This window comes from Actinoplanes sp. NPDC048796, from assembly GCF_040650035.1.
Classification (GTDB): domain Bacteria; phylum Actinomycetota; class Actinomycetes; order Mycobacteriales; family Micromonosporaceae; genus Actinoplanes.
Genome location: NZ_JBEZGO010000003.1, coordinates 906,555 through 1,018,412 on the forward strand (window position 1 = coordinate 906,555; position 111,858 = coordinate 1,018,412).

The following is a 111,858-nucleotide window of genomic DNA, read 5'->3' on the forward strand; positions in this document are numbered from 1 at the left end:
GGCCCGAATCACGATCGACATGGTGGCCGAGCGACTCGGATGTTCCACGTCCAAAGTATCCCGAATCGAGACGGGCCATACGAGCGCCACGCCTGGCGATGTTTCGGCCATGTTGGACATTTATGGCGTAAGTGCCGCCGTGGCGCAAGAACTTGTCCAAATTGCCCGAGAAGCAAGGCAAAAGGGATGGTGGCATCCCTTTTCGACGGTTTTGAGCGGCGCCTATGTGGGACTCGAGGCGGCGACCAGGTGCATCCGGACGTACGAACAGCAGGTCATCCCTGGTCTTCTGCAGAGCGAAGAGTATGCAATTGCGATGATTCGGGCCGCCCGGTTGGGGGACAACGACCAGGAAATCGAGCAGCGAGTGCGCGTCCGGATGGAGCGGCAGTCGTTATTGATTCAGGACGATCCGATCGATCTTTGGGTGGTGCTCGATGAGGCGGTGGTGAGCCGGCCGGTCGGCGGCGACGCGGTCATGGTTGATCAATTGGCGAAATTGATCAACGCCGCACGGTTGCCGAACGTCACGTTGCAGATCTTGCCGTTCGCGGTCGGCGCGCATGCGAGCATGGACAGCACGTTCGCCATTCTCGAGTTCGAAGAGGAGGGGGACGCGGACGTGGTCTACATCGACAGCGCGACCGGCGGACTGTTTCTGGAGAAGGCCGAGGAGCTCGGTAAGTACATCTCCATCTTCGAGAGCATCCAGGCGACGGCCCTCCCCCCGGAGGAGTCCATCGAGATGATTGAAATGCTGGTAGAGGAGCCATTGTGGAAGTCGAATCGAAGGGTTTCCGGCTCGATCTGAGCCACGCACAGTGGTTCAAGAGCACGCGCAGCGGCCCCAACTCCGACAACTGCGTCGAGGTGGCGTTCGTCGATGAGGCCATCGCGGTGCGCGACTCCAAGAACCCGGACGGTCCGGCGCTGATCTTCACCGCCGCCGAGTGGGACGCGTTCGTCGGCGGTGCCAAGGACGGCGAGTTCGACCTCTGACCTCGCGGTCGGCGTCGCGACGCGGCCGGCCCTCCCGCCGAGCGGGAGAGCCGGCCGTAGTCATTTGCGCAGCCGCCTCGTTGAACCGCCAAAAGCTAGCGAGGCAGGGCAGACATATGACGATTGGTTCGGAAAACCTCAGCAGCGGTTCCTCCTCCACGGCGCAGGACCGGTTCAGTGGAGGAGTCAGCGCGTACCGCCAGAACCGGCGCGACGCACTCTCGGACAACAGCGACAGTTCGTCGGGGCTGCCCGTGCGATCGCCGGGCCGGTCGCACAGCATCGAGCCCACCAGCCCGCTCGACCGCGCGGCCAAGCTGCCGTCGCTCGACCTTCAAGGGCTGTCCGAGCCGGTCTTCCCGTCGAGTGGCTGGCCCGACTCCAGTTCCCAGTCGATGGCCGACCACCCGCTGCTCCGCGGCCTGCTGATGGAACTGCCGGCACGTGGCACGCTGCCGCCGTCGGACTGGCTGGACCGCTGGTTCGAGGCGGCGCGCTCCATCCTCGAACTGCTCTACGTGCAGGAAGCCAAGAAGAACTAGCGGATGCCGGCCGGAATCTTCGGCCGGCCGCGCCCCATCGGCGCGAGCACCAGCACGCTGAGCCGGCTGTGCCGCAGGGCCGCCCGGATCCCGATGGCCAGCACGGCCACACCCACCACGGTGATCGCGATGCCGGCCAGGTCGGCGCCGGGCACCTCCACCACCCGCGCCGCGATCGGCAGACCGAGCAATGTGGCCAGCGCGGTCACCTGCAACGGAACCAGCATCAACGGGTGCGCGGCGGCGGCACGCAGGCCGGGCGGAACCGGAGTCTGCGGGGCCGAGGCGAACGCGCCCGCGCCGCGACGTACCCGGCTCAACCTGTGCAGGCTCGCCGTGAGCACGATCAGAGCCGGCACGGCCGAGGCCAGCGCGGCGGCCGGAGCCGCCGAATCGCCCGGCAGAAGACCGGTCACCACCGGGACGGCGACGAACACCGAGGCGCCCGCCGCGACCAGCGCGGTGAGAGTGCCGGCGCGGCGGCGGAGCTCACGCGCCGAACGGGCGGCCGACAGCCTGTCGGCCAGCAGTCCGGCGGTGAGCCAGACGGCGACCAGGGCGCCGGCGAGGATGAGGTCCGCAACGGTGTTCACATCGACCAGCCTTCACCCGGCGCGCACGAAGCGAAACCGGGTTATCACCGGACCGACACCCGTAGGGGAGTGTTCTCCGACACGCGGGTAAACCCCGAGCGCCCACAGTGGAGCGGTTTGTCCTAGACCGCGAAGGAAGTGACCGGCTCGGTGGCCGGCGCGGGCGGCGTCGCCTTCCACAGTCCGCTGCGCTGAGCGGCCAGGCGGGCCAGGTAGGCCGGGTTGAGCAGGACGTACCGCTTCCACAGGCGCTTGGGCTCCAGGCCGAGACGCCAGAGCCACTCCAGGGCGTACTTCTGCATCCACGCGGGCGGGTTCTTCAGCAGGCCGGCGTGGTAGTCGAAGGCGGCACCCACGGCCAGAAGCGGCATGTCGAGAAGCGGGCGCATGGCGTACGTGAAGATCTCCTGCCGCGGGCAGCCCAGACCGACCAGAACGATCCGGGCGCCGGACGCCTTGATCCGCTCGGCGATCTCCTCGGCCTCACCGGGGTGGCTGGTCCGGAACTTCGAGGCCTCGACTCCGGCGATCTTCAGCGCGGGGAACATGCGCTCCAGGGCGGGCACCAGGCGGTCGAGGGTCGGCTGCGTCGAGCCGTACAGGTAGATCGGCAGGCCGTCGGCGGCGGCCCTCTCCACCACTTTCAGGGTGAGGGTGGGGCCGTAGACGCGGTCGGCCAGGTTGGCGTGGTGGAGAAGGTTGAGGGCCCAGCGGACGGGCTGGCCGTCGGGGGTCACCAGGTCGAAGGAGTTGAGGCGGGCGTTGTGGGCCTTGTCCTCCACGCCGGTCATGACGCCGTGTACGGCCAGGGCGGTCACGGCGTACGGGCGCCGGGCGTGGGCCGCCTCGATGATCTGCTGGGTGGCGGTGGCGTAGTCGGTGATGTCGACCATTACTCCCAGGACGCTGCGCTTGCCCGATCGGACGTCGGTCTGGTTGGCGGTCACAGCACGCTCCATGGGGTTTTGGCCACCTGTCGATTTTCGCCGCCGAGCATAGCGGGGGGTAGGGGAGTCACCTGGGCAGGCGAGCGCTTTGGTGGGGGCTGTTATTCCTGGGGCTCTGTCCCAGACCCCGGCCATCGCTGCTGGGACCCGGGGGGGCTGTCGTTCTGGTTGCGGTTGGAGGGTGGCTGGGGTTGGGTGGGTCCCGTTGCGACGGGACCCACCCAAACCCCTAAAAGAGACAAATCACTCAACTCCGCCGACGCGCCCGGCGCCCGCGACACGTCCACGAATCCAAATCGTGATCTCGCGCTCCGACGAAACTTCAGACTGAAGAAATCTCACCAAAGAAACTCACCCACGCGGGTACCCGCTGCGCCCACCGCAACCGACTCACGCACCGCGCCCACCGCACCGTGGGGGTCTGGGGGGTCGCCCCCCAGGCAGATATGACGAGGCGCCCCGGTCCGCGCTTCTCAGCGGACACAGGGGCGCCTGCGACTCGTGGGGATGGGGGGAGTTGAACCCCCACGTCCTTTCGGACACACGGACCTGAACCGTGCGCGTCTGCCATTCCGCCACATCCCCGTGGCTATAAAGCCTGCCCGAAGGCCTGCCTTTTTGTTACTAGCTGCGACAGACTACGCTGTCGCACGTCACCATGCGAGTTGATATCGCCTGTGACGCCGAGAAGACTAGCACGGCGTCTACGGGTGTCATACGAGGGTCAGAAGTGCCGGTCGTCCTTGAGCTAAAGATGCGCAAGCGGCGGCCGGATACCATCATGTCCTCGGAAGCCGAGGAGGAGCCGGTGAGCGTGCTGCAGCGCTTTGAGAAGCGATTGGAAGGCCTGGTCGAAGGGGCCTTCGCCAAGGTCTTCAAGGGTGTCGTGCACCCTGTGGAGATTCTGAATGCCATGCAGCGGGAGGCAGAGGCGCACAAGGCCATCTTGGCCGGTGGCCGCACGCTGGTGCCGAACCGCTACGTGATCGACCTCTCACCTTATGACCACAGCCGGCTGGCGCCCTATGCCGCCGCGCTGGCCCAGGAGCTGGCCCAGTCTCAGGCCGAGTTCATCGGTGAGCAGGCCTGGACGGTCTACGGCGACGTGATCGTCGAGATCGAGCGTGGGGACGGGCTCGACACGGGCATGTTCCGCGTGACGGCCGAGGTCTACACGGGTGGCGAGGTCGCCCCGGTGCAGCAGCCGGCCTACGACGCCGGGCCGCAGTACCCGCCGTACGACCAGGGTGGCTACCAGCAGCACGGTGGCGGCGGCATGCCGAACGGGCGCGGCAGCGTGGGCCTCATCTCGGGTGACGGGCGTACGTACCCGCTCCAGATGGGCTCGACCGTGATCGGCCGTGGCGACCAGGCGAACCTTCGCCTGCCCGACGTCGGCATCTCGCGGCGGCACGCGCGGCTCGACTACGACGGCAACCAGGTCGTGCTGACCGATCTCGGGTCGACGAACGGGACGATGGTCAACGGCCAGCGCGTCTCGGCCGTGGCCCTCAACCCGGGCGACATGATCCAGCTCGGGACGACCACGCTCACCTTCCGAGTGGACGGCTAGCGACCTTGCCCGAATTCGTCCTCACCGTCGCCCGGTTCGGCTTCCTCATCCTTCTGTGGATCTTCGTGTTCACGGTGGTGGGGGTGATCCGTAAGGATCTCTTCGCCGGGGCTCGGTCCAAGGGCATCGTCGCCAGCCCTCGGGGGGTGGGTGGCACGGTGCCCGCGGGTCCGCCGCCGGCGAAGGCCAAGCGCGGTAAGGCGGCACGGCAACTCGTGGTGACCGCCGGCCAGCTGGCCGGTACGCGAATCACGCTGAGTGAGGCTCCGATCACTATCGGTCGTGCTGAGGACTCCACCCTCATCATCACCGACGATTTCGCCTCCGCTCGGCACGCTCGGCTCGTGCCGCGGGACGGTCAGTGGTTCGTCGAGGATCTCGGCTCGACGAACGGCACGTACCTCGACCGCGGTAAGGTCTCCGGACCTACTCCCGTCCCCCTTGGCGTACCGATCCGTATCGGTCGCACTTCACTCGAGTTACGGCCATGACCCTGACCCTGCGCTACGCCGCTCAGAGCGACCGCGGTCTGATCCGAGACCTGAACCAGGACTCCGTCTACGCCGGGCCGCGGCTGCTTGCTGTCGCCGACGGGATGGGCGGCATGGCCGCCGGAGACGTCGCCTCCAATATCGTCATCGCCGCGATGGCTCCGCTCGACGAGGACGTCCCCGGTGACGCTCTGGTGGACGCGTTGCGCCACGCGGTCGGTCTCGCCAACCAGCATCTGCGTGACACCGTCGACGCCAACCCGCAGCTCGAGGGGATGGGCACCACGCTGACCGCGGTGCTCTTCTCGGGCAGCAAGTTCGGCATGGTGCACATCGGTGACAGCCGGGCCTACCTGCTGCGCAACGGTGAGTTCGCCCAGATCACCAAGGACGACACGTACGTGCAGATGCTCGTCGACGAGGGGCGCGTCAGCCCCGAGGAGGCGAGCAGCCACCCGCAGCGGTCGCTGCTGACCCGCGCCCTCGACGGCCGGGACATCGACCCGGAGTACTCGGTTCGCCAGGTGCTCAAGGGTGACCGCTACCTGATCTGCAGCGACGGTCTCTCCGGTGTCGTCAGCGCCGACACGATCGGCCAGACGATGCGGGAGATCGCCGACCCGCAGGCCTGCGTGGAACGGCTGGTGCAGCTCGCGCTGCGCGGCGGCGGTCCGGACAACATCACCGTGGTGATAGCGGACGCGACCGACGCCGACATCGTCGAGCAGGCGCCCATCGTCGGCGGCGCCGCCTCGATCGACCGGGGCAACAACACGGTCGCCGACACCTCCACCCCGGCCTCGCGGGCCGCCGCGCTGCAGGCTCCACGGCCGGCGCAGCCGCAGCCCGAGCCGCAGCAGCCGGAGGAGCCGGCGCCCAAGGGCCACCCGGTCCGCACCAGCCTGCTGGTGCTCGTGCTGCTCGGCGTGCTCGGCGGCGGTCTCTGGCTGGGCTATCGCTACACCCAGGACCAGTACTACGTCGGCGCGACCGACGCCGGTCAGATCGCGATATTCCGCGGCGTGCCGGGGCAGGTCGCCGGCCTCGACCTGTCGACGGTGAACGAGACCAGCCCGACCCGGCTCGACGACCTGACACTGGTCGCGCAGGACAGGGTGAAGCAGGGCATCCACGCCGAGGACCGGCCGGACGCCCAGCGGGTGCTGACCGAGCTCACCGTCGACCAGCCGTCCAACCCGAACCTGAAGCCGCTGTGCAGCACCGCGGCCGCCGCGGCCGCGGCTCCCACCACTCCGGCGCCCACGGCGCCGCCGGCGGGTGCCGCCACCACCGCACCCGCTCTCCCGCCGTCAGCTCAGGTCACCGAGTCAGCGCCCCCGGTCGTCGATCCGGTCGGGTGCCGGACCGTCAACTGAGCTCCGGCTCGACAACGTCTGGGGATACCTCTTGACCGCGCCCGCCGTACCGGCTCCCACGCCCAGCTCCACGGGTGAGATGTCGCGTATCCCGGGAATGAAGACCCAGCGCAACGCCGAGCTGGGTCTGCTCGCGTTCGCCATGGCGCTCGTCGCGGCGTACGGCGCCATCGTCGAGGCCAACCAGTTCGACAAGATCACCGCGACCTTCTGGGTGCCGGCGGCGCTGCTCAGCGTCCTCTTCCTGGGGCTGCACGTCGTGGTGCGCTACACCGCGCCGTACGCGGACCCGGTCCTGATTCCGGCCGTGGCCCTGGTCAACGGGCTCGGTGTGGGCTTCCTGCGCCGCCTCGACCTGGCCCGCTCGATCGCCAACAACGAGCCCGAGCCGGGCTTCTTCGCCGGCACGGGCGGGCGGCAGCTGGCCTGGACGCTGGCCGCGCTGATCCTGGCCGCGGTGCTGCTGCTCGTGGTGCGTGACCACAAGGTGGTCTCCCGGTACGCGTACACCCTGGGCCTGGTCGGCATCGTGCTCGTCATGATCCCGGCCGTGCTGCCGTCGAGCCTGTCCGAGATCAACGGCGCCAAGCTGTGGATCCGGGTCGGCTCGTTCTCGATCCAGCCCGGCGAGTTCGCCAAGCTGGCCCTGGTCTCGTTCTTCGCGTACTACCTGGTCCACAAGAGAGAAGTGCTCTCGCTGGCCAGCCGCCGGTTCCTCGGCATCGACTTCCCGCGCGGGCGCGACCTCGGACCGGTCGTCACGGTGTGGCTGCTCAGCCTCCTGGTGCTGGTCTTCGAAAAGGACCTGGGCACCGCGCTGCTCTACTTCGGCCTGTTCGTCGTGACGCTGTACGTGGCGACCGAACGGGCCAGTTGGCTGATCATCGGCCTGCTGCTGTTCTTCGGCGGCGTCTACCTGGCCTACCTGCTGGGCGCCTCGGTCGGCGGCCCGTTCGCGAACTTCTACGACCGCGCCGAGGTGTGGCTCGAGCCGTTCGCGACCGAGAACTACGACCGGGTCGGCGGCAGCTACCAGCTGGTGCAGGGCCTGCTCGCGCTCGGCACGGGCGGGCTGTTCGGGTCCGGTCCGGGCTCGGGGTCGCCGGGCTTCGTGCCCGAGGTGCGCACCGACTTCATCTTCGCCGGCATGGGTGAGGAGATCGGCCTGTTCGGTCTCTCCGCGCTGCTGGTGATCTACCTGCTGATCGTCGAGCGCGGCCTGCGGGCCGGCCTCGCGGTGCGCGACTCGTTCGGCAAGCTGGTCGCCGGCGGCCTCGCGTTCACCCTCGGTTTGCAGGTCTTCGTCATCCTTGGTGGCATCACCGGACTGATCCCGCTCACGGGCCAGACCACGCCGTTCCTCTCGGCGGGTGGCTCGTCACTGATGGCGAACTGGTTGTTGATCGCGATGCTCTTGAGAATCTCCAACGCGGCCCGAGGGCCCGCGGGGAGTGGTGGTGGCGGCGACCGCCCCGGCGGACCCAAGAAGGCTCCCACCCAGCTCCACGGCGCCATGACGGAGGTGATCAAGCCGTGAACGCACCCCTCCGGCGGGCCGGCGTGGTCATCCTCGTTCTGTTCGGCCTGCTCTTCGCCAACCTCAACTGGGTGCAGGCCTACAAGGCCGACACCTACCGCACGAACGAGTACAACCGCCGCGTCGTGGTGGCGCAGTACGAGCGCCCGCGCGGTGTGATCGAGGCGGGCGGCATCGGGCTGGCCACCAACAAGGTCACCGACGACACCCTGAAGTACCTGCGCGTGTACCCCAAGAAGGAGGTCTACGCGCCGGTGCTCGGCTACCGGCCGGTCGGCCTGGCCGCCACGGGCATCGAGAACAGCGAGAACGACTTCCTCTCGGGGGAGAGCGACAAGCTGTTCGCCGACCGGGTGAAGGACATGTTCACCGGCAACGACACCGGTGGCGGCAACGTCGTGCTGACGCTGAACCCGAGCGCGCAGGAGACGGCGTACAAGCAGCTGCTCAACAACGAGCGCGATGTGGAGAAGGGCGCGGCGGTCGCGATCGACCCGCGCTCCGGCGCCGTGCAGGCCATGGTCTCGATTCCCAGCTACGACCCGAACCCGCTGGTCAGCCACGACGAGAAGGCGGCCGCGGCGGCGTACAACAAGCTCAACAAAGCTGAGGACCAGCCGCTGCTGAACCGGGCCACGCAGGAGACGCTGCCGCCCGGCTCGACCTTCAAGGTGATCGTGTCGGCGGCCGCGTTGCAGAACGGCTACAACCAGCAGACCGAGATCCCGGCCGGCAGCGTTTACAAGGAGAGCGGTGCGGTCATCCGCAACGCCGAGGACGAGGTTTGCCCCGACGGCGAGGTCACCCTCAAGGAGGCGCTGACCGAGAGCTGCAACACCGGTTTCGCCAAGCTCGGCGTCAAGCTGGGCCGCGACAAGGTCCTCGAGACGGCGAAGGCGTTCGGCTTCGAGGACGACAGCCTCGAGGTCGGCAACCTCGAGGGCGACGGCCTGCCGGTCGCGGCCAGCGACACCGGCAAGATCGCCAACCCGGACGGCAGCGTCGACAAGGGCGCCCTGGCCCAGTCGTCGATCGGGCAGCGTGACGTGCGGATGACGCCGATGCAGGGCGCGCTCATGGCCGCCACCGTGGCCAACGGCGGCAAGCAGATGCGGCCGTACCTGGTGCAGCAGCTGCTCAGCCCGGACCGTCGCTCGATCTACAACGCCGAGCCGAAGACCCTGCGTACGCCGATCAACGAGTCCGTCGCCTCCGATCTCAAGGAGATGATGGTCAGCGTCGTCAAGAGCGGTACCGGCAAGAAGGCCAAGATCAGCGGCTTCGAGGTGGGCGGCAAGACCGGTACGGCGCAGAACGCCGAGGGCGCCGACCCGCACGGCTGGTTCATCGGATTCGCCTACAACGAGAAGGGCGAGGCGGTCTCCGCGGTCTGCGTCATGCTGGAGAACGTGCCCGGCGGCCATGCCAGCGCCGAGGCGGCCCGGATCGCCGGGCTCATCATGAAGGCCGCGGCCGGTCGGGGAGGGGACTGAGCATGATCAGCCCTGGGGTGACCCTCGGCGGGCGCTACCGTCTCGACGAGCGCATCGCCGGCGGTGGGATGGGCGACGTGTGGCGCGGCACCGACGAGGTGCTGGGCCGGACGGTCGCCGTCAAGATCCTGCTGCCCGCGCTGCTCGACGAGCCGGGCTTCGCCGAGCGGTTCCGGGGCGAGGCACGCACCATGGCCACGATCAATCACCCCGGGGTCGTCGACGTCTACGACTACGGCAGCGACCAGCAGCTCGCGTTCCTCGTGATGGAGTACGTCGAAGGCGACGCCCTCTCGCGGACGCTGAGCCGGGTCGGCCGGCTGACCCCGGCCCGCACGATGGCGCTGGTCGCCCAGGCCGCCGACGCGCTCCAGGCCGCGCACGCGAACGGCATCGTGCATCGCGACGTCAAACCGGGCAACCTGCTGGTCCGCCCGAACGGCACGCTCGTGCTCACCGACTTCGGCATCGCCCGGTCGGCCCTGGTCGGGCAGCTGACCGTCGCCGGCTCGGTGCTCGGCACCGCGTCGTACATCTCGCCCGAGCAGGCCTCCGGCGCCGTGGCCACGCCCGCCTCCGACGTGTACGCGCTCGGCGTGGTCGCCTACCAGTGCCTCTCCGGCCACCGGCCGTTCGACGGCGCCACGCCGCTCGAGATCGCGATGAAGCACGTCCGGGACAACCCGCGCCCGCTGCCCGGCGACATCCCGCCCGCGGTGCGCAGCATCGTCGACCGCGCCATGGCGAAAGACCCGGCCGCCCGCTGGCCGTCGGCGTCGGCCATGGCCGCCATCGCCCGCCAGGCCGCGGCGTCGCTGTCCTCCACCTCCCAGCAACCGGCGAGCGCGCCCCAGCCGATGCGCGCCGCCCCGCCGGTCAGCCCGGCCGGGATCCCCCGGCCGCCGTCCGGCCCGGCCATGCCCGGCTCGCCGGTCGTGGGCGGCGCCGCCCGCCCGCAATACCCGCCGGCGCAGCGACCCGTCTCCGGCGCCCGTGGCGCCGCTTCCGTACCATCCGGTCCGCCGGTTCAACCGCAGCCCTACCGTCAGCCGTATCAATCACAGCCGGCCCCGGCCGCCAAGCCGGAGAGCTCCGGCGGGCGGCAGGTGCTGATCGTGCTCGCCGTGGTTCTCGCGCTGCTGGTCCTGCTCTGCGCGGGGGTCATCTCCTTCCTTCTCAAGCAGGGCCAGGACAACGCGGCCGTATTCCACACGGGCGTCGATGGCGGGGCACCGCCGGCGGCGTCGTACCGTCTAATCACACAGACGGGCGCCAACCCCGGCTGGATCTCAGCGAACGAAGGACGACAGACGCTATGACGGCGCAGGCCCGCCTGCTCGGTGGCAGGTATCAGGTCGGCGAACTCTTGGGCTACGGCGGCATGGCCGAGGTGCACCGGGGGCGCGATCTCCGGCTCGGCCGCGACGTGGCCATCAAGATGCTGCGCACCGACCTGGCCCGCGACGCGACGTTCCAGGAGAGGTTCCGGCGGGAGGCCCAGAACTCCGCGGCCCTGAACCACCCGGCGATCGTGGCCGTCTACGACACCGGCGAGGAGATCTCCGCCACCGGTGAGAAACTGCCGTTCATCGTCATGGAGTTCGTCAACGGGCGGACCCTCAAGGAAGTCCTCGCCCAGGAGCAGCGCATCCCGGTGCGCCGCGCCCTCGAGATCATCGCCGACATCGACGCCGCCCTGGAGTTCAGCCACCGCCACGGGATCATCCACCGGGACATCAAGCCCGGCAACGTGATGATCACGCAGAACGGCCAGGTCAAGGTCATGGACTTCGGTATCGCCCGGGCCCTGGCCAGCGGCGCGACCACCATGACGCAGACCAGCGCGGTCATCGGCACGGCGCAGTACCTCTCGCCGGAGCAGGCCCGGGGCGAGGCCGTCGACGCCCGCTCCGATGTGTACGCGGCCGGCTGCGTGCTGTTCGAGCTGCTGGTGGGCCACCCGCCGTTCGTCGGCGACAGCCCGGTCAGCGTGGCGTACCAGCACGTGCGGGAAGACCCCAAGGCGCCCAGCGAGATCAACCACGAGGTTCCGCCGGACGTCGACGCGATCGTGCTCAAGGCCCTCGCCAAAAACCCGATCAACCGCTACCAGAGCGCCCAGGAGATGCGGGCCGACGCGCTGCGCGCCGTCTCCGGGCGCCCGGTGCTGGCCACCCCGGTGATGTCGCAGGCCGAGACCATGGCCCTGCAGCAGGGACCGCAGCCGCGGCAGTGGCAGCCGCAGGCGGCGACGACCATGCAGCGTCCGGTCGGCGGGCCGCCGGGACAGCCGGACCGCCGCTCGTCGTGGGTCTGGGCCTCGCTGGCCGCGCTCGGTGTGCTGGTCGTGATCGTGCTCGGTGTGGCCCTGGCCATGACCCGCGAAGACGACAAGCCGACCACCACGCCGACGGCCACCCAGTCGACGCCGGTGCTGGTCGCCGTGCCGAACCTCGACGGTCAGAGCAACGAGGACGCGATCGCGGCGCTGCAGAAAGCGGGCTTCAAGAACGTCTCCCCGGAGACGCCGCGCCAGGACACCGACTGCGACGGCACGGTCGAGAGCCAGAGCCCGAAGGCCGGCGAGCAGGTCACCCTCGACACGCCGATCACCTACCAGCTCTGCATCAAGCCGGACCCAGTCACCGTGCCGTCCAACCTGGTCGGCGGCACGAAGGACAACGCCAGCGCCCGACTGCGCGAGCTGGGCTTGAAGGCCAACTTTGAGACGGTCGACAGCATCCAGCCGACCGGCGTCGTGACCAAGGTCGAGAAGCAGGGCAAGAAGGTCGAGCCGGGCACCACCATCGACGTCTCCGTCTCGAACGGCCAGCTCGTCAAGATGCCCAAGGTGACCGACATCCAGCAGGCGGTGGCCGAGGGCATCCTCGACAACAACGGACCGTTCAACGTCAGCATCCAGACCGTGGACGACCCGAACGGCACGCCCGGCACGGTCGTCGACCAGAACCCGAAGGCCGGCGAGTCGGTGAAGAAGGGCGGCAAGGTGACCCTGACGGTCATCGCCGAGCAGAGCACGCCGCCCGACACGCCCGACCCGGGCCAGACCCCGACGCCGACGCCGACGCCCGGTGACGGCAACGGCGGCGGCACGGGCGGCGGCCTGATCAGCGAATCGCTGCTGGGCAACCGGCCGGAGTGACTTCTCGCTAAGCGGTGGCGAACGCCGCTCGGCGCCGGGACTCGACCTCGGCGGCGAGCGGCGGCGCCTTTTCCAGGGCCGACGGCAGGCCGCAGGAGGCCAGCCAGTTCGCCAGCATGGTGTGACCGCCCTCGGTCAGCACCGACTCCGGGTGGAACTGCACGCCCTCGATCGGCAGCTCGCGGTGACGCATCGCCATCACCACGCCCGACTCGGTGCGGCCGGTCACCTCGATCTCGCCCGGCAGCGTCTCGGGCAGCACGGCCAGCGAGTGGTAGCGGGTCGCGGTGAACGGCTCGGGCAGGCCGGCCAGCACGCCGTCACCGGTGTGGTGCACCAGCGAGGTCTTGCCGTGCAGCAGCTCCGGCGCGCGGGTGACGGTGGCGCCGAACGCGGCCCCGATCGCCTGATGGCCCAGGCACACACCGAACATCGGAAGCTTTCCCGCGTACGACGTGATGACGTCCATCATGATGCCGGCCCGCTCCGGGGAGCCCGGGCCCGGCGAGAGCAGGACACCGGCGGCCCCGAAGGTGCCGACGTCGTCGACGGAGATCTCGTCGTTGCGGCGCACCACGCACTCGGCGCCGAGCTGGCCCAGGTACTGCACCAGGTTGAAGACGAACGAGTCGTAGTTGTCGATGACCAGAATGCGCACGTCAATCACCCGGGAGGCCGCCGCCACCGGTGGTGGCGGATTCGGAAGGATGCGGAGCGTTCGACTCGGTGCTGTACGGGATCTCGTCCGGCCCGTGATCGGGACTGTCGGAGTCGACCGCGTTCGGGTCCGGGCCCTGCTGCTCGGTGCCCGTGCCGACCTGCACGTCGTCGAAGGGCAGCAGCGGGGTGGCCCAGGGGAACACCACGTACCAGAGCAGCGCGGTAGTGGCCGCGATCAGCCCGAGCGAGGTGGACAACTTGCCCCAGAAACCGAACGGAAGCTTGCGCCAGATCCACGCGTACATCGGCCTCAGACCCCTGTCTTGATCGGGGTCGGCATGCCGGCGTCGGGCAGCTTCTGGTCGCGCTTGGTCGTCGAGACGAGCTCGGCGTGGATGATCAAGCGCTGGTAGTTGTTGTACTTCGGGTTGCAGGTGGTCAGCGTGAGCAGCGCCTGCTTCGGCTTGGCTTTCGGCTTGCCCGGCACGGGGGCGACGACCTCGACGGCGGTCGGCTTCACGACCTCCTGCGAGTACACCCGGTAGACGTACCAGTTGGTGCGGGTCTCCACACCGATGACGTCGCCGTCCTTGAGCTCGTCGAGCCGCCAGAAGATCTTCTTGATCCGGTGACCGGCCACCGAGAAGTTGCCGATCTGGCCCGGATCGGCCGAGTCGGGGTAGTGACCGGGGGCGTAGCGGATGTCGGCCGGCGTGACGCCGTCGACGACGACCCACTTCTTGTCGAGCTTCGGGATGTAGAGCCGGCCGACCAGGTTGGCGCCGGGCGCGTCCGGGGCCTTGGCCGCGGGCGCGGAGGCGGCCGGCGCGACGGTCGGGTCGTTCCACGCCTGGTCGAGCTCGGTCGCGAGGGTGTCCTGCTCGGCCTGAACCTTGGCCGAGTTGCCGAACACCTCGTAGCCGGCGAACAACAGCACGATCAGCCCGAAGGTGATCATCAGCTCGCCCGAGATCCGGATCCCGCCCCGAACCCGCGAGGCGACGGTGGGCCGGGTGAGCTCGGAGTAGACGCTCTTGTAACCCTCACCGGTCTGCTCGGGTCGCAGCCGAACGACCTTTTCGCCCCGCTTGGGCTCCACCTCTTCGACAACCTCTCCGGTGGGCTTGGGGCCACCCGGCGACGGCGGGACGGCCGGAGCGGCACCGAGGGCCGCGTCGGGCTCGGCGTTCACCTTCGCGGCTTGCGCCGCCTTCCCCGGCACCGCGGAGAAGAGCGCGGTGGCTTCTCTCAGGGGCGGCTGTTGCGGCGCGCTTGGCGGTACGGCGGGGAGAAGGCTCGTAGGCGCGTCGGGCGCCCGGCCGATCCCTTCCGCGGGCCAGCTTGAGCCGTTCTGCCAGGTTTGGGCGGGTTGGTGGCTTTGATCGTTATGGGCGGCAGATGCGTAAGAGCTGCCGAGTTCGCTCCGCTCGGACGTGCCGAACGCCGCCGAAGTGGACGCCGGCGCGCCGAACCCGCCGGAGGTGGGCGCCGCCTTGGCGAACCCGCCGGAAGTGGGCGCCGGGCTGCCGAATGCGTCCGACGCGGGCGCTGAGATGCCCGACGTGGGTGGCGCCGGGGTGGCCGTGCCGAAGGCGCCCGACTGGGGCGCGGCGGTCCCGGACGCGCCTGATGTCGGCGCGGCGGTCCCGAAGGCGCCCGAGGTGGGCGGTGAGATGCCCGATGTGGGTGGCGCCGGGGTGGCCGTGCCGAAGGCGCCCGACTGGGGCGCGGCGGTGCCGAAGGCGCCTGATGTCGGCGCGGCGGTCCCGGACGCGGCTGACGTGGGCGTGGCGGGTCCTGAGGGGCCTGACGCGGGCGTTGCGGTTCCGAACGCGCCGGACGCGGGCGCAGAGGTACCTACCGCGCCGGAGGTGGGCGCCGGGGTGCCGAAGGAGGCTGAGGTTGGCTCCGGGGTGCCTAGCGGGGTCCGCGCGGGTGCGGCGATGCCGAACGAGCCGGACGAAGGCGTCGGGGTGCCCAACGGGGCCGACGTGGGCGTTGCGGTGCCGTATGCGCCGGACGTGGGGGTTGCGGTGCCGTATGCGCCGGACGTGGGGGTTGCGGTGCCCAGCGAGGTCGGTGCGGGTGTTGCGGCGCCGAAGGAGCCCGACGTGGGTGAGGGGGTGCCGAAGGAGGTCGGCGTTGGCGCGGGGGCGTGGCCGTTGAATGCCGGCTCGAAGGCGCCGCTCGGGGATGTGGGTGCCGTGGGGGCGTTCGAGCGAGGCTGGTGGTCGGGGGCGTCGTCGAAGAAGTCGAATTGCTGGGGCGACGGCGCGGCGTGCTCGATCGGGCGCTGCCGGGCGGCGTTTACGGCGGCGTTCAGCTCGTCGGGCGTGTTGCGGGCCGAGGCGATGCGCTGCTGGGCCGCCGCGTCGGGCCGCAGCACCGCGGTCTCCGTCGCGGCCACCGGCTGATCCGAACGCTCGGGGAACGCCGCGCCCGTCCGGCCGGTGCGCTCCGGGAAGGCGGCGGGCGCCTGGCCGGCTCGCTCGGGGAAGGCGGCGGGCGTCTGGGCGGCTCGCTCGGGGAAGGCGGCGGGCGTCTGGGCGGCTCGCTCTGGGGAGGCGGCGGGCGGTTGGTGGGCGAGGTCGGGGAAAGCGGGGGACGTCTGACCTGGACGGTCGGGGAAGGCGGCGGGTGTGCGCTCGGGGGCGGACGTCGCCTGCTGGTCCTGGGCTTGCGGGAAGGCTGTCGACCACCTCTCCTGGCGCTCCGCGCGGGGGGCTTCACGGCGCGGCGGGGGAGGTGTGGCCGGGAACGTCGACGGCGTGGAGCCGGTGTCCTGGCGGGTCGGGAAGGTAGCCGGAGAGAACGCGGGGTCCTGCTCCGGGAAGGAGGAGGCGTTCGGGCGGGTCGGGAACGCGGCTGGGGGCGGCGTGGGCTCGGCGAACGCCGACGACGCGGGCTCCGGGTGGGGCGGGAACGCCGGGGGGCTGGGCTCCGGTCGTACGGGGGAAGGCGGTTGCGGGTCTGTGGGTGCTGGGGGGCGGATCGGGGTGGGCTGGGAGCCGCTGAGACCGATCGGCGGGGCCAAGGGGCCGCCGGGTACCCCGTCGGGGGAAGCGTCGGTGATTCGGGGGATGTAAGCCGTCTGGGCGTCGCCGTCGGGGGCTCGGTGGCGGCCCGAGCCGGCGCTGCCGGTGGGACTGTCGGGAGCGGCCATCAGCCGGCAACCTGCGCGGATCGGAGGTCACTCGACCCGTCGTACGCCCGCACTGTCACGTTCCTCTCGACCCTTTCCGTGTAGCCGAGGCCGAAGTCGGCGACGGCATCCCGGAATTGCTGGACCCCTTCCGCGGACTCCAACGCGCGATGCATCGCTGTGGGTTCGCCGATCGCCGTGATCTTGAACGGTGGCGAGAAGACCTGGCCGTGAAGTAGCAGCGTGTTGCCGACACAGCGTACCGCGCTCGTCGAGATGACGCGGACATCCATGATCGACATTGCCTCGGCACCTCCGGCCCACAACGCGTTGACCACTGCTTGAACGTCACCCTGGTGGACAACGAGATCGTCGTTGTCGGGGGCGTTGGTGTCGGCGAACTCGTTGCTCCGGCGGGACGAGTCGTCGAGGGTGACGGTCATGCCGGGGCCCTCGAGCGCGGTGAAGCCGGCCGGTGATCGCAGCGCGTCGGCGTCCTTGCGGGCCTTGGCCACCTGGGGGTCGACCTCGGCCAGCTGGGCCGTGTCCTGGTCGACCGTGGCCCGGAGCCGGGCCGCCGTTTTCTCGCGCGCGTCGAGGCGTGCGCGCTTGTCGGCGATCAGCTGGGCCAGCTGGGGGCGCCGGTCGTCGCGCAGCGCCGTGCCGTCCGCCGTCCGGGCGGAAGTGGTGAAGAGCAGGCCCGCGGCCAGCGCGATGAGCGGGACCACGGCCGACCAGCCGCGGGTGCGCTGGCCGCGCCGGCGTGGCCGCAGACCCCCGAGCGCGCGGCGCAGCACGAGCCGCCACGAGGGCGCGCCAGTGGTGTATTCCACGTCTTCGGTCCTCCCGGAAAATCGCGCCGGACAATTTCCTCGCCTGGCGGGTGCCTCTCGGAGCGCAGCCTTGACTACGCTAGCTGTCGAACATTAATCGCCACGGGCAGCATTCGGGATCTCCGGAGCCGCTCAGCGGTGGGGTTGTTCACCACTTGTTGCCCTTCAGGAGATGCACCGTGCCGAAGTCTCAGGTTCGCAAGAAGAAGGTCTACACGCCGCCGACGGACATTCGTCCGGCGGCGACAGCGGCTTCCAAGAAGCCGAGCCCGATGTGGCTGCCGATCACCGCGGTGGCTCTCATCGTGATCGGTATTGCCTGGCTGGTCGTGTATTACCTGTCGTCGCAGCAGTACCCGGTCGAGGCCTGGCGGTACTGGAACCTCGCTGTGGGCTTCGGGTGCATGGTCGCCTCGCTGGGCATCCTGTCGCGCTGGCGATAGGCCGGTAAAGCCTGCTTAACGCGGGTATCGTCGATTTCATCCGATTCAAGCACCCCGGGCCGACGGCGCGGGGTGCTCTTTGCGCTACTTGACCCGGCGGCGTGCGGCCGTCTATTACTCGTGGGTAACATGAAGCGCGTCGGACTGCCGACCGAGGAGGCACAACCCAGATGGGCATAGCGCAGATCGTCGCCACCGTCCTGGCCGGCCTGGTCACGGTGGTGGCCGTCGTGCTGGCGGTGCGCGCCGTCCTGACGATCACCGCGGTGATCCGCCAGGGGCAGCCGGAGCCCGCGCGTTTCGCGGACAAGGGCACCCGGACCAAGACGATGCTGACCGAGACGCTCGGTCACACGCGGATGCTCAAGTGGTCGGCCATCGGTGCCGCGCACTGGCTCGTGATGGTCTCCTTCATGATCCTGTTCCTGCTGGTCGTGGAGGCGTACTTCGAGGTCGTCGACCCCAAGGGTGAGCTGCCGATCATCGGGCACTGGACGGTGTTCGGGTTCGTCACCGAGTGGATCGGGATCCTGGGCCTGCTCGGGATCGTGTACCTGATCTTCGTACGGCAGAAGAACATCCGGCAGAAGCGTTCGCGCTTCCTCGGCTCGACGATGTGGCAGGCGTACTTCGTCGAGGCCGTCATCCTCGGCGTGCTGGTCTGCGGGTTCCTGATCCGCGGGTTCAAGGTCGCCAACGACGTCTTCCCCTACCCGACCTGGGCCGCTCCGCTGTCGCACGCGATCGGCGCCGCGCTGCCGTCGTGGGGGGACGGCGCGACCTGGGTCGCGCTGGTCAAGCTGTTCATCTCGATGGGCTGGCTGATCACGATCGCGCTGAACCCGACCATGGGCGTGGCGTGGCACCGGTTCCTGGCGTTCTTCAACATCTTCTTCAAGCGCAGCCCGGAGAAGCCGGCCGGTTCCGGTCTGGGTGCGCTGAAGCCGATGATGAGCGGGGGCAAGCCGCTCGACTTCGAGGAGGCCGACCCGGAGAAGGACCAGTTCGGCGTGGCCCAGGTGGAGCAGTTCACCTGGAAGGGTCTGCTGGACTTCTCCACCTGCACGGAGTGCGGCCGGTGCCAGTCGCAGTGCCCGGCCTGGAACACGGCCAAGCCGCTCTCACCGAAGCTGCTGGTTCTCAGCCTGCGCGATCACGCGTACGCCAAAGCGCCCTATCTCCTCGCCGGAGGCGGCAAAGATCTGACCGGCGAGGAGAAGGCGACCGCGGCCCAGCTGGCGCACATGGACGTGCTGGCCCTGGCCGAGGCCGAGCGGCCGCTGATCGGCGGGGTGGACGAGAACGGCGTGATCGATCCGGACGTGCTGTGGTCGTGCACGACCTGCGGCGCGTGTGTCGAGCAGTGCCCGGTCGACATCGAGCACATCGACCACATCGTCGACATGCGCCGCTACCAGGTGCTGATCGAGTCGTCGTTCCCCAGCGAGGCCGGCGTCATGCTGCGCAACCTGGAGAACAAGGGCAACCCGTGGGGCGCCCCGCAGAACACCCGCGAGGACTGGACCAAGGGCCTGGACTTCGAGGTGCCGCGGGTCGGCGAGGTCGAGGACTTCGACTACCTGTTCTGGGTCGGCTGCGCCGGCGCGTTCGAGGACAGGGCCAAGAAGACCACGCGGGCGGTGGCCAAGCTGCTGCACGAGGCCGGCGTCAACTACGCGATTCTCGGTGAGGGCGAGACCTGTACGGGTGACCCGGCCCGGCGAATCGGTAACGAGTTCGTCTTCCAGATGCTGGCCCAGCAGAACGTGGAGACTCTTCAGGAGGCGAAGGTCAAGAAGATCGTCGCCACCTGCCCGCACTGCTTCAACACCCTGGGCAACGAGTACGAGCAGCTGGGGCTCGAGGTCGAGGTCGTGCACCACACGCAGTTGCTGGCCCACCTGGTCAAGGAGGGCAAGCTGACCCCGGTGCAGCCGATCGAGGGCGACGTGACCTACCACGACCCGTGCTACCTGGGACGGCACAACCGCGTGTTCGACGCGCCGCGTGAGGTTCTCGGCGAGTCGGTCGGCAACCTGATCGAGATGCCGCGCAACCAGGAGCGGTCCTTCTGCTGCGGCGCCGGCGGCGCCCGCATGTGGATGGAAGAGAAGATCGGCAAGCGGATCAACGTCGAGCGTACGGAGGAGGCCCTGGCGACCGGCGCGAAGACGATCGCGGTGGGCTGCCCGTTCTGCTACACGATGATCGGCGACGGGGTCACCGGCAAGGGCGAGCAGGAGAACGTCGAGGTCGTGGACGTCGCGACGGTCCTCCTGCGCTCGCTCAAGCAGGAAGTCTGACCCGCTAGTTCGGCGTGCTGGTGGTGGCCGCGGTGGTCGAGGCGACGATCGCGACCATCACGGCCGCCTGGATCTCGTCCAGCGTCTTCTTCACCGCGGCGGCCGCCCACGAGCCGGCGCCGATCTCGCGCAGCCGGGCCTGGACCACCTTGCGGTCCAGGCCGGTGAAGACCTTCCGGTCGAGGTCGGTCGCGGCGACCAGGGCACAGAGAGCGGCCGTACGGGGATCGACCGGCCCCGCCTCGAGCACGGCGGCCTGCATCCGCTGGCGGGCCTCGGTCTCGGCCACCGGCTCGACACCGTTCGCGGCCGGGTACCGGGTGCGCGGGAAGACCCAGAGCACCTTGTCCTTCTCCACGGTCAGCACGCCGTCGGCGACCAGCCGGTCGAGCACCTGCGGGCGCGTGTCCTTGGCGAACTTCGTGACCCAGTGGCCGGGCCGCCGGTTACGGTCCTCGGCCAGGATCCGGCCCAGCGCGCGGTCCAGGATCGTGTCGCCGGTCGCGTCGTCGTCGAGGACGATCACCTTCTTGTCGGCGACGTCGACCCGGCCCGCCAGCGCGAGCTCCAGCAGCAGCGCCCCGCCGAGACCGTTGTCCAGGTGCGTGCCGTCGGTGAGCGGGGTGCCGTCATCGTCGTACGCGAGTAGGAGGAACTCCTCGGCAAGGTTCATGCCCTCGACGGTAACCAAACCGAGCGAAGATCAATCCCGGAAGCGCCCGGACGCCGGGAATCGCCCGCATCCGGCACAATGGGGACCGAGGTGAACCGATCATGGACGGCCTGCTGCTGACCGCGGTGCTCCCGTTGGTGGCCTTCGCGCTGCTCACGGCGGGCAACGCGTTCTTTGTGGCCGCCGAGTTCGGTCTCGTGACGGTCGACCGGCCCGAGATCGACGCCCGGGCCCGCTCCGGCGACCGCCGGGCCCGCACGGTGCAGCACGCGCTGCACGAGCTTTCGTTCCAGCTCTCCGGCACCCAACTCGGCATCACGATCACCGCGCTGCTCACCGGATATCTGGCCGAGCCGGCGCTCTCCAAGATCTTCACGCCGCTGATCGAGCCGATCGGCGGCGACGCGACCGAGGGCATCACCCACGCGATCGCCCTGGTCGTGGCCACCCTCGTGTCGATGCTCTTCGGCGAGCTGGTGCCGAAAAACGCGGCGCTCGCTCGGCCGATGCGCGCGGCGTTGCTGACCGCGGCCCCGTTGCGTACGTTCTCGAAGCTCTTCAAATACCTGATCGGCGCCCTGAACGGATCGGCGAACTGGCTGGTGCGCCGGATCGGGGTCGAACCGCAGGAGGAGCTGGCCAGCGCCCGCTCGCCCGAGGAGCTGGGCCTGCTCGCGGCGATCAGCGCGCGGGCCGGGACGCTGCCGAACGAGACGGCGACGCTGGTGCGGCGCACGATCCGCTTCGGCGAGAAGAGGGCGGCCTCGGCGATGACGCCGCGGGTCGACGTGGTCGGGCTGACCGTCGCCGCCAGCGTGGCCGACCTGATCACCAAGGCCCGGGAGACCGGGCACACCCGGTTCCCGGTCTACGAGAACACGATCGACCTGGTCACGGGGGTGGTGGCGGTGCCCGACGCGCTGGGCGTGCCACCCGAACGGCGGGCCGCGACGCGGGTCTCCACGATCGCCCGGGAGCCGGTGTACGTACCGGAGAGCCTGGGCCTCGACAAGGTGCTGGCGGCGCTGCGCGAGGCCGACGCCGACCTGGCGATCGTGGTGGACGAGTACGGCGGCACCGATGGCGTGGTGACGGTCGAGGACCTGATCGAGGAACTGGTCGGTGAGATCGCCGACGAGTACGACGCCGAGCAGGCCGAGACGTCGACGGTCGAGTTGACCGCGCCCGGCGGCGAAAAGACGTTCCTGGTCGACGGGCTGCTGCGCGAGGACGAGCTGATCGAGCAGACCGGCTTCAAACTGCCCGAGGGCCCGTACGAGACGTTGGCCGGCTTCCTGCTGGCCCGGCTCGGCCACATTCCGGAGGTCGGCGAGTCGTATGAGACGGGGGGCTGGGAGTTCACCGTGATGGCCGTCGACCGGCACCGGGTCGAGCAGGTCCGCGTCGTCATCCCGGCGGAGCCGGCCGATGACTGAGCTGCTGGTCACCGTCCTGCTGCTGATCGGCAACGGCATCTTCGTGGGCGGCGAGTTCGCGCTGATCGCGTCTCGCCGTACGGCACTGGAACCGCTGGCCGCCACGTCCAAACGGGCCCGGTGGGCCCTGTCGGCCATGAGCCAGATCCCGCTGATGATCGCCGGCGCGCAGCTGGGCATCACGGTCTGCTCGCTCGGCCTGGGCGCGCTGTCCGAGCCCGCGGTCGCCCATCTGCTCGAGGGCCCGTTCGAGGCGCTGGGGCTGCCGGAGAACGCGATCCATCCGGTGGCCTTCGTGCTGGCCCTGATGATCGTGGTCTTCCTGCACACGGTGATCGGCGAGATGGTCCCGAAGAACATCACGCTGGCCGGGCCGGAACGGGCCGCGCTGATCCTCGGCCCGTTCATGCTGGGCTTCTGCACGGCCACGAAACCGCTGCTCAACGCGATGCGCTGGGCCGCCAAGATCGTCCTGCGACTGTGGAAGATCGAGTCGACGGACGCGGTCAAGACGGTCTTCACGGCCGAGGAACTGGCCGGGATGGTGACTCAGGCCCGGGCCGAGGGACTGCTCGGCACGGAGCAGTACGCCCGGATCAACGCCGCGCTCGGCCTGCAGGACCGGACGGCGGCCGACACGCTGCGGCCCTGGTCGACGGTCACCACGATCGCCGACGACGTGTCACCCGCGACCGTCGAGGCGCTGGCCACGCGGACCGGGCGGTCCCGCTTCCCGGTGGTCCAGCGGAACACCCGGCGGGTGCTGGGATTCGTTCACGTCAAAGACATTTTGGGGTACGCGGCGGAGCGCCGGACACGCCCGATCCCGCCGGAGATCATCAGGCCTTTGGCGGTGGTGCCGCCCGACCGTACGCTGGCCGATCTGCTGTTGACCATGCGCCGCGACCGTCTGCACATCGCGCTGGTCAGTGACGGCCGCACTCCGCTGGGAGTGATCACATTGGACGACGTGATCCACGCGGTCGTGGGGGAGCCCGCTCATCCACACGTACCGGCGGCGCCTCGGGCGGTCGGCTGACCTCGTCCGGAGTAATTCCGGTTCGATTGCTTGCCGGTCCGTCGTCATGCGTGGTGGGTGCCGCACAATCCCGACATGTCACGAAAAGGGTGGTGGTTAGCGCTCGCGGTGGTCGTGCTGGCCGGCGGCGTCGCCTATTTCTATCGCCTTCCGGCGTACGGAATCGCGCTGCACACGCCGATGGCCCGGGCCGGCGCGCTGACCATGGCGGTCTCACCCTCCGCGCCGCCGATGCCGCCGGAGCCGATCAGTGTCGCCCGCGGGCCGATCTCCATCCGCTACACCTTCGACGGCGGCGTCGGCAAGCCGATCACCGACGTCAACGGCGGCCACGAGCTGCGGCCGGTCGGTGAGAACGGCGGGGTGCTGCGCCTCGTACGGCCGCAAGGGGCCTCGGGTCTGGCCGTTTCCTATCCCGATCGGTGCCGGCTGGCCCGGGAGCGGGACTGCCCACGCGCGATCCTCGAGGGGGCACGGGACGACACGCTGAACCCCGGCCTTCGAAAGCTCAACTACGGCGCGTCGGTCCTGATGACGCACGCGGACCTGGCCGACGGCGCCAACGTCGTCCAGAAGGGCTACTCGGTCGGTGGCGTGAGTCAATACAAGCTCCAGGTGGACCACCGTCTGGGCCACCCGTCGTGCGTTCTGGCCGGAAGTGGCGGCATTCATCGCGCCGAGGCCCTGCTCGACGTGGCCGACGGGCAATGGCACAACCTGACCTGCGTACGCCAGCGAGAACGCCTCACGCTGACCGTCGACGGAAGCCCTCGGGCCGAGGTGGCCGTGCCCGCTGATCTGTCGATCGCCAACGCCGAGCCGCTGCGCGTCGGCGGCAAGGGCACGAATCGAGGCAACGACCAGTTCGCCGGCGAAATCGACAACGTCTTCGTGGCAATCGGCTGAAACGGACAATATGTACGTTGCCGGACTTGCTGGATGGGAATAGTGCAGACATGACTTCTCGCCTGCTAACCGCGACCGTCGCCACGGCGCTCCTGGTCGCGATCCCCGCCGTCCCGGCCAGTGCTTCCAGCCATCGCCCCTGCGGCGTCGAAAAGCACAGCACGACCGCCGGCGTCACGAAGATCGGCACGGCCACCGCCACCGTGGGCACCGACGGCATCAAGCTGACGACGGCCCGCTCGTCGAACAGCGACAAGGTGTCCTGGCAGTCGTCGTTCCGCCCCGTCCTGGCCAGCACGGTCGACGAGGTCTCCTACGAGACCGCCAAGCTCGACACCACGGCCGGCGACAACAACGTGGTGAACGACGCCGCCCTGCCGGCCTACCACCTGTACGTCCGCACGCCCGCCGGCCCCGGCACCCTGGTCTTCGAGCCGTACTACTACCTGAGCTCGATCGGAGCCGGAAACCCGCAGCGCCGCGTGCGCACGGAGTGGAACGTCCTGGACGGTCCCCTGTGGACCCCGTCCACGACGATCACCGGCCTCGCCAAGACCGCCGGCGGCCCCGCGACCTTGAAGTTCTCCGAGGTGGTGGCGGCCAACCCCAAGATGACCGTCACCGGCATCGGCTTCGGCCTGGGCACCTACAACGCCGGCACCACCGCCGTCCTGGACGAGCAGCGCTTCGCCACGAACCGCTCCTGCACCGAACACCAGTGGTCCACCGGCTTCAAGACCGGCCGCTGGTTCCCCGGCTGGCTCCGCTAGATCGCACCATTCGCAGAAAGGCCCGGCCCGCTCACACGGGCACGGGCCTTCTGCCGTTCCGGTTGCTTTACACGGAGGTGAGCTTCGCTGTTCTCAGCCCTTCAGCTCGGCTACCGTCCAGAAGATGTCGGTTGCCGAAGCTTGTCTCTGGGGACTCCTCGGTGCCGCTGCTGTCGAAGGGCTGCAGTTCGCCGGCGCTATCCGCAGGGTCGGAGGCTGGCCGTGGAAGCGCCGGGGCGAACCCGGACCGTGGCCGTTGCTCGTGTCTGTTCTGATCCGGTTGGGCGTCGGTGCGGGTGTCGCGGCCGCCGCGGGGGCGAGCGGTCAGCTCGCGGGAGCGTTGAGTGCCCTCGCGTTCGGTGTGGCCGCGCCGCTGCTCGTGGAGCAGATGGCCCGGCAGATACCGGGGGAGGGGAGTACAGCGCCGTCCGACATCATCAGGCCCGCCCCGGCCCCGCGCCGTAGTCCCCCTCGCGCCCAGAAGCTGAGAGAAGCTCCGACTGAAAGCCCTGGTCAGGCCGCGGGGAGCGACGATGGCTGATCCTGCCGTTCGCTCGTTCCTTCGCCAGGTCGTCGCCGCGTTGGCCCGGCAGACGCCGGCCTTCGCCGGAAGCGAGCAGTCCCGGCCGCCCGTCGTTCGCGCTCTCGGTCGGTCTTCGCCCGCCTACAGCGCCTCGGATGAGGAGGCGGAGTGGCAACGACTGGTGGAGCAACTCGGCGATTCGACCACGACGCTGACGGACCCGCCGACTGAGGAACCGCCCACCTCGGAGCCGCCTCCGGACGATCCGGCAGCCGAGTCCGAGACTTACTACCGGCACCGCGGTCTGGTGGTGTCCAGGTCATTCGTCGAAGCCGGAGGCCGCAGGTTCGCGGTCAGTTCGATCACCGGCGTCGCTCTGCTCAACCGAGGTCGGCGAATCCGCCGGCTGTGGCCGATAGCCGTCTTCGCTCTTCCGCTTCTCGCCGCTCTCGTCACCTGGCTGACCTTGAGGCAGGACAGCCCCACCTGGCTATGGATCGTCGCGGTGGCGACAGCCCTGACAACGCTCGTGGAGATCCCGTATCTGGTTGCGCTTCTCCGCCGCGAACAAGTAGTCGAGGTGTGGATCCGCTACCGCGACGTTCCGGTACGCCTGACGCCGGCCGTCACCGTCCCAGAAGCCACCCGAGCTGTTCGATCGATCAAGCACGTCATACGCCTGAGCGGCGAAAACGCGTCCGTCTGATCCTTGCTCAGGGTGTGGTGGCTCACGGATGGGGCTTGAGGAACATGCTGTAGGCCTGAGGCTGTCTCTCTGAGGGCTCGGCCGCTCGCACCAAACGCATGGTTTCGGTGAGGCCGGCCGCGGTTGCCAGGGCGGCGAAGCGGTCGGGTGGGTACTCGTAGACGTCCACGTCGATGTCGTGGCCGTAGCCCGTGGACAGGGTCCGCTTGGCGTCGCCGGACTTGAAAGCGATCACCAGGCGGCCGCCGGGCTCCAGGACTCGGGCGAATTCGGTGAACGCCTTGGGGAGCAGGTCCGGCGGGGTGTGCACCAACGAGTACCAGGCGACGACGCCGTTGAGGCTCGCGTCGGGCAGGTCCAGGTCGAGCAGGGAGCCGATCGCGAACGGGATGTGGGGGTAGGCCGTCTCGGCTTCCCTGATCATGGCGGGTGAGAGGTCCACGCCCTGGATGTCGACGCCCAGGGATGACAGGTGGGCGGTTATCCGGCCAGTGCCGCAGCCGGCCTCGGCCACCGGGCCGGTGATGAGCTCGGCGTACGCGCCCAGCACGGCCCTGTCCCAGGTCGACTCGGCCACGGAAGTGCCGTTGAGCAGCTTGGCGTAGCTGGCGGCGACCGTGTCGTAGGCCGCCCTCGTTCTGTCCAATGAGGTCGTCACGCGTTCATTCTGCCGCTGCGGGAGGGCCGGAGCTCAGTTCTCCACAGGGGCGGGAGCCCGCCGGTTTTGTGGTCTTTGAGCGCAACCACTTACTCACGTCGCCGTGGCGGGGTGAGCGTTCTGGGCGCGCAGCGCCCTGCTCGCCCCGTCGCGGCCCTCGGCGTGAGCAGCGAACCGTACGCCCCACCCCGCTACGACAGGCCTTAGGAAGTCGGCCAGGTCCGGAAGTTCTGAGCGGAACGGCTCGGCGTGGGACCGCGCTGGCCCTGGTAGCGAGAGCCGTAGACGGCTGAGCCGTAGGGGTGCTCGGCTGGGCTGGAGAGCCGGAAGATGCAGAGCTGGCCGATCTTCATGCCGGGCCAGAGCTTGATCGGCAGGTTGGCCACGTTGGACAGCTCGAGCGTGACGTGACCGGAGAATCCGGGGTCGATGAACCCGGCGGTCGAGTGGGTCAGCAGGCCGAGGCGGCCGAGGCTGCTCTTGCCCTCGAGGCGGCCCGCAAGCTGCTCACCAAGAGTGATGACCTCGAGCGTCGAGGCGAGGACGAACTCGCCCGGGTGCAGGACGAACGGCTCGCCGGCGGCGACCTCGACGAGCGCGGTCAGATCGTCCTGCTGCTCGGCCGGATCGATGTGGGTGTAGAGATGGTTGTTGAACACCCGGAAGAATCGGTCCAGGCGAACATCGATGCTGGACGGTTGCATCAGCGCCGGCTCGAACGGCTCCAGGGCCAGGTCGCCAGATTTGATCTCGGAGACCAGGTCACGGTCGGACAGCAGCATCGCAACACCATACCCAAGCTGCCCGTTCGGCGTGTTTTGGTGGGCGTGTCGAACGTATGTTCGATAGAATGACGGCATGGCTTCCTGGTCCGATTTCGCCGCTGTTGAGCCCACCCTCGCGGCCGGCATCCGCGCGCTCCTCCAGCAGTACGGCCCCGGCCTGGCCTACCTGGCCACGGTGCGTGCCGACGGCGCTCCACGGGTCCATCCGGTGTCGCCGGTCATCACCGACGAGGGACTCTATTGCTTCATCGTCGCCTCACCCAAACGAGGCGACCTCGACCGCGACGGCCGCTACGCGCTGCACTCTTTTCCCCCGGAAGAGAGCGACGACGAGGCGTACGTGTCGGGCCGAGCCGTCCGCGTGACCGACCCCCGGGTCATCACCCGCCTGGCGGGAGCGCTGCGCGCGTCACCGGACGTCGACTGGCGGCTCTACGAGCTGATGATCGAGTCAGCGACGCTGCGCCGGCACGGGCCAGCGGGGGCGCTGCCGCTGTCGCCGGATGTGACGCCGCTGTCACGCACGTGGCGTGCCGAGTTACCGCGCCCGCTGGCCGCGGTGAGTTGAGCAAGGGCGGTCCCGCCACAGAGTGCCGCAATCAGGTACAGTGGGGCCCGCTACGCGGGTGTAGTTCAATGGCAGAACATCAGCTTCCCAAGCTGACAGCGCGGGTTCGATTCCCGTCACCCGCTCGGAGGTAGGAGGCCCGTGCCCACGGAGAACGTGGGCCGGGCCTCCTTGCATTTCATGCCTGGGGGGCGACCCCCCAGACCCCCACGGTGCGGTGGGGCGCGGTCGGTGGGGTGCGGTCGGTGGGGGTGGGGCTGGCCGGGGCTGGGGCTTAGGGGTGTTCCTCGTCTTCGGGGTAGGGCAGGGATCGCTTCCATGCCGCCTCGAACTCGAGGTGAGTGATCTCGAGCTGGGAGTAGCGGGGGTCTCGGAGGTCTCTCGGTGGGTTCGGCAGGTCGTTGGCCAGGCGGAATGCGCCATGGGGGGTCACTATGACCTCGCGTAGGCGGCGACCGTCGGGGCCCAACTCCACGAAGGTGATGGTTTGGTCCTCGTCCTCGCGCAGGTATACGCGGTCACGGCCGGCTAAGGCGCCGTAGCCGGGTAGTGAGCGATGGGCGGTGCGCTGGTCTCGCAGGTCGGCCAAGGAAGTTCCGGAGAGGGCGTCCAAGTGCAGCTCCTCCTCAGCTAGGGGGCCCATCTCGCGGATGGTCGCCTCGTCGGTGATCACCTCGACCTCGGCGATGGTTTCCAGGATGTCCTCGGGGGACGTGGCCCATACCCACCACCACAAACCGCCCATGCCGTAGTCGTGGACGACCAAGAACCGTCTCATGGGGTGAGGGTGCCATGGCTGTGGTGGATCTGGAGGCCGTGGCGGGCGGCGGTGCCCAGAACCTGGTCGATCTGGGCCGGGGTCAGGCCGGTGGTGGGGATGGGGAGGAAGCGGGCGCGGCTGCGGGCGAAGACGAGCTGGTGGGGCAGGTGAGCGACTGTGGTGAAGGCGGTCCAGGCGTAGGCGTGGCGGCTTTCGAGGGTGGAGAGGGCCACGCCGCTGTCGCTGATCTCGTATGTCGTCAGGTGGCCCGCGTCGACCGAGCGGCGGGTGCCGGTGGTGATCAGGAGGAGGGGGACGCCTACGGCCAGGAGTGCGCCGACCGCCAGCAGGGGGATGTCCAGGCCGCTGCCGGTCAGGACGTGCAGGGCGGCCAGTGCGATCGCGGCCCAGCCGGCCACCCGGGCGATCAGCACCGGACGGCGCAGGCCGTGGCGCAGGGCGGTGGCGACCAGCCGGGGGTCCGGTCGCGCGGTGATCTGCAAAAACACTCCTGAAAGGTAACTTTTCGGAAGTGTCCGGCAACATCGGCCGCTCGGTCGCCCGGAACCGCCCGGAAGAAACCTCAGAAAAGGATCTCGGCGATGCGGCGCCACTCGTCTCGGGGGAGGTGCGGGCTGGCGTCGGCCGAGAGGGCCTGGATGGCGATGTGGTCGGCGCCGGCGTCGAAGTGGGCCCGGATGCCGGTGCGGATCGCGTCCGGGCCGCCCCAGGTGACCGTCAGGTCCACCAAGGCGTCGCTGCCGTCGTGGGCCAGGTCGTCGTCGGTCAGGCCGAAGCGGCGCCACTGGTTGGTGTAGTTGGGCAGCGTCAGGTAGGGCTTCAGGACCCGGCGGGCCACCGCCCGGGCCTGGGCGGGATCGGTGCCGACGAAGACCTTCTGTTCGGGGATGAGCAGGCGGTCGGGGCCCAGGATCGCGCGGGCCTCGGCGGCGTGGGCGGGTGGCATCAGGTACGGCAGGGCGCCGGCGGTCAGGTCGCGGGCGGCCTCCAGGGTCTTCGGGCCCAGGGCCGCGATCAGGCGTTCCTCGTGCGGGACGCGCTCGAGCTTGTCCGTGAGGAAGGACTTGAGCCTGGTCAAGGGCTTGACGTACGCCTCGCCGACCGAGGCCGCGGTGGGGGCGTGGCCCGAGCCGACGCCCAGGTAGAAGCGGCCGGGGAACAGCGAGCTCAGGCGGAAGTGGCTGGCCGCGAGCTCGTCGCCGTCGCTGTGCCAGATGTCGACGATGCTGGTGCCCACCACCAGTGTCGACGTGGCGGCCAGGATGGCCTCGGGCAGGGACAGGTCGTCCGGCGGGCTGCCGCCGATCCACACCGAGCCGTAGCCCAGTTCTTCCAGCTCATGCGCCGCCGCGGCGACCACGTTGGCGTCGTCCGGCCAGAAGCGGCCGGGCACCCAGATGCCGTACTGCCCGAAGTCGTTCATGAAATTGATCGTACGATTGCGGACGTGTATCTGATGATCTCGAAGTACGTCGTGCCGGTCGAGCAGGTCGACGCCGTCCGGGCCGAGCACCTGGCCTTTGTGGACTCGCTTGAGCAGCGCGGACTGCTCGCCTCGGCCGGGCGGCAGGACCCGCCGGTCGGTGGGGTGCTCGTGCTGAAGGTGACCGAGCGGGAGCGGGCCCTCGAACTGATCGCCGAGGACCCGTACGTCAAGGCCGGTGTCGCCGAGTACACCCCGGTCGGCTACGTCGCCAACCGGGGCCTGGTCACCGACTAGGGCTCGATGTCGTCGCCGCTGAGCAGGCCGCGGATGGTCAACTCGCGAGCCACCGGCGGCGGCGTCTCGTCCACGATCACCGCGGTGCCCACGTAGCCGGCGCCGAACAGGGTGCGCAGGCCCCGGGCCTGGGCGCCGGTGGACGCCCAGTCGTCGACCACGAGCACGCGGTCGTCCGGCGTGAGCAGCTGACGGCGTACCCCCAAATGCTGTTTCTCGCCCCGATGATCGGACGGGATCTCGGCCCAGATCATCGGTTCGGCGATCGGCCGTCGCGCCCCGGCCCGGTAGGCCTCGACGAAGCCGACGCCCAGCGCCCGGGCCACCAGCGGGCCGACCAGGAAACCGGTCACCTCCGGAGCGACCACCACGGTCGGGTGGTCGGCGCGGAACAGGCCGGCCAGGCCGTCGCCGAGCTTGTCGAGGATCACCGGGTCGCGCCACCAGCCGGACCGGTCGCTGACCAGATAGCCGCTGCCGTCGCCGGGGTCGGTCCAGCGGAAACCGGCCTTGAGGCGATCACGAAGGTGATCACGGAAGTCGCTCGCCACGCCGACATCCTGTCATCGTGCGGCTGAAGCATTCCGCCGCGCGGTCAGAACCCGCTCAGACTACGGGTCAAGTTAGTGCAGTCCGTCGCTCTGATCGGGCATGCTGTGTCGCGTAACCATGCCTACTCCGTCGTCGGGCCGTCGCCGCCCGCTGAGCCCTGGATCCCGCGCCGGCCTCGGCGCGGCCGTCGTGCTGCTCGCCGTCGTGTCCGCGGTGGAGCTGGCCGACCCGCGCACCGCCGACTTCGTGGGCCTGTTCGCGGCCGTCCCGTTCCTGGCCGCCGTCTTCGCCTTCTGGCAGACGGTTCTCGTCGTCGGGATCGTCGCGACGATCGTCGGGGTGGCCTTCGTCGGCGCGGCCGGGCCGGTCAGCGTGGCCGGCATGGTCAACCTGATCGGCATTCTGCTGGCCACCGGCATCGCGTCGGCGGTGGCCATGATCAGGCAGCGTCAGGACGACAAGATCGCCGAGTTGCAGCGCCTGGCCGCGGTCGCCCAGCAGGCGGTTCTGCGGCCGCTCGGCCCGCAGGTCGGCTCGCTCGCGGTCGCCGGGCGTTACATCTCGGCCACGGCCGCGGCCGACATCGGCGGGGACCTCTACGAGGCGCTCGACACGCCGTACGGGGTTCGCATCATCATCGGCGACGTGCGCGGCAAGGGCCTGGACGCCGTCCGCCTGGCCAGCATCGTGCTCGGCTCGTACCGGCACGTGGCGTACGAACGCAATGATCTGAAAGCTCTGGTGACCGACCTCGACCGGGCGGTCGCGCGCAGCGTCGGCGACGAGGATTTCGTGACCGCGGCCCTGGTCGAGGAGCGGGGCGGCACGCTCACGATCGTCAACTGTGGACACCCGGCCCCGCTGCTGCTGCGGCGAGGCCAGGTCATTCCGCTGGAGCCGCCGGCGCCGGCGCCCCCGTTGGGTTTCATGCCCGAGGTGAAGGCGCGGGTCGAGCGGCTGGAGCCGGGCGACCGGTTGCTGCTGTTCACCGACGGGCTCGGCGAGGCCCGCCGGGAGGGCGAGTTCTTCCCGACCGCCGACCGGGCCTGGCGGCTGCTGGGCCACGGCACGGTCGGTGATGGTCTCGCCTCGCTCGAGACCGCCCTGGTCGACTGGGTGCACGGCCGTCTCGAGGACGACATCGCGCTGGTCCTGCTGGAGTACGCGGGCCCGGACGGCGGCGCGACGATGCCGATGCCGAGCTGGGAGGTCGGCGCCGCGGGCAGTTAAGCCGCGGCGATCTCCTGGGTCTTGCCCTCGAGAGCCGAAGCGTCGCCCTCGGGAACCGACTCGCCGGTGGGCGGAGCGGGCGCGGGCGAGATCGGTACGGGCACGGGTTCCGGCTTGCGGTGGCGCCCGACGTAGTGACGTGGCTGGTCCGCCTGGCGAGGCTCCGGAATCAGGCTCTTGATCGTGGCGAACATGCGCGCCCCCTTGGCGGCTTGAATGAACGTCTATCCACAGCAACGAGCCGAAGAACCCTCCGATACGTCTGGGGCGCATGGGAGCACGCAAATAGCCGAACGGCTGTCCTGCTGCCCACCCGATCGGAGGCGTTTGATGTGCGAACCGACGGACAGACCCCCACACGCGGGTGGTCGGTCACGAAACGGCTTGCGGCTTGTCCGCCTCTACCGATCAGTAATACAGTGGGGGTTACTGACGGGTAACTCCAAGACCGGCGGGCGTTCGGAGAGCGGGGCCAGCACCATGACTCACTACAAGGGCAACCTTCGGGACCTCCAGTTCAATCTGTTCGAGGTCTTCGAGGCTGATCGTGCGTTCGGCCAGGCGCCGTACGAGGACATCGACGCGGAGACCGCCAAGGACGTTCTGACCGAGGTGCACCGCCTCGCGACCGAAGATCTCGCGACCAGCTACACCGAGGCCGACCGCAACCCGCCGGTCTTCGACCCCGCCACGCACACCGCGCCGCTGTCGGAGTCGTTCAAGAAGTCGTTCGAGCAGTGGATGGCCTCCGAGTTCTGGCGCCTCGACCTGCCGAGCAGCCTCGGCGGCACCCTCGCCCCGCGGGCCCTGTGGTGGGCGCTCGCCGAGAACATCCTCGGCGCCAACGCCCCGGTCTGGATGTACTCCTCCGGCCCGTCGTTCGCGCACGTCGTGCACGAGGAGGGCACCGAGGAGCAGAAGCAGTGGGCGAAGCTCTTCGTCGAGAAGCAGTGGGGCTCGACCATGGTCCTCACCGAGCCCGACGCCGGCTCGGACGTGGGAGCCGGCCGCACCCGGGCCATCCCGCAGCCGGACGGCTCCTGGCACATCGAGGGCGTCAAGCGCTTCATCACCTCGGGTGAGCACGACCTGACCGACAACATCGTCCACTACGTGCTGGCCCGCCCGGTCGGCGTGGAGGGTGTGGGCGGCCCCGGCACCAAGGGCCTGTCGCTGTTCATCGTGCCGAAATACCACTTCGACGCCGAGACCGGCGAGCTGGGCGAGCGCAACGGCGTCTACGCCACGAACGTCGAGCACAAGATGGGCCTGAAGGCCTCCAACACGTGCGAGATGACCTTCGGCGAGCACGGCACTCCGGCCAAGGGCTGGCTGCTGGGCGAGAAGCACGAGGGCATCCGGCAGATGTTCATGATCATTGAGTACGCCCGGATGATGGTCGGCACGAAGGCGATCGCCACCCTGTCCACGGGTTACCTGAACGCCCTCGAGTACGCGAAGAACCGCGTACAGGGCGCCGACCTGGTGCAGAACGACAACAAGGCCGCCCCGCGCGTCACGATCACGCACCACCCCGACGTGCGCCGTTCGCTGATGCTGCAGAAGTCGTACTCCGAGGCCCTGCGCGCGCTGGTCATCTACACCGCGACCTGGCAGGACAAGATCGCCATCGCCGAGGCGGCCGGCGACACCGCCGCCGCCAAGGCCGCGAGCAAGGTCAATGACCTGCTGCTGCCGCTGGTCAAGGGCGTCGGTTCGGAGCGGGCGTACGAACTGCTCGGCCACGAGTCGCTGCAGACCTTCGGCGGCTCCGGCTTCCTGCAGGACTACCCGCTGGAGCAGTACGTCCGCGACGCGAAGATCGACACCCTGTACGAGGGCACCACGGCGATCCAGAGCCTCGACCTGATCTTCCGCAAGATCGTGAAGGACCAGGGCCGGGCGCTGGCGACCCTCGCCACCGAGATCCAGTCGTTCATCGAGAGCGAGGCCGGCAACGGCCAGCTCAAGGAGGAGCGCCTCGCCCTCGGCAAGGCCCTGGGCGAGCTCCAGCAGATCCTCGGCGTGACCATGGGCTGGCTGGCCGCGGTGCAGGGCGGCGACACCCGCGAGCTGTACAAGGTGGGCCTGAGCTCCCGCCGCGTCCTGCTCGCGCTGGGCGACGTCGTCCTCGCGTGGCTGCTGCTGCGCCAGGCCGACGTGGCCCTCAAGGCCCTCGGCCGCGAGGTCTCGGCCGCCGACAAGAACTTCTACGAGGGCAAGGTCGCCGCGGCCCGCTTCTTCGTCCGCGAGATCCTGCCGCGCGTCGGCTCCGACCGCCGCATCATCGAGAACACCACCCTGGACCTGATGGACCTGTCCGAAGACGTTTTCTGATCCGTTCCACCAGGAGAAAGGCCGGCCGGAAGGCCGGCCTTTTTCGTTGATCTTCGAGATAGATGACTGTTACGCTGCGCTCCACGCGTGCGGGGGCGCGCTCCGTGACGGTTTCCGGAAACGCCACCACACCTCTCTTTCTTCTCCTCCAGGAGGATCGGTGGCTCCAGCCATCCGGAGTCTGGCCGCAACGGCCCTAGGCGTCGGAATCATCCTGACCGGTCTGCCCGCCCAGGCGGCGCCGGTCACCCGAGCGACGGCGGCGCCCGCCGGCGAGGTGGTCGTCCCGGCCGCGTCCCGGTACGTCCCCCGTGCGACCCGCATCCTCAACGCGGGCACCAGCGGCTTCCTCTGGGCCCAGGAGGGCGACGACCGCCTCCTCTGGACCAGCTACGCCACTCAGGTCGCCACCGCGCTGACCTTCCGCCTGCCCAGGAAGGTCGAGTACAACCAGGACGGCGGCAACTTCCCGTCGGGCCCGTCATGGAGCCCCGGGTGGTACGGCGCCGGCAGCGACACGGTCGCGGTGTACCAGGACGGGCGGGTCACACTCCAGTCCGGGGCGGGCGCCGTCACCAGCGAGCTCGTGCTGCCCGATGGGCACTCATACCAGGGCACCTTCGGCGGCGTGGTGCTCACCAGCACCGGCGAGGGCGACGGACCGCAGCAGGTCCACGTCTGGCGCGCCGGTTCCGCGACCGCGGTGCCGGGGCTGCCCGACACCGCCACCGAGATCACCGTCGAGGACGGTGACGCCCGTTCGGTCATTCTGCGCTACAAGGTGGCGGGCGACCAGTGGCCCCACTGGTCCATCGTGGACCTGGCCACCGCGGCCGCCTCCGCGCTGCCCGACCGGCTCGGCGCGGACGACGAGGGCTGGGAGGTCAAGGGCTTCCGGCTCGGCGCCGAGTCGATCGTGCGGAACCGGTGGGCCCGGTCGCAGATGGACGTGTTCGACCGGGACGATCTGACGGCCGCGCCGCGGACCGCCGAGTCCGGGCCGTTCACCGCCGACGCCGCGTACGGCATCGTGGGCTCCTCCCTGCTCGCGGTCGACCCGGTCGGTCCCGGCAACAACCTCTACCGCGGCCAGGAGCTGTGGTCGCTGCCGGTCGACGAGCCCGACGCGGGCCTGACCCAGGTCATGAGCCCGGCCGCGCACGAGATCGTCCAGGCGCCGGACGGCTCGGTCCTGGTGGCCGGCGCGGCGAAGTTCGTCCAGTACGGCGACCTCGACTGGGGCATCTACCGGATCACCCAGGCCGCCGACGGCTCGCTCAAGCGGGCCGAGGTGGCCGACGTGGCCCCGATGCCGGCCCGGACGTGGGGCATCGCGCTGGGCAGCGGCATCCTCACCACCGCGGTCAACAGCACGATCTACGAGCCCTCGACCTACCTGGGCGCGTACCGGAGCACCTGGCTGGCCACCGGCGGGACGCCCGGGATCGAGAAGAGCACCCAGGACGCCTGGCTCATGGGCGACGACGCGTCCTGCTACATCAACGGCAGCGAGCCGGCCTGCGTCACCATGTTCGCCGACGGCACCGGGTACCACGGGCGCCGCGAGGCCACGTACAGCGAAAAGACCGTCCTGTATGCCAACGGGTCCACCTCGACCGCGGGCCCGACGGTGAACACCGGCTTCTCCTCCGCCGATCTGACCGACCTGTCCGGCCGGTACGGGCTGATCGACAACGGCGGCGGAGCGCAGAGCGTCGGCGACTTCCGGTCGGGATCCGTGGTGCAGAAGCGCAACTACGTCTCGGCCGCCGTCTGGGGAAACACACTGTGGAGCGCCGCGGCCGAGGGCGGCAAGGTGACCGCCACCCGCATCCCCGGCACGACCGCCGTGGAGTCCTTCACGACCAGCAACGACTGCAAGCCGACCGAGCTGCAGGCCGTCGGCCGCTGGGTCTACTGGGCCTGCAACGAGTACGGCACGGTGTACGGCGCCGGCGTCTACGACCGGGTGGCGAAGACCAACGTCGGCGCTCCGGGGCAGAGGGTGCTGCTGGGCGACGGCTACTACGCCGAGCAGACCGAGGCGGGCGAGCTGAGGCTGACCGACCTCTACCATCCCGGTCAGGTGGCCCGGGTGATCGGCGCGGTCGGGCCGTCGACCCGCCCGCGTGACTCGTGGACGGTGGACCGCTTCGGCGGCGGCGTCGCCTGGGCCGACCAGGACGAGCGCGTTCACGTGGTCCCGAGTGGCGTTCCCACCTCCGCGCTGAGCGTCATCGACTCCACGGTGCCGACCACCGTCGCCAACTGGTCGGGCAGCTGGTGGCTGTCGAAGCCGGGCTCGTCCTGGCAGCTGACCTTCCGCAACTCGGCCGGCGGGGTGCTTCGTACGATCTCCGGCACGTCCGCCCGTGGCCTGGTCACCGCGACCTGGGACGGCAAGGACTCGGCCGGGCGGGCCGTCGCCGACGGCACGTACGGCTGGTCGCTGACCGTGCAGCCGGCCGACGGCCAGGGCGCCGCGCTCACCACCGGTGTGGCGGCGCCGCCGGCGCCGCCGGCCCCGCCCGCTCCGGTGAAGGCCACCAGGGCGCCGTCGATCACCGGCGCCGTCGCGGTCGGCTCGGTCGTCAAGGCCGTCGTGGGCGCCTGGACGCCCGCGCCGACCGCGTACACCTACCGCTGGGCCGCGAACGGCGTGACGATCAAGGGGGCGGTCTTCCAGTCGTACCGGCCCGGTCCGGCCGTGCTCGGCAAGCGCCTGACCGTCACGGTGACGGCGAGCCGCGCCGGTCACCCGTCCGGCGCCGCCACGTCGGCCGCCTCGGCCGTGGTCGCCAAGGGAGCGGCGCCCCGGAGCACCAAGCGGCCGGTCGTCCTCGGCACGCCCAAGGTCGGCCGCACCCTGTCCGTCTCCACCGGCGGCTGGTCGTTCAAGCCGGACTCGTACCGCTACGAGTGGCGCTTGAACGGCAAGCTGATCAGCACCGGCACGAAGCTGAAGCTGACCAAGGCGATGCGCGCCAAGAAGCTCGTGCTCACCGTCGTGGCCCGCAAGGCCGGCTACAACGACGGCCGGGCCAGCAGCGTGGCGGTGACCGTCAAGCGTTAACCGCGGGCGGTGTGCCGCCCGATCAGGTGCATGGCGCGGGGCTCCGTCGTCGACCAGGAACCTTCCTCCCTGTGGACGGCGAGCCCCGCTGTCTTGAGCACGATGTCGTTGCCGTCGTACTGCTCGTCCGGGATCAGGAGCAGCGAGACCTCGGAGACGGTGGGGTTGTGGCCCACCACCAGGACCGTGCGAACCGAGTCGGGGACGGCGCGCAACAGGTCGAAGACCTCGGTGCGTCCGCCGAGGTAGAGCGACTCCTCGTAACGCACCTCAGGAGCGCCGCCGCCCGGCTTGGCCTGGGCCAGCGCGATCGAGACACCCTGCCAGGTCTGGCGGGTACGGGCGGCGGTGGAGCAGAGGACCAGGTCGGGGTGAAGGCGCTCGTCGGCCAGCCAGGCGCCGGCGGCGTCGGCGTCGGCCTCACCGCGCTCGGTCAGCTTACGGTCGAAGTCGTCTTGATTGTCGCCGATGATCTCGGCCTTGGCGTGGCGGAGCAGAACGAGCGTCCGTGCGGTCATGCCGACAGTTTGTCTGATTGAGGAATCGGGCGGGTGGGTAACCCATCATCAACGCATTGACCCCGGTGATGATCAAGGAGGCCCGTGATGGGCATCGGCGGCAGCATTTTCCTGCTGGCGGTAGGCGCGATTCTCGCGTTCGCCGTCAACGCGGACATCAGCGGGCTCGACATCAACATCATCGGCTGGATCCTGATGGCGGCCGGCCTGGTCGGGCTCATCATCACGCTTTGGTACTGGAACAGCCGGCGCCGTACGGTGGTGACCCGGCAGACCGCCGCTCCGGTGGTCGCTCCGAACCAGCAGATTCGCAGCGAGTACCGCGAGACCCGGCGCGAGGACGCCCCGCCGCCCCCGCCCCCGGGTTACTGACAAAAGACCCGCGACGCCGGCCGGCCGCTTCCCCCCTAGCGGCCGTGCCGGCGTCGCGCGCTTCACCGGCGGATCAGACGGAGGCCTTGACGGCGTCCGCGACCGGGGTCGCCGGCCGGCCGAGCAGCTTCTCGAGGTCGTCGCGCGGAACGAAGAGCGCGCCCTCCGCCGTGGCCCGGTCGACGTCGGCGAAGACCTCGGCCGCCGCGCGCGGCAGGCCCACGCCGACCAGCAGCTCGATGTACTTGTCGACGTCCAGGTCGGTGTAGGTCACCGGCTTGCCGGTCTGGCGGGAGATCTCGGCGGCCAGCTCGGCCTTGGTGAGGGCTTCGCCGCCCAGTTCGTACGTCCTGCCCTCGTGCCCGTCGGTGACGAGGACCGCCGCGGCCGCCTCGGCGTAGTCGGCGCGGGGAGCCAGGCTGATCCTGCCGTCGCCGGACGCGCCGACCAGGCCCTGCTCGACCGCCTGGTCGACCGGGTAGTTCTCGACGTACCAGCCGTTCCGCAGAATCACGTACGGAAGCCCGGAGTCCTTGATCAGCTTTTCGGTGACCGCGTGCTCACCGGCCAGCTTCATGTCAGTGGTGTCGGCCTTCGGCGCGCTGGTGTAGACGATCTGCCCGACCCCGGCGGCCTTCGCGGCCTCGACGACGTTGGTGTGCTGCGGGATGCGCTGGCCGGGCTCGCTGGCCGAGATGAACAGGACCTTGTCCGCACCCTCGAAGGCAGCCCGCAGACTCTCCGGGTCCTCGTATGACGCCTTCTTGACCGTCACACCGAGGTCGGCGATCTTCTCGACCTGGCGGCCGATGCCGACGATGTCAGTGGCCGGTACGCCCTTGGCCAGCAACGACTCGATGGCGAGGCGGCCGAGATGTCCGGTGGCGCCGGTAACAACGATGGTCATGGGAGCTCCTCTGGATTGGTCTGCCAGTTGGAGCCAACATGCCTGGTCAGCCAACACTTCCCATTCGATAGTAGGCACCTTGAAGTGCAATACTTACCCGCATGGAAGTGACCGCGTACGCGAAGGACTGCCCGAGTCGGCAGATTCTCGACCGGATCGGCGACACGTGGAGTGTCCTGATCGTGGTGATGCTGGCCGACGGGCCGCAGCGCTATACGGCGCTGTCGAAGAAGATCCAGGGCGTGAGCCCGAAGATGCTGACCCAGACGTTGCGGGGCCTGGAGCGCGACGGCCTGATCATCCGTACGGTGCACGCCGAGGTGCCGCCGCGCGTCGACTACCGGCTCACCGAGCTCGGTCAGAGCCTGCTGGGACTGGTCAGGGCGCTGGAGAACTGGGCCGAGACCCACATCGAGGATGTGCAGCGGGCCCGGGTCGCCTATGACAACCCGGGCGTCAAGACCGACTACGCGTACAGCGCGAAGTAGATCGCGATGTGGTGGCAGAGCGCGGCCACCAGTGTGCACGCGTGGAAGAACTCGTGGTGACCGAAGACCGCGGGCCACGGGTTGGGCCGGCGCAGCGCGTAGAAGACGGCGCCGACGCTGTAGATGACCCCGCCCACCGCGAGCAGGACGAGGCAGGTGACGCCGCCGGTGTGCAGGACGTCGGGCAGGATCGCGACGGCGCCCCAGCCCAGCGCGAGGTAGAGCGGCGCCCCGGCCCAGCGCGGCAGGTGCGGCCAGATCGTCTTGAGGGCCACCCCGCCGAGGGCTCCGCCCCAGATCAGCGACAGCATCATCGTCGCCTTGCCCGGATGCAGCAGCAGGACGCAGAACGGTGTGTACGTGCCGGCGATGAAGATGAAGATCATCGAGTGGTCGGCCCGCCGCATGATCTGGTAGCCGCGTTCGCTCCAGACCCGACGGTGGTAGAGCGCGCTGATGCCGAACAGGCCGCAGACGGTCGCGCTGTAGACCAGGACGCTGAAGAACGGCGAGAAGCCCGGTCGGCTGAGCGCGATCGAGCACAGCACGATGCCGCCGACGACGGCGACGAAGAACGCATACTGGTGCAACCGGCCGCGAAGGCGCGGCTTGCCGAGATCGGCCGGCTTCATTCGAAACGGTGCGGAGGTCGTCACGACTCCAGGTTACGGTATCGTAAGTTACTGGCAAGTAGAACTAGGGTGTCGTGATGAGGCTACGACAGGTCGGCGCGACTGCGCTGCTGATCGAGTGCCACGACTCCGACCAGGTCGAATCGTGGCGCCGGGAGCTTTGGCGGCGGCGGGGCCGAGGTGAACTCTCGGTGATCGACATCGTTCCGGGGGCGGCGACCGTGCTGCTCGACGGCGTCGCTCCGGGCGCGGCTTCGCTGGTGGAGAGCTGGGCCTCGTCGCTGGAGGCAGCCCCGGCGGTCGAGGGGCCGCTCGTGGAAGTGCCGACCGTCTTCGACGGCGAAGACCTGGCCGACGTCGCCGATCTCTGGCAGGTGACGGTGGACGAGGCGATCGGACGGCTCGTCACGACGGACTTCACGGTGTCTTTCAGCGGCTTTGCTCCCGGTTTCGGCTATCTGCGCGGCCTGCCATCGGAATGGGCGGTTCCCCGGCTCGCCGCTCCGCGGCCTCGCGTTCCGGCCGGGTCGGTGGCGCTTGCCGACACCTATTGCGGGATTTATCCGTCAGCTTCGCCGGGCGGGTGGCGGCTGGTCGGCCGTACGGCCTTGAAATTATTTGACGTACGCCGGGACGCGCCGGCCACACTCAGCCCGGGAGCTCGCGTGAAGCTCGTGCCCACCTCATGATCACGGTGATGCGGGCCGGCCCCTTGACGACTGTGCAGGATCTCGGCCGGCCCGGGTACGCCCATCTCGGGGTTCCCCGGTCGGGGGCGCTGGACGGGCCGGCGCTGCGGCGGGCCAACGCGATGGTCGGCAACCCGCCGGAGGCGGCCGGGCTGGAGACCACGCTGATGGGATGCTCGCTGCGGTTCGAGAGGGCGGCGCGGGTCGCGGTCACGGGCGCTTCTCTCCAAGGCGCTTCTCTTCAAGGCGCTTCTCTTCAAGGCGCTTCTCTTCAAGGCGCTTCTCTTCAAGGCGCTTCTTTTCAAGGCGCTTCTTTCCAAGGCGCTTTTTCTCAAGGCGTGGTCGAGGTGCCGGCGGGCTCGGTGCTCGACATCGGCCGGGCCGCCACGGGTGTGCGGTCCTACATCGCGGTGGCCGGCGGGATCGACGTCGAGCCGGTGCTGGGCAGCCGATCGACCGACACGCTGTCGGGGCTCGGGCCGGCCAAGCTCACCGACGGGGCGACGCTGCCGATCGGAACGGCCGGCGGGGCGGCGGTCGTGGAAGGTGGTTCGCCGGCTAACCACCCCACGGAGCTGGAACTCGGGGTGTGGCTCGGTCCGCGCGACGACTGGTACGAGAGCCGGGAGCTGTTCGAGAACCCGTATCGGGTGAGCCCGATGAGCAACCGCGTCGGCTGCCGGCTGGCCGGCAGCGCCCTGACCCGCACCAAGGCCGGCGAACTGCCCTCCGAAGGGGTGGTGCTGGGCGCGATTCAGGTGCCGGCCGACGGGCAGCCGTTGATCTTCCTGGCCGACCACCCGACAACCGGCGGCTACCCGGTGATCGGCGTGGTCGACGACGTCACCCCACTCGCGCAGGCGCGGCCGGGGACTACGGTTCGGTTCCGTGCCCTCCATTGACCTCAACGCCGACCTCGGCGAAGGATTCGGCCGGTGGCGCCTCGGCGACGACGAGGCGCTGCTCGACATCGTGACCTCGGCCAACGTGGCCTGCGGCTTCCACGCCGGCGACCCGTCCACCATGCGGCGCGTCTGCGAAGCGGCAACCACCAAAGGCGTGGCGATCGGCGCCCAGGTCGGCTATCGCGATCTCGCGGGCTTCGGACGACGGCGGATCGAGTACGAGCCGGACGAGCTCCGCGACGACATCCTGTACCAGATCGGGGCGTTGAGCGCCTTCGGCCGGGTTGCGTATGTGAAGCCGCACGGGGCGCTCTACAACGTGGCGGCGGTCGACGAGGTGCAGGCGGGGGCGGTGGTCGCGGCGGTCCGCGCCTACGGCGCGGCGCTGCCGGTCCTCTGCCAGCCGGGGTCGACACTTAGCCGGCTCGCTGTTGACGCCGGGTTGACCGTGGTGGGTGAAGGCTTCGCGGATCGGGGCTACCAGGCGGACGGGACGCTCATGCCGCGCTCGCAGCCGGGCGCGGTGCTGCACGACGCGGACGCGGTGGTGGATCAGGCTGTACGGATGGCGGTCGAGCAGGTGGTCGAGACCGTCGACGGCCGGGTGGTGCCGTCGCCGGTCACGTCGATCTGCGTCCACGGGGACACGCCCGGCGCGGTGTCGCTGGCCGCCCGGGTCCGCGCGGGGTTGCGCGAAGCCGGGCTGACCGTTGCGCCGTTCGCTTCATCCACAGGATTGTGAGTTATCCACAGCCCTCTTCGCGGTCATCGCTGATTCGGGGAGGATGGCTGTAGAGGATGGGGGCCCCCTTCTGGGAGGGCGGGCCCTGGGCTACTGCTCGTCCAAGCCTCTGAGGATCAGCGGGAGACGGTCGGGGCCGTCGGCGGTGACGACCACCGGGACGCCCCAGTCCTGGCGGGTCAGGTGGCAGGCGGCGAACTCCACGTCGACGTCGCAGGTGGCGGCCTGGGCCACGACCTGAAGAACGCCCTTGGGCACGTCGGGGTTGATCACCAGCGGGCGCGACAGGTCCGTGGTGACGCCGGCGCCGGAAAGCAGGAGCTCCGGCGGCGACGCGGAAACCTCCAGGCGGGTGGACGGGCCGAACTGCGTGTCCAGCTTCTGGCCCGGCGCCGGTGTGAAGATGACGTCCAGGGTCAGCTCGCCGGAGGCGACAGGCGTGGGCGGGCGCTCGGTGCGGTGGCGTTCCCCGGCCACGCTCTGGACGGCGCCGGGGGCCAGGTGGGTCAGCCGGTGGGCGGCCGACTCGACCACGATCACGTCGCCGGTCGAGGTGACCAGCACGTCGCTCGGCTCGGCCAGGCCCGAGTCGACGGTCGAAACCGTGTCGGTGGCGGGGTCGTAGCGGCGGACAGCGCCGTTGTAGGTGTCGGCGATCAGGACCGAGCCGTCGGACAGGGCGGCCACGCCGAGCGGATGCTGGAGCAGAGCCTGTTTGGCCGGGCCGTCCACGTGACCGAAGTCGAACAGGCCCTGGCCCACCGCGGTGTGCATGACCCCGGCCTCGATGTAGCGGACGGCCGAGGTCTCGCTGTCGGCGATCCACAGCCGGTCACCGCCGACGGAGAGGCCGGACGGCTGCGCCATCCAGACGTCGGGAATCGGGCCGTCGCGCAGCGACTCGACAGTGGTGCCGGCGTAGACGCCCACCGTGCGCTTGATCGGGTCGAACCACCAGAGCTGGTGGATGCCGGCCATCGCGATGATCACCTTGTCGTCGAACCAGGCCAGGTCCCACGGCGAGGAGAGGTCGGTGGCGAGCGCGTCGTGCGGGTGCTCGTCGACGGCGGAACGCCAGGGGCGGCCCGAGCCGGCGACCAGCGTGATCTCGCCGTCGGACAGGCGCAGCCCGCGCAACTGGTGGTTCACGGTGTCGGCGATGACCACGTCGTAGCTGGCGGTGGCGGCGACGTCGGACGGGAGCAGCAGCAGGCCCTGCGGCTCGTTGAACGGGCCGAACCGGCGTACGAGCGTCTCGCCGTCCGCCTCGATCTCGGCCACCGAGTGGCCGGTGGAGTCGCTGACCAGCAGGTTTCCGTTGGCCAGCTCGATCGCCTTGCCGGGGAAGCGCAGCAGGGTGTCGGGCGCGGGCGGCGGCACGTACGGGCCGTCGCCGCGGTGCAGCGTGCCGTCGGCGGTGTGCTTGGCGATCAGCTCGTCGATCAGGCGGGACAGTCCCTCGGCGTGGCCCTCGCCGGCCATCGAGGCGACCAGGTAGCCGGTCGGGTCGACGACCGCGATCGTGGGCCAGGCCTTGGCCGCGTACTGCTGCCAGAGGTGCATGTCGCCGTCGTCGACGACCGGGTGGTGTACGCCGTACCGCTCCACGGCGGCGGCCAGCGCCTTCGGGTCGCGCTCGTGCTCGAACTTCGGTGAGTGGACGCCGATCACGACCAGGGCGTCACCGTACTTCTGCTCGAGCGGCCGCAGCTCGTCGAGCACGTGCAGGCAGTTGATGCAGCAGAAGGTCCAGAAGTCCAGAATGACGATCTTGCCGCGCAGGTCGGCGAGGGTCACATCCCGGCCACCGGTGTTCAGCCAGCCTCGGCCCCGGAGCTCCGGCGCCCGCACACGTCCAGTCATCCGACCATCGTGCCGTACCGGCGACGCCGGCACGGCACGAAGGTGGTCAGGATGACAAGGCGGTCACTTGTTGGGCTTGAGGCAGAGCACCTGCGACTTGCCGTCGCCGGTGGTGGTGAGAACCGACGGGTTGGCCGGGTCGGCGCATTGGGTTTTGTCGTCCACGATGGAGACGACCTTGAAGGTGTTGCTGCCGCCACACTCGGCCTTGACCGCGGCCGAACCGTCCTGCTTGACGCAGTCGCCGGTCTTCATGGCAGCCTCGTCCTTGCCGCCGGCGACCAGGAACACCAGGCCGAAGACGACACCGAGCAGGACGATCGCGCCGAGCACGACGGCGAGCAGGATCGGGAACACCCGTACGTGCGGCGTCTCCGGCTTCGCCGCCGGGGCGTCCGGCTTGAAGCTGTCGAACTTGCCCTGGTCGGAGTCGGGACCAGGCCAGCTGGTGGTGTCGTTCGGGCTGGGCGGGGTCACCGTGGCCCGGCTCGCCGCACTGCCGAAGCCGCCGCTGGTCTCGGGCCCGAAGCCGCCGTCGGGCCCACTGCCCGGCACGAAGCCGCCCGGCTGACCGCCGTTCGGCCCGGAGAAGCCGTTGAGGCCCGGAGGCATCGGCGGCAGCGCGGGCGCGGGCACGTAGGGCTGCTGGTCGCGGCCGGCGACATCGGTGGTGAGCTCGTTGAACTGATCGGGCCGAGCCCCCGGACGCTCCCCGAACGGCGCGTCACCGGGCCGAGGCCCGAACGGCGAGTTGCCGTTCGGCGACTCACCCGGCCGCGGCCCGAACGACGACCCAGCGGGCGCACCGAAGGGCGAGTCGTTCTGCTGCCCGTACGGCGAGTCAGGCTGCCCGTCGCCTTGCGGAGCGAACGGCGAGTCACTTTGCTTGCCGTACAGGGAGTCGGCCTGCTGTGCGCCGTATGGCGAGTCGGCCTGCGGGCCGCCGAACGGAGAGTCGCCTTGCTGGCCGCCGTACAGCGGACTGTTCTGCTGTCCGCCGAACGGCGAATCGCTCTGCTGGCCGTATGGCGAGTCGCCCTGCGGGCCGCCGAACGGAGAGTCGCTTTGCTGTCCGCCGAACGGCGAATCGCCCTGCTGTCCGCCGTACGGCGAATCGCCCTGCTGGGCTCCGTATGGCGAATCGTTCTGCTGGCCGAACGAGGCGTCGCCGGGCTGGCCGTAGGGCGAACCGCTCGCTGGCTTCTCCGGGGCGGCGCCGAACGGTGAGCCGCTGGCGGGGGCGTTGCCGGTGGGTGCATCGCTGGAGGGCGAGCCGTAGGTGCCACCGCCGAACGGTGAGCCGCTGGCGGGGGCGTTACCCGTGGGCGCACCGCTGGAGGGCGAACCGTAGGTGCCACCGCCGAACGGTGAGCCGCTGGCGGGAGCGTTGCCGGCGGGCGCACCGCTGGAGGGCGAGCCGTAGGTGCCACCGCCGTAGGGCGAGCCCTCCGGGCCGGAGCCGGGCTGGTTGCCGTAGGGCGAACCGTCCGCGCCGGGGCCGTAAGGCGAGGCGGTTTCCGGCGCGGCGGGGGCGCCGGCCGGGATCGCCGCCGAGGCCGAAGCGGCGCCGGTGGGCGAGACGCGGGCGCTGGCCCGGGCCGGTGACTGCGGGGCGACGCCGGGGGTGCCGGGCTCGTCCGGGCGCTGGCCGAAGCCCTCGTCGGGACGCGCGGTGAACATGCCGGTCGGCTCGCTGAAGTCGGCGGCCGGCTGGAAGTCCTGGGCCGGGGCCGACGGGAAGTTCGCGGAGGAGGCGCTTTCCTGGTCGGGCTCGGCGGGTGCCGCCCGGCCGTAGACCCGCGCCTGCGGGCTGGCTGCCTGCGGCGGCAGTTCGGTGGCCTCGACCGGGGCGACCCGGCTGGTCGTCGGCACCGACGCGCTGGCCGTGACCGGTCGCGCCGAACCGACCGCACCGGATCCGGCCGGTCCGCCGGAGGCCGAGCCGGCGGATCCCGCCGAGGCGGAGTCGGCTGAGCGGAACGCGCCGGGGTCGGCTGAATCGAACGGGGCGGAGTCGGCTGAGCGGAACGCGCCGGGGTCGGCTGAGCCGTACGAGGAGGAATCCGTTGAACCGAACGCGGGGGAGCCGGCCGAACCGAACGTGGCCGCGCCGGGTGGGCCGACCGGGGCCGCGCCGGATGAGCCGGCCGGGGCCGCGCCGGCTGAACCGAACGCCGGGGCGCCGGGTGCTGCCGAGCCGGAGGTGGCCGCGCCTGTCGAGGGCGAGCCCGGAGCGGGGCTGACCGAGGCGGAACCGCTCGCGGGGGCGCCGGGCGGCAGGTCGGAGGCATCGCGGGGCTGCGGCACCGCACCGTTGCGGGAGTCGGGGCCGGCCGAGCCGGTCAGGGCGCCGAGGGCGGCGCCGGGCACCCGCTGCGGATATCCGGACGGGCTGTCGCCGGTCGGCGCGGGACGCCGGTAGGGCGCGTGCTCGTCGGCCGCCGCCTCGCCGAAGCCGGAACCGGAACCGGAACCGGAACCGGGGCCGAAGCCGGGGCTGGCATCGGGGCCGAAGCTGGAATCGGAGCTGGAATCGGAGCTGGAGCCGTAGGCGGGGGCCTCGGAACGCGCCGGTGCGCCGTAGGGCGACTCGGCGTCGGACGGCCCGAACGGGCGGGCCGAGCCGTAGGCCGCTGGGGAGCCGGCGTTCTCCTCCGGCGCGCTTTCACCGAACGGAGCCGGGCGAGCGGAGCCGTACGCCGGCGGTTCGGCCGCGGCATGGGCCGAACCGAAGGGTGCCTGACCGTCGGAGGTGCCGCGGCCGAACGGGTCGGGCAGCGCCGCACCGGATCCGTCGGGCGCACGGCTGGGAAGGCCGGACTCGCCGGGGGTCGAGCGGCCGAACGGGTCGGCGAACGGCTCGGACCGGTACGGGTGAGGCGGGATCTCCTCCCCAGCGGAAGGGGCAGACGGGGCGGCGCCGCCGAACGCGCTGAAGCCGCCGGAGGGGGAGCCCTCGCCGTACGGGGACTGCTGGGTGCGGACGGGCAGTTCGCCGCCCTGCTGCGGTACGGCCGACGGGGCCTCGGCGTCCTGGCCGCCGGGCGTGCCGCGCAGCGGGAAACCGCCGCTGCCGCCGCCTCGGGTCGGGAACGCGGAGCCGTTGCCGCCGCTGCCGCGCAGCGGGAAACCGCCGGCCGGGTCGGCCGGGGCCGAGGGCTGGGCCGGCGCCGCCGCTGCGGGGCGCGGGGCCTCGGGGGCGCCGGTCGGGCGCACCGGCGGCGGGGCGTCGGGCAGGCCGGTCAGGGTGGCGCCGGGCACACGCACGCGCTGATTGTCGAAGGCCGAGACGCCGGGCGGGCGGCCGGTCGCCGGATCGACCGGATCCGCCTGGTCACGGCTCGACTGGTCGCGGCTCGACTGGTCACGGCTCGACTGGTCGCGGCTGGACTGGTCGCGGCTGGGCTGGCCGGCGGCGAAGCCGTTGAACCCCTCGAAGTTGTCCACCGTGCCGCCCGGGTTCGCGTTCCGCTGCGGGAGCGGAGCGCCCTGGCGCTGGACGAACTGGTTGTCCGCGTCGGGGGTGGAGCGCACCTGGGGCGCCCACGCCGAGTCGCCGGGTGAGACCGAGCCGTAGGGGGAAGCGCTCCCACGCTGCGGCAGCGCGCCACCCTCCTCGGGCTGCGGCACGCGGGCCGCGCCGTACGGGGTCCCGCCGCGGCCGTCAGGGCCGGACGCGGTGCCGAAGGAGGAGACCGCGGGCACCACGAACGGCGAGCCGCCGTTCGGTGTGGCCTGCGGGGGTGGGCCGTACGAGCTGGGGAAACCATCGGCGGGCGGCTGGGCCGATGCCCGGCCCGCTGCCCGCTGACCGTCGGTGTCCGGCGGGAAACCGTCCGACGTGGGTCCGCCCGACGTGGCCTCGGCCGGTCGCGAACCGGCGTAATGCCCCTCGGACGTCATGAGCGCCTCCTCATACATTTCGGCCGTGCCGGGCTTTGCACGGACGCGACCGCCGGCGGGCGCCGGAGGCCGTGCCCAGCTCTGAGGCCAGGCCGTGCGGGACTCCCGGGCCGAATGACGGCCGTGAACCCCGGCCCCCGTGCCGACCGGCCGAGCCGGCTCGTTGACCGTGCCCAACCGTACCGGGCGAGGGCGGCAGGAGGAATCCCGGTGTACGTCCGGAAGGGGACCTGACAGAGATCTTTAAGCGTGACACGAAAATGCAAACGGCCCGTCCGGAGTGAATCCGGACGGGCCGTGGCGCCGTGAGGTCAGAAGTTGCGGCGCTGGGCCATGAGAGCGATCTCATCGCGCATCGACTGGGTGGGCGCGCTCATCCAGGCCCGGTCGATGGCACGGTTCTCGCGGTTGATCATCCGGCGCCGGCGGAGGCGGTCGGCGATGCTCATTGCTAAGTCACTTCCCTTTTGTGCCGGGATCATCCGGCCACATCGTGGTGCTCGTCTCGGTAGGTCCATTGTGCTACCCACCGAGACGAGTTGCCATCGATTTATGGGGTGACGTCGCGCACGTGCCTAACGATCGTAGGTCAAGAAAACTGGTTGCCTACGCATCTTCGGTGTGCCTAGGTCCAGGACAGCAACGCTCCCTCGGGGTCGGTGAGGAACTCGCCGACGTCCCGCAGGAACTTCGAGCCCAGTTCGCCGTCGATGATCCGGTGGTCGAAGGAGAGTGCCAGGGTCGTGACCTGGCGCGGCTTGACCTTCCCCTTGTGCACCCACGGCATCGGCTTGATCGCGCCGAAGGCCAGGATCGCCGACTCGCCCGGCGGCAGGATCGGCGTGCCGGTGTCCACGCCGAACACCCCGACATTGGTGATCGAGAGCGTCCCGCCCGACATGTCGGAAGGGGGCGTCTTGCCGGATCTCGCCACCTGGACCAGCGTGTTCAACGCCTCGGCCAGCTCCCGCAACGTGAGACGCCCAGCGTCCTTGATATTGGGAACGATCAGGCCGCGTTCGGTCGCCGACGCGATGCCCAGGTTCACGTACTCCTTGACCACGATCTCGTTGGTCGCGCCGGACCAGGTCGAGTTGACCATCGGGTGACGCTTGACGGCCAGCAGCACCGCCTTGGCCACCAGGAGCAACGGAGAGATCCGGACGTCGCGGAACTCCCGCCGTCCCTTGATCTTTTCCAGCGCCTTCATCGACCGCGTCACATCGATGGTCAGGAACTCGGTGACGTGCGGTGCCGTGAAGGCCGACGCGACCATGTTCTCCGCGGTGAGCTTCCGCACGCCCTTGATCGGGATGCGCTGCTCGCGGGTCGCGTCGAAGACCGCCGCGGCCGGGGCGGTGGTCACGGTGGGTGCCGCGGTCGCTGCTTGCTGTCGCGCTGACGCGGCTTGCTGTACGTCGTCACGCGTCACCGACCCCAGCGGCCCGGTCCCGGTGAGCGCGGCGAGGTCGACGCCGAGATCGCGGGCGAGCTTACGGACCGGCGGTTTGGCGAGCACCGGACCGGCCGTCCGCCCATGCGGGGCCGGAGCAGGAGCCGGAGCCGGAACGGGCGCCGGCACGGGAGGCGGGGGCGGCGTGACTGTGCCCGTCGGCGCCGCTGCGGGCGTACCCAATCGGGGTCGTCGTTTCGCCGTTGTCGTCCGTGGCCCGTAACCGACCAGGACCGGAGTGCGACCGGCGTTGGGCGCCGGGCTGCCGGCCATGCCCGGCTCGACGGCACCCTCGGCCGGCGCGATCTGCACCGCCGCCAGCGATTCGGCCGACGGCACTGGGCCGTCCAGACCGGGCAGCGGACCGGCCGACGGGTCGGTGTCGATCGCGATGATCGGCGAGCCCACCTCGACCGTCGTGCCGGCCTCGACGAAGATGCGGGCGACCACGCCGCCCCATTTCGCCGGGATCTCCACGGCCGCCTTGGCCGTCTCGACCTCGACGATCGGCTGGTTGAGCTCGATCGTGTCGCCGACCTTGACCAGCCAGGACAGAATCTCACCCTCGGTGAGGCCCTCGCCCAGGTCGGGCAGGGGGAACTCCTTGATCCGGGACATCGGCGTCACCAGCCGAACGAACGGTCGACGGCGTCCAGGACCCGATCGAGGTCGGGCAGGTACTCCTCCTCGACCCGGGCCGCCGGGTACGGGATGTCGTAGCCGGTCACCCGCAGCACCGGAGCCTCCAGTGAGTAGAAGCAGTGCTCGGTGATCCGGGCGGCGATCTCGGCGCCGAGGCCGATGTTGCCCGGCGCCTCGTGCACGACGACCGCGCGCCCGGTGCGCTTCACCGACTCGTACACCGGCTCGTAATCGATCGGGGACAGCGACCGCAGGTCGATGACCTCGAGATTGCGGCCGTCCTCGGCCGCGGCGGCGGCCGCGTCGAGCGAGGTGCGGACCATGGGGCCGTACGCGATGACCGTCGCGTCCGTGCCCGGCCGGACCACCCGGGACTTGTGCAGCGGGTAGGCGCCGGCCAGGTCGGCGCCGAGGTCGACGTCGCCCTTCTCCCAGTAGCGGCGCTTCGGCTCGAAGAACACGACCGGGTCGTCGGAGGCGATGGCCTGCTGGATCATCGTGTACGCGTCGGCCGGGTTCGAGCAGGTCACGACCTTGAGGCCGGGGGTGTGCGCGAAGTACGCCTCGGGGGACTCGGAATGATGCTCGACCGCGCCGATGCCGCCGGCGAACGGAATGCGGATCACGATGGGCAGCTTGACCTTGCCTCGCGAGCGGTACGACATCTTCGCCACCTGGGTGACGATCTGGTTGTACGCGGGGAAGACGAACCCGTCGAACTGGATCTCGCAGACCGGCCGGTATCCCCGGATCGCGAGGCCGACCGCGGTGCCCACGATGCCGGCCTCGGCCAGCGGCGTGTCGATGACCCGGTCCTCACCGAAGTCCTTCTGCAGGCCGTCGGTGATCCGGAAGACGCCGCCGAGCTTGCCGACGTCCTCGCCCATGACGACGACCTTGGCGTTGCCCTCGAGTGAGCGCCGCAGGCCGTGGTTGAGCGCCTTGCCGAGGGTGATGTTGTCGCTCATCAGTGTCCGCTCCCCTCGAACGAAGCCTGGTAGTCGGTGAACTGCCGGCGCTGCTCGTCGAGATCGGGCGAGCCGTTCGGATAGACGTGGTCGAACATCGTGATCGGCTGCGGGTCGGGCATCGCCAGCACCTTTTCGCGCAACTCGAGGGCGAGCGTCTTGGCGCCCTCGTCGGTCTCGGCGAAAAACGCCTCGTCGGCGATCTGCTGCTTGGCCAGGAAGGCCTTGAGCCGGGAGATCGGGTCCTTGGCCTTCCACGACTCGACCTCGCTGGCGATCCGGTAGCGCGTCGGGTCGTCCGAGCTGGTGTGCGCGCCCATCCGGTACGTGTACGCCTCGATCAGCGTCGGGCCCTCGCCCTGGCGCGCCCGGTCGAGCGCCGAGCGGGTGACCGCGTAGCTGGCCAGCACGTCGTTGCCGTCGATACGTACGCCCGGGAAACCGAAGCCGGTGGCCCGGCGGTAGAGCGGGATGCGCGTCTGGCGCTCGAGCGGCTCGGAGATCGCGTACTGGTTGTTCTGACAGAAGAAGACGATGGGGGCGTTGAAGACGCCCGACCAGACGAACGCCTCGTTGACCTCGCCCTGGCTGGTGGCGCCGTCACCGAAGTACGCGATCACGGCCTCCCCGTCGGGCGTGCCGGTCTTGCCGTCCATGGTCACGCCCATCGCGTACCCGGTCGCGTGCAGGGTCTGTGCCCCGATCACGATCGTGTAGCCGTTGAACTTGTACTTGTTGGCGTCCCAGCCACCCTGGTCGACACCGCGGAACAAGCCGAATGGCATGATCGGGTCGATGCCGCGGGTGTAGAGGACGCCGTGCTCGCGGTAGGTGGGGAAGGCCATGTCCTGCGGGCGCAGGGCTCGTCCGGAGCCGACCTGGGCCGCTTCCTGGCCGAGCAGGCTGGCCCAGAGGCCGAGCTCGCCCTGCCGCTGCAGCGCGAGCGCCTCGCTGTCGAGCCGCCGGACCGTCACCAGGTCGCGGTAGAGCCCGCGGTATTCCTCGTCGGTGAAGTCGGCGGAGTACGTCGTGCCGTCCGCGGTCGTGACGCTGTCGACGCGCTCCCCCTCCGGGGTGAGCAGTTGGACGAAGCCGCCTGCCGGTGCGTCAGCACCGACTTCGCTTTCGCCGTTCGCCATCGTGTCTCCCTGTTTCGTGTCAGCGCCGCGGCGGGTGTTGCCCGTCCACGCGGCGAACCGCCTCGGTCGCCGCGCCTGGCCCGGGTGAGGTTGCCGCGCAGCGTTTCGGCGCGGGCCGAGACCCCGCCGGGGAGTGACGGCCCCCACCCCCGCCCCGCTGGATCGACGAGGCGACGGCGGCGGTGCCGTCGCCCCCATCCTGACAGAGAACGTGAGCCCCGTTACAGGTCAGGTCGATCACAACTGGGAAATTTGCGCGTCACATCGGTGCCCATATTTGTCCTATTAAGTGGTTTTCGTACGGTCACTACCGTACGAACGGGCCGATTCCGCCGCTGCCGATACGCCTATGCGTCGTTCACCCCGGTAACCGTGACGAATCAATGTTGATCATTGCAGCCCCGGCCCCGCCGACCTGCGTGTGACACGCCAGTGACCCACAGTTCGCCGCCATTTCGCAGCCTTAGTTCGCAGCCTCAGGAGGAGACCGGACGTGCCGGATCAGCGCGACGACGACCTCGTGCCGCCGATGAAGGTGATGCGGAAGCGCCTCAACGGCGTGTACCGGGCCGACACCGGCTTCTCGGGTCCCACTCGCCGGTATGTGCTGATCGTGGCGCTTCTGGTGGGGCTGGCCTCGATACCGACCCTGGCCGCGATCACCGCCGGGACCAACGAGATCAACGGCGACCGAACCGACACAATGGACGTTCCGGTGCTGCCCCCCGCCCTGCCCGGCCCGGTCGCGGTGTCACCGTCGGCCTCCTCCTCGGCCGGCCCGGCCCCCGCGGGCCAGTCCCCGGCGTCGAAGGGCGCACAGCAGGCGGCCGACGCCGCGAAGCGCCTGGGCCGCCTCCTGGGCCAGGCCGGCAAGCGACAGCCACTGGGCCAGGCGGGCAAGCGCGAGCCACTGGACTACGCCGGCAAGCCGTTCGCCCCCATCCCGGGCATGCCGCCCGTGCCGGGCCTACCTTCACTGAAGTCCCCCAACAGCTGGTCGAACGACAGCTGGTCGAACGGCGGCTGGTCGAACGGCGGCGCGTCGAACGGCGGCTGGTCGAACGGCGGCGCGTCGAACGGCAGCTCCTCGAATGGTGGTGCATCGGATGGCGACGCGTCCGATGGCGGTCCGTCGGCCGGCCGTCCCTCCGGTAACCGCTCTCACCCGGCCGCCGAAGGGTCCGGAGGGCGGAAGTCCGAGGCGCCGGTCCGGCTGGGAATCCCCGCCGTGCCGAACCTGCCGTCCGTCCCGGACGACCCCGCCGAGCCCGAACTAGAGGACCCGCCGCCGGCAGACAACCCACCCCCGGCCGACAAGCCCTCCGGCCGCGATGGAGGCGAGCCCTCCGACTACGACCAGGAGGAGCCTTCCGACCGCGATTGGGACGAGCCTTCCGACCACGACGAGCCGTCGGGCCGCGATGGGGGCGAGCCTTCCGGTCACGACCAGGAGGAGCCTTCCGGCCGCGACCGCGACGAACCTTCCGGCCACGACGAGCCGTCGGGCCGCGGCCGCGACGAGCCTTCCGGCCGCGATGGGGGCGAGCCCTCCGGTCACGACCAGGAGGAGCCTTCCGGCCGCGATGGGGACGAGCCTTCGGGCCGCGACAGGGATGAGCCCTCGGGTGATTCCTCGGGCCGAGGTTCGGACGGGAGCTCGGGTCGTGACTCGGTGCGTCCTTCCGGCGGCGATGGCGCGGATGGCGGCGACGGCTCGGATGGCGGCGACGGCTCGGACGACGGCGGCTCGCATCGCGGCGACGGCTCGGACGGCCATGGCTGGGGGGATAATTCCGATATTCCCGGAAAGCCGCATGTTCCGGAGCTGCCGCGGGTACCCGATGAGCAGCCCGCTTGCCACGAGCGGGGGCGTTGCGGGGACAAGCCGTCCCACCACCGCCGTCCCGACCGCTCCCATGACCGTCGCTGTGAGCGCGGCCAGAAGACACCCGAGAAGAAGGTCATCCGTCACCGGAGGTCAGCAGTGACCGAACGTCCGCACAATATTCGCGCCACCCGCATCCTCGAGCGCAGCTACGCCAACACCGGCGGCTACCACGGGCGGACCGTTCAGCCCCGTACCGAGGAGAACCAGATCGCCAACCGGTCCTACCGGGGCGCCCATCGCGCCGGCAGTCTGCACCACGCCGACGACCAGACGCCCGAGCAGCGGCGCAGCTCGCGGGTCGGCCGGCACCACGCCGAGGACCACACCGCCAACTGGTAGGTGGTCAGTTCCCGTCGAGGCGGTGGCGGTTGGCCTCGATCCAGGCGTCGATGGCGTCCGTGTCGTTCGGGTCGACGCCCTCGGAGATCAGCTGGGCCACCGCGGCCGTGGCAGGGCTGCGCCGCTCACCCGTCGCGTAGAGCCGGGCGAACTCCGGGATCATCTCCTCGACGACCTCGTCGGTCTGTGTGGCCGCCGACTCGGGCAGGTCTCGGCGCCGGGTCGCGTAGGCCGACCAGGCGCGGGCCACCCGGGGCAGCATCGCGGCGTCGTCCATGTCGAGGACCGCGCGCCGGTGCACCCAGTCGAGCAGGAACAGGCCGGCCACCGCCGGGCTCCAGCGCAGCGGATCGGGCTCGGGCAGGCTCGCCGCGTGGTCGAGGATCAGGCTGATGCAGAAATGCAGCGAGGCCAGCTCGTCGTCGGCCGTGATCCGGTCCAGGCCGAAGCGGGCCGCCTCGGGGGACGCCAGGAAGTCGCGCACCAGGTCGTGACCGCCCGACGCCGCCGGCTCGGTCAGCGGCGGCGTGGTGGCCGGCGGCAGCAGCGCCAGCCGGGCCGCGGCCAGCGCCCGGTCGGTGGCGAGCGAGCCCTCGGCGGGCAGGTCGGTCAGCTCGTCGGTGATCTCCAGGTGGCGGCTGACCTCGCCGCGCAGCCGGCCCGGGTCCTCCTCACGGAACCAGGTCAGCTCGTCGTCGGCGCACATCTGGCGTACCTGGTCGAGGATGCGTTCGGCCGACGTGCCGACGAAGATGTCCTTGGTGATGCCGATGTTGTGGTCGACCAGGGCCACGACCGCGTGCTCGGGGCCGCCCTCGTCGGTGTCCTCATAGGCGTACGTGACCAGGTAGGACGTCTGATCGCCGTACACGTCGCCGTAGGCGTAGCACCCGGTGGGCCGCACGCGCCCCAGCTGCGTCACCCACGACGGCGCCTGCGCGCCGCGCCGCACCTGGTCGGCGCCCGCGGCGTCGGGCACCAGGGCCGCGAAGACCTCGCGGATCGTGGTGGCCGCGGCGGTGCGCCGGCGGGCGGTGGCGGCGAGGAAGTCGGTGACGAAGGCGCGCACAGCGGAGGCCCTGTCCTCGACCGCCACGGAGTAGACACTGCCGAGCAGGGCGGTGCCCAGCATCTCGGCGTCCAGCGCGCAGTCGAGCTTCGCCACGTCGCGGGCCGCGTGCAGGACCGCTTCGTACGGAGTCTGAGGTGCCGGCATGTCGCGAGCGTACCCGTGACCGGGGCCACCCGCGTTATTCAGAACGCACCGCGGTGAGAGCTTCACGCGCTTGTGCGTACGCGTTGAGCACCTCACGGACCGGAGCGACCACATACTCCCGGGCGACCTCGGTGATCGACTGACGCAGTCGCTGCTCCGCCTTTTTCCGGGCGCGTCTCGATCCCCACTCGACGATCGGCTTGAGGACCAGCCACAACAGAACCCCGGCGAGCAGTCCGCCGAGGAGCAGCGCGGTCGGGACGGGGACCGCGCCGAGCTTCGGATTGTGCAGCTCGGGCAGGCCGAGGATCCGTACCCCGTAGCCGGCCAGCAGCCAGCCCAGCCCGACGATGGCCGCGCCGACCAGCAGCAGCTGGAGCGCGCCGACGGCACGCCACCACAGCGGAGTCCGGTCCAGGCCGAGTTTGGTCGCCCCGACCGCGCGGTCGAGCGCGTCGGGCAGGTCGGCCGCGCGGGAGCGGGCCGCGTTGTTCAGCGCCGGGGTCCACACCTCGGGCAGCGGGGCCGCCGCCCGGCTGGCCACGGCCCGTACCGAGAGGCCGACAGCCGATTTCTGGGCCGCGTCGGCCTCGGGCAGCGACGTGCGGGGAACGATGTCGGTGGAGACGGCGTCGGTCTCGGTCTCGCTGTCGAGGTGGAGCCGCTTGAGCGGGTCGGGCCGAAGTTTGCGCAGGCCACGTACGAGTGGCCAGCCGGTGGCGGCCGCGGCTCGGTGCCGGTAGGCCGCGGCGGCGGCGTCGGCCGCCGCACCCACGCCGGCCGAGGCCGCGAGCGACTCGGTGAGCTGACGGACCGTGGCCCGGTCGACCTCGTCCTCGGCCGCCGGCGGCCCGATCATGGCCATCAGCGGCTGGCTGACCGCGTCGACGTCGGCCGCCACCCGGCGCAGCGCGGCCTGCTTGCTCGCCACCGTGGTCTCGAGGGCGCCCCGCAGGTCGGCCAGCATGCCGGGCTGCTTGGCCGAGGTGGCCAGCACCGGCGCCGAGCCGAGCCCGTCGTCGTCGAGCAGCCGCTTGAGGTCGGTCAGCACCAGCTCGGTGTCCTGGGTGGACAGCCGGTCGGCCTGGTTGAGCACCACGACCGTCACGTCCGCGTGGGACCGGAACTGGGACAGGTAGGCCTGGTGCAGGATCCGGTCGCCGTACTTCTGCGGGTCGACCACCCAGACGATCTGGTCGACCAGGCCGAGCAGGCGGTCGACCTCGAGCCGGTGCCCACGCTCGACCGAGTCGAAGTCGGGCAGGTCGAGCAGGACCAGCCCGCGCAGGGCGGCCTCGTCGTCGCCGTCCAGCGCGCTCTCCCGGATGAAGCGGTGCCGCGGCAGCACGCCGACCCAGTCGAGCAGCCTGTTCGCCGGCTCCAGCGGGCCCCACACGCAGGCGTGCGCGACGCCGGTGGTCGGCCGGCGGACGCCGACCGGCGACAGTTTGAGCCGGGCCAGCGCGTTGAACAGGCTGGACTTGCCGCTGCCGGTGCTGCCGGCGAGCGCGACCACCGTGTGGTCGCGGGAGAGCGACAGCCGGTTGCCGGCGCGCTCGATCAGCGTGTGTGCCGCGACCAGCTCGCTGTCGGGCAGGTGGGGGTCGACCAGCCGGACGAAGCGGCCCAGGGCCTCGAGCCGCTGGACCAGCCGGTCGGGGTCGACGCGGCCGTCGTCCATGCTGTGTGCGCCTCGCACCTTCTCCACCAGGCTCATGACGCGTTCCCGGTCAACGCGAGCTCCTTACGGGCATCCTCCACCTCGACGGCGGCCGCGCGCAGCTCGGCCCCGGGGTCAGAGGACAGGCCGGCCTCGGTGAGGCGTTCGCTGAAGCGGGCCGCCTCCTGGTCGAGCAGCTCGCCGACGCGCAACATCAGGTCCTCGCGGGCCTGCGTGGCGAGCGTACGGATGGCCTGGTCTCCGAAGATCGCCTCGAGCACCTTCTGCGCCGCCACCGTGGTCGCGGCGCCACTGGCGACCTCGAGCCCGGTGGGGATGAAGGCGGTGGTGGTGAAGACGGCGATCATCACGGCCAGGCCGGCGCCGTTCACCGCGTACGCCGCGCCGCGCGCGACCACCCGCTTCTCCGCGCCCTCGGTGCGCACCAGGCCGAGCACCCACTGCTGCCAGTCGCGGACCAGGCGTTCCGCCCGTTCGGGGAGGTCGGCCGAGGTGCGCTGCAGGCCGGGCTCGAGCAGGGCGGCGCCGGCCGGATGGGCCTGCCAGGCCGCGTACGCCTGCTCGGCGGCGTCGGCCGCGATGGCCCGCAGCAGGGTGACCAGCTGGGACTCGAGCGCGGACTGGAGGTTCCGGCCCGGCAGCGGGCGGCCGGTGAGCGCCGAGACGAGCTTGTCGCGCAGCTGCCCGACCTTGTTCTCGAGCGTCTTGAGGAACTCGCCGGTGCCGACGAACTCCTGCCATCGGGCCAGTACCTCGCCGCGCAGCAGCCGGCCGTCGCGCAGGCCGTCGGTCATCGTCTGCCGCGCGTTGCGGTAGGCGGCGTCGACCCGGTCGTTCAGCGCCTTGGCCGCGCGGGTCTGCTCCTCGGCCGCCTCGGCCAGGCCCTCGACGGCCGGCCCGAGCGCGGTCAGCGCGCCGTCGAGCGTCTGGCGCACGACCGCGGCGCGCGCCGTGGCGTCGGCCGCGAGCTGGCCGAACCAGTCGTGCAGCGGCTTGATCACGTCCTCCGGGATCAGGCCCTGGCCGTCGAGCCGGGTCTCGGGCAGGACGAACAGCGGGGCGCCGCCGAGCTCGCGCACGGCCAGCATGTCGCTCAGGTGGGTGGCGACCTCGCCGGCCGCTTCCGGCGGCACCCGGTCGAGGACCAGGGCGATCACCGTGCCGCGCAGGCGGGCCGTGGTGAGCAGTTCCCAGGGCACGGCGTCGGCGTAGCGCGCGGCCGTCGTGACGAACAGCCACAGATCGGCCGCCGCGAGCAGTTGGGCGGCGAGTTTGCGGTTGAGGTCGACGACCGAGTCGATGTCGGGCGCGTCGAGGAAGGCCAGGCCGGCGCCGAGGCCGGGGGCGGAGACGAGCTGCAGGGTCCGCGCGTCGGTGCTCGACTCGTGGGTGCGCACCAGTCCGGGCAGCAGCTCGCCCTGCCGGAACCAGGGCTGGTCGCCGGGGTTGCTCACCAGGACCGGGGAGCGGGTGGTCGGCCGGAGCACGCCGGCCTGGCTGACCGGGGCCCGGACGATGCTGTTGACCAGTGTCGACTTGCCGGCGCCGGTCGAGCCGCCGACGACCACCAGCAGGGGCGCGTCGAGCCGGGTCAGCCGGGGGATCAGGTAGTCGTCGAGCTGGGCCACGAGAGCCGCGCCGACCCGCTTGGCGTCCTCGGCCGACGGCATGAGCAGCGGGTACGCGGCGGTGTCGATCGCGGCCCGCAGCCGGGTCAGGGCAGCGGCGAGTTTCGCCACAGCCGGCGGCAGCTCGACGGCTGGCGGTTCCCCGGCCGAGGAGGCGGCGGGTTCCGGATGTGGCTGACGGGACACGACGGTTTCCGTACGATCAGAGTGGTCCGCGGCATCGGCGGAAACCGCGCTGGAGCTTGGAAGCGTGGCATCGGACACGGCGGACAGGGCCGACGGACCGACCGCCTCACCGTGCGTCGTCACGGGTAAAGAGTGCCCGATCTATGCAGACAGAACAACAGGTACCGGTATGCCGTGACCGGACAGGTATCTACCGAAGTGCTGGAGCGCGTGTGCAAGCATCGTAGTTGCGCCCGACAGACTCAACTTCGATTTGACGTTGGGCGTACCCGTGGCATCATTGAGTCGGTTCCACTCAACCTTGTTAAGAACCGAGCTCTGTAAGAAGCGAGGAACACCATGGCACGTGCGGTCGGCATCGACCTCGGCACCACGAACTCCTGCGTCAGCGTTCTGGAAGGAGGCGAGCCCACCGTCATCGCCAACGCGGAGGGCTCCCGGACGACGCCGTCCATCGTCGCCTTCGCCCGTAACGGCGAGGTGCTCGTGGGCGAGGTCGCCAAGCGCCAGGCGGTGACGAACCCGGACCGGACCATTCGTTCGGTCAAGCGGGAGGTCGGCACCAACTGGTCGATCGACATCGACGGCAAGAAGTACACCCCGCAGGAGATCTCGGCGCGGGTCCTGATGAAGCTGAAGCGCGACTCCGAGGCGTACCTCGGTGAGACGGTCACCGACGCGGTCATCACCGTGCCGGCGTACTTCAACGACGCACAGCGCCAGGCCACCAAGGAAGCGGGCGAGATCGCCGGCCTCAACGTCCTGCGGATCGTCAACGAGCCCACCGCCGCCGCTCTGGCGTACGGGCTCGACAAGGGCTCCAAGGAGCAGACCGTCCTGGTCTTCGACCTCGGCGGCGGTACGTTCGACGTCTCCCTGCTCGAGCTGGGCGACGGCGTCATCGAGGTGAAGTCGACCTCCGGTGACAACCACCTGGGCGGCGACGACTGGGACCAGCGGATCATCGACCACCTGGTCAAGACGTTCCGCGGTGAGCACGGCATCGACCTCGGCTCGGACAAGATGGCCCTGCAGCGTCTGCGCGAGGCCGCCGAGAAGGCGAAGATCGAGCTGTCCGCCGCCACCACCACCAGCATCAACCTGCCGTACATCACGGCCGGCCCCGACGGCCCGCTGCACCTGGACATGTCGCTGTCGCGCGCCGAGTTCCAGCGCATGACGCAGGACCTGCTCGACCGCTGCAAGGGCCCGTTCGAGTCCGCGATCAAGGACGCCGACGTCAAGCTGGCCGACATCGACCACGTCATCCTGGTCGGCGGCTCGACCCGTATGCCGGCCGTGGCCGAGCTGGTCAAGAGCATGACCGGCCGGGACGCCAACAAGGGCGTCAACCCGGACGAGGTCGTCGCCGTCGGCGCCGCCCTGCAGGCCGGTGTGCTCAAGGGTGAGGTCAAGGACGTCCTGCTGCTCGATGTCACCCCGCTCTCGCTGGGCATCGAGACCAAGGGCGGCATCATGCACAAGCTGGTGGAGCGCAACACCACCATCCCGGCGCACCGCTCCGAGGTCTACACGACGGCCGAGGACAACCAGCCGTCCGTGCTGATCCAGGTCTTCCAGGGCGAGCGCGAGATGGCCGCGTACAACAAGAAGCTCGGCACCTTCGAGCTCAGCGGCATCGCTCCGGCCCCGCGCGGCGTACCGCAGATCGAGGTCTCCTTCGACATCGACGCGAACGGCATCGTGCACGTGTCCGCCAAGGACCTGGGCACGGGCAAGGAGCAGAAGATGACGATCACCGGCGGCTCCGCGCTGCCGAAGGACGACATCGAGCGCATGATGCGCGACGCTCAGGACCACGCGGACGACGACAAGAAGCGCCGCGAGGACGCCGAGGCCCGCAACCTGGCCGAGCAGCTGCAGTGGCAGACCGAGAAGTTCCTGGCCGAGAGCGGCGACAAGCTGCCCGAGGACAGCAAGACCAAGATCGGCGAGGCGCTGGGCGAGCTCCGCGGCGCGCTGGGCGGCACCGACATCGAGAAGATCAAGGCGGCCCACGAGCGTCTCTCGCAGGTCTCCCAGGAGGCCGGCTCGGCCCTCTACTCGCAGGGTGACGCCGCTCAGGCCGCCGCCGGCGCCGGTGCCGCGGGTGACCCGGGCGCGCCGGGTGCCGCTCCGGGTGGCGCCACGACCGGTTCGGCCGGCTCCGCCGGCGGTGCCGACGACGTCGTGGACGCCGAGATCGTGGAGGACGACAAGAAGTGAGTGCCACGGACGACGAGAACGACGGTCAGGCGACCGAGCGGGTCGTCATCCGGGACCGCCGCAAGATCGATCCGAAGGGTGAGGCCGGTGCTCACCGGGCCGAGGACCCGGAGGACGCCGGGGAGACTCCGGAGCCGGCGGCCGAGGCCGCCGATCCGGAGGAGACCAAGCCCGGCCTCGGCGCCGAGCTGGAGGCCCTGCGGAACGACCTGGAGGAGCGGACCCACGACCTGCAGCGCGTGACCGCGGAGTACGCCAACTACCGCAAGCGGGTCGACCGCGACCGGGGTGCGGCGGCCGAGCAGACCACCGGTGCGGTGCTGACCGCCCTGCTGCCGGTGCTGGACGACATCGACCGGGCCCGTGAGCACGGTGACCTGGTCGGTCCGTTCGCCTCGGTGGCCGAGTCGCTGATCACGGCGACCGGCAAGCTCGGGCTGGCCGCCTTCGGCGAGAAGGGCGACGCGTTCGACCCCAACCGCCACGAGGCGGTCGCGCACCAGACGTCCCCGGACGTCACGGAGCCGACCTGTGTCGAGGTCATGCGCCGGGGCTACACGCTCGGCGAGCGGCTGCTGCGGCCGGCTCTGGTCGCGGTGGCCGACCCGGAGTGATCTCTCAGATGTTCGTCCCGCCCACCGCGCCGCGGTGGGCGGGACCTGCCCGTAGGAGGGGGGAGGCGGGATGAGCTCGAAGGACTGGCTCGAAAAGGACTTCTATGCCGTTCTCGGCGTGCCCAAGTCCGCTCCGACCGACGAGATCAAGAAGGCCTACCGGAAGCTCGCCCGGGACCTGCATCCCGACCGCAACCCCGGTAACAAGGAGGCGGAGGAGAAGTTCAAGGCCGCTTCCGAGGCGTACGACGTGCTCTCGGACGACAAGAAGCGCAAAGAGTACGACGAGATGCGCTCGCTGTTCGGCTCCGGCGCGTTCCGGCGCGGCGCCCGTTCCGGCGCCGGCGGTCAGTTCGACCCGTCGGACCTGTTCGGCGGGTTCAGCAACGCGGGCGCGGCCGGTGGCGGCGCCGCGGGTGACCGCCGGTTCGGCGGCGCCGGCTTCTCGGACATATTCAGCTCGATATTCTCGGGCGGTGGGCCTGGTGGTGGCGCCGCCCGACGAGGACCGCGGCGCGGCCGTGATGTCGAGACCGAGGTGACGCTCGAGTTCGCTCAGGCGGTCCGCGGCACGACGCTGCCGTTGACGCTGCGTTCAGCCGGCGAGTGCGACACCTGTCATGGCAGCGGGGCCAAGCCGGGCACGTCACCGCGGACCTGTCCGCAGTGCGCGGGCAGCGGCCTGATCTCGCGGAACCAGGGGTCGTTCAGCTTCTCCGAGCCGTGCCGCGAGTGCCAGGGCGCGGGCACGATCGTCGACGAGAAGTGCCCGGAGTGCCGGGGCACGGGCGGGGTCACCAAGGCCCGCACGATAAACGTCCGCTTCCCCGCGGGCGTGGCCGACGGCCAGCGCATCCGGCTCAGCGGCCGGGGCGAGCCGGGCGATCGGGGCGGCCCGGCGGGCGATCTCTACGTGCAGGTCCAGGTGCGACCGGACGAGATCTTCGGTCGTACGGGTGACGATCTCACGCTGTCGGTACCGATCAGCATCGCCGAGGCGGTTCTCGGCACCGATCTGCGAGTGCCGACTCTGGACGGACCCGTCACCATGAGGGTGCCGCCCGGTACGCCGAGCGGCCGGAAACTACGGGCCCGGGGCAAGGGTGTGGCCCGCAAGAACGGACCGCCGGGCGATCTCATCGTCACCGTCGACGTTCAGGTGCCGAGCGAGGTGACCGGGGAAGCCCGGGACGCGCTCGAGCGTTTCGCCAAGCTGACCCCGCCCGCCGGGCGGGAGCGGCTCGAGGCCCGGGTTCGCCGGGGCGGCTAGGACCCGTTGAAGGAGGTGGCACATGCATGAGGAGATCAGCATCTCGGTCGAGCAGGCCTCCGACGCGAAGGTTCTGATCATCTCGGTCGCGGCTCGACTGGCCGGGATGCACCCGCAGACGCTGCGACAGTACGACCGGCTCGGCCTGGTGCAGCCGGGCCGGGCCGGCGGCGGCGGTCGCCGATACAGCGAGCGGGACGTCGCGTTGCTGCGTGAGGTGCAGAGGCTCAGCCAGGAGGACGGCGTCAACCTGGCCGGCGTGAAGCGGATCATCGGGCTCGAGCAGCTCGTCGGTGACCTGCAACAGCGGGTGCAGGAGCTGGAGCAGGAGCTCACCGCCGCGTACGACCGGATCGCCCAGATGGAAAGCCCGTACGGCCGCCGTGACCTGGTGCGCCAGGAAAGGCAGTCGACGGCGCTGGTGGTCTGGCGCCCGCGCCGGGCTTCGGACAGGTAGGAGAGCGCGAGGCGGTCTGGTGAGGGCCGCCTCAGCGCCGGTTGTAGTGGCCGAGCCGCCGGGGCTGGCGGACCAGGCCGCCCTCGATCCAGTCGGAGTAATCGAAGATCTCGGGCCGGCTCATCAGCATGCGGCAGTTGTGCGCCCAGATCTGCATCGGCTCGTCGCCGACCTCGTCGGCGCGCTCCACGAACTTCTTCAGCCGGCGTTTGCGCTGGCCGGTCGCGTTCTGCCGGACACCGTCGGCGGCGTAGATGTACAGGCAATGCTGCGCGAAGCGCCGGGCCGGGCACTGCCTGTCCATGGCCAGCTCGAACAGGACCGGCGCGAGCACGTCGCCGGAGATGAGCAGGTCCCAGTCGGGTGGCATGGCGTCGAGCGGCACGGCATCAGGGTGGTACGCCCACGCCTGGAGTTCCTCCGGCCGAGGATCGACCGGATTGGCGAACCCGAAGAAAGTCGACTCACGCACTGTCACGCCGCCGCCTGCCAGAAAGTCCCGATAACACGTAGTTGTCGGAGCGGAACGGTAGCGCGCCGACGATGTCCTACGGAAGTGTCACGGCGTCACAATCGGATACTAGTCAGTAGCTTTGAGCACCGGCACCTGCTGAGGGTGCATGCGGCGGCGGACAAAGTTCTTGAACCACTGGTAATCGGGCAGACGCGCGAGCAGCGGACCGGTAACCACCGTGATCAATACGTAGGCCGTCGCGAGCGGGGCGAGCCGCGGTTCCACCCCTGAGGCCACGGCCAGGCCGGCGATGACGATCGAGAACTCGCCGCGCGGCATCAGGGCCAGGCCGGCCCGCAGCCGGCCGGGCAGGGCAATGCCCACCCGCCGCGCCGCCAGGTAGCCGGTGACCACCTTGGTCGCCATGGTCAGCACGGCCAGGCCGAGCGCCGGCACCAGCACCGGCGGGATCTCGGCCGGGTCGGTGGAGAGCCCGAAGAAGACGAAGAAGACCGCCGCGAACAGGTCGCGCAGCGGCGACAGCATCTGCGTCGCGTGGTGGGCGACCGGTCCGGAGATCGCGATACCGACGAGGAACGCGCCGACCGCCGACGAGACCTTCAGCTCCTCGGCCACGCCCGCCACGAACAGGGTCAGGCCGAGCACGCCGAGCAGCAGCGCCTCCGCGTCCTGAGCCGAGATCAGGGTGCTGATCTGCTTGCCGTACCGAATCGCGACGACCAGCACCGCGACCACCGTGACCACCGCGACCCCCAGTGCCTTGGCCCCGCCGACCAGGCCGACCCCGGCCAGTACGGCGGTGACCAGCGGCAGGTAGAAGGCCATGGCGAGGTCCTCGATGACCAGCACCGAGAGGATCACGGGGGTCTCGCGGTTACCGAGCCGGCCCAGGTCGCCGAGCACCTTGGCGATCACGCCGGAGGACGAGACCCAGGTGATGCCGGCCAGCACCAGGGCGGCCCGCCAGTCCCAGCCCATCAGCAGCGCGAAGCCGGCGCCGGGCAGGGCGTTGAGCAGCGCGTCGATCAGACCGGCGGGCGCGGCCGCGCGGAGGTTGCCGACGAGCTCGCCGGCCGAGTACTCCAGGCCCAGCATGACCAGCAGCAGGATCACGCCGATGGCCGCGCCGACCTCGATGAACTCCTCACTGGCGGAGAGCGGCACCAGGCCGCCGTGCCCGAAGGCGAGACCGGCCAGCAGGTAGAGCGGGATCGGTGACAGGCCGATCCGGCGGCCCAGGCGACCGAGCATTCCGAGCGCGAAGAGGAGCGCTCCTACCTCGATGAGCAGGATCGTGGTGTCGTGCACGCGTGTGCCTAGCCGTCGTTGTCGCCGGCCAGGATGGCGGTGACGCCGTCCAGGCCCTCGCGGGTGCCGACGGCCACGACCACGTCGTTGGGCTCGAAGACGAACGACGGGCCGGGCGAGGCGATCACCTCGCGGTCGCGCATGACGGCGACGATGGACGCCCCGGTGCGGGTGCGCGCGCGGGTGTCGCCCAGCTTGCGGCCGACGAACGGCGATCCGGCGCCCAGGCCGATCTGCTCGGTGAGCAGCCCGGCCGCCTGCTGGCGCAGGCCGGCGAGCTGGCCGAGCATGAGGGAGGCGCCCAGCACGTCGGCCAGGGCCTCGGCCTCGTCGTCGGTGAGCGGGATCGACGCCAGGCACGCGTCGGGATCGTCGACGTCGTACAGGACCAGGTCGCGCCGGCCGTTACGGTGCGAGACCACACCGACCGTCCGTCCCGAGGACGTGACGAGGTCGTGCCGAACGCCTATACCCGGCAGAGGAGTCTGTTCCACCCGTACGCGCACGATCACAACGGTAACAGCGCGTCGGCCCGCCGTTCCGGTGCGGCGACGGCACGTCGCGCGCTGATCAACAGGACCAGTCCGACGGCGCAGAGAACGAGGTTCATGACGTACGCGAGGCGGAAGCCGTACGCCTGGGCCAGGCCGAACGCCGGGGCCGCGAGGATCTGCCCGGTCGTGAAGGTGTTGGTGATCATCGTGGTGGCGCGGCCGGGATGACCCGGCATGAGGTCCTGCATGTACGAGATGCCGAGCCCGCTGATCGCCGCGATGGCGGCCGCGTTGAGCGGCTGGGCCGCCGCCAGCACCCAGATGGAGCCGGCACTGGCCGCGACCGCGTGGTAGGCGATCGCGCAGCACACGCCGATCAGGATCAGCGTCCGCGACGGCACCCGGGTGGTGAGCACGCCGAAGCCGAGCATCAGCGGGATCTCCAGGGCCGCGCACAGGCCCAGGATCAGGCCGGCCGACCGCACCGTGCCGCCCAGGTCGGTGCTGACGTACAGCGGCATCGCCTGCACGGCGAGCGTGCCCGCGGTCTGCACGACGGTGAAGCCGGCGACGATCAGGAACAGCGTCGCCCGGGGCGGGACCGGGGCGATCGCGTCCGGCAGGTCGTGACCGCCGTCGCCGGCGGGCTTGCGGACCTCCGGCAACCAGCGGACCACGATGAGGGCGGTGACCGCGTACATGATCGCGGCCAGCCCGTACGTCCAGCCGAAGCCGTGCCCGGCGAGCACGAGCGCGGCCAGCGGCGGGCCACCGACCCAGGCCACCGAGAACAGCGTGCGCAGCGTGCTGATGCCGAGCGCCGCTTTCTTGGGGTCGCCGCTCTGGAGCACCTGACGGGCGTACGCGAAAGATTGTGGGAAAAGCGTGCCGGCCAGGGCCGTGAGAGTCACGGTGAGCGCGAGCAGCAGCCAGTAGTCGCGGACGACGGCGGTGAGCGCCGTGCCGGCCAGGCCGGCGAGCGCGGCAGTGATGAGCAGTTTGCGGCGGATGGGCCGGCGGTCCGAGACCCGGCCGATCAGCCAGGACACGAGGACGCCGGCGAGCGGGGCGGCGATCAGGAACGCGGTGGTCCGGATCGGTCCCGCGTGTACCGCGTCGCTGAGGAAAAGGGCCAGGTAGGGACCGACGAACGAGGTCGAGATGCCGACTGCCACGAAGATGAGGGCGAGGGGGAGCAGGCGTTTCGACACGTTGTTTAACGTTACAACGAGAGAGGGGGTGTTCTCTTGGGCTCGTGGTGACGATCACTTGCGGGGCGCGCTAGAGTTGAGTGGCTTACGCTCAAGTCTTGCCTCATCCAGGGGAGCGCATGAACGCCGAACGCCTCACCACCAAGAGCCGCGATGTCATCACGGGGGCGGTCGCCGACGCCGGACGGCGCGGGCACGCCACCGTGGAGCCGTGGCACATGCTGCTTTCGCTTCTCGACACCGGCGGTTCGACCGCGCCGGCCCTTCTGCGCGCGGTGGGGGCGAACCCCGCGGATGTCCGCCGGGTGGCGGCCCGCGCCCTCGAGCAGCTCCCGTCCGCGCGCGGCGCCAGCACGGCCGAGCCCAGCCTGTCGCGCGAGTTCGTCAACGCCATCGGCGAGGCCGAGCTGATCGCCCAGCCGCTCGGCGACGAGTATGTGTCGACCGAGCACCTGCTGGCCGGCCTGGCCCGCGTCGGCGGTGCCGTCGGCCGCGCGCTCAAGGACGTCGGCGCCACCGAGGAGGCCCTGGTCGCCGCGTTCCCGCAGGTCCGCGGCGGCGACCGGCGGGTGACGAACAACGACCCCGAGTCCACCTACAAGGCGCTGGAGAAATACAGCGTCGACCTGACCGCCCAGGCGCGCGAGGGCCGGATCGACCCGGTGATCGGCCGGGACACCGAGATCCGCCGCGTCGTGCAGGTGCTCTCCCGGCGTACCAAGAACAACCCCGTGCTGATCGGCGAGCCCGGCGTCGGCAAGACGGCCATCGTCGAGGGCCTGGCCCAGCGCATCGTGGCCGGCGACGTGCCCGAGACACTGCGCGACAAGAAACTGGTCTCGCTCGACCTCGGCGCGATGGTCGCCGGCGCGCAGTACCGCGGACAGTTCGAGGAGCGGCTCAAGAGCGTCCTCGAGGAGATCCGCAACTCCAACGGCCAGGTCGTCACCTTCCTCGACGAGCTGCACACCGTCGTCGGGGCCGGCAAGGGCGAGGGCTCGATGGACGCCGGCAACATGCTCAAGCCGATGCTGGCCCGCGGCGAGCTGCGCATGGTCGGCGCGACCACCCTCGACGAGTACCGCGAGCACATCGAGAAGGACCCGGCCCTCGAGCGGCGCTTCCAGCCGGTCGTGGTCGGCGAGCCCACCGTCGAGGACACCATCGGCATCCTGCGCGGGCTCAAGGGCCGGTACGAGGCGCACCACCGGGTGCAGATCACCGACGCCGCCCTGGTCGCGGCGGCTTCGCTGTCCGACCGCTACATCAGCGACCGCTTCCTGCCCGACAAGGCGATCGACCTGATCGACGAGGCCGCGTCCCGGCTCCGCATGGAGATCGACTCCCGGCCGGTCGAGCTCGACCAGCTTCAGCGCCAGGTCGACCGCATGCGGGTCGAGAAACTGGCCCTGGAGAAGGAGACCGACCCGGCCTCCCGCGACCGGCTCGGCCGCCTCGAGCGCGACCTGGCCGACCGCGAGGAGGAACTGACCGCGCTGAACGCCCGGTGGGAGCGCGAGCGCGGCGGCCTCAACCGGGTCGGCGAGCTGAAGAAGCGGCTCGACGAGACCAAGGCGTCGCAGGAGCGAGCCCAGCGCGACGGCAACCTGCTCGAGGCGTCGCGGCTGCTCTACGAGGTGATCCCGGCCCTGGAGAAGGAGCTGCGGGCCGCCTCCGAGGCCGACGAGCAGGAGGCCCACGCCGAGCCGCCGATGGTCAAGGAGGAGGTCGGCGCCGACGACATCGCCGAGGTCATCTCCTCGTGGACCGGCATCCCGGCCGGCCGGATGATGGAGGGCGAGACCGCCAAGCTCCTGCGCATGGAGGAGTCACTGCAGGCCAAGGTCATCGGCCAGCGCGAGGCCGTCGCGGCGGTGGCCGGAGCCGTACGCCGTGCGCGCGCCGGCATCGCCGACCCCGACCGCCCGACCGGCAGCTTCCTGTTCCTCGGCCCGACCGGCGTCGGCAAGACCGAGCTGGCCAAGGCCCTCGCCGGGTTCCTCTTCGACGACGAGCGGGCGATGGTCCGCATCGACATGAGCGAGTACGGCGAGAAGCACTCGGTGGCCCGGCTCGTCGGCGCCCCGCCCGGATACGTCGGATACGAGGAGGGCGGGCAGCTCACCGAGGCGGTGCGCCGCCGCCCGTACAGCGTGGTCCTGCTCGATGAAGTGGAAAAGGCCCATCCGGACGTCTTCGACGTGCTGTTGCAGGTGCTCGACGACGGCCGGCTCACGGACGGTCAGGGCCGTACGGTCGACTTCCGCAACGCGATCCTGGTGCTCACCTCCAACCTGGGGTCGCAGACGGCCGACTTCACGATGGGTGACGAGGAGCGGCGCGACGAGGTGCTTGCTGTCGTACGGGCCCACTTCAAGCCGGAGTTCCTCAACCGGCTCGACGACATCGTGGTGTTCCACGCGCTGACCAAGGACGACCTGGCCGCGATCGTCGACATCCAGCTCGGCCGGCTGCGGACCCGGCTGGCCGACCGGCGGCTGACGCTCGACGTGACCTCGCCGGCGGTCGAGTGGCTGGGCGAGCACGGGTACGACCCGATCTACGGCGCGCGGCCGCTGCGGCGGCTGGTGCAGTCGGCGATCGGCGACTCGCTGGCCAAGGCCCTGCTGGCCGGGGAGATCCTCGACGGTGACCGGGTGGTCGTCGACTTGCTCCCCGGCGGGGACGGCTTGACTGTCACACGCGGCTGAACTGTCAGACGCGGCTGAAAGAAAAAGGCCCCGGGGGCATCCCCGGGGCCTTTCGCTTAGTCGGTGGCCGTCCGTTGCCGGTAGGCCTGGGTCATCAGGACGTCGGTGACCAGTTGTTCTCCGCCCTCGGCCGGCCAGATACGGATGCCGTCGCGGTGGAGCTGATATCGCACGTCAGTGAATCGGGTCCGGGTGTCGTCATGGTGAACGACGTCCAGGGTGTCGGCGTGGGGCATGGGACTCACCGGTCCTTAACAGGTCTGGGGCGGCCGCGGTGTGGTCACGCGGCCGGCGTAACGGGACAGGTGCCCTAGGACGGTCTGCCTCGGCCCTCGTCTGGGGCGGGCGACTCGTCCGGGCAGGGGGCGTCGCGGGAGGTCTCTGCTGCCACGTCGGCGCCACGGATGGAAGTGTAGGGGGCCGGATCGACCCGTGTCGCCCCCTGAACGAGCGACCTATTTACGGATATTTCGTCCATCGTCGCCCGATGTTGCCACAGCTCCGCCGCTTGTGCTCCGCTGTCGCGAATATGGCGGCCGCCCGATACCGTGAGTGGATCAAGAATGGGGGGCATTGTGACCGTTCCGAGCTACCCGGCACCCATAGCAAGGCCGCGCCCGGTCATCGTGACGGTCGCGTCGTACCTTCTCTACCTGGTTGCCGCGATCCAAGTGATCAATGCGATCGCCACGTTCTCGGTGATGGGCCGCATGTCCGACGCGGTGCGTGACGCGTACGCGGGCACCGAGGCCGAGGGCACCGAAGGCGTGGTGGCCGGCATCTTCGTCTTCGGCGGGATCATCAACCTGCTGATCGGCGCCGGCTTCGCAGTACTGGCCATCTTCAACAACCGCGGAAAGAACCCGTCCCGCATCGTCACCTGGGTGATCGGCGGCATCGCGATCTGCTGCCTGGGCATCGGCCTGGGCGGAAACGCCCTGGTCAGTGCGACCGAGCAGGCGGGCAACAGCGGCTCGGCGACCTGGCAGGACGACGACATCGAGCAGCGGCTCAACGAGGCCCTGCCGTCCTGGTACACGCCGACCACGACGGCGCTGACCGTCATCGCGCTGCTGGCCGTACTGGCCACGGTGATCCTGCTGGCGCTGCCGGCGTCGAACGAGTTCTTCCGCAAGCAGCCGGCCGCGGGCTGGGACCCGTCGGTCGGATATCCGCCATACCCGGGCCAGCAGCCCGGCGGGCAGTACCCGATGTACGGACAGCAGAACCCGTACCCGCCGGGTTATCCGACGCCGCAGGGACAACCGGGGCAACCCGCTCCGGGGCTTCCGCCCTATCCCGGCTCGAATCCGCCGCCGCCGGCCTCCGACCCCTACGCTCAGCCGCCGGCGCCCCCGCCGGGTGGGGACCAGCCGTCGTGGGGGGCACCGCCGCCGCCGTGGGGCTCGCAGCCGAAGCCGACCGACCCGGACGGGACGGAACCACCCAAGCCGTGACGTCCCGCTGAACGGGTTCCGCACCGTTCGACGCTCCACGCGGGTAGGTTCGGGCCAACGGATCACCGCGGGGAGTCGTCGATGTCATACCCAGTCCAGCCGCTGCCGATCGCCGTGGCGCCGCCGCCCTCACCGTCGGGCCGGCCGCCCACGGTGTCGCTGGCCGCCGTCATACTCTGGGTGATGGCCGTGCTCGGCCTGATCTATGCGATCACGACGCTGGCCATCGTGCCCGGGACGATCCACCGCTTCCGCCAGGTCACCGACGGTCAGCTGCAGTCCTTCACCGGCGACAGCGACCTGGACTACTACGTGGCGGTGGTCTGGCTCGGCGCCGCGGTGGCCCTGGCCCTAGCCGTGATCATCTTCGCGCTGTACGTGGTGTTGGGCCTGGCCCTGCGCCGCGGAAGCAACGCCGCCCGGATAGCGACACTGGTGGTCTGCGTCCTGGGCATCCTGGCCGGCGCCGCGAGCGCCCTGACGGTGGCGGCCCAGCGAGGCGGCGACGCGGTGCCGGGCTCCCTCGGCACCCGGCTGACCGACGCGTACCCGGGCGGCTGGGTCGGCACGAACGCCGCACTGTCGGTCGCCCAGATCTTCGGTTACGCCATCGTCGGCATCCTGGTGCTGACGGCTCCCCGCGCGTTCTTCCGCAAGCCGGTCGCCGCGGCGGCCCCGAATGTGCCCCCGGGCGGCTATCCGCCGGCTTACGGCGCCCCCTACCCGGGCCATCCGGCGAGCTACGGCCAGCAATACGACACCGGTGCGTACGGTCCCGGGTCCCCTTACGCTTCAGGCCCTTCCAGCCCGTACGCCTCGGCGCCCTACGCGCCGTACCCTTCCGCGCCCGTCCCGTCCCACGGAAACGACGCCGATTCCCCGTACGCCCGCCCACCGGCCACACCCACCCCGGAAGGCCCAGCAGCTTCTCAGCCCGAGACCACCCCCACCCCCGGTGCGCCCTTCGTCACGCCCGCTGCGCCCGCGCCCGCCACGCCCGCGTCCGCCGGGCCTGCGTTCGCCGCGCCTGCGCCCGCCGCGCCTGTGCCCGCCGCGCCTGTGCCCGCCGCGCCTGTGCCCGCCGCGCCTGTGCCTGCTGCGTCGGTCTATGCCGCGCCTTCCGAGACCGCTCCCGCCACGTCTGCGCCGGGGATGCCCACGCCCGGTTCGGCCGTAACTGCCCCTTCGGCCGCTCCGGCGCCAGCCGGAGCCACGTCAGCACCCGCAGCGTCGGCGCCGGGCGAGACCCCGCCGGGCGAGACCCCGCCGGGCGGGAGCGCGCCTGCGGCTGCTGTGCCTACTCCGCCCACCGCCGCCGCACCGGTCATGCCCGCGTCGGCGTCTACCGCGTCTGGATCGTCGTCACGGCCGGGGGCTGACACGGCGGCGGCGACCACCGCGGCGGGCGTGGGGCAGACGCCCGGTGGCGCATCGTCCTCGGTTGCGGCGCCGGCTGCTTTCGGGGTGGGTGCTTCGTCCGTACCTGATCCGGGCGAGGCGTCCTCGCCCGCCGGTGAATCCGGGACTTCCGGTGAGGCGAGTGGGGCCGAGCCGGCGAAGCGTGCTGCCCCTTCGCCGTCGGATGATGAGTACTGGTCACGTCCGTCGGAGTAGTTACTCGCCAGTTACCCCCCTCGTTTTGAGGTGAGCCCCCTCATATTGATGGGTATGGGTCACCCGAACGGGTAGCTTTCTCATCCAGCGATGTCCCCCAATCGGCTGTCCGGATAGCGCTTGACCGGCCGGTCGGGGGGTGTTTTTCGCTACATGGGTAAACGTCCGATCGCACGATTCACAGCACCTTCTCAGCACCTCGTCCGGGTGATCTGCCGGCCGTGGCCCCTGTGACCCAGGACATAGGGGCTTTGAGCTGCGTCGATGTTCTCCGGATGGGGCGAAAGGGACTTGGCCAACAGTAAGGTTTGTTTATAGAGAGACCCAATGTTGTGCGTCAATAGTTCCCTTCGACACTGCCGGGGCGAAAGGTTCCAGTTTCGTTCCAGCCAGTACGCTCGATACATGCAAGCACGCCACGACCTGCGTAAATTCATCACTGAATTGCCCGTCGCAGAGCGTGGTGCCGTGCTTTCATCGGGTCGTGAACTTCCGGCATCCGGCCGCCCGGTCCGGGAGATCGCACACGGTGTTGGGATGACGACGGCGAGGTGTGTGCGGACCTTGCTCAAATCGGATCAGTCACCGGAAACAGATCGACGAATTGACAATGTGGGGCGTCTCACTCCCGGGGCGGGGATCGAGACCTCGACACAGATGGACAGCGACCAGACGGCGGCTGAGGCGTTGCAGGAGGCAGAGACCGCGTTCGGTGGCGGGGTAAAGGTTGATCGGGAGTTCGGGTTACCGGCCATCCTGGATCGACCGACCCGGCGATCGATGTCGGCCTTACGGCCTCGAAGTTAGGCGGTTCGTTCCTGCACTCATGCAGGAGAATCGATGCAGTTGGTGGAAGGATGGAGATCGTGGGAACTGCGTTGGCGGAAATGACAATGCCTCAGATCTCGCCGCTTGCCGGCGAGCCAATTGAACGTGCCGACGCCGAGCGGCTGGCCGGGGTGCTCAAGGCACTGGCCGACCCGGCCCGGCTTCGGCTGCTGAGCCTCATTCAGTCCGCGACGGACGGTGAGGCCTGCGTGTGCGACCTGACCGCTCCGCTCGGTCTGTCTCAGCCGACGGTGAGCCATCACCTTCGGATCCTTACGGAGGCCGGCCTGCTCGAGCGTGAGAAGCGGGGTGTGTGGGCGTACTACCGGCTCGTGCCGACCGCCATCGCGACCATCGCCGATCTTCTGACCCCGCCGCGCAAGCGGGCCACGAAGAAGGCGCGCTGACCGCTTTCGGGACTCGCCTGGCGTCACCGGCATCACGTGGGGCGTGACGCCAGGCCGAAATCCTTCTCCGCCTCAAGTCCACCCCCAGGACCCGAGGAGTAACGGGTGAACTACGTCCACGGCGATCTGCGCGATCAGCTCGCGTTCGTGGGTTTCGACGTCATCCAGGCCGGCCTGGTGGCCGGCTCCGGCGGCAACCTGTCCGCGCGTATCCCCGACGAGGACGCCATCTGGGTCACCGCCAGTGGCTCCTGGCTGGGCCGTCTCAGCCGTACGACCTTCGCCGCCGTCCGCGTGTCGGACGGCTCACCCGCGACGGTCGGCAACATGCCGCCGCCGCAGTGCGAGCCGACCAGCGAACTGGCGTTGCACCTCGCGTTGTACCGGGCGCGTCCCGACGTCAACGCCATCATCCATCTACATCCGCAGACAGCTCTGCTGCTCGACGCCCTGGGCGAGCACATCCGGATCGTCACCACGGACCACGCCTACTACCTGAGGCGCGTCTCCACGGTGCCGTTCCGCCTGCCCGGAACGATCGAGTTGGCCTCGTTGACGGCCGCCATGGCCGCCGACGGCACCGACTGCCTGGTCCTGAGCCAGCACGGCTGCGTGGTCCTGGGCGATTCGGTCGAGCTGGCCCACAAACGGGCCCGCAACCTCGAGGAGGCCGCGCAGCTCACCTACCGGGCCTTGGCCGCCGGCCGCCTGGAAAACCTGCGCGACTGCCCCGAGGAGTTCCTCAGCCGTCTCTCCGGTTCCACCGCCCTCTCCGTCTGACCGGCCCGACCCTCCCACGAGATCCCGCCACCGGCCCGCGCCCACCGCGGTCCAGCCCAGCGAGTCCCGTCCAGGAGCCCGCCGCCCTCCGGGCTTCCCCAAAGGCGCGCCCAGCGCCACGAAGTTCCGCACAAGCAAAGCCGCCCGTCCCTTTCGGGCGGCTTTCGCTTTTCCCGTACGCCCACACAGCCACCCACCCGCAAACCCCCACCCCCAACGGCCTTGCGCCTCGGCCGCCGCCCAGCGCCCGACCCACCAGCTCCCGCCGCAGCCTCCGCACCCGGCCTCCCAAGCCGGCTGGCTTTCCCGCCAGCCGGCTTCTGCTGATCGGCTGCCTCTGCGATCGGCTGTCTCCGCCGGTCGTTCTCGTTGTCTGCGTCCGGCCGGACCGTTTCCCGCTGTCCGCGTTCCGGTCAAGCCGCCTCCGCTGTCCGCGTTCCGGTCGAGCCACCTCCGTTGTCCGCGTTCTGGCCGACCGTGTCCCGCTGTCCGCGTTCTGGCCGACCGTGTCCCGCTGTCCGCGTTCTGGCCGACCGTGTCCCGCTGTCCGCGTTCTGGTCGGGCCGTTTGCCGCTCTGACCGCGTTCTGGTCGCCGCGACTTGCTGCCGGCGAGTGGAGAGGGAGTCGTGGGGAAGGAAGGCTGCCGGCGTGTCGGGATTGAGGGAGGGAAGCATTCCGGCCGTGCGGGAGTGAGGGAGAAGGCTGGCCGAGCCTGTTGGGGATGCGAGAGGTCGTCCGCGGCCGGGGAGTCAGCGAGGAAGGCCGCCCTGGCCGGTGGGGTAAGGCAGCCCGGCCGGTGGTGAGTGGAAGGAAGGCTGGCCGGGCTGGTGGGGAGTAAGGCCGAGCCGGGCTGGTGCGGAGTAAGGCCGAGCCGGGCCGGTGGGGAGTGAGGCTGGCCGGGCTGGTGGGGAGTAAGGCCGAGCCGGGCTGGTGGGGAGTATGGCCGAGCCGGGCTGGTGCGGAGTAAGACGAGCCGGGCCGGTGGGAAGTAAGGCCGAGCCGGGCCGGTGAGGAGCGGGGAAGGGAGGGTGTCCGGCGGTTGGCGAAGATGACAAGGACGCCGGACGGTGGGGAAGGGAGAAACGCTGCCGGACGGGGCGAAAGGGGAGGAACGCTGCCGGACGGCGGAAAGGCGAGGAACGCCGTCCGATGGTGCGGAAGGAACGTCGCTGGGTGGTTGGGGCGGCTGTGCGTGGGGTGGCCCAACGAAAAAACGCCGCCCCGAGGGGCGGCGTCTTTTGTGGACTTGGGTGGTTAGTTGCGGCGGTGGGAGCGGGGCGGGTAGCGGTCGTCGTTGTCGTCCTCTTCGCGGGCGGCGTCGACCAGGCCGGCGATGCTTGCGGCGGCGACGACTCCTATGGCGGCTGAGGGCTCCGGGTCCGTGGTGCCGCCGTTCTTCTTGTGGCGGCGCTCGCGCAGGATCTCGATGAAGATCGGGAGCAGCGAGATCAGGACGATGATGGCGACGACCGGCAGGATGTAGCGGTCGATGTGGTCGCCGACGGCGTCGTAGATCTGCTGGGCCAGCGTGTGGCCGATGATGATGATGCCGTCGGTCCAGAGGACGGCGCCGATCACGTTCCAGATGAAGAACTTCCGGGCCGGCATGCCGAGCGTGCCCGCCACCGGGTTGAGGAAGGTACGCACGATCGGGATGAAGCGGGCCAGCACGACGGCTTTGGCAGGGCCGAACTTCTCGAAGTAGTACTCCGCCTTCTGGACGTACTCCTTCTTGAAGAGCTTGGAGTCCGGTTTGTCGAACATCCGCCGCCCGTACCGGGCGCCGAGCCAGTGGCCGAACTGGGCGCCGACGATGGCGCAGATCGGCGCGCCGATCAGCAGGCCGACGTAGGACAGCTGCGTGCCGTCACCGAACATCGAGTCGGCCACGGGCGAGGCGGCCACGCCGGCCAGGAAGAGAAGCGAGTCGCCCGGGAAGAAGAACCCGACCAGCAGGCCTGTCTCGGCGAACATGATCGCCCACACACCGTACAGACCAAGGGTGTGAATCAGGTCCGTCGGATCCGTCGGATTGAAGGCGAGCTGCTCGCTGAGCGCACGGATGTCCACGAGGAGCCAGGGTACCGGCACTCGCCCATGTGAAACCTGTCCACTTCCTGTGGAATGCCTTTCCCGGCCGAACGACCGCCCCGCTCGCCCGAATGGCCAGGTGAGCAGGGCGGCGCCGGTCACAGCCGCGGGTCGACGGGCTCCGACTCCGAGGCGAGGATGGCGAAGACCAGCTCGTGGACGCGCCACAGCGGCTCGCCGGCCGCGACCCGGTCGAGGGCGGCCAGGCCGAGGCCGTGCTCGCGCAGGGCCAGGTTGCGCTTGCGTCCCAGGTTGCGGCGGCGCAGGCGGGCGAGCTGCTCGGGCCGGGTGTACTCCGGGCCGTAGATGATGCGCAGGTACTCGCGGCCGCGGCATTTCACGCCGGGCTGGACCAGCCGTCCTTTCGCCTCGGTGGCGGTCAGGCCCGACCACGGCTTGACCACCATGCCCTCGCCCCCGGCGGCGGTCAGCGCCAGCCACCACTCGGTGGCCTCGGCCTCGGACGCCGGGTCGGCCAGGTCGACGGCGACCCGGCGGGTCGGGGTGAACAGGGCCGGGTCGGCCGCCACCAACCGGTCGGCGAGGCCCAGGTGCCAGCCGTGGTCACGACTCGCGTACGAGACGCCGTCGCCGGCCAGCACCGCGAACGGCGCCAGCGTCACCCCGGTGAGGCCGTCGGTCGGCTTCACGTATGAGCGGTAGGCCGCCGAATATCCGCTGATCTCCGCCGATCGCAGTTCCAGCCGCTCGCGCAGCGCCGTCACGTCCAGTCCGCGTGCCGCCGTCCCGGCGAGCACGTCCAGTGCGGCCGGCAGGGCGGCCCGTCCCGCCGCTCCGACCCCCGCGTACCGCTCCCGGATCAGGCCGGCCGCCTTCGCCGACCACGGCAGCAGTTCCGCGTCGATCAGCAGCCAGTCGCGGCCGAGCTCGTCGAAGAGGCCGGCCGCCGCGGCCCGGACCTTGGCCAGCAGCGGCCCGTCCAGCTCGGGGCCGAAGAACGGCCGCCCGGTCCGGGTCCAGATGGCGTCGCCGTCGCCGAGCCGGGACACGCGGACGACCGCGCGGGAGCCCATGTGCTTCTCCTCGCACACGACCTTGTCCACGCCGGCGGCGCGCATGTCGGCGAAGGCGGTGGCCGGATGTTCCAGATATCCGTCGAGCTCCGACGTCGAGCACGGCGCCATGGTCGGCGGCAGCCAGATCAGCGTGGCCGGGTCGAGCGCGAACCGGCTCATCACCTCGAGCGCGGCGGCCGCGTTCTCGGCGGCGATGGTGGCTCGCCCGTACCCGTATTCGAGGTGTCGCCGTCCGGTCACGTCGGTGATCTCCAGCCCTTCGTCGGGCCGGGTCGCCGGGAGCAGCGGGCGTACGGGCGCGTAGTGCTCCCGCTCGGCCGGCACCGCGACGAGTTCGCGCGACGGCCAGCGCAGCGCGGTCAGCGCCCCGCCGAACACGCAGCCGGTGTCGAGGCAGATGGTGTTGTTCACCCACTCCGGTTTCGGTGTCGGGGTGTGCCCGTAGACGACCGCGGCCGAGCCCCGGTAGTCGCGGGCCCACGGGTACCGGACCGGCAGCCCGTACTCGTCGGTCTCGCCGGTGGTTTCCCCGTACAGCGCGAAGCTGCGCACCCGCCCGGACGCGCGGCCCTGGTACGCCTCCTTGAGGCCGGCGTGCGCGACCACCAGCTTGCCGCCGTCGAGCACGTAGTGGCTGACCAGGCCCTCGATGAACGTCTTGGCCTCGGCCACGAACTCCGCCGGCTCGGCCGACAGCTGCTCGAGTGTCTCGGGCAGGCCGTGTGTCAGCTGGACCTGGCGGCCGTTGAGCTTGCGGGCGAGTTTCTGCTCGTGGTTGCCGGGCACGCAGAGCGCCGTGCCGGCCGCGACCATGCCCATCACCAGGCGCAGCACGCCCGGCGAGTCGGGGCCGCGGTCGACCAGGTCACCGACGAAGACGGCCGTACGGCCCTCGGGGTGGGCCGCGCCGACCGGCCGGCCCTGGGCGTCGCGGGTCAGGGCGTAGCCGAGCCGTTCGAGCAGCGTCTCGAGCTCGGAGCGGCAGCCGTGCACGTCGCCGATGATGTCGAACGGCCCGGTGAGCTCGCGCTTGTCGTTGAACAGCTTCTCGTAGCGGATCGAGGCGGCGGCGATCTCGTCCGGGCCGCGCAGCACGTGCACCTTGCGGAAGCCCTCGCGGGTCAGCGAGCCGAGGCTGCGTCGCAGGTCGCGGTGCATGCGGCTGAGGACGCGACGGTCGAAGGTACGGTCCGGGCGGGCCTGGGTGCGTTCCCAGGCCAGCGCCTCGGGCACGTCGAGGACGATCGCCACCGGCAGCACGTCGTGTTCCTTGGCCACGCGGACCAACTCGGCCCGGCCGTGCGGCTGGAGGTTGGTGGCGTCGACGACGGTGAGCCGCCCGGCGGTCAGCCGCTTGCCGGCGATGTAGTGCAGGGCGTCGAAGGCCTCGGCCGAGGCGGACTGGTCGTTCTCGTCGTCGGCCACCAGGCCGCGGAAGAAGTCGGACGAGAGCACCTGGGTGGGGCGGAAGTGCGTACGCGCGAAGGTCGATTTGCCCGAGCCGGAGATGCCGACCAGCGCGACGAGCGCGAGCTCCGGAATGTCGATCATGCGGTCACCTCCGTGAAAAGAGCGAGCTGGGTGGGCGATCCGGTAGCTTCGTCGAGTTCGCCGACTGTCCTGAATGTCACGTTGTATCCATATGTGTGCGCTGTCCGTGTCGCCCAGCCCTGGAACTCGGCCCGCGTCCACTCGAAGCGATGGTCCGAGTGCCGCATGCCGGTCAGCCCCTCGTAATTGACGTTGTACTCGCCGTTGGGCGTGGTCACGACGACGGCGCCGGGACGCGCGTGACCGAACACGCTCGCCTCCAGGGCCGGCAGCCGGGGCAGGTCGAGATGTTCGATGACCTCCATCAGTACGGCCGCGTCGTAGCCGCGCAGCCGGTCGTCCCGGTAGGTCAGCGCCGACTGCCACAGCTTGAGCCGGCCCCGCTGCCGCTCGGGCAGGCGGTCGAGGCGCAGCTTGCGGGCGGCGATCTCCAGCGCCCGGGCCGACACGTCGGTGCCGACGACCTCGGTGTACCGCCGGTCCTTCATCAGGGCCCCCAGCAGTGCGCCACCGCCACAACCGAGGTCCAGTACGCGCGTCGCGCCGACCTCGGTGAGCGCCGCCAGCACGGCGTCGCGGCGCTGCTCGGCCAGCGACTGACGGCGTACGACCGGAAGCTCGGCCTCCTCCTCGGCCGGCGGCTCCTCGGCCTCCTCGCCCTCGAGCGACTGGAGCGCGGTCGTGGTCAGCGCCCGCTTGTGGGCCAGGTAGCGGCGGGCGATCAGCACCTTGTCCGGATGGCCGGCGAGCCAGCCCTCGCCGGAGCGCAGCAGCTTCTCGATCTCGTCGGGCGCCACCCAGTAGTGCTTGGCGTCGTCGAGGACGGGCAACAGGACGTACAGATGATTGAGAGCCGCGGAAAGCGTGAGCGACCCGCGCAGGGCGAGATCGACGTAGCGGCTGTCGCCGCCGATCTCCGGCTCGAACGGGATCGCGGTGGCCTCGACCTCCCAGCCGAGCGGCGCGAACAGGCGCGTGGCCAGCTCGGTTGTGCCCCGCAGCACCGGCACCCGGATCTCCAGCGGCAGGGGAGTGGCGGCCAGCTCGGGACGGTCCTTGGACGCGCCGCGCAGGGCGGAGCGGAAGACCTTGGACAGGGCGCTGGCCAGCAGGCTGGAGGCCGCGTACGGCCGGTCGTTGACGAACTGGCTCAGCTCGAAGGCGTCCCGCTGAGCCCGCAGCCGCTGCGGGTCGACGTCCAGCATCAGCGCGGCCGTGCACCGCTCGTCGCTCACCTCGGGATACATGACGTACGCGGTACCGGTCGGCACGTCGAACGTATGCACCTTGTCAGGGTGTTTGACCAGCAGATATCCGAGATCGGTGGCGGGGCGATGAGTGGTCGTGACGGTCAGCAGCACGCCAGTAATGATGAGCCGCCGAGATGATCACGGGCGAACCATTAATTCAGCGGTACTCGTCCTCCAGCCGTACCGACCGGCTCTGCTCCTGGGCGTCCCACTCGGGCGTCTCGTCGCCCAGAGCCGGCGCCGGGTCGTCGCCGTCGTCGTCGAGGAAGGCGTCGGCCGCCTGCTCCGCGGCGTCAGCCTCGGGCGCTTCGAGGTCGTCGCTGCCTGGGTACGTCATCACGAGCTTCCCTCCGTCGACATCCGGCCCATCTTTCCCCCACAGCATGCGCGCAAACGGCGCGTTTACGGGGTCATTTCTGATCGGGTGAGCGGCTACGGAATACTGCCTGTTGGAGGACAGCGCGGTCCTGCCCTCTGTCTCCCGAACGCAAAGAGCAAGGAGCGCACCGATGCCCATCGCTTCTCCCGAGGTCTACGCCGAGATGCTGGACCGCGCCAAGGCGGGCGCGTTCGCCTACCCGGCGATCAACGTGACGTCCTCGCAGACCCTGAACGCGGCCCTCCAGGGCTTCGCCGAGGCGGGCAGCGACGGCATCATCCAGATCTCCACCGGTGGCGCCGAGTACGTGTCGGGCCCGACGGTCAAGAACATGATCACCGGTGCCGTGGCCCTGGCCGAGTTCGCCACCGAGGTGGCCAAGAACTACCCGGTCAACATCGCGCTGCACACCGACCACTGCCCCAAGGACAAGCTCGACAAGTACGTGCGCCCGCTGCTGGCCCTCAGCAAGGAGCGCGTCGCCAACGGGCAGGCCCCGCTCTTCCAGTCGCACATGTGGGACGGCTCGGCCGTGCCGGTCGACGAGAACCTGCAGATCGCCGAGGAGCTCCTCAAGGACGCCGCGGCCGCGCACATCATCCTCGAGATCGAGGTCGGCGTGGTCGGTGGCGAGGAGGACGGCGTCTCGGCCGCGATCGACGACAAGCTCTACTCGACCGTCGAGGACGGCCTGGCCACCGCCGCCGCCCTGGGCCTGGGCGAGAAGGGCCGTTACATGACGGCCCTGACCTTCGGCAACGTGCACGGCGTCTACAAGCCGGGCAACGTCAAGCTGCGCCCCGAGATCCTCAAGGAGATCCAGGACGCGGTCGGTGCCAAGTACGGCAAGGAGAAGCCGTTCGACCTGGTCTTCCACGGCGGTTCGGGCTCGCTGCTGTCGGAGATCCACGGCGCCCTGGACTACGGCGTGGTCAAGATGAACATCGACACCGACACGCAGTACGCGTTCACGCGGCCCGTGGTCGACCACGTGTTCAAGAACTACGACGGCGTTCTGAAGATCGACGGCGAGGTCGGCAACAAGAAGGCGTACGACCCGCGCGCCTGGGGCAAGCTGGCCGAGAACGGCCTCGCGAAGCGCGTCGTCGAGGCGTGCGAGCACCTGCGCTCGGTGGGCACCACTCTCTCGAAGTAATCGAAAGATGACAGCCGGTCCTCGTTAGGGGGCCGGCTGTTTCTCTTCCTGGCAGGTTACTGAGAGGTATGTATACGATCGTCGTCCCCCCGGAGGTGGATCATGATCGTGCTTGGGATCCAGGGCTACGAGCCCACGTGGCACCATGACGCCGAGGCCCTGGCGGCCGTTCACCGGACCAGATTTGTGCGGCTCATCGGCAAGAAACTGCGATCAAGCTGGCTGATGTGGGACATCGCCGAGCGCGGCTGGTTCGCGGACGGCCCGGTCATCCTCGACTTTGGAGTGACAAGAGTCGAGATAACCCATCGTAAATTCGACGAGTGCGCGATCACCTGGGATCAGATCGATCTGAACCAGCCGATCGACTGGTACGAGCACTTCGACTGGCGTCCCGACCCGCACGCGGCCCTGCGCGCGGCCCGGGGACAGCGCCTGCGCTCGGTGAACATCATCGAGCTGATCACCACCGCCGAGTGGCGGCCCCGGGTGCTGCACGCCGTCGAATTCCTCTTCGAGGACGCCCGGCTCGCGGTCTACAACGCCATGGACGAGAACGGCCTCACCGACGTACCGGAAAAGGATCTTCCGGTGACTAACTGGCGGCGTGTGCACGTGGCGTGAGCGCCTTCATCGCCACGTCCAGCGAATCGGTGACCACGACCAGGTGCGACTGGTCGCCGTGCGGGCTCTTCGCCAGCAGCGGGCGCAGCAGCGCCTCGACCGGCAGCTCACGCCAGTGGTCGACGCCGAGGAAGACGAACGCGCCCGACGGGCCGTCGGTCTGATAGAAGGTCTTCGTCGCCGCCTGGAAGATCTCCTGGACCGTGCCCGCCCAGCCCGGCGCGAAGACGATGCCGCCCCGGGAGAGCCGCAGGATCGAGTCCTCGCGGACGGCGTTCGAGAAGTACTTGCCGATCTGACCGGCGAAAAGGTTCGCCGGCTCATGACCGTACAGCCAGGTGGGCAGGGCCAGGCCGCCGTGCCGGAGCCGGCCGGCCACGTCGGCCACCGCCTTCGGCGGCGCCGGGAACCTCTTCCGCACGGCCAGGGCGGCCGCCGTGTACGGGTCGTGGTCGGCGAAGTGCGGCGCGGCCGACAACAGGTCGATCGCCTGCATGAGCTGGGGTGCGGGGCGAGCGGCGAAGTACGCGCCCAGGTTCGCCGCCTCCATCACGCCCGGCCCGCCGCCGGTCACCACCAGCCGGCCCAGCGACGCCAGCCGCCAGGCCAGCGTGGCCGCCATCCGGTAGGCCTGCGAGCCGCGCGGCGCGGCGTGCCCGCCCATGATCCCGACCGCGCCCTCGACGCCGCGGCCGTGCACCCAGGCGGCGAGCGCCTTGCCCAGCGCGTTGTCGATGCCGGCGTCGTGCAACCGCTGCGCGATCGCCTCCCGGATGTCCGGGGACGCGCCGCCGTGCGTGACGAAATGGTCGTACACCTGCGTGTCGTACATCCCGGCGAAGCCGCCCTCGGCGAAGCCGAACGAGAGATCCTCGGGCGTGTAGAGGTTGGCCGGATGGGTCGGATAGGGCCGCGCGTCGAACGGCGGAATCAGGTGGGCGCCGCGCCGGATCAGATCGATCTCGACGTCGTCGCCGGCCAGACGGCAGCCGATGAACAGCGCGCCGGTCACCTCGACGTCGCTGAGGTCGGGCGGGTCCAGATCGAGGCGCAACCCGAGGATCACGAGGCCGGCCAGGGACTTCTTGGCCAGATGGACGTCGAGCTCGGCCCGCGACTCGATCTCGTTGACTGTGGCGTCGAAGGGAACGTCGCCGCCGAAGACGGGCTGAAGGGGATCGCCGACCATGCCCCGTAGGGTAGCCACCGTGCGAAACGCAGCGGGATCGCTCTTCGGCCTGGCGTACGGTGACGCGCTCGGCAAACCGACCGAATTCCAGGACTACCAGACGATTATCGCGGCGTACGGGGTGAGCGGGCCCCGGGAGCTGACCGGGGACCCGGCGCTGGTCACCGACGACACCCAGATGGGCCTCGCGGTCGGCGAGGCGATCCTCGCGGCGCCGGCCCTCACCCCGGCGGCGCTCGAGCCGGAGCTGCGGCGGGCGTTCCTGGCCTGGGCGGTCAGCCCCGACAACAACCGCGCGCCCGGGATGACCTGCCTGCGCGCGTGTGCGGCACTGGAGGCGGGTGGGCCCTGGCAGCAGGCGACCCAGGCCGGGTCGAAGGGCTGCGGGGCGAACATGCGGGTCACGCCGGTCGGCCTGGTTCCGAACCTGACCGATGATCAACGGGCCGGTGCCGCTCAGCTTCAGGCCGGGCTCACCCACGGCCACCCCACGGGACTGACGGCGAGCGAATTGACCGCGTACGCGGTGAGGTGGCTGGCCGACGGCATGGCGCCCGGCGACCTGCTCGGCGCGCTCCGCGATCGGTGCGACAGCCAGCGGAAGACCTACCGCGACCAATGGCTCGGCGACCTCTGGCGGCAGCCGGGAATCGGATCGCCCGAGGAGTTCATCGCCCACGGCTGGGACGAGACGGCCGCCGCGCTCGACCGGGTCGCCGTCGCGCTGGCCGCCGGCAACTTCGCCGGCGACCCGTGCCTGGCCACCGGCGAGGGCTGGATCGCCGAGGAAGCGCTGGCCACGGCCCTGTACTGCTACCTGATCTCGCCCGAGGAGCCGGTGGCCGTGCTCGGCCGGGGCGCGGCCTCGTCCGGCGACTCCGACTCCATCGCCTGCCTGGCCGGCGCCTTCGCCGGGGCGGCGCTCGGCATGGCCGCGTGGCCGGCCGGGTGGGAAGACCGGATCGAGTACGCGGATCGGCTGACCCGATTGGCCGCGGCCTGGGACTGAAATCGGGGTGCCCGGAATGGGGACGGGTCGGACCGGTTGAATAAGGGCATGCAGAACCTCCTTCCCGAGCCGCCGGCCACCCTGCTGCCCGCCGACGAAGAGGCCGACAAGGCCCTGGCCGAGGCCGCCGAGCGCGGCACCGCCGACGCGTACAAGGCCGTGGCCGCCGCCCACCCGGCGTACAGCGGAGGCTGGGCCGCCCTGGCCGCCGACGCGCTGGCCGACGGCGAACCGGTCACCGCGTACGCCTATGCCCGCACCGGATACCACCGCGGCCTGGACGCGCTGCGCCGCAACGGCTGGAAGGGCCACGGCCCGGTCCCGTGGTCGCACGCTCCCAACCAGGGCTTCCTGCGCTGCCTGCACAGCCTGTCCATCGCCGCCGCCGAGATCGGTGAGGCCGACGAGGCCGCCCGCTGCGCCCAGTTCCTCCGCGACAGCGACCCGGCCGCGGCCGACGCCCTGTCCTGACCTGATCTGACGCTCTGACCGGTCGCCCTTCGGTGGCCGGTCAGAGGCCTTCGGCCACGGCGGCGGCGATTTTGAGCCAGGCGTCCCGGGTGTTGCCGGAGAGCTGGCCGTAGCGAAGGGGCTCGCCGGAGTCGATCAGTTTCTCGTACGGGGCCAGCAGCACCGCCCGCGTACGGGCGGCGAAGTGGCGCTGGATCGCCGGCAGGTCGATGTCCTTGCGGGTGGGCGGCATCGACACGACGCTGATCGCCTGGCGGACGAGGCGCTGGCGGCCGCTCTGCTCCAAGTGGTCGAGCATGCGGGCGGCGGTCTCGGCCGAGTCGTTACGGGCCGACATCGTGATCACCAGCTGGTCGGTCGCGTCCATGGCGGCCTGCCAGTTCTGGGCGCGAACGTTGTTGCCGGTGTCCACGAAGATCAGTTTGTAGAACCGGCTGACGATCTCGCGGATCTCGGCGAAGGCGTCCGCCGTCAGCATCTCGCCGGCCGTGGCCGACTCGTCCGAGGCGAGCACGTCGAACATGCCCTCACCCTGCGCGCGGACGTACTGCGACAGGTCGCCGACGCGGCCGTGCGCCCCGCGGAACAGGTGCAGGTCGCGCATCATGTCGCGGACCGTACGGGCGTGGAAGTCCTGCTGGGCCCGCATGCCCAGGGTGCCCTGGGTCTCGTTGTTGTCCCAGGCCAGCACGTAGCCGCCGCGCTTCTGCCCGAAGGTCATCGCGAGCAGCAGGACGGCGACCGTCTTGCCGGCGCCGCCCTTGGGGTTGACCACGGTGACCTGGCGCAGCCCGCCGAAGTTGCGCCGGACCATCTCGACGTCCTGCTTGCGCTCGATCTCGCGCCGCCCCGGCGACAGCTTGGCCAGCCCACCGGTGATGTTGTTGACCGCCCCCCGGACGCCCACCTTGGCGATCGGGTCGGGCGGTTTCGCGAGCCGGCGCCGGGCGAACTCCTCAGCGGTCGGCGTGCCATCGGAAACCCACGGCAGATCCTGAAACGGATCACCAGGCGGCTGACTCGGCGCCTGCGGATGCGCCGGCGGCTGCACCTGCGGATGCGGTTGATACACCTGCGGATAAGCCTGCTGCGGAAACGCCCGCGGATCGACACTGGGGGGATAGGGCCCCGGAGACGGCGGCACCGCCCTCGCCTCGTGCCCTCGCGCGTCCGCCGGCGGCCGTTGCTCTTGCGCGTCCGCGTGCGGCCGTTGCCCTTGCGCGTCCGCGTGCGGCCCTTGTCCTTGCGCGTGCGGCCGTTGCCTTTGCGCGTCCACGTGCGGCTCTTGCAGCGGAGCGGCCCCGTGCGGTCGTTGCGCTGGGACGGCCACGGGCGGACCGTGCCCCGCGGAGGCGGCACTGTGAGGGCCTTGCGTGGGGGCGCCGGCATTGAGCGAGCCCTGCGCTGGGGTGCCGGGGCCATGCGAGCCCTGCGCCGGGGCACCCGGGCCATGTGAGCCCTGCGCCGGGGCGCCGGGGCCATGTGAGTCCTGCGCTGGAGCGCTGGGGCCATGCGGGCCCGGCGCGGGTGTGGCATTTGCCTGCGCTGGGGCGGTGGCCGCGCGTGGTCCCGGTGGGAGAGCGGCGCCACCCTGCGGTCCGGGCTGCGGCGGCACGGAAGCCGAACCCGTGGCGGCCCGGGCCGGATCGGTGGGGGCCGGCGGGGGCGCGGGCCGCTGCGGCGGTTGCGACCAGGGCGAATCCGGCAAAGTATGCACACCGGACTCTTCCTCGTCGAACTCCCCGCCCTCGAATACAGGGGGCGGAGGAGCCGGTGCCGGGATCGGCGTGCGGTCCGGCCTCGCGGGCGGCTGCGGCGGGATCGGGATGGCGCCGTTCGGCCGCTGGACGGGGACGGGGCCCTGCCCATGCTGGGCGGGGGGTGGCGCCGGCGCCCGGTCGCCGGGGCGGTAGACGCCGGTGGGAGGCACGGGCAGGGGCGGTGGCGTGTCGTGGGGAACCGGGCGGCCGTGTACCGGGGCCGCCAGCTCCTCCGCCTCCCACAGCGGCTCCACGTCCCTGTCCGGGGGCGCGTAGACGCGGTCGGCGCCTTCGTCCTCCACCGATGCCACGGATGCAACCCTCCCCGGTTCGTCCTACTTTTTCAGACTCGCACAGACGGTCAGCCCGCGTACACCGCCCAGGCCCCGGCCTCCGTCCACCAGGAACGCTTGCGGTTCATCGATCCCGCCACCCCGTCGTCGAGGAACTGGAGCTCGCCGTCGCGCGGCAGCACCGAGACCGCCCGGCCACGGGCCCGGCGGACCTCGATGCGGATCTTCGTGCCCTTGAAGCGCTTCTTGACGAGCATCGGGACGGCCACCGCCACCTCGACCGTGCCGTCCTCGGCGTTGCCCTCGGCCAGCAGCCGCAGGCCGTCGAACTCGGCGTAGCCCGCGCCGTTGCCGATCGCGCAGGCCAGGATGGGGTCGTCACCGCCGGAGAGGACCGCGTCGTCGACCTCGACGCGGCCGCGCCACGGGAGGGCCCGGCCGTCGTCGTCGACGCCACCCACCAGGGCACCGTCCACCGTGACCGAGCCACCGTCGTTGCGCAGCAGGTCAAGCCGGCGGGTCCGGCCGGAGAGGACCGCCTCGGCCACCGCCGACGGCACCCGGGGCAGGCCGAGCTGTGCCGCCAGGTCGGTGGTGTTGGCGACGTCCAGCGGCAGGATCGCGATCGGCGGCAGGTCCGGCACCGTGCGGTCGGCGGCCAGGTCGGCCGGTCGCTTGCTCGGCGGCGGCGCGTACCGGCGTACCAGCCGGCGGACGACGGCCCGCAGCTGGCCGTCGGTCGCCGAGGCCACCACCAGGCGAACCCGGGAATTGGAAGCCGGCCAGGTCAGGCCGTCGGCGCGGGTCGGCCCGTCGAGGCGGGCGATCACCTCGTCGATCTCGGCGTCGGAGTGCGCCGTGATCATCTCGACCAGGGCGCCGCCGGCCTTCAGGGCGTCGGCGCACTCGCGTACCGGCACGCGGGGGGTGTCGCACGCTTCCTTCTCCAGGACGCCGCAGCCGCCGCAGGAGGATCCGCAGGCGCCCGCGTCGGCCGGGGAGCCCTCGGCCAGGCTGAGCAGGATGACGTCGTACATCTCAAGCCTCGCTCAGCACCGAGTGACGCTCGATGACCTCTTCGCGGCCGGGGCCGACGCCCACCACCGAGACGCGGGCGCGGATGCGCTCCTCGACGAACTCGACGAAGCGCTGCGCGTCCTTGGGCAGGTCGGCGAAGGTGCGGCAGCCGGAGATGTCCTGCTTCCAGCCGGGCAGCGTCTCGTAGATCGGGACCGCGTGGTGGAAGTCGGACTGGCTGATCGGCATCTCGTCGTGGCGGACGCCGTTGACCTCGTACGCCACGCAGACCGGAATCTCGTCCAGGTCGTCGTAATTGTCCAATTTGGTCAGGACGAAGTCGGTGACGCCGTTGATCCGCTGCGCGTAGCGGGCCATCACCAGGTCGAGCCAGCCGATGCGGCGCGGGCGGCCGGTGGTGGTGCCGTACTCGTGGCCGACCTCGCGCAGGTGGTCGCCGAACTTGTCGTGCAGCTCGGTCGGGAACGGGCCCTCGCCGACGCGCGAGGTGAACGCCTTGAGCACTGCCACCACCCGGTCGATGCGGGTGGGCGGGATGCCGGAGCCGGTGCAGGCGCCGCCGGACGTCGCGTTCGAGCTGGTCACGAACGGGTACGTGCCGTGGTCGACGTCGAGCAGCGTGGCCTGGCCGGCCTCGCAGAGCACGACCTTGCCGTTGTCGAGCGCCTCGGAGAGCTCGAGCGCGGTGTCACCCACGTACGGCCGGAGACGGTCGACGTAGGACAGCAGCTCCTTGACCACGTCGTCCGGCTTGACCGCCTGACGGTTGTAGATCTTGCTGAGTACCTGGTTCTTGAAGGAGAGCGCGGCCTCCACCTTCTGCCGCAGGATCGACTCGTCGAACAGGTCCTGCACGCGGACGCCGACGCGGTTCATCTTGTCCGCGTAAGTCGGCCCGATGCCGCGACCGGTCGTGCCGATGCGGCGCGAGCCCAGGAAACGCTCGGCGACCTTGTCCATCGAGCGGTTGTACGACGGGATGACGTGCGCGTTCGCGCTGATGCGCAACCGCGACGTGTCGACGCCGCGCGCCTCGAGACCGTCGATCTCCTCGAACAGGACGGCCAGGTCGACCACGACGCCGTTGCCGATCACCGGGACCACGCCCGGCGTCAGGATGCCGCTCGGCAGCAGGTGAAGGGCGTATTTCTCACCCTCGATCACCACGGTGTGGCCGGCGTTGTTGCCGCCGTTGAACTTCACCACGTAGTCGAGCCGGTCGCCCAGCAGGTCAGTGGCCTTGCCCTTGCCCTCGTCGCCCCATTGGGCTCCGACCAACACGATCACCGGCACTTGCGTGACGCCTTCCGTAGAACAGGTCGTACCTGGCAGAGGTCCGGGTACTGCCGAAGTTTACGCGACAGCCCCGCTGTGCGACGTGGGGAAGGAGAGCGCCGGTAGGATCGGCGCCCGTGCGCGTACTTCTGATCGGCTCCGGCGGCCGCGAACATGCCCTCGCCCTCGGCCTCGCCGCCGACCCGTCCGTCGACTTCCTGGCCGCAGCGCCCGGTAACCCGGGCATCGCCCAGGTCGCTGAGCTGCACGAAGTCAAGGCGACCGATCCGGCCGCGGTGGCCGCCCTCGCGGTCGAGCTGGCCGCCGACCTGGTCGTGGTCGGCCCCGAGGCGCCGCTGGTGGCCGGGGTGGCGGACGCCGTCCGTGCCAAGGGCATCGCCTGTTTCGGCCCGAGCGCGGCGGCGGCCCAGCTCGAGGGCTCGAAGGCGTTCGCCAAGGAAGTGATGGTCGCGGCCGGCGTTCCCACCGCCGGGTCGTACGCCTGCACGACCGCCGACGAGGTGGCGCGTGCGCTCGACGAGCTCGGTTCGCCGTACGTCGTCAAGAACGACGGTCTCGCCGCCGGCAAGGGCGTCGTGGTGACCGAGGACCGCGAGGTCGCGGAGCGGCACGCGGCCGACTGCGGCACCGTCGTGATCGAGGAGTACCTGTCCGGTCCCGAGGTCTCGCTCTTCGTGGTCACCGACGGCACGGCCGCGGTGCCGCTGATGCCGGCGCAGGACTTCAAGCGGCTCGGTGACGGCGACGAGGGACCCAACACCGGGGGCATGGGCGCGTACGCCCCGCTGGACTGGGCGCCGGACGATCTCGTGGACCGGGTGCTGCGGGAGACGGTCGAGCCGACGCTGGCCGAGATGCGCCGCCGCGGCACGCCGTTCGCCGGTCTGCTCTACGTCGGACTCGCGCTCACGCCCGACGGCCCCAAGGTGATCGAGTTCAACGCGCGCTTCGGCGACCCGGAGACCCAGGTCGTGCTCGCGCTGCTGGAGACGCCGCTGGCCGGCCTGCTCAACGCGGCCGCGACCGGCACGCTGGCCGAGTTGCCGCCGCTGCGCTGGCGCGAGGGCGCCGCGATCACGGTCGTGGTGGCGAGCAAGAACTACCCGGCCACGCCGCGCACGGGCGACGTCATCGAGGGCGCCGAGGTGCCCGGGGTGATCCACGCCGGCACGGCCCGCCGGGACGACGGCGCGCTGATCTCGGCGGGTGGCCGGGTGTTGAGCGTGACCGCGGTCGGCGCCGACCTCCGGGAAGCGCGCGACGCGGCCTATGCGCTCGTCGACGGCATCCGCCTGGACGGCGCCCAGTATCGGACCGATATCGCCCTGGGCGCCGTCGAGAAGCGTATTTAAGCCTTCGGGATGTCGAAGAGCTTGGCCACGTTGGCGGCCAGGCCCAGGTCGCCCTTGGCCTTCACCTTGCCGGTCATGAAGAGCATCATCGGGTTGCCGTCGCCCGAGACGACTTTGAGGAACGTGACGGCGTCCATGGTCATCGTCAGCTTCGGGTCGCGGGCCGGCTGGTTGGTGACCGTGCAGGCGCCGTTCTCGATCACCGTCTCGTAGGTGTCGCTCGCGCCGCCGGCGCCGCCCGTGATGACCCAGTGGATCACCGCCGAGGTGCTGCCGGCCTTTTCCGGGCGGAACAGCGTGGGCATCCGGTTGAAGACCTCATCGAGGATCTTGGTGCGGCTCTCGCCCGCCATGACCTCAGCGATTTTGGAGTCCGGCGTCGACTTGACGAGCTGAGCGAACTCCTTCGGGCCGATCGAGGCGAGCGACTCGGGGTTGAAATCAGTCATCGGTGGACCTTTCGGGATGAGCGGACTACCTACTCGTCAGTAACACTAGCGACCTTGCCGCTTCTTCGTGCAGTCTGCCACTCCCAAACAACCATTGGACAGTGGGCGTGCCGTTCCCTAAACTCCCCAACATGTCTTTGGGAGACGAGTCGGAGCGGGCGTCGCTGAGGGCGACCGCCCATCCCGTACGGCTGCGGATCATGTCGCTCCTCACCGGCGCGCCGATGACCGCGGCCGAGGTGGCGCGCGAGCTCGGCCTGACCCACGCCAACGCGAGCTATCACCTGCGCAGCCTGCTGGCCGGCGGCATGATCGTCCAGGCCGGCGAGGAGAAGATCCGGGGCGGCGTGGCCAAGCGGTACCGGTACGACACCAAGCGCGACCACGCGCCGGAGGGCCCGGAGCAGCGCCGGGCGCTGTTCGCGGCCCTCGGCAGCGAGCTGATCCGGCGTACGGCGTCCGGCCGCTTCGCCGAGAAGAACGGCCTCCTGGGTGACGGCGAGTTCTGGATCGAGCCCGAGACCTGGATCGAGCTGCGATCGAAGTTCGTCGAGCTGGTCGACGAGCTCCACCATGCCGCGCGCCCCCCGCGGACCCCTGGCACGATCCGCACGAGCACGACTGTCGCGATGTTCGAGATGGAGTCCTGATGAGCGCCCTCGCGCCGCTGAGACACGCCCCGTTCCGACTGCTCATCGCCGGGCGGACGATCAACGCCCTGGGCAACTCGTTCGCGACGCTCGCCCTCGCGTTCGCCGTCCTCGACCTGACCGGCTCGACCAGCGACCTCGGCCTCGTGGTCGGCATCCGCACGCTGGTGAACGTCATGTTCCTGCTCTTCGGTGGCGTGCTCGCCGACCGCATGCCCAAACAGGTGCTGATGGTCGGCTCCAGCCTGGCCGCCGCCCTCTCTCAGGGCATCGTGGCCTTCCTGGTGCTCAGCGACCTGGCCACCGTTCCGCTGCTGATCGTGCTCGGCGCCGTCAACGGCATGGTCGGTGCGCTCGCGCTGCCGGCCAGCTCGTCGATCCTGCCGCAGACCGTGCCGGCCGACGTCCGTCAGCAGGCGAACGCGATCAACCGGCTGACCCTCAATTCGGCCGTCATCCTCGGCGCCCCGCTGGCCGGCGTGGTCGTCGCCGCCACCAACCCGGGGTGGGGCATCGCCATCGACGCCGTCACCTTCCTGCTCGCCGGGCTGGTCTTCCTGGCCCTGCGCTCGCTGCCGGCGCCGGCGAAGCCCAAGGACGCGGCCCGGCCCCACATCTTCGCCGACCTGCGGACCGGCTGGACCGAGTTCTGGTCACGCACCTGGCTGTGGGTGGTGGTGGCGGCCTTCGCGGTGATCAACGCGTGCTGGAGCGGCGGCCTCTACGTGCTCGGGCCCGCGGTCGCCGACGACACGTTCGGCCGGCAGAGCTGGGGTTTCGTGCTGGCCGCGCAGACCGGCGGGATGATCCTTGGCGCTCTGATCGCGATGCGGCTGCGCGTGCGCCGCCTGCTCCTGCTCGGCGCGGCCAGCACGTTCGGCATGGCCCTGCCGTTGCTTCTGCTCGGCCTCTATCCCCACGTCGTCGCGCTCATCGTGGGGGCGCTGCTGGCGGGCGGGCTGCTCGAACAGTTCGGGGTGGCGTGGGAGACGACGATGCAGGAGCACGTGCCGGCGGACAAGCTCGCGCGCGTGTATTCGTACGACATGGTCGGCTCCTTCATCGCGATGCCGATCGGCGAACTGCTGGTCGGGCCGATCTCGCACCGGGTCGGTGTGCGGGCGACCCTGGTCGGCGCGGGAGTGCTGGTGATCGTCGCCGTGCTGGGCATGCTGGCCAGCCGGGACGTCCGCACGCTGCGTCATGAGCTGCCGGAGCGTGATCCCGGGCCCGTGAAAGAATCGGTACCGTGACCATCCCGAACGTCCTTGCCTCCCGCTACGCCTCCGCCGAGCTCGTCGACCTGTGGTCGCCGGAGGAGAAGATCAGGATGGAGCGGCGCCTCTGGCTCGCCGTCCTGCGCGCCCAGCGTGACCTCGGAGTGTCGGTGCCCGAGGGCGCCGTCGAGGCGTACGAGGCGGTGCTCGACACCGTCGACCTGGCGTCGATCGCCGAGCGTGAGCGGGTCACCCGGCACGACGTGAAGGCGCGGATCGAGGAGTTCAGCGCGCTCGCCGGCTTCGAGCAGATCCACAAGGGCATGACCTCGCGCGATCTGACCGAGAACGTCGAGCAGCTGCAGATCCGGGCGTCGCTCGAGCTGATCCGGTCCCGCATCGTCGCCACGCTGGCCCGCCTGGCCGAGCGCGCCGTCGAGTACTCCGACCTGGTCATGACGGGCCGCTCGCACAACGTGGCGGCCCAGGCCACCACGCTCGGCAAGCGGTTCGCCTCGGCCGCCCAGGAGCTGCTCATCGCGTACGAGCGGCTCGACGACCTGATCGGCCGTTACCCGCTGCGTGGGATCAAGGGGCCGGTCGGCACCGCCGCCGACCAGCTCGACCTGCTCGACGGCGACTTCGAGGCGCTGGCCGTGCTGGAGCAGCGGGTCGCCGCCCACCTCGGCTTCAACCGGGTGCTCAGCAGCGTCGGCCAGGTCTACCCGCGCTCGCTCGACTTCGACGTGGTCTCGGCGCTGGCCCAGATCGTCGCCGGCCCGTCGTCGCTGGCCACCACGATCCGCCTGATGGTCGGCCAGGAACTGGTCACCGAGGGCTTCAAGCCGGGCCAGGTCGGCTCCTCGGCCATGCCGCACAAGATGAACACGCGCTCGTCCGAGCGGGTCAACGGTCTCGCCGTGATCGTCCGCGGTTACCTGTCGATGGTGGGTGAGCTCGCCGGCGACCAGTGGAACGAGGGTGACGTCTCCTGCTCGGTGGTGCGCCGGGTCGCGCTGCCCGACGCGTTCTTCGCCACCGACGGCCTCTTCCAGACCTTCCTGACCGTGCTCGACGAGTTCGGCGCCTACCCGGCCGTGATCGCCCGCGAGCTCGACCGCTTCCTGCCGTTCCTGGCCACCACCAAGATCCTGGTGGCCGCGGTGCGCAAGGGCGTCGGCCGCGAGGTCGCCCACGAGGTGATCAAGGAGCACGCGGTGGCGGTGGCGCTGGCCATGCGGGAGAAGGGCGCGGCCGGAAACGACCTGTTCGACCGGCTCGCCGACGACGGCCGGCTCCAGCTGAGCCGGGCCGAGATCGACGCGCTCGTGGCCGACCGGGCCGCTTTCGTCGGCGCCGCGCCGTCACAGGTGCGTTTCGTGGCCGACCGGGTCGCCGCGATCGTCGCCGCTCACCCGGAGGCGGCGAATTACGCGCCGGCTCCCATCCTGTGATTCTGCCGCCGGGGCGTGGCGGAGCTCGACCGTCGCGCCACACCCCAGCGGAACACTGACGTTAGGTGGCGCCGGCCCGGCCGCCAAGACTCACTTGCCACCTATCACGGTGTGATGACCGTCGCGCCGGTAGTGGAGAAATTGAAGCTTTGATCGTTCGAGTGGCTGAGATCACCGCCGAAACAGCCTGCTCAGCCTGGTCGGCGTCGCGTGCGCGACACCGGCCGACACGCCCGTCACGTGGATCGCAAGGTAGGCTCCACGTGCTTACACCTATCAGTCAGGAGTGCCCGTGGCTCGCGTCGTGGTCGACGTCATGCTCAAGCCGGAGATCCTCGACCCGCAGGGCCAGGCGGTCGCGAACGCGCTGCCCAGGCTCGGCGTCACCGATGTCTCCTCCGTCCGGATCGGGCGGCGGATCGAGATCGAGTTCGCCGGCGAACCCGACCTGGACCGGGCTCGGGAAATCGCCGACAAGCTGCTCGCCAACCCGGTGATCGAAGACTTCTCGATCAAGGTCGAGGACGACGCGAAGGCCGAGGTCGCCTGACCATGCGCATCGGTGTGGTCACCTTCCCGGGTTCGCTGGACGACGGGGACGCGGCCCGCGCCGTGCGCCTCGCCGGCGCCGACGCCGTCCGCCTCTGGCACGGCGACCCCGACCTGCACGGCGTCGACGCCGTGGTGCTGCCCGGCGGTTTCTCGTACGGCGACGCCCTGCGCTGCGGCGCGATCGCCCGGTTCGCCCCGGTCATGGAGTCGCTCATCGACGCGGCCCGCGGCGGTCTTCCGGTGCTCGGCATCTGCAACGGCTTCCAGATCCTCTGCGAGGCCCACCTGCTGCCCGGCGCGCTCACCCGCAACCAGCACCTGCACTTCCGTAACCGCGACCAGTGGCTCCGCGTCGAGTCCGCGGACACCGCCTGGACCAACTCGTTCCAGACCGGTCAGGAGATCCTGATCCCGGTCAAGAACGGCGAGGGCTGCTACGTCGCCGATCAGCGGACGCTGGACGCGCTCGAGGCCGAGGGACGGGTCGTGGCGCGGTATGTCCGCGGCAACCCGAACGGCTCGCAGCGCGACATCGCCGCCATCACCAACGAGGCCGGCAATGTCGTCGGCATCATGCCGCATCCGGAACACGCGGTGGAGGCGCTGACCGGTCCGTCGCTCGACGGCCTCGGCTTCTTCACCTCGGTCCTGCGGGCCCTGGCCGGGGCGTCCGCGGGGGCTTCGCACGCAGGGGGACACCAGTAATGACCACGCAGCCGGAGACGGCAGCGCCGAACCAGAAGCCGACCGGCTTTGCCGCGACGGACGTGCTGGTCAACGAGTTCGACGGCGGCCCCGACACGGTGCACCGGGCGTTCCAGACCCCGGACGAGCTGCAGCCGCACACGGAGCTGGGCCTCAAGGACGACGAGTACGACCGCATCCGGCAGATCCTCGGCCGGCGGCCGACGGCGTCCGAGCTGGCGATGTACTCGATCATGTGGAGCGAGCACTGCTCGTACAAGTCGAGCAAGGTGCACCTGCGCCAGTTCGGTGAGAAGGCTCCGCGCAGCGACCGCATGCTCGCCGGTATCGGTGAGAACGCGGGCGTCGTGCAGATCTCCGACGAGATCGCGGTGACCTTCAAGGTCGAGTCGCACAACCACCCGAGCTTCGTGGAGCCCTACCAGGGCGCCGCGACCGGCGTGGGCGGCATCGTCCGCGACATCCTCGCCATGGGCGCCCGCCCGATCGCGGTGATGGACCCGCTGCGCTTCGGCGCCGCCGACCATCCCGACACCGCCCGGGTCCTGCCCGGCGTGGTCGCCGGCATCGGTGGCTACGGCAACTGCCTGGGCCTGCCCAACATCGGTGGCGAGATCGTCTTCGACCCGACGTACCAGGGCAACCCGCTGGTGAACGCGCTGAGCATCGGCGTGCTGCCGGTCGAGCGCCTCCAGCACAAGGAGGCGGCCGGCGTCGGCAACATCGTCGTGCTGCTCGGCGCCCGTACGGGCCGCGACGGCATCGGCGGTGTCTCCGTGCTCGCCTCGGCCACCTTCGACGAGGAAGCCGAGCAGCGCCGCCCGTCGGTGCAGGTCGGCGACCCGTTCATGGAGAAGCTGCTCATCGAGAGCTGCCTCGAGCTGTACGACGCCGGCCTCGTGGCCGGCATCCAGGACCTCGGCGGCGCCGGCCTGACCTGCGCGCTCACCGAGACCGCGGCCGCGGCCGGCACGGGCATGCGGGTCTGGCTCGAGCGGGTTCCGCTGCGCGAGGCGTCGATGTCGCCGACCGAGATCCTGGCCAGCGAGTCGCAGGAGCGCATGCTCCTGATCGTCACGCCGGAGAACCTCGACCAGGTGCTCGCCGTCGCCGAGAAGTGGGGCGTCTGGGCCACCGCCATCGGCGAGGTCACCCCGACCGGCGAGGACGGCTCGCCGGGCCGCCTCGTCATCACGTGGAACGACCACGTCGTGGTGGACGTGCCGCCCGGCTCGCTCGCCGACGACGGCCCGGTCTACGCCCGGCCGATCCGCGAGCCCGCCGACCTGATCCTGCTGCAGGCGGACAAGGCCGAGACGCTGCCCCGCCCGGCCACCGGTGAGGAACTGCGCGAGACCGTCCTGCGGATGGCCGGCTCGCCGAACCTCTGCGACAAGACCTGGGTCACCGAGCAGTACGACCGGTACGTGCTCGGCAACACCGTGCTGGCTCAGCCGGAGGACTCGGGTGTGCTGCGCATCGACGAGCGCACCGGCCTCGGTGTCGCGCTGTCGGTCGACGGCAACGGCCGCTTCGCCCGCCTCGACCCGTACGAGGGTGCGAAGCTCGCGCTGGCCGAGGCCTACCGCAACGTCGCCGTCACCGGCGCCGAGCCGGTGGCCGTGACCGACTGCCTCAACTTCGGCTCGCCCGAGGACCCGGCCGTCATGTGGCAGTTCGCCGAGGCCGTGCGCGGTCTGGCCGACGGCTGCCAGCTGCTGGGCACCCCGGTGACCGGCGGCAACGTCAGCTTCTACAACCAGACCGGCGCGGCCGCGATCCACCCGACCCCGGTGGTCGGCGTGCTCGGCGTCTTCGACGACGTGGCCCGGCGGATCCCGATGGGTTTCCCGGCCGCCACCGGCGACGGCGACCTGCTCTTCCTGCTCGGCGAGACCGCCGCGGAGCTCTCCGGCTCCGAGTGGGCGTGGGTCACCCACGGCCACCTCGGCGGCCGCCCGCCGAAGGTGGACCTGGAGCACGAGCAGCGCCTGGGCGTGCTGATGGCCCGTGCGTCCAAGGCCGGTCACGTCGTCGCGGCGCACGACCTCTCCGACGGCGGCCTGTCACAGGTCCTCGTGGAGAGCACGCTGCGCCGCAACGTGGGCGCCCGGATCACGCTGCCCGAGGACGGCAACTCGGCGTTCGTCCAGCTGTTCAGCGAGTCGTCCGGCCGGGCCCTGGTCGCGGTGCCCCGTGGGCGCGACAAGGCGTTCCTGGCCCTGGCCGCCGAGCACGGCATCGCCTGCGTCCAGGTCGGCGTCACCACGGCCGAGCCGGTGCTCGACGTGGCCGGCCAGTTCAGCATCCCGCTGGACGAGCTGCGCGAGGCGCACACGGCGACGCTGCCGGCCCTGTTCGGCGGCTCGGCCGAGCTGGCCAACCGGCACGGCGACCCCGAGCACGCGGCCGACCCGTCCGCTCCGGCGCGACCGGACCGCGGCGACGAGGTCCTCGTGACGGCGGCGGCCGGCGCGGCGATGGAGTCGGCGGCCCCGATCGAGGCCGACGGCATCCCGGCGGCGTCGGTGGCCGAGGTCAAGGAGCCGGTTCCGGCCGAGGGCACCTCGGTCACGCTGGAGCTGACCGAGCCGAAGCCGGGCGGGCCGATCGACCCCGCCTGACCTGCACCGCATACGGAAATCGGCCCCGCACCTCTCGGAGGTGCGGGGCCGATTCTTTTGTGGATCAGTAGCGGCGCTGACCGCGCTGGTCGTAGTCGTCCTGGTCGTAACCGCCGTTGTTGTACGGCTGGGTGTGGCCGCCGTACTGCTGGCCGCCGCCCGGCTGTTGCTGCTGAGGGGGGTAGCCGCCGTTGTCGTGGTCGTCCCAGCCGCCCTGGTGCTGCTGCTGGCCCTGGTCGTAACCGCCGTAGCCGCCGTTGTCGTGCTCGTCCCAGCCGCCCTGCGGCTGGCCGCCGTACTGCTGGCCGGCCTGGTCGTACCCGCCGTAGCCGGCCGCCTGGTCGTCCTCGGGGCGGTAGAAGCCGGTGGGCTCGCTGTAGGTGCCGTAGCCGTCGCCGGCCGGCTGGGCGCCGCCGTACTGCTGGGTTCCGCCGCCGTACTGCTGGGTGCCGCCCCCGTACTGCTGGGTGCCCCCGCCGTACTGTTGCGTCCCCCCGCCGTACTGCTGGGTGCCGCCCGGCTGAGGGTTGTCGTCCCAGCCGCCGGCGCCGACGAAACCGCCCTGGGGCGGGACCGGCGCGCCGTACGGGTCGGGGAACTCGTCGTCCAGCGCGGGCACCGGGCGTTGCAGCATGGTCGGCGCGTCGGCCATGCCGGGCGCCTGCGCGATCATGGTGGCGTCGTTGGCACGGCCACCGCCGACCGGCGCCGCCACCCGGGTCGCGTCGTTGAAGCGGCCCTGGCTCGGCGGGATCGCGCCGCCCGACGGGGACATGCTCGTCGGGTCGTCGTCGCCACCGTCGGACGGGTTGTTCTTGCGGCGCATCCAGACCAGCACGATCGCGCCGATGCCGGCCGCGACGAGCAGGACGCCGATGATGATGTAGAGCCAAGAGCTGCCGCTGTCCTCGCTCGCGGCCGCGTTGTTGGCCGGCGTGCCCTCTTCCACGGTCTCCGTGGTCGCGGGCTGTTCCTCGGCCGCCGACTCGTCGGTGGTCGGCGTCGGGCTGGCCGACGCGGACGCCGAGGCCGACGGGGAGGCGGAGGGGGACTCCACGACCTGCGACTCGAGAATGATGTTCTTGGAGACCCGGCCGTCGGCGTTGCCCTGCACGGTGACCGTGACCCGCGAGAAGTCCTGCTTCACGGCGCCGAGGGTCAGCGTGCCGACCGCGATCGGCTTGCTGTCGGTCGAGGAGAACGTGAACGAGCCGCCGCTGCCCGAGGTGGTCTCGAACGTCGCGCCGGCGCTGTCCCGCAGGCCCACCGTGGCGCCCGAGATGCCCTTGCCGTCCTGGTCGCGGACCTTGCCCGAGACCTGGCGGACGGTCTGCGGCTTGTCCGGGCCCTTGACCGTGATGTTCGCGCTGGCGCTGTCGGAGTCCCCGTTGATCGAGGCGGTGACCCGGACCTGCACCTGGCGGGTGTCGCCGGCGTTCACCTTGGGCGCGGTGAGGCGCGCGTTGAACGTCCGGTCGCCGCCGGCGTCGATCTGCGTGACGCCGGAGCACTCGCCGGAGCAGCTCATGCCGGTGACCTGATAGGTGACAGTGGCCCGGCCGGGGTTGCCGCCACCCGGCTGACCCTCGCCGGGGTCGACCTCGGGCGCGGACACGCTGAACTGCATGTTCAGCTGACCACCGGTGAGGACCTCGGTCTGCAGGTTGGTGATCTCCACTTGGGGAGGGTCGGCCAACGCCACAGCAGGCGCTACGAATAGGCTGCCTGTGACCACAGCCAGTAACGCACCGGCCTGGAACGCCCGGGCTCGTAGGTGCGTCGTCACCATCCACCGCCTTCCGGTCGCACGGTCTCCCGGCTGCTCTTCAGGTGCCGGTTACATCCCGCGACTAAAACACCGTCGGCCACTATGCCTTGTCACACGTCCATCGCGCGACCCAGGGCCGCGTACCAATCTCGGTGGACCGGGTCGTATCGTCCCGACATGTCCGCTGCGAAGAATAATTCCGAGTCCGTGATCCGGGCGTTGGACGCGCTGGACCGCGGCGCCGAACCGGAGAGAACGGTGCTGCGTGACGCGGTGCGCGCGCTGCTGACCGAGTTGTCCCGCCGTGCCCCTGGCCGATCGGTGGAGGTGCGAATTCCGCCTTTCGGTGCGATTCAGTGTGTTCCAGGTCCCAGGCACACCCGTGGCACACCGCCCAATGTGGTCGAAGCGGATCCGGTCACCTGGGTGCTCGTGGCCACGCAGCGTGTGAGCTGGGCGGATGCGCTGAGTGACGGACGGCTGCGGGCGAGCGGCATCCGGACGGACCTGAGCGAATACCTGCCGCTGACCGGGGCGACTGCCGATTGACAGGCCGAGCCGTGTCCCCTCCGCTCGCGTACACTGGGCGGTCGGGAGCGGAGCGGTGGGTATCCCACTCACGTTCGAGCAGATCAGCATGAGGGAGCGACAGGTGCCCCGAGGCGACGGCCGGTTGACCGACGATCTCGACCCCCAGGAGCGCGGCCCCCAGGATGCCTGTGGCGTCTTCGGCGTCTGGGCCCCCGAGGAAGAGGTCGCCAAACTCACCTACTTCGGGCTCTTCGCTCTTCAGCACCGCGGCCAGGAGGCCGCCGGTATTGCTGTGAGTGACGGCTCCGGTGTGGTGGTCTACAAGGATCTGGGCCTCGTGTCGCAGGTCTTCGACGAGCCGACGCTGGCCAGCCTGCGCGGCCACCTCGCGATCGGCCACACGCGGTACTCGACGACCGGCGGCTCGAACTGGGAGAACGCCCAGCCCACGATCCGCGCCACCACGGCCGGCACGACCATCGCGCTGGCCCACAACGGCAACCTGGTGAACACGGCCGACCTGTCCCGCGAGGTCGCCGAGCGCGGCCTCGAGGCGGACAGCGCGACCTCCGACACCGCCCTGGTGACCACCCTGCTGGCCAGCCGCCCCGACCTCTCGGTCGAGGCCGCGGCGCTCGAGGTGCTGCCGGGCCTGCGCGGCGCCTTCAGCTTCGTCTTCATGGACGAGAGCACGCTGTACGCCGCCCGCGACCCCCAGGGCGTGCGCCCGCTGGTGCTGGGCCGCATGGAGCGCGGCTGGGTGATCGCGAGCGAGACCGCCGCCCTCGACATCGTCGGCGCCAGCTTCGTGCGCGAGGTCGAGCCGGGCGAGATGCTGGCGGTCGACGAGCACGGCCTGCGCTCGACGCGGTTCGCCGCGCCCGAGCCCAAGGGCTGCCTCTTCGAGTACGTGTACCTGGCCCGCCCCGACACCACGATCGCCGGCCGGAACATGTACTCGGCCCGCGTCGAGATCGGCCGCCGCCTCGCCAAGGAGCACCCGGTCGAGGCCGACCTGGTCATCCCGGTGCCCGAGTCGGGCACGCCGGCCGCGATCGGCTACGCCGAGGCCTCGGGTATCCCGTACAGCGCCGGCCTGACCAAGAACGCGTACGTCGGCCGCACCTTCATCCAGCCGTCGCAGACCATCCGCCAGCTCGGCATCCGCCTGAAGCTCAACCCGCTGCGCGAGGTCGTGCGCGGCAAGCGCCTGGTGGTCGTCGACGACTCGATCGTCCGCGGCAACACCCAGCGCGCGCTGGTACGCATGCTGCGCGAGGCGGGCGCGCTCGAGGTGCACGTCCGCATCTCGTCGCCGCCGGTGAAATGGCCGTGCTTCTACGGCATCGACTTCGCCACCCGGGCCGAGCTCGTCGCCAACGGCCTGGAGATCGATGGCATCCGCCGCTCGATCGGCGCCGACTCCCTGGGTTATGTTTCCCTGGACGGCCTGGTGCAGGCGACCGAGCAGCCGAAGTCGCGCCTCTGTATGGCGTGCTTCGACGGCGAGTACCCGATCGAGCTCCCGGCCGGCAACCTGATCGGCAAGCATCTGCTCGAGGGCGTCGGCAAGCGGGCGTCCATGCCGTCCGCGACCGACGAGGCCGCGACCGCGGCGGTGGCGGAACTCGAGACGGAGTACGAAGCCGTCGCCTCGCATCACCAGTGACTTTGATGTACCAAGCAGCTCTAAGGGGAGAACCGTGACGCACGTGTCCGAGCGCAACAACGCCGGGTCCAACCAGCCGTGGACGGCCGGTGCTGGACGCGGCGGTGCTCGTAAGCGCACGTCCACCTACGCGGACGCCGGTGTCTCGATCGAGGCCGGCGACCGCGCGGTCGAGCTGCTGAAGTCCAAGGTGAAAAAGACCACCAGGCCCGAGGTGATCGGTGACCTCGGCGGGTTCTCCGGCCTGTTCCGGCTGAACACCCAGAAATACAAGAGCCCGATCCTGGCCTCCTCGACCGACGGCGTCGGCACCAAGCTGGTGATCGCGCAGCAGCTCGACATCCACGACACGATCGGTATCGACCTGGTCGCCATGGTCGTCGACGACCTGGTCGCCTGCGGTGCCGAGCCGCTGTTCCTGCTCGACTACATCGCCTGCGGCGAGGTCGTGCCGGACAAGGTCGCCGAGATCGGAGCCGGCATCGCCGACGGCTGCCGCTACGCGGGCTGCGCCCTGCTCGGCGGCGAGACCGCCGAGCACCCGGGCGTGCTGCGCCCCGACGAGTACGACGTCTCCGCCACCGGCGTCGGCGTGGTGGAGGAAAGCGAGATCCTCGGCCGCGAGCGGGTCGAGGTCGGCGACGCGGTCATCGCCATGCGCTCCTCCGGACTGCACTCCAACGGCTACTCGCTGGTCCGTCACGTGCTGCTCGGCGCGGGCCGCATGCGGCTCGACTCGGTGGTCGACGACTTCGGCACTCAGCGGACCCTCGGCGAGGAACTGCTGACCCCGACCAAGATTTACGCCAAGGACTGCCTGGGCCTGATCGAGGAGACCGACGTCCGCGCGTTCTCCCACGTCACCGGCGGTGGCATCCCCGGCAACCTGAACCGCGTCCTGCCCGCCAACGCCGACGCGGTGGTCGACCGCTCGACCTGGCGCCCGCAGCCCATCTTCGACCTCATCCAGGCCAAGGGCCGGATCGAGGACCACGAGATGGAGGCCACGTTCAACATGGGCGTGGGCATGTTCGCGATCGTCTCGGCCGACGACGCCGACCGGGCCATGGCCTACCTGACCGGCCGGGGCGTCGAGGCATGGCAGGTCGGCGAGGTCATCGAGGGCACCGGCGAGGTGCAGATGATGGGGCAGTACACCCGCGGCTGACGCCGGCTGTGAAGATGAACATGAAATGATCCGCGTGTGTCGATGTCGGGCACATGCGGATCTTTCGTGTTCAGGGTGGACTGTGGGGCCTAGCCTGACGACGTCGGGGACCTAGGAGGTGCGTGTGGCGGACAGGTGGAGCGGGATGCGCGGGATAGCGCCCGTGCCGACCTACGTCGTCATGCAGCCCACGACGCTCTGCAACCTCGACTGTTCCTACTGCTATCTGCCTTTCCGCGCGGTCGACAAACGCATGCCGGTCGAGGTCGCGCGGGCCGTGGCCACGGCGGTCGAGCCGTGGGCGGCCGGCGGGCGCTTCTCGGTGGTCTGGCACGGCGGGGAACCGCTCGCCGCCGGCCGGGAGCACTTCGCCGCGCTGATCGCCCCGTTCGGCCCGGCGGTCGAGCACCACGTGCAGACCAACGCCACGCTGATCGACGACGCCTGGTGCGAGTTCTTCGCCGAGCACGAGATACGGGTCAGCGTCAGCGTGGACGGCCCGGAGGCGCGCAACGGCGACCGGGTCACCCGGGGCGGCCGCCCCGCCTACGACCGGATCCTGCGCGGCGTCGAAGCGCTACGCCGGCACGGCATCCCGTTCTCGGCGCTCTGCGTGGTCGGCGATCCGCGGCCGGGCGTGGCCGCCGAGCTCTACGACTATTTCCTCGAGCTGGGCTGCGACGTGCTCGGTATCAACGTCGAAGAGCTGGAGGGGGTCAACACCAGGACCAACGGCCACGACGCGGCCGAGGTGACGGCTTTCTGGGCGGAGCTGGTCTCGGCCTGGCGTCGCGATCCGAGAATCCACCTGCGCGAGGTCGAGTGGTCCCTGCGATACGCGGCCGCTGTCCTCGACGGGACCGCCGACGAGCTGCTGCCGCGCCGGCTCGACCCCATCCCGACGATCGCCCACGACGGCTCGGTGGTGCTGCTCTCACCGGAACTGGCCGGCTTCTCCGACCCCCATTACGGCGACTTCACCAGCGGAAACGTCCTGAGCGCACCGTTGGGCGCCATTCTGGCCGGCGCCGAGGGTTCGCCCTGGATCGCCGAGTTCCTGCGCGGTGTGGAGTCCTGCCGCGCGACCTGCCCCTATTTCGGCTTTTGCGGCGGGGCGCACGCGGCCAACCGCTACTTCGAGACCGGCCGGTTCGACACCACCGAGACGGACCACTGCCGGAACAGCAAGATGCGCCTACTGGAGGGAGTGCTGGACCATGCCCGAGATCATGAACCCACGGCTGTCTGACGACGCGGGGAGCGATCCGGTTACGGCACGGGTACGAGACACCCGGGCCGGGTTGGCGGCCCTCATCGCCGAGGCGGAGGAGGCTCGACGGCAGCGCGCGGAGAGCACGTCGGAAGACGGCGGCTCAGCGGTCTGCGCCTGGAACCACTTCGAGAACATTCCCACGTTCTACAACTGGAACAACCGACCGCGGTAGCGGCGGTTCAAGCCCACGCGGGCTGGTACCCCGCGTGGGCTTCAGTGTTGAACCGTTGGATGGAAGGTGACCACGACACACGGAAGCACGCGGTCGGCCGCGTGCTCTGTGCAATACGGGTCAGCGCCTTGTAGGCGACCAGCTGTCCTGGTCGTCGTCAGCATCATCCTCGTCATCGTCGACGAACTCATCGTTGTCGTCGTCGAAGTGACGGTCGGACTGGCGTGTACCCGCCAGTTCGCGCTGCAAGGCGGTGAGGTCGGTGTTCGGGGAGTGGTATTTCAACTCCCGGGCCACCTTCGTCTGCTTGGCCTTAGCACGGCCGCGCCCCATGGCTCGACCCCCTCGCACAGAATTCGGGGCAGCCCGAAGGCGGGCCCCGATGACGTCAGGCATCTCTCGTGGGTCTTACGGTACATGGACGATGCCTTGTTTGGCACCTCGGGTTGCCTGTGACACTGCCGCGCGTCGCGGTTTTCCGTCCCGGGACGCGCGGCAGGCGCGAAACCCCTCCCATTTCGACCGGATCGACCGGTCAGGAGGCCGTCCTCAGCTCAGGTAGATGGACCTCAACCGGCCGACCTCGGCCATCCGCTGCTCGGCCAGCCGGTCGGCCGCGACCGCCGGCGAGACGCCCTCGGAGTCGGCCAGCTGGAGGATCCGGCGGGTGGTCTCGAAGATGCCGGTCGCGCGCAGCTTGGCCCGCTCGAAGTTGAAGCCCTCGATCTCGTCGGCCACCTGGATCACGCCGCCGGCGTTCACGAGGTAGTCGGGCGTGTAGAGGATGCCTCGTTCGGCAAGCGTCTTCTCGATGCCGGGGTGAGCCAGCTGGTTGTTCGCGCCGCCGGTGACGACCTTGGCCCGCAGCGCGGACACGGTGTCGTCGTCCAGGGCGCCGCCCAGCGCGCACGGGGCGTAGACGTCGAGGTCGCTGGTGATCAGGGCCTGGGTGTCGGCGACGAGCTCGATCTGGGGGTACGTGGTGCGGGCCCAGCTCAGGGCGGCCTCGTTCACGTCGGTGGCGATCACCGCGGCGCCGTCCTCGACGAGGTGGCCGGCCAGGTACTTGCCGACCTTGCCGAGCCCGGCGATGCCCACCGTGCGCCCGGCCAGGGTCGGACGGCCCCACGCGTGCTCGGCCGCCGCCCGCATGCCCTGGAAGACGCCCCAGGCGGTGAGGATGGAGGAGTCGCCGGCGCCGCCGTGCTCGAGGCTGCGCCCGGTCACGTACTTGGTCTCGCGGGCGATGACGTCCATGTCGGGCACGTACGTGCCGACGTCGCAGGCCGTGTAGTAGCGGCCGTGCAGGGACTCGACGAAGCGGCCGTACGCCCGCAGCAGCCCTTCGGACTTGGCCCGGGCCGGGTCACCCCAGATGACCGCCTTGCCCCCGCCCAGGTCCAGGCCGGCCAGGGCGTTCTTGTACGCCATCCCGCGGGAGAGCTTCAACACGTCCGCGAGCGCGTCCGCCTCGCTCTCGTACGGATAGAACCGGGTGCCACCGAGCGCCGGCCCGAGGGCCGTCGAGTAGATCCCGATGATCGCCTTGAGGCCGGTCTGCCTGTCCTGGCAGAAGACGACCTGTTCGTGACCGGTGGCGTCGGTGCCGTCGGTGTCGAACACGCCCATGGCTGTTCTCCTGATTCTTCTGTTGTGGCCCTCGTGGGACCCGTTGTCCCGGCGGGGGTATGCCGGACATCTGCGAGCCTAGTAGTGCTCCCCCGCTCGGGATTACGTCCGCGCGGGAAGTTCCGCTCGGCCGAATTCGTGAAAGACTCGCGCCGTGCCGTCACTGTTCGCGTCGTACCTACGGGTTTACGAGCCGCTGACCGCGTTCGACCGTGATCGTCAGGTGTTCTGGCGTCGCTATGCCCGGGAGGGCCGCGATCTCGGCCCGGTCGACGGTCCGGTCCGTCAGCGCACGGCGGTGCTCGAGGCGCTGGGTGCGGGCTGGACCCGGTTGCCCGACCTGCCCGACGAGGCGTACGTGCTGCAGTGGGGTGATTCCCTGCTCGTCTGCCCCTGGAACCTGCGCCTGCGGGTGGCCGAGGCCGCGCTCAACGCGCGCGACGGGGTGCCCAGCGTGCTGGCCGACGCCTTCGTGCCCCCGGTGCTGGCCGGGCAGGCCAAGGCCATCGTCGAGGACTGGCGCAGCGGCGCCAAGGTGCTGGAGCACGGCGTGCCGCGGGTGCACGAGCAGATCGCCACCTGGGGTGTCCCGCTGCGCTGGTTCGCCTTCGTCGACCTGGAGGAGCGGGAGTTCTCGCTGACGTCCGAGGGACGCACGCTGCGGTACCGCACGGAGATCTCGAAGGCCCGCCGGCGGGCCCACCGCGCCGTCGCGGTGCTGCGCAAGTCGCTGGGCGACGCGCCGATCACCGAGGCGGTCGAGGAGGGCACCCGGTGGCTGGAGGAGTTCCACCCGCGCTCCATCGTCGAGCTCGACTACGGCGGCCTCGTCAACCTTCTCCCGGATGACGACCTCGCGGCGGACGATTCACCCGGATTGGTGGCAGCCGGACTTTCCGCCCTGTCCCGGGGCGACGCCGACGACGCCTCCGCCGTCTACGAGAAGCTCGTCGAGCGGTGGCGGGCCGTCCAGCTCCTCGAGCGCTGCAACTGAGCTGCGAAAATGCGGACAGACCGGCGGGTTTCGCGGTCCGTGGGAACGCTCCCGAAGTGAATACTCTTCGTAATCACCGCTGGCCGAAGCGTGATAATCGGACTAAACGAGACACTATCTGGCGTAGAAAACACGCAAAAATCGGGCATGCTTCATCCGTCTATCTGGGGACGTTCGTCCGTTCGGCCCATGTCGGACATCGGGGACTAGCCGGACCATGAGAGACGCACCGGCCGGCGGGACCCCGGCCGATGTTCGTAGGTACCTGTGGAGGAGTGACCGATGGCATCGCGTACGCACGATCCTGAGCCGCTACTAACGCCGGCAGAGGTGGCGTCGATGTTCCGTGTCGACCCGAAGACCGTCACCCGGTGGGCGAAGGCCGGCAAGCTGAGTGCGATCCGCACTCTGGGCGGCCACCGTCGTTACCGGGAGTCGGAGGTTCGCGCCCTGCTGCAGGGGCAGATTCCCACGCAGCGTCAGGGCGACTGAGCGGACCTCAGTCGGTACGAAAGATCGTTGTAAGGGGCGACGTCGGGGAAGGCGATCGCCCCTTCCTCGTTTCCTGAGCAGTTTTTCTTGATCAGCTTCTCCTGCTGGATGAAACGAGGGAATACGTCAGCCGTGACGGCCCCGGCCGGACGTATTTCACGCCAACCGAGTTGCCCCCGGGCGGTCATGCGCCGAGGGTGGGCACCATGGAACAACCACCGATCGGCGACGTCTTCGGCGAGATGATCCGGGACGCGTACGCGGTACACACCGGAGTCGGCCCCCGGCCCTTGGCGGGCGGCCGCGTGCCGCGCCCGGTGATCGAGGTGATCGAGCGCGACGACGGCCTGATCAACGGCGCGCCGGCCGATCACTATCTGGCCGGGCCGGACGAGTGGCAGCCGCACGACCACCGGGCGCTGCGGCTGTGCCGCGGGCACGTTCTCGACATCGGGACCGGAGCCGGCCGTACGGCGGTGGAACTCCAGAAACGCGGCATGGCGGTGACCGGCCTGGACACCTCGGCCGGCGCCATCGAGATCGCCCGGCGCCGGGGCCTGCGCGACACCGTGCTCAACACGGTCGACGCCTACTCCTCGGCCGCCGTCCGGTACGACACGTTTCTGCTGCTCGGCAACAACCTCGGACTGATCGAGGGTCCCGAGCGCGCGCCCGTCTTCCTGGACGCGCTGGCCCGGCTGGCCAACCCGGGCGCCCGGCTCATCGCCCAGGGCACCGACCCGTACGGCACCACCGATCCCGTGCACGTCTCCTACCATCAGCGGAACCGGGAGCGCGGACGGCTCGGCGGCCAGCTGCGGCTGCGGTTGCGGTACCGGCTGCTGGCCACCGAGTGGTTCGACTACCTGAACTGCTCGGTGGCCGAGCTGGAGGCGCTGGTGCAGGGGACGGCGTGGCGGCTCAAGGCGGTCGACGACGGTGACCGGCCCTACTACATAGCGGTCCTGGAACTGGCGGGATGAGTGTCAGCCGCCGCATCGCCTTCCTGTTGCGGCACCGGCCCGAGACGGCGGGGCTGACCCTCGACGCGAACGGCTGGGTGCCGGTCGGCGACCTGCTGGCGGCGCTGCCGATCGGCCGGGCCGAGCTGGACGAGATCGTCGCGAACGACGAGAAGTCCCGGTACGCGATCGAGCGCCGGGCCGACGGGACGGAGTGGATCCGGGCCAACCAGGGCCATTCCCGCCGGGTCGCCGTCGACCTCGGCCTGGTGCCCGCCTCGCCGCCCGCGGTGCTGTTCCACGGCACGCCCAGCCGCAACCGGTCGTCGATCCTGCGCGACGGCCTGCGGCCGGGCAGTCGTCATCACGTACACCTGTCGCCCGATGTTTCGACGGCGCTGGTCGTCGGCCGCCGGCGCTCGGCCGACGTGATGGTGCTGCGGGTGGCCGCGGAAGAGATGGAAGCGGCCGGGCACATATTCCACCGGAGCGAGAACGGGGTCTGGCTGACCGATGCCGTGCCGCCAAAGTACCTCCTGCTAGAACGGACAAATCCGTAATATCCCTGGCTCCACAGTGGTGAACGCCTTACCCGCCGTTAGCGTTGGGTCATGGGGAGGATCACCCGGCGTGAGCTGATGAATCTCGCCGGTGCCGTGGGTGTCGTCGCCACCCTGGCCGGGCTCGCGTACGGACTGCCCGCCCTCGACCGGTCCCTCCCGGCGCAGCGCGCGGTCAGCCCCGACGAGCCGTACCAGGTCGGCGCCGGAGTCAGCGTGGTGCCGCCGGCCGGGGCCACCATCGACGTCACCGAGACGCGGCCCGGCGAGAACGAGGGAACCGTTCTGTTCCGGCTGGGTCCGGTGCGGTACGCGATCGCCGTACGCCCCTTTCGGGGTGACCTCGACGCGGCCGCCTCCCGCCTGCGTGAGCGGATCACCAACACCGCCGGTTACCAGGTGACCGGCGCCCAGCTCGCGGTCAGCACGGCCGGCGGGCTGGCCGGTCTCCAGGGTGGATACACGGCGCCCGGGCGCGGCGGCCGGTACGCGGTCTTCGTCGCCGACGAGCACACCATCGAGGTCACGATCAGCGGAAACGATCTGGATCTCGGGCGTACGCTGCCGCAGATCGAGGCGAGCACCCGCACCCTGCGCCACGACGGGGAGGGCCGGTGACCGCCTCCGTC

Annotated in this window: 103 protein-coding genes and 2 tRNA genes (2 of these 105 running past the window's edge); 61 read left to right on the forward strand and 44 right to left on the reverse strand. The window is 70.4% G+C overall.

All coding sequences use genetic code 11. The features are described from left to right. The 3 genes from AB0C26_RS17905 to AB0C26_RS17915 form a co-directional block, all read left to right on the forward strand. Positions 1-811, forward strand: the 3' portion of a protein-coding gene (locus AB0C26_RS17905) for a helix-turn-helix transcriptional regulator (protein WP_360248327.1). It extends 71 nt beyond the left edge of the window; the window shows 811 of its 882 coding nt (coding positions 72-882); its start codon lies off the left edge, out of view; its stop codon occupies positions 809-811. Beyond that, the gene (locus AB0C26_RS17910; RefSeq protein WP_360248015.1) at positions 775-999 is read left to right on the forward strand and encodes a DUF397 domain-containing protein; all 225 of its coding nucleotides are present in this window, start codon (positions 775-777) and stop codon (positions 997-999) included. Before AB0C26_RS17905 ends, AB0C26_RS17910 begins: the two co-directional genes overlap by 37 nt. A 116-nt stretch (positions 1,000-1,115) precedes the next feature. Continuing rightward, a complete protein-coding gene (locus AB0C26_RS17915) occupies positions 1,116-1,541 on the forward strand; it encodes a hypothetical protein (RefSeq protein ID WP_360248017.1) in 426 nt (141 codons plus the stop codon). On the opposite strand, the gene AB0C26_RS17920 is transcribed toward AB0C26_RS17915, so the two are convergent. From AB0C26_RS17920 to AB0C26_RS17930, 3 genes are all read right to left on the reverse strand, one after another. Beyond that, on the reverse strand, positions 1,538-2,134 hold the full coding sequence (locus AB0C26_RS17920) for a hypothetical protein (protein ID WP_360248019.1): 597 nt from the start codon (positions 2,132-2,134) through the stop codon (positions 1,538-1,540). The two genes, AB0C26_RS17915 and AB0C26_RS17920, sit on opposite strands and share 4 nt — an antisense overlap. Before the next feature lie 122 nt (positions 2,135-2,256). Beyond that, entirely contained in the window at positions 2,257-3,027 is a 771-nt protein-coding gene (locus tag AB0C26_RS17925) for a WecB/TagA/CpsF family glycosyltransferase (protein ID WP_360248329.1), read from the reverse strand. A 556-nt stretch (positions 3,028-3,583) separates the two neighbouring features. Beyond that, positions 3,584-3,666: transfer RNA gene (locus AB0C26_RS17930), tRNA-Leu, on the reverse strand. A 196-nt stretch (positions 3,667-3,862) separates the two neighbouring features. On the opposite strand from AB0C26_RS17930, the gene AB0C26_RS17935 reads away from it, so the two are divergent. The 7 genes from AB0C26_RS17935 to pknB all read left to right on the forward strand — a co-directional run bounded on the left by AB0C26_RS17935 (position 3,863) and on the right by pknB (position 12,714). Then, positions 3,863-4,654, forward strand: coding sequence for a DUF3662 and FHA domain-containing protein (locus AB0C26_RS17935; RefSeq protein WP_360248020.1), 792 nt, complete (start codon positions 3,863-3,865; stop codon positions 4,652-4,654). A 5-nt stretch (positions 4,655-4,659) separates the two neighbouring features. Continuing rightward, complete coding sequence (locus AB0C26_RS17940; RefSeq protein ID WP_360248022.1) at positions 4,660-5,145, forward strand: FHA domain-containing protein; 486 nt, start codon at positions 4,660-4,662, stop codon at positions 5,143-5,145. After that, on the forward strand, positions 5,142-6,521 hold the full coding sequence (locus AB0C26_RS17945; RefSeq protein WP_360248024.1) for a PP2C family serine/threonine-protein phosphatase: 1,380 nt from the start codon (positions 5,142-5,144) through the stop codon (positions 6,519-6,521). The genes AB0C26_RS17940 and AB0C26_RS17945 overlap by 4 nt, the downstream gene beginning before the upstream one ends. Positions 6,522-6,600: 79 nt before the next feature. Continuing rightward, positions 6,601-8,058 (forward strand): FtsW/RodA/SpoVE family cell cycle protein, encoded by a 1,458-nt coding sequence (locus AB0C26_RS17950; protein WP_360248331.1) that lies wholly within the window; start codon positions 6,601-6,603, stop codon positions 8,056-8,058. After that, entirely contained in the window at positions 8,055-9,551 is a 1,497-nt protein-coding gene (locus AB0C26_RS17955; protein ID WP_360248026.1) for a penicillin-binding protein 2, read from the forward strand. The genes AB0C26_RS17950 and AB0C26_RS17955 overlap by 4 nt, the downstream gene beginning before the upstream one ends. A 2-nt stretch (positions 9,552-9,553) precedes the next feature. Then, positions 9,554-10,870 carry a protein kinase gene (locus AB0C26_RS17960; RefSeq protein WP_360248028.1) on the forward strand — a complete coding sequence of 439 codons (1,317 nt, stop codon included), beginning with the start codon at positions 9,554-9,556 and terminating at the stop codon, positions 10,868-10,870. Next, positions 10,867-12,714: a Stk1 family PASTA domain-containing Ser/Thr kinase gene (gene pknB / locus AB0C26_RS17965; protein WP_360248030.1), complete on the forward strand. Its 1,848-nt coding sequence runs from the start codon at positions 10,867-10,869 to the stop codon at positions 12,712-12,714. The genes AB0C26_RS17960 and pknB overlap by 4 nt, the downstream gene beginning before the upstream one ends. A gap of 7 nt (positions 12,715-12,721) precedes the next feature. Here the strand turns inward: pknB and AB0C26_RS17970 are convergent, their stop codons facing one another. From AB0C26_RS17970 to AB0C26_RS17980, 3 genes are read right to left on the reverse strand one after another with little or no spacing between them, the layout of a single operon-like run. Next, a complete protein-coding gene (locus tag AB0C26_RS17970) occupies positions 12,722-13,372 on the reverse strand; it encodes an aminodeoxychorismate/anthranilate synthase component II (protein ID WP_360248032.1) in 651 nt (216 codons plus the stop codon). A 1-nt stretch (position 13,373) separates the two neighbouring features. Then, on the reverse strand, positions 13,374-13,679 hold the full coding sequence (locus AB0C26_RS17975) for a hypothetical protein (protein WP_360248034.1): 306 nt from the start codon (positions 13,677-13,679) through the stop codon (positions 13,374-13,376). 5 nt (positions 13,680-13,684) lie between these two features. Next, a complete protein-coding gene (locus AB0C26_RS17980; protein ID WP_360248036.1) occupies positions 13,685-14,566 on the reverse strand; it encodes a class E sortase in 882 nt (293 codons plus the stop codon). A gap of 241 nt (positions 14,567-14,807) precedes the next feature. Here AB0C26_RS17980 and AB0C26_RS17985 point away from each other — a divergent pair, with 241 nt between their 5' ends. Continuing rightward, on the forward strand, positions 14,808-15,788 hold the full coding sequence (locus AB0C26_RS17985; protein WP_360248038.1) for a hypothetical protein: 981 nt from the start codon (positions 14,808-14,810) through the stop codon (positions 15,786-15,788). Positions 15,789-16,536: 748 nt separating this feature from the next. On the opposite strand, the gene AB0C26_RS17990 is transcribed toward AB0C26_RS17985, so the two are convergent. Next, complete coding sequence (locus tag AB0C26_RS17990) at positions 16,537-17,349, reverse strand: DUF881 domain-containing protein (protein WP_360248040.1); 813 nt, start codon at positions 17,347-17,349, stop codon at positions 16,537-16,539. Between the two features lie 179 nt (positions 17,350-17,528). Between AB0C26_RS17990 and AB0C26_RS17995 the strand changes: the two genes are divergently transcribed. Further along, positions 17,529-17,792, forward strand: coding sequence for a cell division protein CrgA (locus tag AB0C26_RS17995; protein ID WP_097326897.1), 264 nt, complete (start codon positions 17,529-17,531; stop codon positions 17,790-17,792). 170 nt (positions 17,793-17,962) lie between these two features. Next, entirely contained in the window at positions 17,963-20,095 is a 2,133-nt protein-coding gene (locus AB0C26_RS18000; protein WP_360248042.1) for a heterodisulfide reductase-related iron-sulfur binding cluster, read from the forward strand. Positions 20,096-20,099: 4 nt separating this feature from the next. On the opposite strand, the gene AB0C26_RS18005 is transcribed toward AB0C26_RS18000, so the two are convergent. Next, entirely contained in the window at positions 20,100-20,768 is a 669-nt protein-coding gene (locus tag AB0C26_RS18005; protein WP_360248044.1) for a GPP34 family phosphoprotein, read from the reverse strand. Positions 20,769-20,869: 101 nt separating this feature from the next. Here AB0C26_RS18005 and AB0C26_RS18010 point away from each other — a divergent pair, with 101 nt between their 5' ends. The 5 genes from AB0C26_RS18010 to AB0C26_RS18030 all read left to right on the forward strand — a co-directional run bounded on the left by AB0C26_RS18010 (position 20,870) and on the right by AB0C26_RS18030 (position 26,148). Further along, the gene (locus tag AB0C26_RS18010) at positions 20,870-22,204 is read left to right on the forward strand and encodes a hemolysin family protein (protein WP_360248046.1); all 1,335 of its coding nucleotides are present in this window, start codon (positions 20,870-20,872) and stop codon (positions 22,202-22,204) included. Continuing rightward, entirely contained in the window at positions 22,197-23,243 is a 1,047-nt protein-coding gene (locus AB0C26_RS18015) for a hemolysin family protein (protein ID WP_360248048.1), read from the forward strand. The genes AB0C26_RS18010 and AB0C26_RS18015 overlap by 8 nt, the downstream gene beginning before the upstream one ends. Positions 23,244-23,318: 75 nt before the next feature. After that, entirely contained in the window at positions 23,319-24,149 is an 831-nt protein-coding gene (locus tag AB0C26_RS18020) for a LamG-like jellyroll fold domain-containing protein (protein ID WP_360248050.1), read from the forward strand. Positions 24,150-24,199: 50 nt separating this feature from the next. Further along, positions 24,200-24,919, forward strand: coding sequence for a hypothetical protein (locus AB0C26_RS18025; protein ID WP_360248052.1), 720 nt, complete (start codon positions 24,200-24,202; stop codon positions 24,917-24,919). 533 nt (positions 24,920-25,452) lie between these two features. Further along, positions 25,453-26,148: a hypothetical protein gene (locus AB0C26_RS18030; protein ID WP_360248054.1), complete on the forward strand. Its 696-nt coding sequence runs from the start codon at positions 25,453-25,455 to the stop codon at positions 26,146-26,148. Positions 26,149-26,170: 22 nt separating this feature from the next. On the opposite strand, the gene AB0C26_RS18035 is transcribed toward AB0C26_RS18030, so the two are convergent. Further along, a complete protein-coding gene (locus tag AB0C26_RS18035) occupies positions 26,171-26,806 on the reverse strand; it encodes a class I SAM-dependent methyltransferase (RefSeq protein ID WP_360248056.1) in 636 nt (211 codons plus the stop codon). A 203-nt stretch (positions 26,807-27,009) separates the two neighbouring features. Beyond that, a complete protein-coding gene (gene dcd, locus AB0C26_RS18040; protein ID WP_360248058.1) occupies positions 27,010-27,588 on the reverse strand; it encodes a dCTP deaminase in 579 nt (192 codons plus the stop codon). 76 nt (positions 27,589-27,664) lie between these two features. Between dcd and AB0C26_RS18045 the strand changes: the two genes are divergently transcribed. After that, the gene (locus AB0C26_RS18045; RefSeq protein ID WP_360248060.1) at positions 27,665-28,159 is read left to right on the forward strand and encodes a pyridoxamine 5'-phosphate oxidase family protein; all 495 of its coding nucleotides are present in this window, start codon (positions 27,665-27,667) and stop codon (positions 28,157-28,159) included. Positions 28,160-28,213: 54 nt separating this feature from the next. Further along, positions 28,214-28,284, forward strand: a tRNA-Gly gene (locus tag AB0C26_RS18050). Between the two features lie 149 nt (positions 28,285-28,433). On the opposite strand, the gene AB0C26_RS18055 is transcribed toward AB0C26_RS18050, so the two are convergent. From AB0C26_RS18055 to AB0C26_RS18065, 3 genes are all read right to left on the reverse strand, one after another. Beyond that, positions 28,434-28,937 (reverse strand): hypothetical protein, encoded by a 504-nt coding sequence (locus tag AB0C26_RS18055; RefSeq protein WP_360248062.1) that lies wholly within the window; start codon positions 28,935-28,937, stop codon positions 28,434-28,436. Then, complete coding sequence (locus tag AB0C26_RS18060) at positions 28,934-29,428, reverse strand: YcxB family protein (RefSeq protein ID WP_360248064.1); 495 nt, start codon at positions 29,426-29,428, stop codon at positions 28,934-28,936. The genes AB0C26_RS18055 and AB0C26_RS18060 overlap by 4 nt, the downstream gene beginning before the upstream one ends. 74 nt (positions 29,429-29,502) lie before the next feature. Next, positions 29,503-30,363 carry a TIGR03620 family F420-dependent LLM class oxidoreductase gene (locus tag AB0C26_RS18065; protein ID WP_360248066.1) on the reverse strand — a complete coding sequence of 287 codons (861 nt, stop codon included), beginning with the start codon at positions 30,361-30,363 and terminating at the stop codon, positions 29,503-29,505. A 33-nt stretch (positions 30,364-30,396) separates the two neighbouring features. Here AB0C26_RS18065 and AB0C26_RS18070 point away from each other — a divergent pair, with 33 nt between their 5' ends. Next, complete coding sequence (locus tag AB0C26_RS18070; protein ID WP_360248333.1) at positions 30,397-30,660, forward strand: YciI family protein; 264 nt, start codon at positions 30,397-30,399, stop codon at positions 30,658-30,660. Here AB0C26_RS18070 and AB0C26_RS18075 read toward each other — a convergent pair. Beyond that, on the reverse strand, positions 30,657-31,211 hold the full coding sequence (locus AB0C26_RS18075) for a phosphoribosyltransferase (protein ID WP_360248068.1): 555 nt from the start codon (positions 31,209-31,211) through the stop codon (positions 30,657-30,659). The genes AB0C26_RS18070 and AB0C26_RS18075 overlap by 4 nt on opposite strands. A gap of 100 nt (positions 31,212-31,311) precedes the next feature. Between AB0C26_RS18075 and AB0C26_RS18080 the strand changes: the two genes are divergently transcribed. Further along, entirely contained in the window at positions 31,312-32,442 is a 1,131-nt protein-coding gene (locus tag AB0C26_RS18080) for a SpoIIE family protein phosphatase (protein ID WP_360248070.1), read from the forward strand. Here AB0C26_RS18080 and AB0C26_RS18085 read toward each other — a convergent pair. Then, complete coding sequence (locus AB0C26_RS18085; RefSeq protein ID WP_360248072.1) at positions 32,439-32,636, reverse strand: hypothetical protein; 198 nt, start codon at positions 32,634-32,636, stop codon at positions 32,439-32,441. The genes AB0C26_RS18080 and AB0C26_RS18085 overlap by 4 nt on opposite strands. A gap of 286 nt (positions 32,637-32,922) precedes the next feature. On the opposite strand from AB0C26_RS18085, the gene AB0C26_RS18090 reads away from it, so the two are divergent. Next, on the forward strand, positions 32,923-34,779 hold the full coding sequence (locus tag AB0C26_RS18090; protein ID WP_360248074.1) for an acyl-CoA dehydrogenase: 1,857 nt from the start codon (positions 32,923-32,925) through the stop codon (positions 34,777-34,779). A gap of 160 nt (positions 34,780-34,939) precedes the next feature. After that, complete coding sequence (locus AB0C26_RS18095) at positions 34,940-37,852, forward strand: FlgD immunoglobulin-like domain containing protein (protein ID WP_360248076.1); 2,913 nt, start codon at positions 34,940-34,942, stop codon at positions 37,850-37,852. Here AB0C26_RS18095 and AB0C26_RS18100 read toward each other — a convergent pair. After that, the gene (locus AB0C26_RS18100; protein ID WP_360248078.1) at positions 37,849-38,370 is read right to left on the reverse strand and encodes a histidine phosphatase family protein; all 522 of its coding nucleotides are present in this window, start codon (positions 38,368-38,370) and stop codon (positions 37,849-37,851) included. The two genes, AB0C26_RS18095 and AB0C26_RS18100, sit on opposite strands and share 4 nt — an antisense overlap. A gap of 87 nt (positions 38,371-38,457) precedes the next feature. Between AB0C26_RS18100 and AB0C26_RS18105 the strand changes: the two genes are divergently transcribed. Further along, entirely contained in the window at positions 38,458-38,742 is a 285-nt protein-coding gene (locus AB0C26_RS18105) for a DUF6458 family protein (RefSeq protein ID WP_360248080.1), read from the forward strand. A 73-nt stretch (positions 38,743-38,815) separates the two neighbouring features. On the opposite strand, the gene AB0C26_RS18110 is transcribed toward AB0C26_RS18105, so the two are convergent. After that, positions 38,816-39,649, reverse strand: coding sequence for an SDR family oxidoreductase (locus tag AB0C26_RS18110; RefSeq protein WP_360248081.1), 834 nt, complete (start codon positions 39,647-39,649; stop codon positions 38,816-38,818). 101 nt (positions 39,650-39,750) lie between these two features. On the opposite strand from AB0C26_RS18110, the gene AB0C26_RS18115 reads away from it, so the two are divergent. Next, positions 39,751-40,137, forward strand: a complete 387-nt coding sequence (locus AB0C26_RS18115) for a helix-turn-helix domain-containing protein (RefSeq protein WP_360248083.1) — start codon at positions 39,751-39,753, stop codon at positions 40,135-40,137. Here AB0C26_RS18115 and AB0C26_RS18120 read toward each other — a convergent pair. Then, the gene (locus tag AB0C26_RS18120) at positions 40,116-40,793 is read right to left on the reverse strand and encodes a hemolysin III family protein (RefSeq protein WP_360248085.1); all 678 of its coding nucleotides are present in this window, start codon (positions 40,791-40,793) and stop codon (positions 40,116-40,118) included. The two genes, AB0C26_RS18115 and AB0C26_RS18120, sit on opposite strands and share 22 nt — an antisense overlap. 53 nt (positions 40,794-40,846) lie before the next feature. Here AB0C26_RS18120 and AB0C26_RS18125 point away from each other — a divergent pair, with 53 nt between their 5' ends. The 3 genes from AB0C26_RS18125 to AB0C26_RS18135 are packed head-to-tail and all read left to right on the forward strand — an operon-like array spanning position 40,847 to position 43,105. Then, positions 40,847-41,458 carry an allophanate hydrolase subunit 1 gene (locus tag AB0C26_RS18125; RefSeq protein ID WP_360248087.1) on the forward strand — a complete coding sequence of 204 codons (612 nt, stop codon included), beginning with the start codon at positions 40,847-40,849 and terminating at the stop codon, positions 41,456-41,458. Then, positions 41,455-42,360, forward strand: coding sequence for a biotin-dependent carboxyltransferase family protein (locus AB0C26_RS18130; RefSeq protein WP_360248089.1), 906 nt, complete (start codon positions 41,455-41,457; stop codon positions 42,358-42,360). The genes AB0C26_RS18125 and AB0C26_RS18130 overlap by 4 nt, the downstream gene beginning before the upstream one ends. Then, positions 42,356-43,105 (forward strand): 5-oxoprolinase subunit PxpA, encoded by a 750-nt coding sequence (locus AB0C26_RS18135; RefSeq protein ID WP_360248335.1) that lies wholly within the window; start codon positions 42,356-42,358, stop codon positions 43,103-43,105. The genes AB0C26_RS18130 and AB0C26_RS18135 overlap by 5 nt, the downstream gene beginning before the upstream one ends. Before the next feature lie 90 nt (positions 43,106-43,195). On the opposite strand, the gene AB0C26_RS18140 is transcribed toward AB0C26_RS18135, so the two are convergent. From AB0C26_RS18140 to pdhA, 6 genes are all read right to left on the reverse strand, one after another. Then, the gene (locus tag AB0C26_RS18140; protein WP_360248091.1) at positions 43,196-44,968 is read right to left on the reverse strand and encodes an NHL domain-containing thioredoxin family protein; all 1,773 of its coding nucleotides are present in this window, start codon (positions 44,966-44,968) and stop codon (positions 43,196-43,198) included. Between the two features lie 63 nt (positions 44,969-45,031). Continuing rightward, complete coding sequence (locus AB0C26_RS18145; RefSeq protein ID WP_360248093.1) at positions 45,032-48,871, reverse strand: hypothetical protein; 3,840 nt, start codon at positions 48,869-48,871, stop codon at positions 45,032-45,034. A 311-nt stretch (positions 48,872-49,182) separates the two neighbouring features. After that, a complete protein-coding gene (locus tag AB0C26_RS18150; RefSeq protein WP_179855508.1) occupies positions 49,183-49,320 on the reverse strand; it encodes a hypothetical protein in 138 nt (45 codons plus the stop codon). Between the two features lie 176 nt (positions 49,321-49,496). Beyond that, entirely contained in the window at positions 49,497-50,942 is a 1,446-nt protein-coding gene (locus AB0C26_RS18155) for a dihydrolipoamide acetyltransferase family protein (RefSeq protein WP_360248095.1), read from the reverse strand. Between the two features lie 5 nt (positions 50,943-50,947). Then, positions 50,948-51,937: an alpha-ketoacid dehydrogenase subunit beta gene (locus AB0C26_RS18160; protein ID WP_360248337.1), complete on the reverse strand. Its 990-nt coding sequence runs from the start codon at positions 51,935-51,937 to the stop codon at positions 50,948-50,950. Continuing rightward, entirely contained in the window at positions 51,934-53,073 is a 1,140-nt protein-coding gene (pdhA, locus tag AB0C26_RS18165) for a pyruvate dehydrogenase (acetyl-transferring) E1 component subunit alpha (protein WP_360248097.1), read from the reverse strand. Before pdhA ends, AB0C26_RS18160 begins: the two co-directional genes overlap by 4 nt. A gap of 493 nt (positions 53,074-53,566) precedes the next feature. On the opposite strand from pdhA, the gene AB0C26_RS18170 reads away from it, so the two are divergent. Continuing rightward, complete coding sequence (locus AB0C26_RS18170; protein WP_360248099.1) at positions 53,567-55,300, forward strand: hypothetical protein; 1,734 nt, start codon at positions 53,567-53,569, stop codon at positions 55,298-55,300. Positions 55,301-55,304: 4 nt separating this feature from the next. Here the strand turns inward: AB0C26_RS18170 and AB0C26_RS18175 are convergent, their stop codons facing one another. Genes AB0C26_RS18175 through AB0C26_RS18185 form a run of 3 tightly spaced genes read right to left on the reverse strand, consistent with a single transcriptional unit; the run spans position 55,305 to position 59,867 of the window. Continuing rightward, complete coding sequence (locus AB0C26_RS18175; protein WP_360248101.1) at positions 55,305-56,516, reverse strand: hypothetical protein; 1,212 nt, start codon at positions 56,514-56,516, stop codon at positions 55,305-55,307. Positions 56,517-56,550: 34 nt separating this feature from the next. Continuing rightward, on the reverse strand, positions 56,551-58,233 hold the full coding sequence (locus AB0C26_RS18180) for a GTPase (protein WP_360248103.1): 1,683 nt from the start codon (positions 58,231-58,233) through the stop codon (positions 56,551-56,553). Further along, complete coding sequence (locus AB0C26_RS18185; protein ID WP_360248339.1) at positions 58,230-59,867, reverse strand: GTPase domain-containing protein; 1,638 nt, start codon at positions 59,865-59,867, stop codon at positions 58,230-58,232. The genes AB0C26_RS18180 and AB0C26_RS18185 overlap by 4 nt, the downstream gene beginning before the upstream one ends. A gap of 483 nt (positions 59,868-60,350) precedes the next feature. On the opposite strand from AB0C26_RS18185, the gene dnaK reads away from it, so the two are divergent. From dnaK to AB0C26_RS18205, 4 genes are all read left to right on the forward strand, one after another. Continuing rightward, positions 60,351-62,237 (forward strand): molecular chaperone DnaK, encoded by a 1,887-nt coding sequence (dnaK, locus tag AB0C26_RS18190; protein WP_360248105.1) that lies wholly within the window; start codon positions 60,351-60,353, stop codon positions 62,235-62,237. Further along, entirely contained in the window at positions 62,234-62,851 is a 618-nt protein-coding gene (gene grpE, locus AB0C26_RS18195; protein ID WP_360248107.1) for a nucleotide exchange factor GrpE, read from the forward strand. Before dnaK ends, grpE begins: the two co-directional genes overlap by 4 nt. A 70-nt stretch (positions 62,852-62,921) precedes the next feature. Then, on the forward strand, positions 62,922-64,121 hold the full coding sequence (gene dnaJ / locus AB0C26_RS18200) for a molecular chaperone DnaJ (protein ID WP_360248109.1): 1,200 nt from the start codon (positions 62,922-62,924) through the stop codon (positions 64,119-64,121). A 22-nt stretch (positions 64,122-64,143) separates the two neighbouring features. Further along, a complete protein-coding gene (locus AB0C26_RS18205) occupies positions 64,144-64,578 on the forward strand; it encodes a heat shock protein transcriptional repressor HspR (RefSeq protein WP_360248111.1) in 435 nt (144 codons plus the stop codon). Positions 64,579-64,609: 31 nt separating this feature from the next. On the opposite strand, the gene AB0C26_RS18210 is transcribed toward AB0C26_RS18205, so the two are convergent. From AB0C26_RS18210 to AB0C26_RS18225, 4 genes are all read right to left on the reverse strand, one after another. Beyond that, the gene (locus AB0C26_RS18210) at positions 64,610-65,056 is read right to left on the reverse strand and encodes a hypothetical protein (protein WP_360248113.1); all 447 of its coding nucleotides are present in this window, start codon (positions 65,054-65,056) and stop codon (positions 64,610-64,612) included. Between the two features lie 102 nt (positions 65,057-65,158). Continuing rightward, entirely contained in the window at positions 65,159-66,361 is a 1,203-nt protein-coding gene (locus AB0C26_RS18215; protein ID WP_360248114.1) for a cation:proton antiporter, read from the reverse strand. A gap of 8 nt (positions 66,362-66,369) precedes the next feature. Next, the gene (locus AB0C26_RS18220; RefSeq protein WP_360248116.1) at positions 66,370-66,867 is read right to left on the reverse strand and encodes a cation:proton antiporter regulatory subunit; all 498 of its coding nucleotides are present in this window, start codon (positions 66,865-66,867) and stop codon (positions 66,370-66,372) included. A 2-nt stretch (positions 66,868-66,869) separates the two neighbouring features. Continuing rightward, positions 66,870-68,066 carry a sugar efflux transporter gene (locus AB0C26_RS18225; RefSeq protein WP_360248118.1) on the reverse strand — a complete coding sequence of 399 codons (1,197 nt, stop codon included), beginning with the start codon at positions 68,064-68,066 and terminating at the stop codon, positions 66,870-66,872. Between the two features lie 119 nt (positions 68,067-68,185). Here AB0C26_RS18225 and clpB point away from each other — a divergent pair, with 119 nt between their 5' ends. Beyond that, the gene (gene clpB / locus AB0C26_RS18230; RefSeq protein ID WP_360248120.1) at positions 68,186-70,777 is read left to right on the forward strand and encodes an ATP-dependent chaperone ClpB; all 2,592 of its coding nucleotides are present in this window, start codon (positions 68,186-68,188) and stop codon (positions 70,775-70,777) included. A gap of 56 nt (positions 70,778-70,833) precedes the next feature. Here the strand turns inward: clpB and AB0C26_RS18235 are convergent, their stop codons facing one another. Next, a complete protein-coding gene (locus AB0C26_RS18235) occupies positions 70,834-71,013 on the reverse strand; it encodes a hypothetical protein (RefSeq protein ID WP_360248122.1) in 180 nt (59 codons plus the stop codon). A gap of 327 nt (positions 71,014-71,340) precedes the next feature. Between AB0C26_RS18235 and AB0C26_RS18240 the strand changes: the two genes are divergently transcribed. The 4 genes from AB0C26_RS18240 to AB0C26_RS18255 all read left to right on the forward strand — a co-directional run bounded on the left by AB0C26_RS18240 (position 71,341) and on the right by AB0C26_RS18255 (position 75,863). Continuing rightward, positions 71,341-72,234, forward strand: coding sequence for a hypothetical protein (locus tag AB0C26_RS18240; RefSeq protein ID WP_360248124.1), 894 nt, complete (start codon positions 71,341-71,343; stop codon positions 72,232-72,234). Between the two features lie 81 nt (positions 72,235-72,315). Continuing rightward, entirely contained in the window at positions 72,316-73,848 is a 1,533-nt protein-coding gene (locus tag AB0C26_RS18245) for a hypothetical protein (protein WP_360248126.1), read from the forward strand. Positions 73,849-74,705: 857 nt separating this feature from the next. Then, positions 74,706-75,083, forward strand: a complete 378-nt coding sequence (locus AB0C26_RS18250) for a helix-turn-helix transcriptional regulator (protein ID WP_014440216.1) — start codon at positions 74,706-74,708, stop codon at positions 75,081-75,083. A 105-nt stretch (positions 75,084-75,188) separates the two neighbouring features. Next, a complete protein-coding gene (locus tag AB0C26_RS18255) occupies positions 75,189-75,863 on the forward strand; it encodes a class II aldolase/adducin family protein (protein WP_360248128.1) in 675 nt (224 codons plus the stop codon). Positions 75,864-77,118: 1,255 nt separating this feature from the next. On the opposite strand, the gene AB0C26_RS18260 is transcribed toward AB0C26_RS18255, so the two are convergent. The 4 genes from AB0C26_RS18260 to AB0C26_RS18275 all read right to left on the reverse strand — a co-directional run bounded on the left by AB0C26_RS18260 (position 77,119) and on the right by AB0C26_RS18275 (position 82,130). Continuing rightward, positions 77,119-77,934 (reverse strand): DedA family protein, encoded by an 816-nt coding sequence (locus AB0C26_RS18260; protein WP_360248130.1) that lies wholly within the window; start codon positions 77,932-77,934, stop codon positions 77,119-77,121. 119 nt (positions 77,935-78,053) lie between these two features. Further along, positions 78,054-80,543 (reverse strand): polynucleotide kinase-phosphatase, encoded by a 2,490-nt coding sequence (locus AB0C26_RS18265; RefSeq protein ID WP_360248132.1) that lies wholly within the window; start codon positions 80,541-80,543, stop codon positions 78,054-78,056. Further along, positions 80,540-81,904 carry a 3' terminal RNA ribose 2'-O-methyltransferase Hen1 gene (locus tag AB0C26_RS18270; RefSeq protein WP_360248134.1) on the reverse strand — a complete coding sequence of 455 codons (1,365 nt, stop codon included), beginning with the start codon at positions 81,902-81,904 and terminating at the stop codon, positions 80,540-80,542. The genes AB0C26_RS18265 and AB0C26_RS18270 overlap by 4 nt, the downstream gene beginning before the upstream one ends. A gap of 46 nt (positions 81,905-81,950) precedes the next feature. Continuing rightward, positions 81,951-82,130: a hypothetical protein gene (locus AB0C26_RS18275; RefSeq protein ID WP_360248341.1), complete on the reverse strand. Its 180-nt coding sequence runs from the start codon at positions 82,128-82,130 to the stop codon at positions 81,951-81,953. 172 nt (positions 82,131-82,302) lie between these two features. On the opposite strand from AB0C26_RS18275, the gene fbaA reads away from it, so the two are divergent. Beyond that, the gene (gene fbaA, locus AB0C26_RS18280; RefSeq protein ID WP_360248136.1) at positions 82,303-83,328 is read left to right on the forward strand and encodes a class II fructose-bisphosphate aldolase; all 1,026 of its coding nucleotides are present in this window, start codon (positions 82,303-82,305) and stop codon (positions 83,326-83,328) included. A gap of 102 nt (positions 83,329-83,430) precedes the next feature. After that, positions 83,431-83,952 carry a hypothetical protein gene (locus AB0C26_RS18285; protein ID WP_360248138.1) on the forward strand — a complete coding sequence of 174 codons (522 nt, stop codon included), beginning with the start codon at positions 83,431-83,433 and terminating at the stop codon, positions 83,950-83,952. On the opposite strand, the gene AB0C26_RS18290 is transcribed toward AB0C26_RS18285, so the two are convergent. Next, positions 83,924-85,141 carry a hypothetical protein gene (locus AB0C26_RS18290; RefSeq protein ID WP_360248140.1) on the reverse strand — a complete coding sequence of 406 codons (1,218 nt, stop codon included), beginning with the start codon at positions 85,139-85,141 and terminating at the stop codon, positions 83,924-83,926. The genes AB0C26_RS18285 and AB0C26_RS18290 overlap by 29 nt on opposite strands. A 19-nt stretch (positions 85,142-85,160) precedes the next feature. Here AB0C26_RS18290 and AB0C26_RS18295 point away from each other — a divergent pair, with 19 nt between their 5' ends. Together AB0C26_RS18295 and AB0C26_RS18300 are read left to right on the forward strand one after the other, a co-directional pair. Beyond that, positions 85,161-86,150 carry an ADP-ribosylglycohydrolase family protein gene (locus tag AB0C26_RS18295; RefSeq protein WP_360248142.1) on the forward strand — a complete coding sequence of 330 codons (990 nt, stop codon included), beginning with the start codon at positions 85,161-85,163 and terminating at the stop codon, positions 86,148-86,150. Positions 86,151-86,198: 48 nt separating this feature from the next. After that, on the forward strand, positions 86,199-86,621 hold the full coding sequence (locus AB0C26_RS18300) for a DUF3151 domain-containing protein (protein ID WP_360248144.1): 423 nt from the start codon (positions 86,199-86,201) through the stop codon (positions 86,619-86,621). A 40-nt stretch (positions 86,622-86,661) separates the two neighbouring features. Here AB0C26_RS18300 and AB0C26_RS18305 read toward each other — a convergent pair whose 3' ends face one another. From AB0C26_RS18305 to AB0C26_RS18315, 3 genes are read right to left on the reverse strand one after another with little or no spacing between them, the layout of a single operon-like run. After that, positions 86,662-88,683 (reverse strand): chromosome partitioning protein, encoded by a 2,022-nt coding sequence (locus AB0C26_RS18305; protein ID WP_360248343.1) that lies wholly within the window; start codon positions 88,681-88,683, stop codon positions 86,662-86,664. A 59-nt stretch (positions 88,684-88,742) separates the two neighbouring features. Beyond that, positions 88,743-89,711, reverse strand: coding sequence for a diacylglycerol kinase family protein (locus AB0C26_RS18310; RefSeq protein ID WP_360248146.1), 969 nt, complete (start codon positions 89,709-89,711; stop codon positions 88,743-88,745). A gap of 1 nt (position 89,712) precedes the next feature. Next, entirely contained in the window at positions 89,713-91,005 is a 1,293-nt protein-coding gene (locus AB0C26_RS18315) for an adenylosuccinate synthase (protein ID WP_360248148.1), read from the reverse strand. Positions 91,006-91,124: 119 nt separating this feature from the next. Here AB0C26_RS18315 and purD point away from each other — a divergent pair, with 119 nt between their 5' ends. Beyond that, positions 91,125-92,360, forward strand: a complete 1,236-nt coding sequence (purD, locus tag AB0C26_RS18320; protein WP_360248150.1) for a phosphoribosylamine--glycine ligase — start codon at positions 91,125-91,127, stop codon at positions 92,358-92,360. On the opposite strand, the gene AB0C26_RS18325 is transcribed toward purD, so the two are convergent. Then, positions 92,357-92,809: an SCP2 sterol-binding domain-containing protein gene (locus AB0C26_RS18325; protein ID WP_360248152.1), complete on the reverse strand. Its 453-nt coding sequence runs from the start codon at positions 92,807-92,809 to the stop codon at positions 92,357-92,359. The genes purD and AB0C26_RS18325 overlap by 4 nt on opposite strands. 131 nt (positions 92,810-92,940) lie before the next feature. On the opposite strand from AB0C26_RS18325, the gene AB0C26_RS18330 reads away from it, so the two are divergent. The 6 genes from AB0C26_RS18330 to purL all read left to right on the forward strand — a co-directional run bounded on the left by AB0C26_RS18330 (position 92,941) and on the right by purL (position 100,011). Beyond that, positions 92,941-93,459, forward strand: coding sequence for a helix-turn-helix domain-containing protein (locus AB0C26_RS18330; protein ID WP_360248154.1), 519 nt, complete (start codon positions 92,941-92,943; stop codon positions 93,457-93,459). Further along, the gene (locus AB0C26_RS18335) at positions 93,459-94,712 is read left to right on the forward strand and encodes an MFS transporter (protein ID WP_360248157.1); all 1,254 of its coding nucleotides are present in this window, start codon (positions 93,459-93,461) and stop codon (positions 94,710-94,712) included. Before AB0C26_RS18330 ends, AB0C26_RS18335 begins: the two co-directional genes overlap by 1 nt. Next, on the forward strand, positions 94,709-96,130 hold the full coding sequence (gene purB, locus AB0C26_RS18340; protein WP_360248159.1) for an adenylosuccinate lyase: 1,422 nt from the start codon (positions 94,709-94,711) through the stop codon (positions 96,128-96,130). Before AB0C26_RS18335 ends, purB begins: the two co-directional genes overlap by 4 nt. Positions 96,131-96,422: 292 nt before the next feature. Then, positions 96,423-96,680, forward strand: a complete 258-nt coding sequence (gene purS, locus AB0C26_RS18345) for a phosphoribosylformylglycinamidine synthase subunit PurS (protein WP_097326998.1) — start codon at positions 96,423-96,425, stop codon at positions 96,678-96,680. After that, positions 96,677-97,387: a phosphoribosylformylglycinamidine synthase subunit PurQ gene (gene purQ / locus AB0C26_RS18350; RefSeq protein ID WP_360248345.1), complete on the forward strand. Its 711-nt coding sequence runs from the start codon at positions 96,677-96,679 to the stop codon at positions 97,385-97,387. The genes purS and purQ overlap by 4 nt, the downstream gene beginning before the upstream one ends. Further along, the gene (gene purL / locus AB0C26_RS18355; protein WP_360248161.1) at positions 97,387-100,011 is read left to right on the forward strand and encodes a phosphoribosylformylglycinamidine synthase subunit PurL; all 2,625 of its coding nucleotides are present in this window, start codon (positions 97,387-97,389) and stop codon (positions 100,009-100,011) included. The genes purQ and purL overlap by 1 nt, the downstream gene beginning before the upstream one ends. Positions 100,012-100,075: 64 nt before the next feature. On the opposite strand, the gene AB0C26_RS18360 is transcribed toward purL, so the two are convergent. Then, on the reverse strand, positions 100,076-101,689 hold the full coding sequence (locus tag AB0C26_RS18360; protein WP_360248163.1) for a carboxypeptidase-like regulatory domain-containing protein: 1,614 nt from the start codon (positions 101,687-101,689) through the stop codon (positions 100,076-100,078). Between the two features lie 267 nt (positions 101,690-101,956). Between AB0C26_RS18360 and AB0C26_RS18365 the strand changes: the two genes are divergently transcribed. The 5 genes from AB0C26_RS18365 (at position 101,957) to amcA (ending at position 106,592) form a co-directional block, all read left to right on the forward strand. Beyond that, on the forward strand, positions 101,957-102,328 hold the full coding sequence (locus tag AB0C26_RS18365) for a sterol carrier family protein (RefSeq protein WP_360248165.1): 372 nt from the start codon (positions 101,957-101,959) through the stop codon (positions 102,326-102,328). A gap of 103 nt (positions 102,329-102,431) precedes the next feature. Then, positions 102,432-103,979 (forward strand): amidophosphoribosyltransferase, encoded by a 1,548-nt coding sequence (purF, locus tag AB0C26_RS18370; RefSeq protein ID WP_360248347.1) that lies wholly within the window; start codon positions 102,432-102,434, stop codon positions 103,977-103,979. Between the two features lie 34 nt (positions 103,980-104,013). Next, the gene (gene purM, locus AB0C26_RS18375; protein ID WP_360248167.1) at positions 104,014-105,147 is read left to right on the forward strand and encodes a phosphoribosylformylglycinamidine cyclo-ligase; all 1,134 of its coding nucleotides are present in this window, start codon (positions 104,014-104,016) and stop codon (positions 105,145-105,147) included. Between the two features lie 145 nt (positions 105,148-105,292). Continuing rightward, on the forward strand, positions 105,293-106,396 hold the full coding sequence (amcB, locus tag AB0C26_RS18380) for a cyclophane-forming radical SAM peptide maturase AmcB (RefSeq protein ID WP_360248349.1): 1,104 nt from the start codon (positions 105,293-105,295) through the stop codon (positions 106,394-106,396). Then, a complete protein-coding gene (gene amcA / locus AB0C26_RS18385; RefSeq protein WP_360248169.1) occupies positions 106,365-106,592 on the forward strand; it encodes a multiple cyclophane-containing RiPP AmcA in 228 nt (75 codons plus the stop codon). The genes amcB and amcA overlap by 32 nt, the downstream gene beginning before the upstream one ends. Before the next feature lie 120 nt (positions 106,593-106,712). Here the strand turns inward: amcA and AB0C26_RS18390 are convergent, their stop codons facing one another. Both AB0C26_RS18390 and AB0C26_RS18395 read right to left on the reverse strand, forming a co-directional pair. Next, positions 106,713-106,925 (reverse strand): DUF3073 domain-containing protein, encoded by a 213-nt coding sequence (locus AB0C26_RS18390; RefSeq protein WP_133873684.1) that lies wholly within the window; start codon positions 106,923-106,925, stop codon positions 106,713-106,715. Positions 106,926-107,141: 216 nt separating this feature from the next. Further along, positions 107,142-108,221 (reverse strand): Glu/Leu/Phe/Val dehydrogenase dimerization domain-containing protein, encoded by a 1,080-nt coding sequence (locus AB0C26_RS18395; RefSeq protein ID WP_360248171.1) that lies wholly within the window; start codon positions 108,219-108,221, stop codon positions 107,142-107,144. Between the two features lie 154 nt (positions 108,222-108,375). Between AB0C26_RS18395 and AB0C26_RS18400 the strand changes: the two genes are divergently transcribed. From AB0C26_RS18400 to AB0C26_RS18425, 6 genes are all read left to right on the forward strand, one after another. Further along, on the forward strand, positions 108,376-109,215 hold the full coding sequence (locus AB0C26_RS18400) for a hypothetical protein (RefSeq protein WP_360248173.1): 840 nt from the start codon (positions 108,376-108,378) through the stop codon (positions 109,213-109,215). Between the two features lie 282 nt (positions 109,216-109,497). After that, positions 109,498-109,707 (forward strand): BldC family transcriptional regulator, encoded by a 210-nt coding sequence (locus AB0C26_RS18405; RefSeq protein ID WP_014687221.1) that lies wholly within the window; start codon positions 109,498-109,500, stop codon positions 109,705-109,707. A gap of 206 nt (positions 109,708-109,913) precedes the next feature. Beyond that, a complete protein-coding gene (locus AB0C26_RS18410; RefSeq protein WP_360248175.1) occupies positions 109,914-110,690 on the forward strand; it encodes a methyltransferase domain-containing protein in 777 nt (258 codons plus the stop codon). Next, on the forward strand, positions 110,687-111,229 hold the full coding sequence (locus AB0C26_RS18415; protein WP_360248177.1) for an RNA 2'-phosphotransferase: 543 nt from the start codon (positions 110,687-110,689) through the stop codon (positions 111,227-111,229). The genes AB0C26_RS18410 and AB0C26_RS18415 overlap by 4 nt, the downstream gene beginning before the upstream one ends. 51 nt (positions 111,230-111,280) lie before the next feature. Beyond that, positions 111,281-111,847 carry a hypothetical protein gene (locus AB0C26_RS18420; RefSeq protein WP_360248179.1) on the forward strand — a complete coding sequence of 189 codons (567 nt, stop codon included), beginning with the start codon at positions 111,281-111,283 and terminating at the stop codon, positions 111,845-111,847. After that, positions 111,844-111,858: the start of a PrsW family intramembrane metalloprotease gene (locus tag AB0C26_RS18425; protein ID WP_360248181.1), read on the forward strand. 1,215 nt of this gene lie beyond the right edge of the window; 15 of the gene's 1,230 nt are visible here — the first part of the coding sequence; its start codon is at positions 111,844-111,846; the stop codon falls past the right edge of the window. Before AB0C26_RS18420 ends, AB0C26_RS18425 begins: the two co-directional genes overlap by 4 nt.

Excerpts from the sequence above, each read along its gene's own strand:
- AB0C26_RS18005 (WP_360248044.1), bottom strand. The coding sequence starts at position 20,768 with ATGAACCTTGCCGAGGAGTTCCTCCTACTCGCGTACGACGATGACGGC.
- dcd (WP_360248058.1), bottom strand. The coding sequence starts at position 27,588 with ATGCTGCTGTCCGACCGTGACCTGGTCTCCGAGATCAAATCTGGCGAC.
- AB0C26_RS17975 (WP_360248034.1), bottom strand. The coding sequence starts at position 13,679 with ATGTACGCGTGGATCTGGCGCAAGCTTCCGTTCGGTTTCTGGGGCAAG.
- AB0C26_RS18285 (WP_360248138.1), top strand. The coding sequence starts at position 83,431 with ATGATCGTGCTTGGGATCCAGGGCTACGAGCCCACGTGGCACCATGAC.
- AB0C26_RS18065 (WP_360248066.1), bottom strand. The coding sequence starts at position 30,363 with ATGAACGACTTCGGGCAGTACGGCATCTGGGTGCCCGGCCGCTTCTGG.
- fbaA (WP_360248136.1), top strand. The coding sequence starts at position 82,303 with ATGCCCATCGCTTCTCCCGAGGTCTACGCCGAGATGCTGGACCGCGCC.
- AB0C26_RS17925 (WP_360248329.1), bottom strand. The coding sequence starts at position 3,027 with ATGGTCGACATCACCGACTACGCCACCGCCACCCAGCAGATCATCGAG.
- AB0C26_RS18015 (WP_360248048.1), top strand. The coding sequence starts at position 22,197 with ATGACTGAGCTGCTGGTCACCGTCCTGCTGCTGATCGGCAACGGCATC.
- AB0C26_RS17960 (WP_360248028.1), top strand. The coding sequence starts at position 9,554 with ATGATCAGCCCTGGGGTGACCCTCGGCGGGCGCTACCGTCTCGACGAG.
- AB0C26_RS18140 (WP_360248091.1), bottom strand. The coding sequence starts at position 44,968 with ATGACTGGACGTGTGCGGGCGCCGGAGCTCCGGGGCCGAGGCTGGCTG.
- AB0C26_RS18325 (WP_360248152.1), bottom strand. The coding sequence starts at position 92,809 with ATGACTGATTTCAACCCCGAGTCGCTCGCCTCGATCGGCCCGAAGGAG.
- AB0C26_RS18290 (WP_360248140.1), bottom strand. The coding sequence starts at position 85,141 with ATGGTCGGCGATCCCCTTCAGCCCGTCTTCGGCGGCGACGTTCCCTTC.
- AB0C26_RS18310 (WP_360248146.1), bottom strand. The coding sequence starts at position 89,711 with ATGTACGACGTCATCCTGCTCAGCCTGGCCGAGGGCTCCCCGGCCGAC.
- purL (WP_360248161.1), top strand. The coding sequence starts at position 97,387 with ATGACCACGCAGCCGGAGACGGCAGCGCCGAACCAGAAGCCGACCGGC.
- AB0C26_RS18265 (WP_360248132.1), bottom strand. The coding sequence starts at position 80,543 with ATGATCGACATTCCGGAGCTCGCGCTCGTCGCGCTGGTCGGCATCTCC.
- AB0C26_RS18420 (WP_360248179.1), top strand. The coding sequence starts at position 111,281 with ATGGGGAGGATCACCCGGCGTGAGCTGATGAATCTCGCCGGTGCCGTG.
- AB0C26_RS18335 (WP_360248157.1), top strand. The coding sequence starts at position 93,459 with ATGAGCGCCCTCGCGCCGCTGAGACACGCCCCGTTCCGACTGCTCATC.
- AB0C26_RS18115 (WP_360248083.1), top strand. The coding sequence starts at position 39,751 with ATGGAAGTGACCGCGTACGCGAAGGACTGCCCGAGTCGGCAGATTCTC.
- AB0C26_RS17935 (WP_360248020.1), top strand. The coding sequence starts at position 3,863 with ATGTCCTCGGAAGCCGAGGAGGAGCCGGTGAGCGTGCTGCAGCGCTTT.
- AB0C26_RS18110 (WP_360248081.1), bottom strand. The coding sequence starts at position 39,649 with ATGACCATCGTTGTTACCGGCGCCACCGGACATCTCGGCCGCCTCGCC.
- AB0C26_RS18045 (WP_360248060.1), top strand. The coding sequence starts at position 27,665 with ATGGCTTCCTGGTCCGATTTCGCCGCTGTTGAGCCCACCCTCGCGGCC.
- AB0C26_RS18125 (WP_360248087.1), top strand. The coding sequence starts at position 40,847 with ATGAGGCTACGACAGGTCGGCGCGACTGCGCTGCTGATCGAGTGCCAC.
- amcB (WP_360248349.1), top strand. The coding sequence starts at position 105,293 with ATGCGCGGGATAGCGCCCGTGCCGACCTACGTCGTCATGCAGCCCACG.
- AB0C26_RS18155 (WP_360248095.1), bottom strand. The coding sequence starts at position 50,942 with ATGTCCCGGATCAAGGAGTTCCCCCTGCCCGACCTGGGCGAGGGCCTC.
- AB0C26_RS17950 (WP_360248331.1), top strand. The coding sequence starts at position 6,601 with ATGTCGCGTATCCCGGGAATGAAGACCCAGCGCAACGCCGAGCTGGGT.
- AB0C26_RS18130 (WP_360248089.1), top strand. The coding sequence starts at position 41,455 with ATGATCACGGTGATGCGGGCCGGCCCCTTGACGACTGTGCAGGATCTC.
- AB0C26_RS18020 (WP_360248050.1), top strand. The coding sequence starts at position 23,319 with ATGTCACGAAAAGGGTGGTGGTTAGCGCTCGCGGTGGTCGTGCTGGCC.
- AB0C26_RS18000 (WP_360248042.1), top strand. The coding sequence starts at position 17,963 with ATGGGCATAGCGCAGATCGTCGCCACCGTCCTGGCCGGCCTGGTCACG.
- AB0C26_RS18300 (WP_360248144.1), top strand. The coding sequence starts at position 86,199 with ATGCAGAACCTCCTTCCCGAGCCGCCGGCCACCCTGCTGCCCGCCGAC.
- AB0C26_RS18090 (WP_360248074.1), top strand. The coding sequence starts at position 32,923 with ATGACTCACTACAAGGGCAACCTTCGGGACCTCCAGTTCAATCTGTTC.
- AB0C26_RS18410 (WP_360248175.1), top strand. The coding sequence starts at position 109,914 with ATGGAACAACCACCGATCGGCGACGTCTTCGGCGAGATGATCCGGGAC.
- AB0C26_RS18150 (WP_179855508.1), bottom strand. The coding sequence starts at position 49,320 with ATGAGCATCGCCGACCGCCTCCGCCGGCGCCGGATGATCAACCGCGAG.
- pdhA (WP_360248097.1), bottom strand. The coding sequence starts at position 53,073 with ATGGCGAACGGCGAAAGCGAAGTCGGTGCTGACGCACCGGCAGGCGGC.
- AB0C26_RS18240 (WP_360248124.1), top strand. The coding sequence starts at position 71,341 with ATGGGGGGCATTGTGACCGTTCCGAGCTACCCGGCACCCATAGCAAGG.
- AB0C26_RS17915 (WP_360248017.1), top strand. The coding sequence starts at position 1,116 with ATGACGATTGGTTCGGAAAACCTCAGCAGCGGTTCCTCCTCCACGGCG.
- AB0C26_RS18030 (WP_360248054.1), top strand. The coding sequence starts at position 25,453 with ATGGCTGATCCTGCCGTTCGCTCGTTCCTTCGCCAGGTCGTCGCCGCG.
- AB0C26_RS18145 (WP_360248093.1), bottom strand. The coding sequence starts at position 48,871 with ATGACGTCCGAGGGGCATTACGCCGGTTCGCGACCGGCCGAGGCCACG.
- AB0C26_RS18055 (WP_360248062.1), bottom strand. The coding sequence starts at position 28,937 with ATGAGACGGTTCTTGGTCGTCCACGACTACGGCATGGGCGGTTTGTGG.
- clpB (WP_360248120.1), top strand. The coding sequence starts at position 68,186 with ATGAACGCCGAACGCCTCACCACCAAGAGCCGCGATGTCATCACGGGG.
- AB0C26_RS18365 (WP_360248165.1), top strand. The coding sequence starts at position 101,957 with ATGTCCGCTGCGAAGAATAATTCCGAGTCCGTGATCCGGGCGTTGGAC.
- AB0C26_RS18250 (WP_014440216.1), top strand. The coding sequence starts at position 74,706 with ATGGAGATCGTGGGAACTGCGTTGGCGGAAATGACAATGCCTCAGATC.
- AB0C26_RS18100 (WP_360248078.1), bottom strand. The coding sequence starts at position 38,370 with ATGACCGCACGGACGCTCGTTCTGCTCCGCCACGCCAAGGCCGAGATC.
- AB0C26_RS18205 (WP_360248111.1), top strand. The coding sequence starts at position 64,144 with ATGCATGAGGAGATCAGCATCTCGGTCGAGCAGGCCTCCGACGCGAAG.
- dnaJ (WP_360248109.1), top strand. The coding sequence starts at position 62,922 with ATGAGCTCGAAGGACTGGCTCGAAAAGGACTTCTATGCCGTTCTCGGC.
- AB0C26_RS18175 (WP_360248101.1), bottom strand. The coding sequence starts at position 56,516 with ATGCCGGCACCTCAGACTCCGTACGAAGCGGTCCTGCACGCGGCCCGC.
- AB0C26_RS18080 (WP_360248070.1), top strand. The coding sequence starts at position 31,312 with ATGCTGTGTCGCGTAACCATGCCTACTCCGTCGTCGGGCCGTCGCCGC.
- AB0C26_RS18405 (WP_014687221.1), top strand. The coding sequence starts at position 109,498 with ATGGCATCGCGTACGCACGATCCTGAGCCGCTACTAACGCCGGCAGAG.
- AB0C26_RS18180 (WP_360248103.1), bottom strand. The coding sequence starts at position 58,233 with ATGAGCCTGGTGGAGAAGGTGCGAGGCGCACACAGCATGGACGACGGC.
- AB0C26_RS18025 (WP_360248052.1), top strand. The coding sequence starts at position 24,200 with ATGACTTCTCGCCTGCTAACCGCGACCGTCGCCACGGCGCTCCTGGTC.
- AB0C26_RS18235 (WP_360248122.1), bottom strand. The coding sequence starts at position 71,013 with ATGCCCCACGCCGACACCCTGGACGTCGTTCACCATGACGACACCCGG.
- AB0C26_RS18395 (WP_360248171.1), bottom strand. The coding sequence starts at position 108,221 with ATGGGCGTGTTCGACACCGACGGCACCGACGCCACCGGTCACGAACAG.
- AB0C26_RS18275 (WP_360248341.1), bottom strand. The coding sequence starts at position 82,130 with ATGACGTACCCAGGCAGCGACGACCTCGAAGCGCCCGAGGCTGACGCC.
- pknB (WP_360248030.1), top strand. The coding sequence starts at position 10,867 with ATGACGGCGCAGGCCCGCCTGCTCGGTGGCAGGTATCAGGTCGGCGAA.
- dnaK (WP_360248105.1), top strand. The coding sequence starts at position 60,351 with ATGGCACGTGCGGTCGGCATCGACCTCGGCACCACGAACTCCTGCGTC.
- AB0C26_RS17945 (WP_360248024.1), top strand. The coding sequence starts at position 5,142 with ATGACCCTGACCCTGCGCTACGCCGCTCAGAGCGACCGCGGTCTGATC.
- AB0C26_RS18010 (WP_360248046.1), top strand. The coding sequence starts at position 20,870 with ATGGACGGCCTGCTGCTGACCGCGGTGCTCCCGTTGGTGGCCTTCGCG.
- AB0C26_RS18245 (WP_360248126.1), top strand. The coding sequence starts at position 72,316 with ATGTCATACCCAGTCCAGCCGCTGCCGATCGCCGTGGCGCCGCCGCCC.
- AB0C26_RS18330 (WP_360248154.1), top strand. The coding sequence starts at position 92,941 with ATGTCTTTGGGAGACGAGTCGGAGCGGGCGTCGCTGAGGGCGACCGCC.
- AB0C26_RS18085 (WP_360248072.1), bottom strand. The coding sequence starts at position 32,636 with ATGTTCGCCACGATCAAGAGCCTGATTCCGGAGCCTCGCCAGGCGGAC.
- AB0C26_RS18415 (WP_360248177.1), top strand. The coding sequence starts at position 110,687 with ATGAGTGTCAGCCGCCGCATCGCCTTCCTGTTGCGGCACCGGCCCGAG.
- AB0C26_RS18390 (WP_133873684.1), bottom strand. The coding sequence starts at position 106,925 with ATGGGGCGCGGCCGTGCTAAGGCCAAGCAGACGAAGGTGGCCCGGGAG.
- amcA (WP_360248169.1), top strand. The coding sequence starts at position 106,365 with ATGCCCGAGATCATGAACCCACGGCTGTCTGACGACGCGGGGAGCGAT.
- AB0C26_RS18105 (WP_360248080.1), top strand. The coding sequence starts at position 38,458 with ATGGGCATCGGCGGCAGCATTTTCCTGCTGGCGGTAGGCGCGATTCTC.
- AB0C26_RS18070 (WP_360248333.1), top strand. The coding sequence starts at position 30,397 with ATGATCTCGAAGTACGTCGTGCCGGTCGAGCAGGTCGACGCCGTCCGG.
- AB0C26_RS18185 (WP_360248339.1), bottom strand. The coding sequence starts at position 59,867 with ATGCCGTCGGCCGAGGACGCCAAGCGGGTCGGCGCGGCTCTCGTGGCC.